Below are 112,549 nucleotides of genomic sequence, written 5' to 3' on the forward strand. Positions count from 1 at the left end.
CCTGATCGGTTGGGCCTCCAACGCCAGCGCCTACGACGCCCTGCTGCACCAGGTGTTTGGGGCTGCGGGCACAGAGGCCTCCACCTGGAGCCTGAACGCCGGCGCCCTGCGCGAGCAGCTGCTCGGCGCTGGGCTGGGGCTGGCGCTGGAGCTTCTCCCCGCCGGAGCGCTTCCGGGCCTGCGCGGCGCCTACACCGCTGTGGCCCCCGGTGGTAGCGAGCGCGTTTATCTCAATACCAGCTGGCTGCAGAACGCAGGTAACCACCACACTTTCGGCGGCTGGCGACGACGCGACGGGGTGCTGAGGCCGGATTGCCGGGTCGCTGGATTCAATCGTGGTCTCTATCGCCTTCATGACCAACTCCAGACTCATGCCAGGGGACCTCGAAATATTGCCACTTTTGAGGCTATATTGAGAAGCCGCAAGGAAATCCTCTGCACGTGCAGATGCTCCTGACGACTGGCATCAATTACTTCAAGTGGAATCGTTTGTCTCCCTGTCGAATGATCAGGAAGCCGGCGTTGCCTTTGAGTTGCAATGCAGGTATCGAAGAAAGTTGTAAGTCAGATTACGCAGTACCCACCAGGCTCTCGTTCTGGCCAATCCAATCCGCCTTGTCAGCTTGCCGCGCATGCAGGTTGTGATTGCACCAAAGACGTGCTCAACCCTTGCCCGCACGCTTGATCGGACCTTGTTGCGCTCTTGGGCTTCTTCGCTCAAGGGATGGCAGCGTGAGCCCTTTTCATGAATTCTGCTCTCAAAACCAGCCATATCCAGTAGATCCTCATACCGCATGCCGGCGTAGCCAGAATCAGCCCAGACGAAGTCATCCCTGTTCTCAGGGTCTAGCACCTGCGTAAGCATCTGGCTGTCGTGAATGTTCAATGGGGTAATGGAAAATCTTCGAATGAAGCCGTGAGTGGCATCAATGCAAATGCTGTTCTTGTATCCGTAATGGCTGATACCATTCTTCTTGACCCAGCGGGCGTCAGTGCCCTTCTGGCGCAATCGGTCTGGCTTGTCCAGCCACTTCTCTGGGATGGCTCCATCCTTAATGGTCTTGTTCTCCTCCCTTGAGTTTCGCTGTTTGGGAACAGGTACCAGTGTTGCATCGATGATCTGCCCTCCGCGGGCCTCCAGTCCCTCGGACTGCGGGTGCTCCTCAAAACGTTCAAAGAGCTCATCGATAACACCCGCCTTGCGGAGTCGCTCGCGGAAGAAGGCAATCGTGGTGGCATCAGGAATGGTGTTCATCACTCCCAGTCCGACAAATTCCTCGAATGAGCGTCTGTCGTTGACTTGAATTTCCAGCTCCTCATCGCTGAGGTTGAACAGCTGCTGAAGCACCAGCATCTTGAAGAGGATGAGCGGATCAATCCTCTTCCGGCCAGCATTGCTCTTCCGCTCATGGCTGTAACCCTGTTCCAGCAGTGGCCTGAAGGCTTCCCAAGGAATCGTCTCGGATAGGGTCGCTAACGTAGGCTTCTTCTGCTGAAGCCTGTGGATGCGCTTCTCCTCATCCCAGAATCCACGCTGTCCCATTCAGCTGTGTTGAACTGAACCAATTCTATTGCTTATTTCAAAGTCTGTCAGGGAGCGACGTAGATTTTTCGAGGTGCCCGCCAGTCATCCTGCTGCGAAGTATACTCAGATAGCTGGCACTTAGTTCTATACGAAAGCAGTCGAAGCCTTGCCACCGGAATATAGCCTAGAGCTATATTGTTCATTCCGTACGCTGAGCGAGCAGCTGCTCCTGGGCGTAGAGCCAACCCAGGCTGTGTAGGCTCCAACGCCTTTAATATGCGCAGATTGCCAGATATAATGTCACGGCTGGCAGCCGTGCCGCCGAAACGCATCACGTAGGCTTGTTCCCCAAGCAAAGTCTTGAAGACTCGTTCAGCCTTGTGTTGTTTGGCTGGGATGCAAGGTCTTGTCTTTGTCACCTTCAAAGCCATGGCCCGTGAGATCTCTCGCCAAGTGTTCGATTTGCAGGCAGATCCGTTGTTACTGAGTGCACAGCAGCATTCAATCTCCTCGTCGTTCAATCAAGCTACGAAACGGCTCAGTATTCAGCCTGTCATGGACCCTGAAATTGAGTGAGTCTGCATGAAACCCTCTGATCTCTGGTTGGCAAACCTGGATCTATGCTTAATCGTAGAAGTGCTACTACAGAGTGCGCAAGGGGTTGGATGGATGTGCATCGCACCACCTCTGACAGCCTCCTCCATTATCGCCTGTTCATGGTCAGCGTCTTAGGCCAGCTGCCCAAGACCGGTCTTTGCACCCCTACCGCACCGTGTCCGCTAAATCGCGCGCGATCGGCTCACCGCGCACCGCAGCAGCGGCTGCACCAACTGCGTGAACGACTTACATACAATGCAAGCGGCACCTGCCGAGTGGGCCACGAGGAGATATAGCAGCGTCGCCTGAATTCCTGCCTGCAGAACAATGACACAGGTATAAAGAATGATGAAGATCTGAGCGCCAATGCAGTTGTGGTGAATTAAGCTGATGATGAAAAGCATACTCGTCATTTCTAGGCGGTTTCTCGCTGGACTTGTTGATAGTTTTTGAGAGTCATAGAGTGTAGATAGTCACTCTTCTGGAGGGGGAAGACACCTGCCTGTACCGCAGCCGGCCCATCAAAGGATCTGTTCATGGCATTGATCAACGCCGTCTCCACCTCCACTCTTGCCCCGTTGCCCGTTGGTGAGATCCAACTCGCCGATGGGGAGATCAGAAGTGGGCACCCCTCCAGTGTTACTAGCCTGAGCGGCGCACTCGGCGCGAGCGCTTCTGGTTGGTTCGGGTTCGTCCCTGGCACGCCGATGGCTGCCGATCCCAGCTCTCCCGGCAACAGAACATCCCGCCTCGTCACGGGCGACCTCAACAACGACGGTTACCCCGATATCGCCGCCGCGCACGGTTACCGCACGGCCGGCCTGTACCTCAACAACGGCGACCAGTCGTTCGCTCCTGAGGCGGTGCTCTCGGAGTCCTGGTGGCCCGTCTCCCAGAACATCGGTGCCACTTCCATCGCCCTTGGCGACCTTGACCTGGACGGCAACCTCGACCTGGTCATCCCCATCTATGGCGACCACTACATCGGGCGCAACATCCAGCTCTACCGGGGCCTTGGCGACGGCAGCTTCACCCCCTGGCCCGTCGACAACGGAATCATCATGTCCAGCGGCGCGAACCCGATGTTCGCCGGCATTGCTGACTTCAACGGTGATGGCCGCCCGGATGTCGTGGTGAGTCACAACAATGGGGGATGGCCGGTGGACGTCCTCACACAGGCCGCGAATGGTTCCTTCTCAGTATCTGACTCAGATCGGGCGGGCCAGAACCCGCAGTATTTCGATCTGGCCGACTTCAACGAGGACGGCGCACCGGATGTGGTCGTGGGCGCCCTCTATAGTGGTGTACTCGTCTTTCTCAACGACGCCAACGGGCTAGGCACCCTTCACAGGGAGGGAGGAACTTACCTATCTCCTCAGCACCATTATGTGGTGGCCGCCGACTTCAATGGCGACGGTCACAAAGACATCGCCGCACGCGGCAACGTGGATGCGCTCATCTCCATCCTCTTCGGGGACGGTACCGGCAACTTCCCTTCCACGGCCAGCTTCACTGTCGGAGGTATCGACGGGTATCTCGCCGTGGCGGACATCAACAACGATGGTGCCAGCGACCTCGTGGTTGCCTCCACCTCCACCAAATCGGTCGACCTGCTTCTTAACGACGGCAACGGACATTTTGGCGCGGCCATCTCCACCGTCCTTACCGCGGAGCCCTGGGGCGTCGCTGTGGATGACTTCGACCAGGACGGCTGGGCTGATGTAGCTGTTTCACGAAGCGATAACACTATCCAAATCCTCTGGAACACGGGAAGGATCGATGTGAAACCAGCCTCTTTCACTTTGGTTGAGAATAGTTCGGCCAACACCCTCGTCGGAACCGTCATTGCCAGCGGTGAAGCTCCTTTGTCCTTTGCTATCACTGCGGGCAACAGCGACCCCGACGGCGACAACCACCTCTCCTTCGCCATCAACCCCACCACCGGAGTGATCACCGTCAACGACAGCGGTGACCTCGACTACGAGACAACACCTCAATTCAATCTCCAAGTCACGGCAACCGATACCAACGGACTGTCCGATACCGCCCCAGTAACCGTCACCCTCATCAACGTGGACGAGCCGGGCAACGAGCGCCCAGAAGCACAAGACGCGACTTTCACTATACCCGAAAACAGTGCTAACGGCACCGCCGTAGGCATCGTCACCGCCACCGATGTCGATGCAGGAGACACCCTCACCTATGCCATTACTGCGGGCAACGGCAATCCTGATGGAGACAGTCAATTCGCCTTTGGGATCGACAGTTCAACCGGGGAAGTTATTGTCAATGATAGCGATGACCTCGACTTCAAGTCCACGCCCACCTTTAACCTGAGCGTCACGGTTACTGATAGCGGGGGGCTTTTCGATGCCGCCTCCCTCACCATCAACCTCAGCGACAGTTTTGAACAGGTAGGAACACCAGGAGATGACGTCCTCTTGGGCACCTTTGGCAATGATGTCCTCAACGGTTTAGCCGGAGACGATACTCTCAGCGGCGGTGCCGGTAACGACACCCTCAACGGCGGAGATGGCATCGATCGCATTAAGGAACAAGGGGATGTCAACTTCACCCTCAGCGATCTTCAACTCATCGGACTGGGGACAGATGCCCTCATCAGCATCGAACGGGCCAGCCTCAGCGGCGGATCTGGCAACAACACCCTCAATGCTTCTGCCTTCACCCGCGGGGCCGTCGCCCTCAGCGGCGGAGCGGGCGACGACCACCTGATCGGCCCCAGGGAGGCCGGCACCTGCCGCTTCACCGGTGGGCCTGGCAACGACACCTTCACAGGCGGGATTGGCTGCGACGCCCTCGTCGAAGTCGGCGACACCAACTTCACCCTGGGTGCCACCCAGTTGACCGGCAATGGAACGGACAGCTTCACCAGCATGGACATCGCCTACCTCATTGGCGGGCAAGGCAACAACCGCCTGGATGTCACCGGCTTCACTGGCAGTCACACCATTCTCGACGGCCGAGGCGGCAACGACACCCTTGTGGGTGGTGTCGCCTACGACTGGGTCCGCAGCCAAGCCGACAGCGACTTCACCCTCAGCGACAGACAGTTGATCGGCAATGGCATCGACACCTTGATCGGCATCGATGCCGCGATTCTCATCGGGGGGGGCAGCGCCAACACGCTGGATGTCTCCGCCTTCACCGGTCACCAGACCATCCTCGAAGGCGGCGGTGGCGACGACACCCTGATCGGGCGCACCGGCGGCCTCGACCGGGTGCGCGCCCGCGGAGATGTCGACTTCACCCTCACCAACAGCCAACTCACCGGCCAAGGCACCGACCAGCTCACAGCCATTGACGAGGCCGTGTTGATCGGTGGGTCCAGTGCCAACACGCTGGATGTCTCCGCCTTCACCGGAGCCCTGACCATCCTCGAAGGCGGCGGTGGCGACGACACCCTGATCGGCCGCACCGGCGGCCTCGACCGGGTGCGCGCCCGCGGAGATGTCAACTTCACCCTCACCAACAGCCAACTCACGGGCCAGGGCACCGACAGCCTCCTGAACATCGATCAGGCCCAGCTCATCGGCGATGGCAGCGCCAACACCCTGGATGCCTCCGCCTTCACCCAGGGCAGCGTCTTCCTTTACGGCGAGAGCGGCGATGACACGCTGCGTGGTGGCCACGGAAACGACCACCTTGAGGGCGGCTCTGGCGACGACATCCTGAGCGGTGGGGCCGGGCGCGATCGCATCGTCGGGCGCGGCGACACCAACTTCACCCTGACAGCCAAACAGTTGAGCGGCCTGGGAACCGACAGCTTCGACGGCATCGAAGACGCCCTGCTGATCGGCGGCCCCGGCGCCAACACCCTGGACGGCTCGGGCTTCACCGGCGCGCTTGTCATCTACGAAGGCAAGGCCGGCGACGATATCTACATTGGCCGTGCCACCGGCAGCGACTGCGTGCGCGCCCGCGGAGATGCCGACTTCACCCTCACCAACAGCCAACTCACCGGCCTGGGTACCGACAGCCTCCAGGACATTGACCAGGCCCAACTGATCGGCTACTCCGGCTCCAACCGCTTTGACGCCAGCGCCTTCACCCTCGGACCGGTGGCATTAAACGCCGGATCCGGCAACGACACGCTGATTGGCGGCGGCGGCAAAGACACCCTGATCGGCGGTTCCGGCCTTGATCTCCTCACCGGCGGCGGTGGCAACGACAGTCTCACCGGTGGCAGCGGTGCCGATCGATTCCGCTTCTCAGATCCGCTCAATGCCGCCAGCAACCGCGACACGATCACGGATTTCTCCGTCGCCCAAGGCGACAGCATCGAGCTGGAAAACTCCGTGTTCACGGCTTTTGCAGGAGCCGGCGCCTTTGATCCGGCTGCCTTTGCTGTCGGAGCTTCCGCCACCACCAGCGCCCAGTGCCTGCTGTATGACAGCGCCAGCGGTCTGCTCTCCTATGACGCCGATGGCAACGGCGCCGGGGCCTCGATCGCGTTTGCGCAGTTGACGCCAGGCCTGGCGCTCAGCAGCGCTCAGTTCGTCGTCATCTAGCCGTCCATTGGCCCCCCAGATCTGGTGTGCATTGCTGGTCAAGCCCCAGAAAATGCCTTGATCTAGTGTTTCAGCCCTTAGGCTGAAGATCGCCTCGCCGCCCCCTTGGCCTTCGTTCCCCTCCACAACCACAGCGACTACAGCCTCCTGGATGGGGCCAGCCAGCTGCCGGCGATGGTGGAGCGCGCCGTGGAGTTGGGCATGCCCGCCCTGGCGCTCACCGACCACGGGGTGATGTATGGCGCGATTGAGCTCCTGAAGCTGTGCACGAAGGCCGGCATCAAGCCGATCATCGGCAATGAGATGTATGTGATCAACGGCTCGATCGACGATCCCTGGGTTAAAGGTGAGCGCCGATACCACCTGGTGGTGCTGGCCAAGAACGTCACCGGCTACCGCAACCTGGTGAAGCTCACCAGCATCAGCCACCTGCGCGGCATGCGTGGGCGTGGCATTTTCGCGCGCGCCTGCATCGACAAGGCCACCCTGGAGCGCCATAGCGAGGGGCTGATCCTGGCCACCGCCTGCCTCGGCGGTGAGATTCCCCAGGCGATTCTTCACAGCCGCCCCGAGGTGGCCCGGGAGGTGGCCCGCTGGTACCAGGAGCGCTTCGGCGACGACTTCTACCTGGAGATCCAGGACCACGGCTCCCCGGAGGACCGGATCGTCAACGTGGAGATGGTGCGCATCGCCCGGGAGTTGGGGATCGCGTTGATTGCCACCAACGACGCCCATTACCTCAGCAGCGCCGATGTGGAGGCCCACGACGCCCTGCTCTGCGTCCTCACCGGCAAGCTCGTCAGTGATGTCAAACGCCTGCGCTACACGGGCACCGAATACATCAAGAGCGAGATGGAGATGGGGCGGTTGTTTGCCGATCACCTCGAACCGGATGTGTTGGCTGAAGCGATGGCCAACACGGTCAAGGTGGCCGACAAGGTCGAGGCCTACGACATCCTGGGCCGCTACCAGATGCCGCGCTTCCCGATCCCCGAAGGCCACACGCCGGTCAGTTATCTCAGTGAGGTGGCCGAACTCGGATTGCGCCAGCGGCTTGAGCTCTCCGCCACCGCTCCGATCGAGCCGCTCTACGCCGAGCGACTGGCTTTCGAACTGCAGGTGATGGAGCAGATGGGCTTCCCCACCTACTTTCTGGTGGTGTGGGATTACACCCGCTTCGCCCGCGACAACGGGATCCCCGTTGGTCCCGGTCGGGGCTCGGCGGCGGGGTCGTTGGTGGCCTACGCCCTGGGAATCACCAACATCGATCCGGTCAGCAACGGGCTGCTGTTCGAGCGCTTTCTCAACCCCGAACGCAAGTCGATGCCTGACATCGACACCGATTTCTGCATCGAGCGTCGCGGAGAGGTGATCGACTACGTCACCAAACGCTACGGCGAAGACAAGGTCGCCCAGATCATCACCTTCAACCGCATGACCTCCAAGGCGGTGCTCAAGGATGTGGCCCGGGTGCTCGACATTCCCTACGGCGATGCCGATCGCCTGGCTAAGCTGATTCCGGTGGTGCGCGGCAAGCCCGCCAAATTGGCCCAGATGATCGGGGCCGATTCCCCGGCTCCGGAATTCCGAGAGAAGTACGAGAACGATCCGATCGTGCGCCGCTGGGTCGACATGGCCCGGCGCATCGAGGGCACCAACAAAACCTTCGGGGTGCATGCGGCGGGAGTGGTGATCGCCGCCGAACCCCTCGATGAACTGGTGCCGTTGCAACGCAACAACGACGGCCAGGTGATCACCCAGTACTTCATGGAAGACGTGGAGGCGATGGGCCTCCTGAAGATGGACTTCCTGGGACTGAAGAACCTCACGATGATCGAGAAAACCGTCGAGCTGGTGCGCGAGCAGATCGGTGAGCGAATCGATCCCGATCGCCTACCCCCGGAAGATGAGAGCACCTTTGCCCTGCTTGCGCGTGGCGACCTCGAAGGCATCTTCCAGCTCGAATCAAGCGGTATGCGCCAAATCGTGCGCGACCTCAAGCCTTCCTCCCTCGAAGACATCTCCTCAATCCTGGCGCTCTACCGGCCTGGCCCCCTCGATGCCGGTTTGATCCCCAAATTCATCAACCGCAAGCACGGCCGCGAAGCGATCGATTTCGCCTGTCCGGCCCTGGAGCCGATTCTCAAGGAAACCTACGGAATCATGGTCTACCAGGAGCAGATCATGCGCATCGCCCAGGATCTGGCCGGCTATTCCCTCGGAGAGGCCGACCTGCTGCGGCGGGCGATGGGCAAGAAGAAGAAAAGCGAGATGGAAAAGCACCAGAGCCTGTTCGTGCAAGGGGCCACCGACCGTGGTGTCAATCAGCGGGTGGCGGAGGGGCTGTTCGAGCAGATGGTGCTGTTCGCCGAGTACTGCTTCAACAAGAGTCATTCCACCGCCTATGGCGCGCTCACCTACCAGACCGCCTATCTCAAGGCCCACTATCCGGTGGCCTACATGGCCGCCCTGCTCACGGTCAATGCCGGCGCCACCGACAAGGTGCAGCGTTACATCGCCAACTGCCAGGCCATGGGCATCGAAGTGACGCCACCGGACCTCAATGCCTCCGGCATCGACTTCACCCCCACCGGTGGACGCATCCTGTTTGGCCTCTCCGCCGTACGCAACCTCGGTGATGGCGCCATCCGCACCCTGATCGAGGAGCGGGCCAACGGCCCGTTTGTCTCCCTCGCTGACCTCTGTGATCGGATCCCCAGCAGTGCCCTCAACCGGAGGGGGCTGGAGTCACTGATCCATTGCGGTGCCCTCGACAACCTTGAGCCGAACGCCAACCGCGCCCAGCTGATGGCTGATCTCGATCTGATCCTCGATTGGGCCAGCTCCCGCGCCAAGGACCGCGCCAGTGGCCAGGGCAACCTGTTCGATCTCTTCGCGGCGGCCGCCCCCACTGAGGCGGGTCCCGCCGCCCTGGCTGATATCAGCACAGCCCCCAGGGCGGCTCCGGTGAGCGATTACCCCCCGAACGAGAAATTACGACTGGAGAAGGAGTTGGTCGGTTTCTACCTCTCCGATCACCCGCTCAAGCAACTCACCCGTCCGGTGCGCCTTCTCGCGCCGATCGGCCTGGCCAGCCTGGAGGAACAGCCCGACAAGGCCCGCGTCAGCGTGGTGGCGATGGTGCCGGAGCTGCGCCAGGTCAACACGCGCAAGGGCGATCGCATGGCGGTGCTGCAACTCGAGGACCTCAGCGGCAGTTGCGAGGCGGTGGTCTTTCCCAAGACCTACGCCCGCCTGGCGGATCACCTGATGGTGGATGCGCGCTTGATGATCTGGGCGAGCGTCGATCGCCGCGATGATCGCGTGCAGCTGATTGTTGACGACTGCCGCGCCATTGACGACCTTCAGGTGCTGTTGGTGGAGTTGCTGGCCGAGCAGGCCAACGACATCGCCGTGCAGCACCGGCTCAGGGAGTGTCTCACGCTGCACCGCAACGAACTGGATCAGGCGGGCCGGCGGGTGCCCGTGGTGGCACTGGTGCGCCGCGACGCTGAAACCCGCTACGTCCGCCTGGGCCATCAGTTCTGTGTCAACGACGCCAGGGCCGCCATGGGCACCCTCGCCCAGGCGGCCTTCACAGCCCGGCTGAGTGCACCGCTCTCAGCCTAAATCCCCGGGGCTCAAGCACGTCCGCTGGAGCGCAGGCGCGCGAGGTTGACGTTGATCTGCTCGAAACCAAGAAGGCTGCCGGGGGCCTCTTCCCAACTGGCGGAAAACACGCCGTAGCTGAGGCCCACCAGCCCCAGCAGAAACAAGCCCCCTGAGCTCACCAAGGTGAGGCCGGGGGGGATGTCGAGCAGGCCCTTGCTCACCAGCATGTAACTGACCACGAACACCCCCATGCCCAGCGTGGTGGGAAGACCGGTGGCCAGGGCAATGCGACGCACCATGCGCTGAGCCACCACCGCTGGAATGCCCTGGACCGGGGAGGGGGGGCCTGCCTCGGTGGAAACCGAGCGGCCAAAGGCGGTCTTGACCGAGCTCGCCTGGGCGGAGCGGGACGCCTTGTTGCCTGAGGGGGCAGCTCCACCGCCCTGCTTGCTGCGCTGGCGTCCCATGGCCGGCTTCAGCCCCGGATGCCGAGGGACTTGATCAGGGTGCTGTAGCGCGACTCACTGATCGAGCGCAGGTAGGCAAGCAGGCGCTTGCGGCGGCCGATCAGTTTGAGCAGACCCTGGCGGGAGGAGAAATCGTGCTTGTTCTGTTGCAGGTGCCCGGTGAGCTGGGTGATGCGCTCGCTCAGCATCGCCACCTGGACTTCCGCTGAACCGGTGTCGGTTCCGTGGGTCTGGTGGATGTTGATGAGTTCCTGCTTTTTGGTGGTGTCGAGAGGCATGCGCGGCGTCTGGCCCTGACGGAGCAAACCAACAACTTACCGCCCCGTCCGCCCCGATTCCTCAGGCCGCCGGTTGAGACAGCCAGCGCAGTGATTCCCGTAGCCAGTCATCGGCGCTGGAGCTGGGCTCGAGCCCCTGGGCGCCCACGCCCCGCAGGGCACGGTTGATCTCCAAAGCCTCGTAGCCCAGGGCTCCCAAGGTGATCTGAACCTCCTCCCGCGTCGGTCCCTGCAGGGTGGGGCCCTCAAGATCCATCTCTTGAGCGCGCGCGAAGGTCTCGGTGGCAAAGCGTTCCCCCAGCTTGCCCCGCAGCTCCACCGAAAGGCGCTCGGCCGTGCGCTTGCCCACGCCGGGGGCCGAGCTGAGCAGGCGCAGGTCCGCCTGCACGATCGCGCGCACCAGCGTCTCGGGCTCCAGGCACCCCAGCAGGCCCAGCGCCAGTTGGGGCCCAACTCCGCTCACGGCCACCAGTTCCCGGAACAGATCGCGTTCGCCGCGCTCGCTGAAGCCATAGAGCGTCCAGGCGTCCTCGCGGATCACCTGGTGAATGACCAGGGTCAGCTCGGCCCCGGAGGCTGGCAACGCAATCCAGTGGCGGCTGCTGATCTGCACCTCATAGCCCACCCCCTGGCAGAGCAGGAGCAGGCCGTGGCGGCTGCCCTGCTGCCAGCGATCGGCCAGTCGCCCTTGCAGCCAGCCGATCATGGGAAGACCTCAGACGGCCCCCATGCTGCCCGGTCTGCCAACCCTGGCCCACCTGCGCTCCGTTCTGCTCGCCCTGGGGCTGAGCGCCCTGCTGGCACTCAGCGGCTGCGACCGCCTCGCCCAGCCCCCCCAGCGGGTGTTGCTGCAGGCCCTCGGGCTCCAGATTGCCCTCACCCAGCGCTCGATCGCCGAGGCCCTCAACCTCGAGCCTGGGGGCCTGCCGGACGTGAGCCGCGTGCGTGTGGAGCACCAGGAGGGCCTGGCGATGGGAGACCAGCGGGGTGTACGGCTTGAAGGACGCTTCGACTGGCGCCTGGCCGGCGATCCGATTCGCGTCGACAGCCCCTTTGAGCTCTATCTGCAGCGGGGCGAGAAGGGCCAGAGCTGGCGACTGGCCAGGCCCAGCGGCAGCGGCGACGGCGTCAACCAGAACTGGCTGACCTACCCCCTGCCCCTGCGGGGGGAGCACCCAGGCTGAGCAGGGTGGCGGCCAGCACGAGAGCTGCCCCGAGCACGGTCCAGCCGTTGGGGTGCTCGGCGAAGAACAGCCAGCCCCAGAGAGCCGCCAGCACCACCTGGACGTAGCTCATCGCCGTGGCCCGCGCCGCCGGCAGCGCCATCAGCCCCTTGGTGAGTCCGATCTGCCCCAACTGCGTGAACAACCCCACCCCCACAAGCCAGAGCAACTCGCTGGCCGTGGGCAGCACTGGTTGCAGGGCCACCAGGGGCAGGGTGAGCGGGATCGCCACCAGGGGGAAATAGAAGACGATCACCAGGGGGTGCTCGCTGCGCCCCAGCGCCCTCACACTCACGTAGGCGAGGGCGGTGAGCAAGGCGCCGGCCACCCCCAGCAGCAGCGGCAGCAGCGGCAGCGCCGAAGCCTGGCCCGTGAGCCAGCTGGGTTGGGCCACCACCAGCACCCCCAGCCAGCCCAGGGCCATGGCCAGCAGCAGCTGCGGCGCCAGGTGCTCCCGCAGGGTCAACCAGGCCAGCAGGGCCGTGAAGGTGGGGTAGAGGTACTGGAGCACCGTGGCTGAAGCCAGCGGCAGGTGGGTGAGGGCCCCATAGACGCACCCCAGGGCGGCCGTGCCAATGACCCCGCGCAGGATCAACATGCCCTTGCGCTCACCCCAGATCGGCAGGTGGCGGCGACGAAGGAGCCACCAGCTCAGCAGCACGCTGACCAGAGCCCGGGCCAGCACCACCTCCGCCACCGATAGGCGACTGCCCACCGCCTTGACGCAGACGCCCATCAGATTGAAGGCCAGGGCACTGGCGAGCATCCACAGCAGGGCCTGACCCTCCCCTCCCCACTTCTGGTGTCCTGGGGCAGAATGGGTTCCCACCCCACTCCACAGGTGGTGTGCCGGATCCAATCCCTTGAGCCTGCCGCGCCTCCACCCCCGCACGATCGATGCCGTCAAGGAGCGTGCAGACATCGTCGATGTGGTGGGTGAGCACGTGGTGCTCAAGAAGAAGGGGCGCGAGTTCGTGGGGATCTGCCCCTTCCACGACGACAAATCGCCGTCGATGACGGTGTCACCGGCCAAGCAGTTCTACTACTGCTTCTCCTGCGGCGCCGGCGGCAACGCGATCAAGTTCCTGATGGAACTGCAACACCACAGCTTCAGCGATGTGGTGCTGGAGCTGGCGCGCAAGTACCAGCTGCCGGTGGAAACCCTCGACGGCCCCCAGCAGGAGCGCCTGCGCAAGCAGCTCTCGCGTCAGGAGCAGCTGCACCGGGTGCTGGGCCTGGCCAGCGGCTGGTTCCGCGCCCAGCTGCGCAGCCCCGAGGGGGCCGGCGCCCTGGCCTACCTCAAGGAGCAGCGGGGCCTGAGCGAAACCACCCTGGAGGCCTTCGAGCTGGGCTACGCCCCCGAGCGCTGGGATGGGCTGCTGAGCCACCTGCAGCAGGTGGAGGGGTTCAGTCCTGAGCTGCTGGAGGCCGCCGGTCTGGTGGTGCCGCGCAAGGGCCAGTCGGGCGAGAACGGCCGGGGTTTCTACGACCGCTTCCGCCACCGGGTGATGGTGCCGATCCGTGACCGCCAGGGCCGGGTGATCGGTTTCGGGGGCCGCAGCCTCGATGGTGGTGAGCCCAAATACCTCAACTCCCCGGAGACGGAGGTGTTCGAGAAGGGCAAGCATCTGTTCGGGCTCGATCGCGCCAGCAGTGCGATCCGCAAGGATGACCAGGCGGTGGTGGTGGAGGGCTACTTCGATGTGATTGCCCTGCACGCCGCCGGCATCACCAACGCCGTCGCGGCCCTGGGCACCGCCCTCAGCAGCCAGCAGATCACCCAGCTCTGCCGCTGCTGCGACAGCCGCCGGCTGGTGCTCAATTTCGACACCGACGGGGCGGGGGTGCGGGCGGCCCAGCGGGCGATCGGCGAGGTGGAGCAGCTGGCCCTGCAGGGGCAGGTGGAGCTGCGGGTGCTGCAGCTGCCCGCCGGCAAGGACCCCGATGAGTTCCTCAAGGACCATGGAGCCGGGGAGTATCGCGCCCTGCTGGAGCAGGCACCCCAGTGGCTCGACTGGCAGATCGAGCAGGCCCTTGAGGGCAAGGACCTGGCCAGGGCCGACCAGTTCCAGCAGGCGGTGCAGGCCCTGGTGGCCCTGCTGGGCAAGCTGCCCCAGAGCGCCCTGCGCAGCCATTACCTGCAGACGGTGGCCGAACGCCTCTCCGGCGGCCAGGCCCGCGTCGCCCGCCAGCTCGAAGACGATCTGCGCCTGCAGGTGAAAGGCCAGCGCTGGCATGGCCGCGCCGCCCGCTGGGAGCAGCCTGGCGAGATCGGCCAACGGGAGCGGGCTGAGGCGGAGCTGCTCCGCCTCTACCTTCACTGCGGTCCCTACCGCGGGGCGATCCGCAGCGAGTTGCGCCGTCGGGAGCTCGATGAATTCGCGCTCCAGCACCACCGCCTGCTCTGGGCCACCCTCAGCGAGATCGAGGAAGACAACCTCGGCGCCGGCCGCCTGGAGGCTGTCAACCGTGGAACCGATCCCGGCACCGACCTGGCGGATCTGGATCTGCCCCGGCTGCTCACCGACCGGCTGCTGGTGGAGGAGAGCGCCCTGCTCAACCGGCTCACCCCACTGCTGGAGCCCAGTGAACTGCAGCGCATGGGCCTCGCCCAGCCGCTTCTGCAGCTGCGCGGCACCACGGCGACCCTGGAGCGCCAGCGCAGTCTCAAGCGGTGCCGCCACCTGCTCGATGCCTGGCGTTCCCAGCGGCTCTTGACCCTGGAGCAGTGCATTGCCCAGTTGCTGGAGCAGGAGCGCCAGGACCCCACCGAATCGGCCCTGGCCGCCCCAGGGCCATCGGCTGCGGAGGCGCTGACGGCGGTGGGCCTCGACATGGAATCGCGCATTGCCGCCATGTTCAGCGCGCTCAACGGCGATGCCCTGCGGTTCCAGGAGCTCTATTACAACGAGCGCAAGCACATCCGCCATCTGGACCAGCAACGCTGCGCCGGGCTGGAGGAAGTCGTGCGGCAGGCGAGTTGAGGCCGCTCTGAATCAAGGGCGGTCCCCCAGGGCCCCGACGCGTTCACCCCAGGCTCCTGCCAGCATCAGAGCCCCCCGCCCCCTTCCGGTGATGAGCTCCGTTGCCGATGCGACGATCTGGCGCCGCAGCTGGTACCCGGTGGCGTTCGTCAAGGATCTGCAGCCCGATCGCCCCAGCGCCTTCACCCTCCTCGGCGATGACCTGGTGCTCTGGTTCGATCGCCAGGCGAGCCCGGAGGCCCCCGCCGGTCAGTGGCGTGCCTTCGCCGATGTCTGTCCCCATCGGCTGGTGCCCCTGTCCCAGGGACGCCTCAATGACCGCGGCGAGCTGGAGTGCCCCTACCACGGCTGGAGTTTCAACGGTCAGGGCCACTGCACCGCCATTCCCCAGGCCGACCCCGGCATCAGCCTCGACACCCCCCGCAGCCGCTGCCGCCCCTATGCCACCGCCACCGGCCAGGGGCTGCTGTTCGTCTTCGCCGGCGATCCCGCCGAGGCCGCCAGCGTTCCACTGCCGCTGTTGCCCTGGCTTGAGGACGACCCGGGCAGCTGGACCGTTCAGGACTCCTTCCGCGATCTCCCCTACGACGCCCTGACGCTGCTGGAGAACGTGCTGGACGTCAGCCATGTGCCCTTCACCCACCACGCCACCGTCGGCAAGCGTGAATCGGCGGGGCCGGTGGCCCTGGAGCTCACCTCCAGCGGCCCCGAGGGGTTCACCGGGGTCTGGCCGGAGGGCCCCCGCCAGGGCAGCCTCGGCAGCCAGAGCACCGTGTTTACCGGCCCCTGCCTGATGGTCCATGACCTCCAGGGCAAAGGAGCACTCCGCTTTCAGACGGTCGTCTATGCCACGCCGATCCGGCGCGGGCAGTGCCGCCTGCTCGTGCGTCTGCCCTTCCGTTTCGGCTCCCCCTGGCCGGGGCGGCTGATCAACCTGCGCCCCGAGTGGTTGCAGCATCTGGCGAATCACGTGGTGCTCGAAGACGACCAGTTGTTCCTGCATGCCCAGGAGCGTGTGCTGGAGGAACGCGGCGGCGGCAAGGAGTTGGTGCGCGCCTGTCACCTGCCCACCCGCGCTGACACCTACGTGTGCGCCCTCCATGACTGGGTGAGCGCCGTGGGCGGCGGGCCCTTCGTGGAGGCGCCCCTGCCCGAGCGCCTGGGGGAGACGCCCCTGCTGGAGCGCTACGAGAGCCACACGCGCCACTGCCGCAGCTGCCGCGGCGCCGACCGCCGCCTGGCTCAGCTGCGGCCGATCGCCGCAGTGATCGGCCTGCTGGCCCTGGTGGGGGTGCCCTGGTGGGGGGCCAGCCCGGCGGCCCTGGCCTCCTTGGCTGTGGCGTTTCTCGCTGGCTTGATCTGGCTCCAGGCCGGTCGTTGGCGCCAGCAGCTGCGTCGGGGGCACCCCGAGCCCCCCCGCAACCGCGCCTGATGCCGGCCCAGGCGTCTCTCAGGCCCACACCACCGGCACGTGCTCCAGGCGGGTGGTGGCGGCACCGGAAAGCCGCTCCCGCTTCATCGCCCAGAGCGGATCGAGGCCGCAGGCGGCCCATTGCACCGTGCCCCGGCCGTAGCGGCCGTTGAGCCGGTCCACCGTCTCCATCAGGGCGGCCCGGCGCCCCTGCTGCTCCGGGCTTTGGGGCACCAGCAGGTGCTGCTGCAGCAGCTCCTCCCCCTGCAGCTCCTGCAGCAGCACCCCTGCCTTTTGGAAACGTTTGTGGGGGCGGTACAGGCGCCCCACCAGGGGCAGGGCGGCGGCCAGCAGGACGGCGGTGTCCTGGCTGGCCAGGGGCAGGCGCACGCTGGCGGCCTGGCTGTAGAAGCCGTCGGCGAAGGGGCTGGTGCGGGCGAACACCGTGAGCGCCCCGGCCAGCTGGCGCTGGCGCCGCAGTTTCTCGGCCGCCCGCACCACGTAGCTGGCCACCGCCTGGCGCAGCTCCTCCAGTTCCCCCACGGGCCGGCTGAAGCTGCGGCTCACGCAGGTTTCCTGCTTGGCGGGCACGCCCTGCTGCAGCGGCAGGCAGGCCATCCCCCGCAGCTCCAGCTGCAGCCGCACCCCCACCACGCCGCAGCGGGCGCGCAGCTCACCGCTGGGCATGTCCCGCATCTGGCGGGCGTTGGCGACCCCCCGCAGGCGGCACCAGCGCGAGAGCCTGCGGCCGATGCCCCAGACGTCTTCAATCGCCACCCGCTCCAGCCAATCCTCCAGCTCCCCCGAGCCCGGAGCCCTGCCCAGGTCGAGCACGCCGGCCTGGGCGGGGTTGCCCTTGGCCAGCCGGTTGGCGGCCTTGGCCAGCACCTTGGTGGAGGCCAGGCCGATGGCGATCGGTAGGCCCAGGCTCTGGCGGATGCGGGCGCGCAGCTCCCGGGCCCAGGGGCCCAGGTCGCCGCCGGCGGGGCGGTGCAGCCGGGCGAAGGCCTCGTCGATCGAGTACACCTCCAGTTCCTCGCAGGCCGCCTCCAGCAGCGTCATCAGCCGCTGGCTCATGTCGCCGTAGAGGGCGTAGTTGGAGCTGCGCACCGCCACCCCGTGGCGCTCCAGCACAGGCCGGAGCTTGAAGTAGGGCAGGCCCATGGCGATCCCCAGCCGCCGGGCCTCGGCGCTGCGGGAGACCACCATGCCGTCGTTGTTGGAGAGCACCACCAGCGGCCGCCCCAGCAGGGCCGGATCGAGGGCCTGCTCGCAGGCCGCATAGAAGTTGTTGCCGTCGATCAGGGCGATCGCCTGTCGGAGCCTGACCACCGATCGCTCTCCAGTCAGTTAATGGTAGATCCGTACTGGTCGGCAGCGGGCGCGGTGCTGTCGTTGCCGGGTGGTGCGGGGGCGGCGCTCAGTCGGCCGGCTGCTCGTCCTGGTGGCGGGTGCCGATGCTGATCAGTTCGTCGATGGGGCGCTTGACCGCCGCCCCGCAGTCACCATCGAACTCGACCGGCAGCCACCTGCCGGTCGAGTTCGGCGCAGGCCTCAGCCACGGACCAGGCCGGCTTGTAGGGACGCTGGCTGGTGAGGGCGTCGAGCACGTCGGCCACGGCGACGATGCGGGACGCGAGGGGGATCTGCTCCCCCCGCAGGCCGCGGGGGGCAACCGGAGCCGTCGATCATGTCGTGGTGGCCGCCCACGACCGCCAGCAGCATGTGGGCGGCGGGCAGATTCTCCAGGGCAAATCCCCCCAGCCTCTTGCCGATGATCGACAGGCCCAGATCCACCACGTGGCTCTCCATCCGCTGACGCTCCTCCGGATCGACTGTTCCGGGCTTGAGCAGGAGGCGGTCGGGGATGCCGATCTTGCCGATGTCGTGCAAGGGGGATAGATCGCCCTGGACGATGTGAACCTCACGGAGCCGTGTGCCTCCGTGAGGTGTTGAGGGGTGGCTGGGTGGCTGCGTTCAACCGGGCCACAGCACCGAGGAGATACCTGGCAATCCGGCTCGGCTCCGCCGGATCAGAGCGGGTGGATCACATGCACGGCCACGCCCCAGATCTGCACGTCGCCGCCCTGTTCCAGCTCCAGCTCGATGGGCGGGTAGGCGGGGTGGGCGGCCTCCAGCCGCAGGCGGCCCCGGTGCCAGGCCAGGCGCTTGAGGGTGAAGGCCCCCTCGAAGGCCGCCACCACGATGCGGCCGGGACGCGGCTCCAGACTGCGGTCCACGATCAGCAGGTCGCCGTGCTGGATGCCGGCACCACCCATCGACTCGCCGCTGACCCGCAGAAAGAAGGTGCTGCTGGGGTGGGCGATCAGGTGTTCGTTGAGGTCGATGCCGCTGTCGATGTAGTCGTCGGCGGGGCTGGGGAAGCCGGCCGCCACCGTTTCGGTGACCAGGGGAAGGAGCATCGGGGACGCAGCCGCAGGCGCCCAGGCTAGTACAAATATACCGCTCTGCTGTGCTCAGTCGTCGCCGTCGCCCTCCAGCAACAGCTGCTGGAAGGCTGTGTAGAGCTCCGGGTGCGCGGCGGCGGTGCGGGGATCCCGTTGCCCCAGCACGGTGGGTCGGACCGCCTTGCGCCGGGGAACCTCGGAGCTCGCCGCCGGCGGAGCGAAGGGGCGCGTGCCGGAGGGCTGTGGGCGTTTGAGCGCCTCGACCTGGCGCAGCCGATCGAGCAGATGGGGCGGCACGGTGCCATCCGGGCTCACCTGCATCAGCTCATGGAACAGAGCCTCGGGATCGGTCTCGGTCTCCACCCGGTGACGCCGTTCGCTGGCAGGGGCGGCGGCCGATGGGGTCTGGGCCGGGGGCTCGGGCTTCGGCAGCGGCTGGGGCAGGCGTCGGCCCAGCTCCTGGAGCCGCTCAAGGCTGCGCGGATCAAAGCTCATCTCAGGCGCAACCGAGGGTCTCGCGGGTGGCGCGGCCGGTCACCGGGTTCGTGCCGGAGGCCTGGGCGCAGAGCGTCTTGAGGGCATCGGCGCGCAGGGGCACGTTGGTGAAATCTGCCCCCTCGATCGTGACGTCACGGAATTTGGTGTTGAAGGCGAAGGCGTTTTCCAGCACCGCATCGGTGAGATCGCTGCCCTCGAAGATGGCCGAATCCAGGGTCGTATCGCGCAGGTCGGCGCCCCGGAAGCTGGCGTCCTGGAGCTTGGCCCCGAAGAGGCTGGCGCCGCGCAGGTCAGAACCCGTGAAGTCGGCGTCGCGCAGGTTGGTGAGGTTGAAGGTCACCTCACGAAGGTCGGTGTGGGAGAAATCCTGGCCGATCAGCACCTGCTTGGCGTAGTCCATGGCGGCGAAGGCCGGTGCGCCCAGGCCCGGCATCCACCAGAGCAGCCAGGCCAGCAGCGGGGCCAGCAGGCGAGCGGGCAGGGAAGCCAGCGGAACAGCCATGGCGCTTGGGGCAGCTGCTTGAACCCTAATCACGGTCACCGCGGGGAACTCTGTCAGCAACAGCTGCGGTGCCATGGGAACCAGCCCTGAACAGCGATCGGGCGCCTGGGCCGAGGACTGGGCGCTCGGCCAGCTGGAGGCCGCAGGCTGGAGACTGGTGAGCCGCAACTGGCGCTGCCGTTGGGGGGAGCTGGATCTGCTTGTGGCTAAACCCGGCCGCCTGCTGCTCGTGGAGGTCAAAGGGCGGAGCCGGGCGGGAGCCGATGGCTGGGGGGCCGCTGCGCTCGGGTTCAGCAAGCGCCAGCGGCTGCTGCGCGCCTGGCTGTGCTGGCAGGCCGACCATCCCGAGTGGAGCGGGGCCCAGCTGGAATGGGTGGCGGCCCTGGTGCCCCTGCCACCGGCTCTGGGACCGGTGCGTTGGTTCCGGCTGGAGTGAGCGGGGCGGCAAGGTGGGGGACCGTGCGACGCCACCAATGACCTTCGCGGACCACCGGGCCCGCAAACGCTTTGGTCAGCACTGGCTGATCGATCCAGCGGTGCTGGACCGGATCGTGGCGGCGGCCGGGCTGGAGGCCGGCGACAGGGTGCTGGAAGTGGGCCCGGGCCGGGGTGCCCTCACCCAGCGCTTGCTGGCCTCACCGGCGGCGCTGGTGCGGGCCATGGAGCTTGATCGCGATCTGGTGGCGGGCCTGCGCCAGGCCTTCGGAGCGGATCCCCGCTTCGAGCTCACCGAAGGCGACGCCCTGGCGCTGCCCCTGCCGGAGGCCAACAAAGTGGTGGCCAACATTCCCTACAACATCACCGGCCCGCTGCTGGAGCGGCTGGTGGGTCGGCTGGATCGACCGGCCGAGCGCCCGTACGAGCGCCTGGTGCTGCTGGTGCAACAGGAGGTGGGCGAGCGGATCCGGGCGAAGGCCGGTAGCAGCAGCTTCAGTGCCCTGAGCGTGCGGATGCAGTTGCTGGCCCGCTGTCGCTCCGTCTGCCCGGTGCCGCCCCGATGCTTCCAGCCCAGACCGAAGGTGATGTCGGAGGTGATCACGCTCGAACCCCTGCCCAGCGAGCAGCGCCTGGAGCCGCCCCTGGCGGCCCAGGTGGAACGGCTGCTGCGGGGCGCATTCGCCGCCCGGCGCAAGATGCTGCGCAACACGCTCGCCAGCCTGCTGCCGCCCGATCTCCTGGAGCCCCTCACCGCGGCGGCCGGCATCGACCTGCGCCAGCGGCCCCAGGAGCTGGCAGCGGAGCGCTGGGTGGCCCTGGCGGCGGGCTTGAATCAGGCCTCCGCCACCATCGCCACCGCAGGCCCGTCCCCATCCCATGGCTGATCTGTGCGTCCAGGCCCCGGCCAAGATCAACCTGCACCTGGAGGTGCTGGGTCTGCGGCCCGATGGCTTCCACGAGCTGGCGATGGTGATGCAGACCATCGATCTCGCGGACAGCCTCGAGCTCTCCAGCCGCGATGACGGCCAGATCCGGCTGCGCTGCGACCGGGTGGATCTCCCCACCGATGGCCACAACCTGATCGTCAAAGCGGCTGAGTTGCTGCGGCAGCGGAGCGGCCAGGCCGGGCTGGGGGCCGAGCTCAGCCTCCGCAAGCGCATTCCCATCGGCGCCGGGCTGGCGGGCGGCTCCAGCGATGGCGCCGCCGCCCTGGTGGGTCTCGATCGCCTCTGGAATCTGAACCTGGGCGCCCAGGAGCTGCACCGGCTGGCGGCGGAGCTGGGGTCGGATGTGCCCTTCTGCCTGGAGGGCGGCAGCCGGTTCTGCTTCGGGCGTGGCGAACGGCTTGAACCGCTGCCCCTGGAGGCGCCCCCGCCCTGGGGGGTGTTGTTGATCAAGGATCCTTCAGCCAGCGTCTCCACCCCCTGGGCCTACGGGCGTTGCAAGGCGTTGCGCGGGGATTTCTATCTGGAGCGCGAGGTTGATTTCGAGCAGCGCCGGGCGGTGTTGCGCGCGGGTGCCTTGCGGGCCGCCCTGGCGGGGGTGCGCGCCCTGCCCCTGCCACCCCTGCGCAATGACCTGCAGGCCGTGGTGGAGCCGGACCAGGCCAGCGTGCGCTCTGGGCTGGCGCTGCTGCGGGACGCTCCGGGGACGATGGCCGTGGCGATGAGCGGGTCGGGGCCCAGCCTGTTTGCCCTGTTCCCCAGCCTGGAGATGGCCGAGGCGGCCGGCGCTCAGCTGGCCGGCGCCCTGGAGCGGGGGGGGTTCGAGGCCTGGTGCTGCCGCTTCAGCGGCTCCGGTGTCAGGCTTGGCTGATGGCTGAAATCTCCTCCCCGAAGCCCGAGGGCCCACTGGGCTCCCCAGGCGACACGCCCCCGCCGGTGGCTCCAGCGGGGGCAGCTGGGACCCCCGTCCGGCGCCGCAAGGGGCCACTCAGCTTCCTGTCGGGCTCCATCACCAGCTTCGCCCTCGGTTGGCTGGCGCTTCAGCTCTCCTACCGGTTGCTGGGCTACTACGCCGATCACCCGCCCCACTACGACGCGCGCTTCGCCCAGAGCATCGCCACGTTCATGAAGACGCTGATCCTGGGCATGAGCTTTCTGGCCATCTTCACCTTCGCCTTTGTGGGCCTGGGGTTGCTGGTCACGTTCTTCCGCAGCCTGATGCCCGGCTGGCAGCCGGAGGAGCCGGCAGCACCAGCGACCGACTGAGATAAGTTGGCGAGACCTCTGGCCTGGCCAGAACAGCCCCCGGCCCTGGCCGGTCGATCCTCCACCGTGGCCGAGACTCTTCTCTTCAACGCCCTGCGGGACGCCATCGACGAGGAGATGGCCCGCGATCCCTACGTCTGCGTCTTCGGCGAAGATGTGGGCCAGTACGGCGGCTCCTACAAGGTCACCAAAGACCTCTACGAGAAATACGGCGAGTTGCGGGTGCTGGATACCCCGATCGCGGAGAACAGCTTCACCGGCATGGCCGTGGGCGCGGCGATGACGGGCCTACGCCCGATCGTGGAGGGCATGAACATGGGCTTTCTGCTGCTGGCCTTCAACCAGATTTCCAACAACATGGGGATGCTCCGCTACACAAGCGGCGGCAACTTCACCATTCCCACCGTGGTCCGCGGTCCCGGAGGTGTGGGCCGCCAACTCGGTGCGGAGCACAGCCAGCGCCTGGAGGCCTACTTCCACGCCGTGCCCGGCATCAAGATCGTGGCCGTCAGCACCCCCACCAACGCCAAGGGGCTGATGAAGGCGGCGATCCGCGACAACAACCCGGTGCTGTTCTTCGAGCACGTGCTGCTCTACAACCTCAGTGAGGAACTGCCCGAGGGCGATTACGTCTGCGCCCTTGATCAGGCCGATCTGGTGCGCGAGGGCAAGGACGTGACGATCCTCACCTACTCGCGCATGCGCCACCACTGCCTCAAGGCCGTGGAGCAACTGGAAGCCGAAGGCATCGATGTGGAGCTGATTGATCTGATCAGCCTCAAGCCATTTGACATGCAAACGATCAGCAAGTCGATCCGCAAGACCCACAAAGTGATCGTGGTGGAGGAATGCATGAAGACCGGTGGCATCGGCGCCGAACTGATCGCCCTGATCACGGAGCAGTGTTTCGATGATCTCGATGCCCGTCCCGTGCGCCTCTCCAGCCAGGACATCCCCACCCCCTACAACGGCAAGTTGGAAAATCTGACAATCATTCAGCCCCATCAGATCGTCGAAACCGCTCGCCAACTCAAGGCCGGGCGGATCTGAAATGGCACGACAGCAAGGATGGCTGGCCCTGATCCTGGCCCTGGCCATCAGCGCCGGAGCCCTGCTGGCCGCCTACCCCCTTCAGCTTGGCCTTGATCTGCGCGGTGGCAGTCAGCTCACGCTTGAGGTGCGCCCGGCCGGCGCGATCACCAAGGTCACGCCCGAGCAGCGCGACGCCGTTAAAGAGGTCCTCGAACGTCGCATCAACGGCCTCGGGGTGGCCGAATCCACCCTTCAGACCGTGGGCGACAACCAACTCGTGCTGCAGCTCCCCGGCGAGCAGGACCCGAGCCGCGCCGCCAAGGTGCTCGGCACCACGGCCCTGCTGGAGTTCCGCGCCCAGAAGCCCGGCACCGAGGGCGACATGCAGGGGCTGCTGAAACTCAAGCGCCAGGCCCAATCGGTGCTGGCCCTGGTCAAGGGCCGTAAGAAGCTTGATGCGGAGACAACGCCAGGCGGCCCACCGGCCGCACCGCCCCCCAGTCGGCTCTCCGATGAGGAGCGTGCCAAGGCCCTCAGCGGCCTGGGCCTCAATCTCCCAGACGGCAGCAGCGAAGCCGACCAGCTCGAAGCTCTGCTGAAGGAGGTCAACGGGCGAATCATCGCCCTCTACGAACCACCGTTGCTCACCGGCAAGGATCTGGTCACAGCCGGCCGCCAGCAGCAGCAGAGCGGCCAGGGTTGGGAGGTCACCCTCTCCTTCAACCAGGAAGGGGGCCGCAAGTTCGCCGAGCTCACCAAATCGATCGCCGGCACAGGCCGGTTGCTGGGGATCGTGCTCGATGGCCGCTCGATCAGCGAAGCCAGCGTGGGCCAGGAATTCGCCGTGGCCGGCATCAGTGGCGGTTCGGCCAGCATCACGGGCAACTTCACGGCTGAGGAGTCCAGGGATCTGGAGGTGCAGCTGCGCGGCGGCTCCCTGCCTCTGCCGGTCAAGATCATCGAAGTTCGCACGGTGGGCCCTTCGCTGGGGGCTGAGAACATCCGCTCCAGCCTGCTGGCCGGCCTCTCCGGTTTGGCCCTGGTGGCCGTTTTCATGGTGGTGGTTTACCGGCTTCCAGGCCTGGTGGCGGTGGTGGCCCTGAGCCTCTATGCCCTGTTCAACCTGGCGATCTACGCCCTGATTCCCGTCACTCTCTCGCTGCCGGGCATCGCCGGTTTCATCCTCAGTGTCGGCATGGCGGTGGATGCCAACGTGCTGATCTTCGAGCGCGTGAAGGAGGAACTCCGAGGCGGAAACACCTTGATCCGTTCGATCGATACGGGCTTTTCCCTGGCCTTCTCCTCGATCCTCGACGGGCACGTCACCACCCTGATCAGCTGTATCGCCCTGTTCGCGCTGGGCACCGGCCTGGTGAAAGGATTTGCCGTCACCCTCGGCATTGGGGTGCTGCTGAGCCTGTTCACCGCCCTCAGCTGCACCCGCACCCTCTTACGCCTGCTGATGAGCTACCAGGCAATGCGCCGGTTGCCTTACTTCATCCCCGTCCGCCAGCTCCCCGGTGGAGCCGCCTGATCCATGGTTTCTTCCGTCCCCGTGCGTCCCGCCTCGGCACCGATCCAGCCCCGCTTCCGCATCAACCGTCACCGGGTGTTGTGCTGGTGGATCTCTGGTGTGGCCTGCCTGCTGAGCGTCGTGGGCATGGGGCTCTGTTGGATCAACCCGGCCATCGGCGCCCCCCTCAAGCCGGGCCTCGATTTCACCGGAGGGACGCAGATTCAGCTTGAGCGCCGCTGCGGGGCCGATTGCGGCGCCCTCCAGGCCAGCCAGCTGCGCGGGGATCTCGAGCGGATCACGTTGCCACCCGGCGAGAAAGGCTCTGTTCCCAATCTGGCGGGCGCCTCGGTGCAGCTGCTCGACAAGGGTGAGACCGTCCTGTTGCGGCTGAGCGCCCTTTCCCCGGACCAGACCAACGCGGTGATCGAGGGGCTCAAGCCACGACTCGGCCCGTTGTCAACGAAGGGCACCCAGGTGAACACCATCGGGCCCACGCTCGGGGCCCAGATTCTCACCAGCAGCATTCAATCGTTGCTGGTGAGCTTTTTGCTCATCTCCCTCTACATCACCTTCCGCTACGACCGCATCTACGCCTTCCTGGCCTTGCTCTGCCTGGCCCACGACGTCCTGATCACCTGCGGCCTGTTCGCCTGGCTGGGGCTGATCGGCGGCATCGAGGTCGATACGCTGTTCGCCGTCTCTCTGCTGACCGTGGCGGGCTATTCCGTTACCGACACGGTGGTGGTGTTCGATCGCATCCGCGAGAAGCAGGCGGCCCTGGGCGATCGGCCCGTCGCCGACCAGGTCGATGACGCCGTGGCCGCCACCTTGACCCGCTCCCTCTACACCTCCTTGACGACCTCCCTGCCCTTGCTGGGGCTGATTTTCTTCGGCGGCAGCACCCTGTTTTGGTTCGCCCTGGCCCTGGCCGTCGGCATCGCCGCTGGCAGCTGGTCAAGCATCGCCGTGGCCCCCACCCTGCTGCCATTGATCTGGTCAGCACCGAAACCAAGGCCAGTCGCTACCCCCTGAGATTGCAACGCTTTCCCCTGGTTCCCCTTTTGCTGCTGCTGTTCGCTCTGTTGGACCTGCGCAGTGAAACCGTGCTTCTCCTCCAGCACTTCACCTGGTCCACACTGTCATTTGCCCTCTTCAGCCATCCCCTGGCTGTTCTGGTGCTGATCGCGATGCCGTCGTTGCTGCGGCGTTACAGCCGAGGCACTACGCCAGGGGCTGCGAGCCGTTCCACGGGTCCATGATTTCCTCCACCAGGACCTGCTGGGCCACCACCTGGAGCACCACCACCAGGGGCAAGGCGAGCAGCACCCCAGGGAGACCAAGCAAGGCCCCAAGGCACAGCTGAGCCATCAGAGCCACTGTGGGGAGCAGGTTCACGGTGCGCCTGAGCAGGAGGGGCGTCAGCAGAAAAGCTTCACCGTTCTGCAACAACAACCGCAGCACCAGCACAGGAATCAATTTTTCCGGTGTCAGCAGGGCCACCGCCAGGGGCAGCAGCGTGGCGAACGTGGGGCCGATCGTCGGCACGAAGGTGAGCAGCCCGCAGACCAGGCCGCTCAGGAGTGCCAGCGGCAATCCGAGCCCCGCCAGCCCCGCCCAGGTGAGCAGGAACACGGTGATGGCCGAGACCGTCATGCCCGCCAACCATCCCCCCAGCGCCTGGCGGGCATCGTGGAGAAGATGCTGCATGCGCTTGCGGTAGAAGTTCGGGGTCGCGGCGATCAGCATGCGCTGGTGACTGCGGGGATCGAGGGCCAACAGCAGAGCCAGCAGCGTCATCAGCAGCAGCTGGATCGTGCTGTTGGCGGCCCCACCGGCGACCCCCAGCAGCTGGGCGCCCAAGGGTTGAAGTCGATCGAAAGTCGCCAACGAGTTGAGTTGGTTTTCCAGGCTCTTCAAGCCAGCGTTCTTGCCCACCATGGCGCTGAGCTTGTTCAGCAGCTCCGGCAACAGACTCGCGAATTCGTTGATCTGTTGCAGGAGCTCCGGCAGGAGCAGGGTTGTGATCTGGTAACCCACCACCACGATCACCGTGAGCACAATCACCAGGGCGCTGGGGCGGTTGAGCGGAAAAAGGCGCCGCAACAGGCTGACGGGCACATCCAAGGACACCGCCAGCACCACGGCGCCAAAGAACACCAACAGCACCCAGCGCAGCTCCCAAAGCAGCAGGCCGACCACGACGACAGCCAGCAGCCCCAGCACCTTGCGCGAACTCATGGGCCCAGACGTTGCCGTTTCCAGGGATCCAGCAGATCACGGATCACCGCTTCGCGCATGATCACCTGCAGACAAACCGCCATCGGCAGCGCCAGCAGCAGCCCAAGGGGGCCGAACAGCACGGTGAACAGGAACTGGGCACAGAGGGTCAGCCCAGGAAGCAACTGCAACTGGGCCTGCATCACCGAGGGGGTGATCACGTAGCTCTCCAGGTGTTGGACCACCATGTAAAGCACCAGCACAGCCAGGGCTTTCCAAGGCGATTCCAGGACAGCCACAGCCATCGGGAAGACGGTGCTCATGGTGGGCCCCACGTTGGGAATGATGTTGAGCAGCCCAGCCAGCAGGGCATTGGCCACCACCAACTTCACCCCCAGCAGCATCAGGCCGAAGCCGGAGAGCAGCGCCACCAGGCAGGAGCTGATCAGCACCCCCACCATCCAGTTGCTCAGGGCCTTGCCGCAGAGCTCCAGGACCTGGCGGCCCCTGCGCCGGTAGAACGAGGGCAGCAGCAGGATGGCGACCTCGCGGTAGGCCAGGGGCTGCACGGTGATCATCAAGCTCACCGCCACCACGAACAACAGCTTCACCAGGCCACCGCCGACGTTCCCCGCCGCCAGCCCAAGCAGCCTCAGGGCGCCGGTACCCAGCCCTGAGGCCAGGGCGGCGCCCCCATCACCATTGATCGGCAGGCTTTGTTGCAACCAGCTCCAGCCGCCGTCGCTGCGGCCGTAGATCATCTGGCTTCCCTGGCTCAGCCAGCTGCGCAGGATGGCCAGGATGGCCTGACCCGCTTCGGGCAATTGGCCTAAGAGTTGCGTGAACTGGGCCATGAACGGTGGCAGGACCACCGTGGCCAGCACCACCGCCAGCAACAGGAGCAGCAGGAGGGCGAGCGCCAAGGCCAGAGGGCGACTGATCTCAAGCCGCCTCTGGATCGAACCCACCAGGGTGCAGAGCGCCATCGCCAGCACGAGGGCCGCGAAGATCAGCACAAGCACATCCCGCAGGCTCCAAAGGAGCGCCACGGCGGCGATGGTCGCCGCCAGACCCAGCCAGTCGGCGTACTTCAACCCGAATCAGCCCTCCGTTGGCTCGGGCTCATCCGCCGGCGCATTCGCGGCATAGCCGAGGCCATGGCTGTCGGCGTAGCTCTGGGCAAAGCGCATGAAGCGCTCAAAATCCGCCGTGGTCTTCCAGGTGTAGGTGGCCTCCAGGGCAGTGGCCTTGCCGTTGACGAAACGAGCCTTCACATCACGGGTCACCAGTTCGCCTTCCCCATCAAGCAGGAACATGCCGGTGATGTCACCGAAGGTTTCCGGTGCCAGGGCTTCGGGCTCCTCAAACACGAACAGGGCCTGGCCGGTGCGGCCATCCTTTGAGCGGGTCAGGCGGATGTCGGGCACAACGGGCTCATCGACACCACGAAAGAACTGAATCGCTGCCATGGCCCGCGCCAGCAAAATTCGATCCTAGGCAGCGGTTCGCACCCACCCTTCCTGAACCAGGTGAGCGGCGGATTCAGCGGCCGACAGGTGACCCAGCTCCACCCGTCGTACCGACCCAGCGTCCGAGGGCCGCTGACGGGCCAAGTCATGGTCGTAACAACGGTCGTAATAGTCGAGCATCTGGCGGCAGGCACCGGCCCAATCCTGGGCGGCCAGGGCTTCGAGGGCAGCGGCCGTGCGCTGGGGGCCCAGGCGCTTGGAGATCCGCACGGTCGCCTGCTCCAACCCCTGCGGGCTCTGGCAGCCGTAGTCGAGCACCAGGCGCTGCAGGCGGTTCTCCATGGGTCGCTCGATCGCCACCACCGGTGCCATCCCCATGTGCTGCCAGAGGGCAGCGGGGATGCGGCAGCGTCCCACCTGGGATGATTCGGCCTCCAGCCAGATCTCTCGGGCGCCGCTGTGGCGCTGGAGTTCGTTCGCCAACAGGTTTTCAAACTGCTCGCTGCTGGGTTGGGGGGCCTGGCCCAGGCCACCAAAGCTGCTCCCCCGGTGCTGGGCCAGCCCCTCCAGGTCCACCACCGCCACCCCGAGGGCGGCCAGGGCGAGCAACAGCTCGGTCTTGCCGCTGCCGGTACGACCGCCGAGCAGCCGAAGAGGCCAGCTCTGCTCGAAGCGCTCCAGCACCCAGCGGCGGTAGGCCTTGTAGCCCCCCTCCAGCAGAAGAACGGGCAGATCAAGGGTGCCCGCCAGCCAGGCAACGCTGGCCGAACGCATCCCGCCGCGCCAACAGAGCAGTCGCAGGGGCGTTCCTGGTTCGCTGGGCGCCGCCTGGGCCAGCAGTGCGTCGGCGAGCTCCGTCAGCCTCGGGCCCACCAGCTGCAGCCCCAGATGCACGGCTCGCTGGCGGCCCACCTGCTTGTAGGTGGTGCCCACGGCCGCCCGTTCGGCATCGTTGAACAGCGGCACATTGACAGCCCCGATCACGTGGCCCTGAGCGAATTCCGCCGGGCTGCGCACATCAAGCAGGGGGCCGTCCTGCTCAAGAAAGGGCGTCACCGGCAGGCGGTTCAACATCGGCAACGGGTGCTTCGGACCCAGGCCTGGCCTGGGTTGGCCTGACATAGTGGGCCATGCTGGCGCACCGAGATGCCGGCCCGTCACCATGCTCTCCGGCCCCCCCGTTTCCTCAGCCCTGAGCGCCGATCAGCTGCTGGATCAGTTCCTCGGCGCCTCGGTGCGCCAGCGGCGTGGCTTGCTTCCTTCGCTGATCGATCGCCGCCAGGAGTGGCGGCCGCTGGTGGAGGAGCGTCTGAGGGACTGCGACCCCGAGGGCGACGACTGGGGGCCCGGCGCCCTGATCCAGCTGCTGCTCGACGATGACGACGCCCTCAGCCAGGCATTCCTGGCGCGGCACCCGGTCGGTTGGCTGCGGGCCCCCAGTGGCCAGGGCCTGGACCATGGGCCATTGCAACGCCAGCTGATGCAGCAACACTTCGAGGCGGCCGACCGGATGACGAGCGAAACGCTGCGCCGGTTGGCCGGTGCGGAAGCGGTGCGGCGCGGCTACGTCTACTACAGCGAGGTGGAGGGAATCAGCGGCACTGACCTTGTGAGCCTCGATCGGCTCTGGAGTGTCTATTCCCGAGGGCGTTTTGGTTTTTCGGTGCAATCCAGGCTTCTGCTCGCCCAGGGGGGACGCTGGGAGCGCCTCTGGCCCCGCCTTGGCTGGAAGCAAGAGGGGGTATGGACCCGCTACCCCTCGGCCTTCACCTGGAGCATCGACGCCCCCGAAGGGCACATGCCCCTGATCAACCAGCTGCGCGGTGTGCGCCTGATGGATGCCCTGCTGGCCCATCCGGCCCTGAAGGCGCGCGTCGAGGGTTAGGGTCAAAACTGATTGATCGAGCGGAATGGCGTTGCGCTGGGCCGACTTCATCACTCCGTCGACCCTGCGGTTGGCCCCCCTGGTGGAGCTGTTGCTGGAGCCCATCAGCAAGCCCGACCAGCTGGAACGGCTGCAACTGGGTTTGCAGGAGGCTCTGGTGAACGCGGTGCGCCACGGCAATGGTTGTGATCCACGCAAATGCCTGCGCATTCGCCGCATCGTCAGTCCGCGCTGGTTCGTCTGGCAGATCCAGGATGAGGGCGACGGGGTGCCCGCCCACGCCCGCTTGAGCCAGCTCCCCGAACGCAGCGATGTGGCCTGTGGTCGGGGCTTTTTTCTGATTCAGCACTGCTTCGACGACGTGCGCTGGAGCGGCCGGGGCAACCGTCTGCAGCTGGCCGTTCGTCGCTCCCCTTCGATCGCCGCGCGGCTCATCGTCCGTGGCTCGGACAGCCGGGATCTTTCCGCTCCCGTCTGAGCCAGCCCAGGGCGTGCTCCGCCAGTTCGATTGCCTGACGGCGGGAGGGCTCTCGATCGATCCCGCTGGCAGCCTGGGCACTCAGCAGCTGCACCAGGGCGGCGGCCAGTTGCTCAGCGCCCCGGCGATCGGCCTGGCTCTTGAGGGCATGCCAATCGCGTTCCTGAATCGTGAGCAGCCTGTGCAGTGCCAGCGCCGCCTCGGCACTGCCTTCGGGCCAGCCGGAAGGGTTGGAGACAGCGCGCGGCGCTTGGGCGATCGGTTCGGGCACTGGACGTTGGGGGCAGCCAAGGGCCATCCTGATGCCATGGCCCCGCGCACCCCCCACCCGACCGGTCGTTGGTTGCATGTGCTGAGCGTTTTGCTGGGTCAGGTGAGCCGCGTTGATCGGCTCTCCGCTGACGACACCAGTGTCACCAGCCGGCGCCTGCGCCAACGGCTCTCCACCGCCCAGCGGCTGCTGGATCCCCTCCCCCAGGCCCTCCGGGGAACCGATTGGAGTGAGAACGTGCTCTGGACAGCCCTGCGCTGGGGTGGTGGTGGCCTTCTCCTGGCCGTTTGGTTGCACCGTTGATCACCCGCTTGAGTCGGTTCGCGATTCAGAGGGCAACCTTGCGGCCGCTCCAGACCCTGGTCATGAAATGGGTCTCACCTGCCACACACTCGAAGCCGGCTGCGCGCATGTGGCCTTCGATGTCGTCGGCGATGTAGTCGCGGTAGTAGGGCTCGTGGAACACGCGCCGGAAGTTCTCCATCACGGGCATGAACTGGGGTGAATCGGCGATCTGCACGGAGTCGGCCAGCACCAGCACCCCGCCGGGCTCCAGCACCCGGAAGCATTCCTGAAGCACCGTCGCCCGGGCTTCGCGGGGCAGCTCATGGAGCAGGAACACGCAGGTGACGGCCTGCATGGAGCCGCCAGCGAAGGGCATCTGCTCGGCGTTGGCCTGCACGAGCTGGGGAAGTTCGTGGGGCTGCTGGCTGAGCCAACGGTTGGCCTGGCGCAGGTAGGAGGCCGAGAGGTCGAGGCCCACCAGCTGGGCCTCCGGCAGGGCGCCGCGGATCTGGCGCAGGGTGCGGCCGGTACCCGTGGCCACATCGAGCACGCGCAGCTGGCGGCTGGAGCGATCGGCGAAGGCGCGCAGACCGCGCACCAGGGGCTGGAGCATCCGACGACGCATCGGATCAGCACTGCCGTTGAACAGGATCTCCACCTGCAGGTCATAGAGAGCGGCGGAATGGTCGCTGAGGTAGCCGTCGGTCTGGTGGTGGAAGTTCTGCAGGTAGTAGCCCGGGTAGTCCTCGGCACGCACATCGGATGGCAGATCACGCACCTTGCGCTGGCTTCGGCGGTTCCAGATCGCGGGCATGTCCAGCCACACCAGCGGATAGCGGGCGGCCCAATCGAGCCAGGGGGCATCGAAGAGCAGGGAGGCTGGATACAGCCCCTGCTCCGCCTCGTCCCAGTCGAGGGCCAGGAGCTGCTCCATCGAAGCTCGCAGGGATTCCAGCACCTCCAGGGGCACCGGAACCGTCCGGGGGGCGTTGGCCGGGTCAAGCAGCCCCATCAGGCGGGTGCTGAGCTCCTTATGGGCCAGCCCCATCAGGCTTTTGCCCTGTTGCAGGGTCTGATACGCCAGCTTGGTGACCAGATCCGGCATGGGGGCTCCGAGGTGATCACCCATTCCAACCGATGCGGTGCCAGCAGCGTGACCGGGATCGCTCCGGGATGGGTCGGTGCAGGGAGCAAGACAGGGTGAAGCGTGGCATCTGTGGGAACCATTCAGGAGCACCGGCCCCACCCCTGACAGGTGCGCGCAGTTCACCATGGACACCAACTCCGATCGACCGGCTGGATCGGTGCTGGGGGTGCCGCTGGCCCGGACCCGCCACCAGACCATGGCCTGGACCTTCGGAACAGCGCCCTGAAGGATCAGCTCCGACACGGATGGACACGACTCGCTGGCGTGCGCTCAGGCGTCGTTGAAGAGGCTGAATTCGAAGGGATAGGGGCGCTGGCGCAGTTGCTGCTCCTCTTCGCGTGTCAGGCCGATCCAGTGGCTGATGAAGGCTTAGCTGAACACACCTCCCGCCAGGAGATAGTCCTGGTCGGCCTCCCGTGCGTCCAACGCGCCGCTCTGGCAGGTGCACCCTGGTGAACTTGGCCAACGCCCCGGGAGCAAGCTCGAACGGATCCCCATCGGTGCCATCGCCTGGATCGATCTGGTCCCTGATGCCATCGAGACCCGCCAGGAGGAGGGCGCTGAAGGCCAGGTAAGGGTTGGCCGATGCATCGCCGGTGCGGAATTCCAGGCGTTTGCCCCTGGGGCAGGGGCCCGTGGGCGGGAGGCCCACGGCCGCCGCGCGATGGCCCTGGGAACAGACCAGATTCGCCGGTGCCTCGACCCCCCGCTCCAGACGCCCGTAGCTGTTGGGGGTCGTGAAGGCCATGAAGCTGGGGGCATGCTTGAGCAGACCACCGATGGACCAACGGGCGGTCTGGCAGAGATTGGCGTAGCGGCCCTCGCCGTGGAACAGGGGCTGACCAGCATTCCCAAGGCGTGGTGCACGTGCACGCCGCTGCCATTGTCAGCGGCCATGGGTCTGGGCCTGAATGTGGCGGTCTTGGCGTGTCGGTGCGCCCCATGGCGCACCACGAACTTGTCAATCATCACGTTGTCCGCGGCAGGGATCAGCTAGGCGAACCCCATGCCCAACTCCTGTCGGCCTGAGGCCGCCACCCCATGGTGGTGCTTTTCAATCGGTCCACCCAGTTGGCCCAGGGTGAGCAGCATCTCGCTGCGGATGTCCTGGAACGTGTCGTTGGGGGCGACGGGAAAGGAACCGTGATTGGAGTTCATCTTGCTGCCCAGATTGCCGCCCTCCTCGAGCCTGACGCTGTTCCAGAGGGCTTCGATCGAATCAACGCTGTAGCAGGCCCCGCCTTCACTGAAGTTGTAGCCAACATCTTCGAAGAGGAAGAACTCGGGATCGGGTGCGAACAGCTCGGTATCGGCCAGGTCCTGCTGCGCAGGTTTTCGAAGGCCCTCGGGGCCAGGGAACGCCGGCAGCGGCCGTAGGGCTGGCCGTGGCGGGGCTCCTGGATCCAGGCGATCAGACTGAGGGTCCTGTGGCGAAAGAAAGGATCGATCCAGGCAGTAACCGGTTCGGGCACTATCGCCATGGCCGATTCATTGATGGTCTTCCAACCGCGAATCGAGGAGCCATTTATGGGCTGCCCTTCGCTGAAGGAGCCGGCATGGATCAGATCGCCATGCACCGTCCGGTGCTGCCATTTCCCGCGCAGATCGGAGAACTGGAGGTCAATCAGTTCAATCCCCCCGACCTTGATCAGACGGACCACCTCCTGGACGGTCTTGGCCAGGGAGGGGTCGCGCAGGCGCGGAAGGTCAGCCCCCCCCCGGCGGGGAAGCGGCAGACCCCTTTTTTGTAGGTCTCACTACTTTCTTGGTGGTGCCGGCGCGGTCGGGGTCGCCGTCTTCGCTTGAGTAACCGTTTCTGTCAGCTTCGTCAGATCCTCTGGGGAGACTGGGTTTTTGCGCATTGGCGGGTGCTAGTTTCCGCGCAGGTGCGTCGATCCAATCCCCATGCGTGATGCCATCACGGGCCTGATCGGCCGTTATGACCAGCTGGGTCGCTATCTCGATCGCGATGCCCTTGAGAGGGCTGCCACCTATTACGGAGAGTCGGAGGCTCGCTTGGCTGCCGCTGCGCTTATCAACCGTGAGGCCGGTGAAATCGTGCGCGAGGCCAGCCAACGGCTGTTCGCCCAAGACCCAGAGCTGCTGCTTCCCGGTGGTAATGCTTACACCACCCGTCGCTGGGCGGCCTGCCTCCGGGACCTCGACTACTTCCTGCGCTACGCCAGCTATGCCCTGGTTGCTGACGATCCCGAGATCCTCGATGAGCGCGTGCTCAACGGCCTGGGTGACACCTACAAAAGCCTCGGGGTCCCCACTGGTCCGTCGGTGCGCGGCATTTCCCTGCTGGGTGATGTGGTGATCGAGATGCTGGCCGATGCCGGCCTCACGCAGACCGCCCTGGTGCGGGTTCCCTTTGATCATCTGGCCAGGGGCCTGGCGGACACGAATGTGCGCGCCCGCTGAGCCGGGGGGCGTTCCCTTCGCTGATTAGGCTCCATCCACGCTTCTTCCCCGTTCAGGACTTGGCCCTCTTCCCACCTTCTCCCCCCGTGAGCGATCGACACAGGCTTCAGCTCGATCCCATCGCCACGCCCGATCGACTGTTGCTGGGACCAGGCCCCTCCAACGCTCATCCCACCGTGCTAGCGGCCCTGGCCCGCAACCCCATCGGTCATCTCGATCCGCTCTACATCGAGCTGATGGGTGAGGTGCAGGACCTGCTGCGCTACGCCTGGCAAACCGAGAACCGCCTCACCCTTCCGATGAGCGGCACCGGCAGTGCCGCCATGGAGGCCACCATGGCCAACATGATCGAACCGGGTGACAAGGTTCTGGTGGCCGTCATGGGCTACTTCGGACTGCGCTTGGTGGACATGGCCGAGCGCTACCGGGCCGAAGTTCACACCATCGAACGCCCCTGGGGTGAAGCTTTCAGCCTGGAGGAACTCCAGGCCGCGCTCGCACTCCACCAGCCGGCGATCCTGGCGCTGGTCCATGCCGAAACATCCACCGGTGTGCTGCAGCCCATGGAGGGCATCGGCGAGCTCTGCCGTCGCCACGGCACCCTGCTCATCCTCGACACGGTGACTTCCCTGGGGGCCGTGCCCGTCCACCTCGATGCCTGGGGCGTTGATCTGGCCTACAGCTGCAGCCAGAAGGGCCTCAGCTGCCCCCCGGGCCTCGGTCCATTCACCATGGGTCCCAGAGCCGAGGCCAAGCTCAGCGCACGCGGCGGCAAGGTGCCCAACTGGTATCTGGATGTGTCATTGCTGAACCAATACTGGGGCAGCAACAGGGTTTATCACCACACCGCCCCGGTGAACATGAACTTCGGCATGCGCGAGGCCCTGCGTCTCCTGGCCGATGAGGGCATCGAGAACGCCTGGGCCCGCCACCGTCGCAACGCCGAGCGCCTTTGGGTGGGTCTTGAGCGGCTGGGCCTGGAATTGCACGTGCCGGAATCCCTGCGTCTGCCCACCCTCACCACCGTGCGCATCCCAGAGGGTGTCGATGGCAGGGCCTTCTGCCTGCACCTGCTCAACACCCACGGCATCGAAGTTGGTGGAGGCCTTGGTGCCCTGGCCGGCAAGGTCTGGCGTATCGGCCTGATGGGCTACAACAGCACCCCAGAAAACGTGGATCTGCTGCTGGATCTGCTTGAGCGGGAACTGCCCTCCTTCAAGGCCGCTCAGCCTGCCGTTGCTGCCGTCGCCGCCTGAACCAGCTCTCCAGCAGCTGGCGATTCGCCATCGCCTCCACCGACCCCACCACCTCCATCTGATGGTGGGCGCTCGGATCGGTCGAGAGATCCAGGCAGCTGCCCAAGGCCCCACGTTTGGGGTCAGGGGCTCCAAACACCACCCGCCCCATCCGCGCCTGCACCAGGGCACCGGCGCACATGGGGCAGGGCTCCAGGGTGACCAGCAGAGTGCAGTCGTTGAATCGCCAGTCCCCCCGCAGCCGGGCGGCCCGCAGCAGCGCCACCAGTTCAGCGTGACCAAGGGGATCAGCCTGGCGTTCGCGCCGGTTGCTGCCGAAGGCCAGGGCCTGGCCCCGGCTGTCAAGGATCACCGCCGCCACAGGAATCTCGCCACGCTCGCCGATGCGGGCGGCCAGGCGAATCAACCTTGTCATCCAGAGTCGTTGCAACGGCTCACCCAGCGGGCAAAGAGACCGCTCAAACGTCACCGGGGCCATCCGCATCAGCAGGGCTGGGGCCTCAGGTTGGCACCCGGCAGGGGACAATGACCTGCCCTCCCTCCGTGTCCTTGGCCGTCACGCCCCAGTTGGAACCAGGCGGCGAGCCGCTGCCCTTTGCCGCCCCGGCCCAGCGGGATCCGGCCCTGGAGGAGTTTCTGGCCGAGGCTTCCACCCTGTTGACCCGCTGGCTGGCCACGGCGGAGCAGCGCCCGCCGCTGCCGGCCCTGAGCGTGATGCCAGCAGTGGAACCTGAGGCCTGGGGACTCAGCAGCGAGCGTTTGCTGGGGGATCTGCAGCTGGTCATGGAGGGCGCCTTCAACGCCAACCATCCCGGCGCCATCGCCCACCTCGACCCACCACCCCTGGCAGCCTCGGTCGTGGCGGAGCTGATCTGCGCTGGCATGAACAACAACCTGCTCGCCGAGGAGCTTTCCCCCAGCCTCAGTCGCCTGGAACGCAGCCTCTGCGCTTGGCTGGCTCGTCAGCTGGGCCTCGGTGAGACCTCCGGCGGTGTGCTCGCCAGCGGCGGCAGCCTCAGCAACCTCACCGCCCTGGTGACGGCACGCCATCGCCGGGGTCTGGCCCAAAACCCCCGGGCCGTGGTGCTGGCCAGCGCCGATGCCCACGTGTCCCTCAACAAGGCGATCGCCGTGATGGGGTTGCCACCGGAGGCGCTTGTGACCGTGCCGGTGGATGCCTGCGGCCGCCTCGATCCGACCCTGGCCGCCGATCGGCTGCGGGACCTGGAGACGGCAGGGCGGCCGGTGCTGGCCCTGGTGGCCACGGCCGGAACGACTGTGCGGGGGGCGGTGGATCCCCTGAGCGACCTGGCGGCGCTCTGCCGGCCGGCGGGGGTCTGGCTCCATGTCGATGGTGCCATCGGGGCAGTCTGCGGCCTGAGTCCGCGCCACCGCCATCGTGTCGAGGGGCTGGGGCTGGCCGATTCGATCACGATCAACCCCCAGAAGCTGCTGGGGATCACCAAGACGTCCTCTGCCCTGTTGCTGCGCGAGCCAGAGACGCTGCCCGCGGCCTTCGGCACGGGTCTGCCCTACATGGAGCCCAGCTGGGGCGAGGCCCATGGGGGAGAATGCGGCCTGCAGGGCACCCGTTCCGGGGAGATTCTCAAGCTTTGGCTGGGCCTGCGTCAGCTGGGGCTCGGGGGCATCGAGGCGGTGATCGATGGCGCCATCGAGCGTCGGCGTTGTCTGCAGGGTTTGCTGAATCCCCTGGCGTTGGATCTGGTCAGTGGTCCGATGCACCTGCTCGCCTTTGCACCCACGGGCGCCGATCCCGACCAGGCCGAGCGCTGGGCACGGCACACGCGCCAACGGTTGCTGGAGCGCCATTTGATGCTTTCACGTCCCCTGTATGGCGGCCGCCATCACCTCAAGGCCGTGCTGGGCAATCCCCACACCCGCGAGGAGCATCTGGGCGCGGTGGCTGACGTCGTGAACGCCTCGCTCGTCGATGGAGCGCTGGGGCCTTGACTGGCAACGACGGGAAACACAACCGGGGCTCCAGGCGGAGCCGCTGGGTGGCGATCACCACCGGCGCCCTTTCGATCCTGATCGCGGCGCTTTATCTGGTGCTGATCACGGTGCTCGATGCCCGCGGTCCCTTGCGTCCCCCTCCCCCCGAGGCCCTCGGCGCGGTGATCCTGGACGAGGGGCCTCCGGTCGCGGCGGCAGTTGCGGATCCTTCCCCCGCTGCAGGGGCTCCACAACCCGATGGAAGGCAGCCTCCAGAAAACGCTTCAACACCGAATCCCGGCGATTCAGGTCGTATTGCCGCTGGACCACCTCCTGAAGGCCGCCGTCCCCCCAGTCCTGATCCTGCTCGAAGTAAGTGATGAAGCTCAGCCCGGCGATGCGCGTCAGCCAGGCGGCCCCGACGGCCTGCAGGGCCGCACTCGCCACCAGCACAGGCAGGTTGAGGGTGAGGGCGGAGCCGATCAGGCCGAGGCCCCCTTTGATCACCCCGAGGCTCGCCAGGGTGCGGCCCACCGACACCGCCAGATCCTGAGCTGTCTGGCGCGTGAGCGTGACGCCGTAGGCCCGACCGATCTCCACCACCATCTGGGCGTTCACCGCTGCGGCGCCGAGCAGATCCAGCACCGGCAGAGGGGTCATCACCAGAACTCCCGCCCCGATCCACATGTAGCGATCAACGATCGACTCGGCATCGCCGTGGCGTTGGCGCGCCAGCAGCTCACGGCTGGCCTCAGAGAGCCGTCGGCTCTGCAGAAGGATGTTGTCCGCGATCAGCTCCTCGCCGTCCTGATGCAGCACCGTCGACAGCCGGCGCAGCAGCGCCTCCAGCTCTGGCTCCGGCTGGAGGGGGCGACCGCCCGGCAGCGGCACCGACTGCGGGGCGGCGCTGGCGGGCACCACATCCTCCGGATCGATCCTCCCCTGGCAGCGCCGGCGCAGCAACTCCAACAGCCTGCGCTCCTCAGCCTCCCCCCGCAGATCGCATTTGTTGAGCACCAGCAGCAGTCGCTTGCCCAGGCTGGAGAGGGCCGCGAACACGTCCATCTCCGCGGCGCGAAGATCGCCATCCACGACAAGCACCAGCAGATCCGCCAGGGTGGCCTGGGCGCGGGCGACCGTTTCCCGCGCTTGCCCTTCGCACCCGGCCTCCAGGATCCCCGGGGTATCGATCAGCCGCAGGCCACGCTCGAGATCGCGCAGGCGCAGCCGGTAGGTGGTGCAGCCCTCGGTGGAGCCCATGGCCGCCCCCACCCGGCCCACGACTTCCTGGAGCAGGGCGCGGATCAGAGAGGTCTTGCCGGTGGAGCCGGCGCCGAACAGCACCAGCACCAGATCCCCGCGCTGCAGGTCGGCTTCGATCCTCTCCCGCTCCTGGCGCAGGGCCTGGCGTTGCACCTCGTCGCGCACCCGATCAAGCACCTGATCGATCGCCGCCAGGTTGCGGCGGGCGGCCTCCTGGCGGGAGGCTGGGGGAGCTTCCAGGACCGCGGCGGCAGCCTTGCCCTTCGACGGGCGGCTCCAACCGCTGATCCAGGGCCAGGCCAGCCGGCCCAGCAGCAGGGCGCCGCCCCCCACCACCAGCAGCAGCACCGGCCCCACCAGCCAGCTGGGCAGCAGGTAGCTGAGCTGCCAGAGCAGGTTGTTGAGCACCTGCACCACCAGACCGACCACCACCAGCACCACCAGGGCCAGGCCCAGCAGCCACCAGAGCTTGGCCGGGGGCTTCAAAGCCGCGCGGACTGGGGCAGGCTGCCCGTGCCAGCGGCGCGGACGATGCTGCTCCACAGGCCCGCCGCCAGGGCGCTGCTGCTGGAGGTTGGAGCGTTGTCATCGTTGCCGAGCCAGATGCCGATCACCCAGTGGCGCCGGGGCTCGTAACCCACGAACAGCAGGTCGCGGGCATCGTTGGTGGTGCCTGTCTTGCCGCCCTCCTGGCCACCGAGGTAGGCGGCCGTGCCGGTGCCGCTGCGCACCACCGCCCGCAACAGCCCCTGCATCTGGCGAGCCGTTTCGGTTGTGATCACCCGCCGGCCGGCCGCGGTCGTCCGAGCGCCGCTGCGGCGGGAGGCGCGGCAGCGGGCACTTTCAAGGCCGCCGCAGGTTTCGGCATCGGTGAGTTTGCGAATCGTGGTGGGGGCATGCCAGACGCCGTCGTTGGCCACCGCCGCATAGGCAGCGGTGAGCTCGATCAAGCGCACCTCGCTCTGGCCCAGGGCCAGACCGGGCACCGGCGTCAGTGGGCTGGTGATGCCCAGATCCTGGGCCTTGCGCACCACGGCCTCGAGACCCACCCGCCGGGCCAGACGCAGGGCGGCGGTGTTGCTGCTCATCGCAAAGGCCTGGGTGAGGCTGACCCGGCCGCCGCAAGAACTGGCGAAGGCCTGACCGCCCCAGTCCAGGGGCGCGCAGCTGATCGAATCGCTGGGGCGCTGACCTCGGCCCAGCGCCGCCAGGTAGGTCATCAGCTTGAAGGTGCTGCCGGGCTGCCGCAGGGCCATGCTCGCCCGGTTGAACTGGCTGTAGCGGTAATCGCGGCCGCCGGCGATGGCCAGCACGCCGCCGTTGCGATCATCCAGCACCACCACGGCCCCCTGACTCACCCGCAGGGGCGCGGCGGCCTGCAGCTCCCTGCGCAGCTCCCGTTCCACCACGGCCTGCAGCACAGGATCCAGATACGTTTCCACCAGGAAGTTGCCTTCCGCGGCCACGTCGGCCCCGAGCAGGTTCTGCAGATCCAGGCTCACCTGGTCGGTGTAGAAGGGCGCTGGCCGGAGGCCGCTGCCGCCGCGACAGGCCTGGGGGCTCAGCTGAATCGGCTGGCGCCGGCTGCGGCGGGCCTGGTCGGCGCTGATCCGGCCGGTGTCGGCCATCTTGTTGAGCACACCGTTGCGAAAGGCCAGGGCAGCCTGGGGGTTGCTGCAGGGGTCGTTGCCATTGGGGGAGGGAAGCAAACCCACCAGCAGAGCCGCCTCCTCCAGTTGGAGCTGGCTGGCGGGACGGCCGAAGTAGGCACGGGAGGCGTCTTCGAACCCCCAGCCGACCCCCAGGTACACGCGATTGAGATAGCTCAGCAGCAGGTCGTTCTTGCTGAAGCGGGCCTCCAACTGCAGGGCCACCAGCAGTTCCCGCCATTTGCGCTCGAGCGTTTCCCCCTGGCCCACCTGGTCGGGGTAAAGGCTGCGGGCCAACTGCTGGGTGAGGGTGCTGCCCCCCTCGAGCACCCGGCCCCCGAGCAGGTTCGCCACCAGGGCGCGGGTAGTCCCGATCGGGTCCACGCCCGGGTGCCACCAGAAACGGCTGTCTTCGCTGGAGAGCAACGCATCCACCAGCACGCGCGGGTAATCGGAGAGCGAGGCCTTTTCCCTGTGCTGACTGGAGTCAGCGGAGCTGAGCGGTTTGTTGGTGCGGTCGTAGAGGGCCAGGGGACCGCGCACGTTGGCCAAGCTGCCGCGCACGGGCATCTGCACCAGCGAGAGGGTGAGCAAGGCCAGGCCCGTCGCCGCCACGGCGCCTAGGCCCAGGCTCAGCATCCTGGCCACCTGGGGAAGGCGTGGGGATGGCAGACGGCGGAAGGCGACCTCAGGCAGCCCTGGTTCTTGGCTGGGTCCGAAACGCACCACGTCCCCGTCCCTGAGCAGCAACTCCGTGAGGCGGCGGCCCTGCCACCAGAGCCCATTGGTGGAGCCGTTGTCGCGCAGGAGCCAGTGACGTCCGTGCAGCTCCAGATAGGCGTGCTGCTTGCTCACGGCCGGGTGATCGATCACCACCTCCAGGCCCCGGTCACGGCCGATGCGGTACAGGCCACTGTGGAGCTGGAGCCGGCGGCTGCCCTGGCCAGGCACAAACACCTCCAAAACGGCACGGGCTGAGCCGGCGGCCGCCAGACCCTGAGCCGTTGGGTGGCTCACAGAATCAACGCTTGGGGGCGCCATGGGGTCGGATCAGATCAACCAGGAGGAACAGCACGGCGAGGTTGATTGCCACATCAGCCCCATTGAAAATTGGGAAGTCGATGGGCACCAGTTCCAGAAAATCGATCACGCTGCCGTGGCGCCAGCGGTCGAGGCCGTTGCCGATCGTTCCGCCCAGCAGCATCGCGACCCCCCATCCCTGCCAGAACCGTAGGGGGCCACTGCGCAGCAACCAGATCAGGACCCCCAGGGCCACCAGCAGCGAAACCAGTGCCAGCAGGGGGGTGGCGTTGGTGAAAAGACTGAAGGCGGCACCGGTGTTGAAGACCAAGCGGCGCTGCAGCAGACCGGGCAGCAGCGGCAGGGCCACCCCCGGGGTCAGATGCTGGAGTGCGAGGGCTTTGGTGAGCTGGTCGAGACCCACGACGGCCGCCGCCACCACAAGCACCCCCCCGCGTTGGCGTTGTTGGGAGCTCATCGGCGTTCGATCAACAGCAACCGCCTGAGGGGCACGGCGAGCACAGCCACCGCGCAACAGAGCAGCAACTGGGGAAGGAGGGGCCCCAGGCTGTAGCTCAGCAGCAACTGCGGCAATCCTGTCCCCCAGCGACCGGCCAGGCTGCCCAGGAGGAGGTTCACCGTGCCACAGAGCTGCAGCACCACCAAGCCGATGACGGCGGCCCCCGCTAGGGCAAGGGGATCATCCATGCCCTCTTGACGGGCCAGACGACCGGTGACCCAGGCGGCGGGCAAGAACCCCGCCAGGTAGCCGAAGCCTGGATCAAGCAGGTAGGCGGTGCCACCTCCGCCGTGGAAGACCGGCAGTTCGAACAGCCCAACCGACAGGTAGGCCACGGCCGCCAGCATCGCGCCTCGGGGGCCGCACACCAGTGCCGTCAGCAGCAGGGCGGGCACCTGCAGGGTGATCGGCAAGGCAATCAGGGCAACCCCTCCCGTGCTGCCGGGGCCGGGGACGGCGGCCTGGATCAGGCCGCCGATCACGATCAACAACAGGCCGGCGACGGCGCCGCTCCAGGTGGCGAGAGCCCGCAAACAAACCAGGGGATGCAGCCCCCATCCTGCAGTAAGTAGGTTCGGCTGAACAGGTGGTTCGCCCCGTCACCATGGTCGATTCCCCATCCGGAACACCCACCTTCGCCATTGGAGATGGGGTGCGGCTGACGAGCACCCCGGCGTACCTCAAGAGCGCCGATCCCATGCCGATGCTGCGGCCGGCTGATCTGATTGATCCCGAAGAGGTCGGCCAGGTGGTCGGGCAGCGGACCAGGGGTCTGCTGACCGTGCGCTTTCGCCGCGGTGCCTTTTTGCTGGAGTCGTCCCAGCTGGAGGCCCTCAGCGGTCCACCCCCAGCGGCCCTGAGCTGAGCGGGTGGCGTCTCCAACTGGAGGCTGCGGCCTCCAGGGCTTGGGCGGGTCCGCAGAGGCTGAGGGCCGGCGCCCCCAGCCAACGTTGGGCGGCACCGAGAAGATCGGCCGGGGTGAGGTCGCTGCTTTGGGCCAGGGCACCATCGGCGTAGTCCCAGTCGAGACCGTGGGAAAGGATCAGGGCGTGGCGATCGGCGATCTGGCTGCAGGTCTGGCGCCCCAGGGCCTCCTGGCCACGGAACTTGGCGCGTGCCAGGGCCAGTTCCGCTGAAGCGAGGGGCACCTCCAGAAGCCGCTGCCATTCATCCAGAAGCCGGGTGGTGGCCTCGGCGGCCCGTTCGGCGGAGCTGGAAAGGTGGAACACGAAGGGGGCGGCGCCGCGCCGGGCGGGGGCATGGACTCCCACGTCGTAGGCGAGGCCGTGCTGCTCCCGCAGGGCGACAAACAACCTGCTGGACATCCCCACCCCCAGATGGCAATGGAGCAGCCGCAGGGCAAGGGCATCGGTCGCACCCAGGGGCACGGTGGTGGCGCCCAGCATGAGTACCAGCTGCTCGGTGTCATCGCTGACCAGGCCCAGCCGCTCGCCGGGCGTTCCCCCCGGGCCGTCGCACCGTGGGGGGGCAAAGCTGGCCCAGGGCTCACAGGTTTCCAGGGGCTCCAGCAACGGCTCCAGGGGGGCGCTCGGCTGACCGCAGATCACCAACACCGCCCCTTCGCGACCGAGATCGGGGAGCCGCTGGGCCAGCTGCGCCGGTCCCAGTTGCTCCAGATCCTCCTCCACGCCCAATGGATCGTGCCCATAGGGGCCTGAGCCGTAGAGCTGGAACCGCAACTGGTCGTGGGCCAGCTGGAAGGGATCCTCCCGTTGGCGCTGGAGGGCCTGGAGGTTCAAGTGGCGCTCCAGTTCCACCTGGTCGGGCTGCAGCCAGGGGCGCTGAACCATGGTCAGGAGCAGGGGCAGCAGGGCAGCGCTGTCGGCGCTGGCGCACTTCAGGCTGATCAACAGGCCGTCTTCGTTGGCCTCACAACGCAGGCCGGCGCCACGGCTCTCGACCAATTCAGCAAGGGCCTCGCCGTTCAACGGCCCACAACCACGGCTCAGCACTCCCGCCAGCAACTGGGTGAGGCCCCTGCCACCGACGGGGTCACCGCTGCTGCCCGCGCGGATCAGCAGCTTGGCCGAGACAATTTCAGGGCCCGGACGCCGCTGAACCCAGACCGGACATCCACCCGGCATGGCGAAACGCTCTGGGCTCATGCGGGCAGGGCCACCAACGTGAAGGCGCGCTCGGGATCCAGCCGTGGCACCCATTCAGCGTGCAACCGCTCGGCGCTCCAGCGCTCGATGGTCTCCAGTGGATGCTCCAGATCCAGGGGGCGTCCCCAGAGGGCGTGGCTGCCGATCAGACCCGCCACCGAAGCGCTCGATTCCAACGAAAAGCGGTAGCCGTTGGCCACCAGCCGTTGGGCGCGCTGAACCTCAGACGGCTCGGGCGGCTGGTCCGCCAGCTCCTGCCACACCCGTCGGATGCCCTGCTCCACCTGCTCCACCTGTTCAGGTTCACAGACCGCCTCCAGCAGGGCCAGGCTGCCCGCCTCGAGCACATTGAGATCGAGGTCGATGCTCTCGACCAGACGCCACTCTTCCCGCAGGCGCGCCACCAGCCGACTGCGGCGCCCCTCCGCCAGCAGGGTGGTGAGCAGATCGCCGCCCATCACCGCTTCATGGTCCCGGGCGGCCGGCAGTTGCCAGGCCATCAACAGCCGGGCCGCCTCCAGGCGCGGCACCTCCAGGCGGTGCCTGCCGCTGGAGAGTCGCAGATCGGGGGCTCGTTCCTGGGCAGGGGCGCTGACGAGATCCGCCAGGGGCCCTCCGGCCAAACGCTCCTCCAGATCCAGATGGCCCAGGGGGCCGGCCAGGGCCAGGCAGCAGGATTCGCTGTGATAGTTGCGGCGGTGGAAGGTGGCCATTGCCTCAGGCCGATGGCGCTCCAGCGCCGCGCGTTCGCCGAGGATTGCGCGCCCGTAGGCGTGGCCAGGGCAGGCCAGGTTCAGCAACGTCTGGAACACCACCTCATCGGGCTGGTCCTCGCTTTGGCTCAATTCTTCGAGCACCACCTGACGCTCCATGGCGAAGTCATCAGCGTCGAGCCGCGGTTCCAGCACCAGCTGCAGCAAGAGATCGAGCGCTTCGGCGGCCCCCTCAGGTGGGATCAGAACGTGGTAATGAACGTCATCGAAACCGGTGGCGGCGTTGCTGTTACCGCCCAGGGACTCCACCCGATGGTCAAACTCCCCGGGACCGAGGCTGCGACTGCCCTTGAACACCATGTGCTCAAGGAAATGGGCCAGGCCCGATTCTCCGGGCTGCTCACGCCGGCTGCCGGCCTTCGACCAGAAATCAAGGCATACCACCGGGGCGTCCGCCATCTCCAACTTCACCACCTGAACCCCGTTGGCCAGTCGCCTGAGGGTGGGTTGGGCCGCGGTGGCCTCAGCCGTCGGCATGGGGGTGGCAGGCAAGGGCAACGGGTGGGAAGAGCGTGGCAGGATCACCATTCTGCTGGCCCCTGTTCCCCGGTGAAGCCAACGACGACCATCCATCCGCTCGTCGATGCCCTTGCCGAGCGCATCCGCGGCAGCTGGAACGCCCTGCCCGAGCTGGCTCCCCTGGCGATCGATCCCGCCCTTGAAGCGATCAGCGGCAGTCTCGATGGCGAGAGCCTCTACATCCGCAACGAACTCCGTCAGTGCCGGGGCCTGCGCAAGCTCCACCTGGAAACCGCGCGCCTGGGGGGCGGTCTGCAGATCCTCCATTGCGTGTATTTCCCTGATCCCCGCTTTGACCTTCCCATCTTCGGCGCCGACATTGTCGCCGGACCCGCCGGAGTTTCGGCGGCGATTGCGGATCTCTCCCCCCTGGGTGGACGACTTCCCGCCGCCATCGAAGCGACCCTGGCCGCCCTGCCCCAGCGCCCTTACCGCCAGCCCAGGGAGTTGCCCCCCTGGGGCACGATCTTCTCCCCCTTCGTTCGCTTCGTGCGGCCGTCGGCGGCCGAAGAAGAGCAGTGGTTCAGCGACGACGTGATCCAGCTGCTCGCCGTGCTCGCCGAGGCCATCGAGGCCACCGAACCACAGGCACTGGATGATCCGAGTACGGTTTTGCGGCATAGCTCGCAATTGGGGTATTGCCAGCAACAGAAACGGAACGACAAGACCCGGCGGGTGCTCGAGAAGGCGTTCAACCCCCAGTGGGCCGACCGTTACATCGAGGAACTCCTGTTCGACGATCCCCGGCCCCTTTGAGCGGTTTGACGAACGCCCAGGGCCGCTGGTGGATCGGTGGCGGGGTTGCCCTGCTGGCCCTCCTGGTCTTCGGCTTTTGGCGCGCACAGCACAAGCCCCAACCAGCGCTCGCCCCCAGCGCCGCTCAGCAGCGCTCAGCGGCCGCCGAGCGCCAGGCCCGTGAGGCGGTGTCAGCCCTCGGACGCCTGGAGCCGGCTGGGGACGTGCGCAAGTTGGCGGCGCCGATCACCGGATTCGGCGGCAGCCCACGTATCAGTGAATTGTTCGTGGAGGAGGGGCAGAGCGTGACAGCAGGCCAGCTCCTGGCCCGGTTCGACAATGCACCTTCTCTGCTGGCTGATCGCCTCGTCTTGCGCACGCGCATCACCAGCCTGAGTGCGCGCTACGCCGTGCTCGAACGCGAAACCAAGCGCTACCGCCAGCTCGCCCTCGGCGGGGCCACCTCCACCGATGATCTGGAGGCAAGAGAGCTCAAGTTGATTGAGCTCAAGGGCCAGCTCGATGAGGCCAGAGCCAGTCTGGTCAAGGTCCAGGCCGATCTCCTCAATACCGTGTTGCGGGCCCCCATCGACGGGACCGTGCTGCGGCTGAGCTCCCGGGTGGGCGAACGACCGGGTGATAACGGCATTCTCGAGCTGGGGGCCAGTGAGCGCATGGAAGCGGTGGCCGAGGTCTACGAGAGCGATATCGACCGTGTACGACTCGGCCAGAAAGTGCGCCTCACCAGTGAGAACGGTGGCTTCGCGGGAACTTTGATCGGCACGGTCGCGCGCATCAGCCCCCAGGTGCGCCAGAGAGTGGTGGTCTCCACCGACCCCACGGGCGACGCCGATGCCCGGGTCGTGGAAGTGCGGATTCAGCTCGATCCTGCTGACGTGGCCAAGGTGCGCCAGTTGACGGGCCTGAAAACCATCAATCGCTTCGAGCCGTGAATCCCCTGGGCTGGATCGCGGGCTTCTGGCGTGGCCGCCGGATTCCCCTCTCGTGGCTGCTGCTGACGCGCCAGCCGGTTCGTCTGGCGGTGGCCCTGGCGGGCATCAGCTTCGCGGGCATCTTGATGTTCATGCAGCTGGGTTTCCGCGACGCCCTGTTTGATGCCAGTGTCACGGTCCACAAGATGTTCAACACTGATCTGGTGTTGATGAGCCCGCGCACCAAGAGCTCGATCTCCATGGCGGGCTTCCCCCGCCGGCGCCTGGTGCAGACCCTGGCCGATCCCGAGGTGGCCGGCATCTCGCCTGTGCATTGGAACCTGCTGCTCTGGCGCAACCCCCAGACCCGCGGCACGCGCTCGATTCTGACCTTGGGCTTCGAGCCCGGCGATCCCCTTTTCCTTGATCCCGAGCTCTCCGAAAAAGCGACCCTGCTTACTCAAAAGGGGCGCGTGCTTTTCGATGAGCGCTCCCGCGACGAATTCGGCCCGGTGGCGAAATGGTTTCGCCAGGGCAGGACGGTAGAGAGTGAGGTGGCCGGCAAGCGCCTGCGGGTGGCTGGGCTGTTTGCCGTGGGCCCCTCCTTTGGCGCCGACGGGAATCTGCTCACCAGCAGCGAGACCTTCCTGAGCCTGCTGCCCTCAACTCCAGCGGGCAGCATTGAGCTCGGTCTGATCCGTCTCAATTCAGGCGCTGATGCCGAGAAGGTGGCCGCACGGCTGCGTCAACAGCTGCCCAAAGACGTGATCGTCTACACCAAGGACGGCTTCATTGAGATGGAGAAGGACTACTGGCGCAGCAGCACCGCCATCGGCTTCATCTTCACCCTCGGCGCCGGCATGGGTTTTGTGGTGGGCTGCGTGATCGTCTACCAGATCCTTTATTCCGATGTGAGCGACCACCTGCCTGAATACGCCACCTTGATGGCCATGGGATACAGCTTGATCACCCTCCTGGGGGTTGTGGCCCGCGAGGGCCTCTTGTTGGCGGTGCTGGGCTACCTGCCCGCCTATGGCGCCGGACAGTTGCTCTACGGCGTGGTTCAGAACGCCACCAAACTGCCGGTGGCCATGTCCAATGATCGCGCCGTGATCGTGTTCACGATGATTCTGGTCATGTGCATGGCTTCGGCCGCCCTGGCCATGCGTCGCCTGGGCGACGCCGATCCCGCGGAGATTTTCTGAGCCATGGCTGCTGCCATCAAGGTATCTGGTTTGAGCCACTGGTATGGCGAGGGAAGCATGCGTCGCCAGGTGCTGCAGTCGATCGATCTCACCATCGAAGCGGGCGAGGTGGTGCTGCTCACCGGGCCGTCAGGCTGCGGCAAGACCACCCTGCTGACCCTGGTGGGGGCTTTGCGCCAAGTGCAAGCCGGCGAGGTGAAGGTCTTCGGCGAGGAATTGAACGGCTCCAGCCGCTCCCAGCGCCAGCAGCTGCGGCGCCGCATCGGCATGATTTTTCAGGGTCACAACCTGCTGCGTTGTCTCAGCTCAGAGCAGAACGTGCAGATGGGCTCCGATCTGCTGCCGGATCTGAGCTACCGCGCCCGCCGCGACCAGGCCCGGGAATGGCTGCGGGCCGTTGGGCTGGGGGACCATCTCGGCAAGCTGCCCCACGATCTTTCCGGGGGCCAGAAGCAACGGGTGGCGATTGCCCGGGCGCTGGCCGCCCACCCCCAGCTGCTGCTGGCGGATGAACCCACCGCTGCCCTCGACAAGCAAACCGGGCGCGAGGTGGTCGAACTGCTGCAGCGTCTGGCGCGTGAGCAGAGCTGCGCCGTGCTGATGGTCACCCACGACCCGCGCATCCTCGATGTGGCCGATCGCCTGGTGCAGATGGAGGACGGGCGGCTCTCGGTGTCCTCCCTGGCGCTACAGGCCGGTTGAGTAGGCTGGAGGTTGATCTTCAATCCCATCTGGGAGACGCATGTCCAAGCGCAGGAACCTCAAGAAAGAAAAGCAGGAGCGCAACCGCGCCTACGCCCGCAAGTTCAAGAAGCGCAAGCTGCGCAACGACGGTCGCGGTGAAGGCGCCGGCAACGGCGTGACCGGCACGGCCAACAACGGCGGCGCCGCCGATTGATCCGGGCCTGGCCCCATCAACCCAATGTCTGGGGATCCGCAGGGGTCCCCTTTTTTTGACCGCTTGGATCCCCCTTCCATGCATCTCAGCGTTGTCATCCCCACCTACAACCGCCGGCCGATCCTCGAGAAGTGCCTGCGTGCGCTGGAGCAGCAGCGTCTGGCGGCACCGATCGAGGGTTATGAGGTAGTGCTCGTCGACGACGGCTCCACCGACGACACCATCGCCTGGCTGGAGCGGGAAGCAGGGGATTTTCCCCATGTGCGTCTGATCGAGCAGGACCATGGCGGCCCGGCGGAGGGGCGCAACCGGGGCGTGTCCCATGCCAGGGGCGATGTGATCGTCTTCATCGACAGTGATCTGGTGGTGACTCCGGACTTTCTGCTCGCCCACGCCAGCGCCCTCTCCGCAGCCTGGGGGCGCCAAGGGAACCGGCTCTGCTTCACCTACGGCGCTGTGATCAACACCAGCAACTTCGAAAACCCCAGCGCCGAACCCCACAAGCTCAGTGATCTCTCCTGGGCGTACTTCGCGACGGGCAACGTCGCCATCGACCGGGAACTGCTGGAGCGCGCCGGGCTGTTCGATCTGGGCTTCAGGTTGTACGGCTGGGAGGACCTCGAGCTGGGCGAGCGGCTGAGGCAATTGGGGGTGCAACTCGTGCGCTGCCCCGAGGCCGTTGGCTACCACTGGCACCCGGCCCTGCGGCTGGAGCAGGTGGACGATCTGATCCGGGTGGAGCGGGAGCGGGCAAAAATGGGCCTGGTTTTCTACCGCAAGCACCCCACCCGCCGGGTGCGTTTCATCATTCAGTTCACCTGGCTGCACCGGCTGCTCTGGGAGCTGCTCACCCTCGGGGGTCTCCTCAATGAGCGCAGCCTGCGGCCGCTCTTGGGCTGGTTGATTCGCCGGGGCCACACCGCCCTGGCCATGGAGCTGCTGAGGCTGCCGCTCAACCGCCTCGGTGTGCGCGCCCTGTTTGCCGAAGCCCGCGCCGAGGGACTGCGCTGAGGGCCTGCGCTACGGGCGGTTTGATAGGTTGGTCAGGTTCCTCTTCACTCCGCACACCTGCATGTTTCGGGTGATCGAGGCCTCAGGGCCCCACGATCCCTGGCAGGTGGAGGCCAACCCGAAACCTTTTAACCATGGCTGTTGTCACTCTCGCTGAAATGATGGAGGCGGGTGCCCACTTCGGGCACCAGACGCGCCGCTGGAATCCAAAGATGTCGCGCTACATCTATTGCGCGCGCAACGGAGTTCACATTATCGATCTCGTGCAGACAGCCGTCTGCATGAACAACGCCTACAAGTGGACCCGTAGTGCCGCCCGCTCTGGCAAGCGTTTCCTGTTTGTGGGCACCAAGAAACAGGCTTCTGAAGTGATCGCCCAGGAGGCGACCCGCTGCGGCGCCGCCTACGTGAACCAGCGCTGGCTCGGCGGCATGCTCACCAACTGGAGCACCATGCGCGCACGGATTGATCGCCTCAAGGACCTTGAGCGCATGGAGTCCTCCGGTGCGATCGCCCTGCGTCCGAAAAAGGAAGCGGCCGTGTTGCGCCGGGAGCTGGAGCGCCTGCAGAAGTACCTGGGCGGTCTCAAGAACATGCGCCGGCTGCCGGATGTGGTGGTGCTGGTGGACCAGCGCCGTGAAACCAACGCCGTGCTTGAAGCCCGCAAGCTCGACATCCCCCTGGTGTCCATGCTTGACACCAACTGCGATCCTGACCTCGCCGACGTGCCCATCCCCTGCAACGACGACGCCGTTCGCTCAGTGCAACTGGTGCTCGGTCGCCTGGCGGATGCCATCAACGAAGGTCGCCATGGCGCCCAGGATCAGCGCAGCGACGACGACGAAGGCTGAATCGGGCCCCATCCCCCATCGGCCTCGGTCGCTTCCCCTTCGCAACGGGACTCCCAGGCCCCTCTTCCCCTCCCACACCCCGACCCATGGCTGAGATCTCAGCGAAGCTTGTTAAGGAACTGCGCGATAAAACCGGCGCAGGCATGATGGATTGCAAAAAGGCGCTGACTGAAAGCGGAGGCGACACCACCAAGGCCACCGAATGGCTCCGCCAGAAGGGCATTGCCACCGCCGAGAAGAAGGCGGGTCGCACGGCCGCTGAAGGCGCCGTGGGCAGTTACATCCACACCGGAGCCCGCGTTGGTGTGCTGGTGGAAGTGAACTGCGAAACTGATTTCGTTGCCCGGGGCGAGCTGTTCCAGGAGCTGGTACGCAACGTGGCGATGCAGATCGCCGCCTGTCCCAACGTCGAATACGTCACCACCGACCAGATCCCCTCCGAGGTGGTCGAACGCGAGAAGTCGATCGAGCTCGGCCGTGACGACCTCGAGGGCAAGAAAGAAGCGATGAAGCTGAAGATCGTCGAGGGTCGCATCGCCAAGCGTCTCAAGGAACTCGCCCTGCTTGATCAGCCTTTCATCCGTGACAGCGCCGTCACCGTTGGGGAGATGGTGAAGCAGGCCGCTGGCAAGACCGGCGAGAACATCCAGGTGCGTCGCTTCACCCGCTACACCCTCGGTGAGGGCATTGAGGTAGAGGCGACTGACTTTGCCTCTGAGGTCGCCGCCCTGAGCGGAAAGGCGGCCTGAGCGCCACCAGCCAGCCACTGAATGAAGCCCAGCGTCAGCTGGACCTCATTGACGAGCGGCTCCTGCAGTTCCGCCCGGAGCTCTGCCGCCACTTGGCGCTGTACCTTCAGGTGCTGCGCAAGGCTCTCCTGCATCAGGTGCAGCAGGCCTGCTTTCACCTGGCCACGCAGGTCCATCCCGAGCGCTACGGCCAGCTCAGCGCCACCGAACGCGCCGAGTTGCACCGTCGCCTGGAGAGGCTCGTCATGCGCTGCGGGTCGCTGCTCACGATTGAGCAGCTCTGCGGTCTCGGCCACCAGCTGGAGAAGGAGCAACGCCAACAGCAATTGGAGCAACGGCAATCAATCCTGGCGGCCCTGCACTCGGCCGAAGAAGCCGCCACGGATGAGCTGCCGGAGGGTTCGGTACAGCTTGGTTTGGATGTGCCCCTTTCAGCCGAGTTGTTCAGCGAGGGCCTGGCTGGTCTGGTGGGCTTCGGAATACGCATCCCCGCTGGCCCAAGCGATGACGGCAAGGCTTGTGGCAACGGATTCGCCGCTGCTGAGACCCGTGGCAGCAGGGCCCCTGGCCCCAGCGACGATCTCCCCGAGGACGGCGTTTCAGGGAACGACAAGCTGGAGACTGGCATCGACTCTGGCGAACTGAACGACGCTGAGCCGGAAGGATCTGATCTTGAACAAGATGATCTCGATCAGGTGGGAGACCAAGACCAAGCCCTCGACTCAATCGAGAGCTTGGCATCCGACAGCTCCACGGGCTTCTGGATGGCCGGCGAGATCGAGGACAGAAGCGACGGGACCAGGGGTGACGGAGAGCGGCACGGGACGGGCCCAAGCTCTCAACTGAGGCTGATGCAATCCCTGTTCAGCCTCGCGGCCGAGACCATGGGCCGCCAGCCGCCACCGGAGCAGGAGGCTCCCCAGGCCCCAGACGCAGCAGCGCCGGCTGAACCTCCAAGTCACCGTGCTTCCCCTGCAGCGGCTCCCATGGCGGACGCCCCCCTGCTGCCCAGCAACCCCATCGAGCTGCTGGATTGGTGGCAGGCCCTGGATTGGGCCCTGCAGCGGCGGCTGCGCAATCTCTCCCATGCCCTCAACGTCGATCTGCTCCGCCTGAGGCTCACCCGCAGCCTGATGCCGGTCAACCTGCTGGAGGCGGTGCTCCAGGGCCAGATCGATCCCCTGAACGCCCCCGCCAACGTGCTGCGTCTGCAATTGCCCTTTGCCTCGGCGGCGGGGGGTCTGCAGCTGGAATCCCTGGGATTGCTGTTGCGCTGTGGTGATCTGGAGGATGCCCTGCCGCCGCTGCGCACCTGTCGCAAGCGCCTTGAGCACCAGCGCCTGGAGTTGCGCAAAATGGCCCAGCACCACCGCCATTGGCAGCGGCGGCTGCACACCCTCGAAGCTGAACAGCAGTGGTTGCAGGACCAGCGCCAGGTGAACCCGCCCCCCTCCTGAGCGGTCCCACCCCTGAGCAGGACGCCTGGTTCAGCGCGCTTCAGCGATCCCTGGAACTGGAGGCTGAGCGAGGTTTCGAAGATCTCACCGGCAGGAGAGAGCAATTCAGCGCCTTTCTGGCACGCAGCTGCCGCCAGCCCCCCCCCGAGCTGCCGGCCGCCGCCCTGGCCCCGTTCAGCGCCCTGGCGGAGGGGTTTGGCGCCTACGCCAGCCTGCCTTTGTCGCGCCGCCAGAACCTGGTGCGCCAATGCCGCGAGCGCCTGCACGCGCTCCGGCAGGCCCTGCAGCCTCCCGCGACGGTCGCTGCGCCGCGGCTGCGGCTGAGCGCTGACCCCGGCCCCTTGAGCCCCCCTGGCTGGAAGGGAGCCGGAGCCGCTCAACCGATTGCCCCTGACACCCCCCTGTCGGACGTCAAGGGGATCGGCCCTCGCACGGCCACGCGGCTGGCAGCCCTGGGCCTGTTGGTGGCCCGTGATCTGGTGCGTTATTACCCCCGCGACTATCTCGACTACTCCAACCTCTTGCGGATCCGCGACCTCACAGCCGGTCAAACCGCCACGGTGGTCGCCACCGTGCGCCGTTGCCATGTGTTCAACAGCCCCCGCAACCCCAACCTGTCGATCCAGGAGCTCCAGCTCCAGGACATCACCGGTCGCCTCAAGGTGTCGCGCTTTTTCGCGGGCCGACGCTTCAGCTCCCCGGCCTGGCTCAAGAGCCAGCAGCGTCAATTCCCGCCGGGCTGCAAGGTCGCCGCCAGCGGCCTCGTCAAGGAAGGGCCCTACGGCCTGAGCCTGCAGGACCCCCTGATCGAGGTGCTCGAGAGCGCCGATGCGCCCGTGCGCTCCGAGCGCATCGGCCGCCTGCTGCCGGTGTATGGGCTCACCGAGGGCCTTGGTGCCGACCGGCTGCGCGAGGCGATTCAGGCGGTGCTGCCGTCGGTTGAGCGCTGGGGGGATCCGTTGCCAAAGGGGCTGCTTCAGCAAGAGGGGCTGAGTGATCTCGCCACGGCCCTCAGTCAGATCCATGGGCCCAGCGATGGGGAGCGCCTCAGCGCCAGCCGTCGACGGCTGGTGTTCGATGAATTCCTGCTTCTGCAACTGGGGCTGCTCCGGCGCCGTCGGGAGCTCACCAACCGGCCAGCTCCGCCCCTCACCCTGCCGCCAGGCCAGGGCAGCCTGGTGCGCCGCTTCCTGAAGCTGCTGCCCTTTCCGCTCACGGGTGCCCAACGGCGGGTGCTGGCGGAAATCCGCGCGGATCTGGCGCGGCCCCAACCCATGGCGCGCCTGGTGCAGGGGGATGTGGGCAGCGGCAAGACGGTGGTGGCCATCGCCGCCTTGCTCACCGCCGTGGAGGCGGGGCATCAGGGCGCGCTGATGGCCCCGACGGAGGTGCTGGCGGAGCAGCATTACCACAAGCTTTGCGAATGGATGCCCCAGTTGCACGTCACCGTGGCGTTGCTGACCGGATCCACCCCCCGGCAGCGGCGCCGGGCCCTGTTGCAGGACCTGGAGAACGGCAGCCTGCGCCTGCTGGTGGGCACCCATGCGCTGCTGGAGGACCCCGTGCGTTTCGATCGCCTGGGCCTTGTGGTGGTCGATGAGCAGCACCGCTTCGGGGTGCGTCAGCGCAACCGCCTGCTGGCCAAGGGCCTCCAGCCCCATCTGCTGACGATGACCGCCACCCCGATCCCCCGCACCCTGGCACTCTCCGTCCATGGCGATCTGGACGTGAGCCAGATCGATGAACTGCCCCCCGGTCGCACGCCTGTGCAGACGCGTCTGCTGCGGCCGGGCGAGCGCAGCGAGGCCTATGCGCTGATCCAGCAACAGGTGGACCTGGGCCAACGAGCCTATGTGGTGCTCCCCTTGGTGGAAGAATCCGAAAAGCTCGATCTACGCTCAGCGATCGAAGTCCACGCCCTGCTGCAGGAGCAGGTGTTTCCCCTGCTGCGCGTCGGCCTGCTGCATGGACGCCTGAGCAGTGTCGAAAAGCAGGACGCCATCGGCGCCTTCGCCCGCGGCGACACCGATGTACTCGTGTCCACCACCGTGGTGGAGGTGGGTGTGGATGTGCCTGAAGCGAGCGTGATGATGATTGAGCACGCCGAGCGTTTCGGGCTCTCGCAACTGCACCAGTTGCGGGGGCGGGTGGGGCGCGGGGCGGCGGCCTCCCATTGCCTCCTAATCAACGACAGCGGCAATGCCGGCGCCCGTCAGCGGCTGGAGGTGCTGGTGCGCAGTGGTGATGGCTTTGAGATCGCCGAAATGGACCTGCGGCTGCGCGGCCCCGGCCAGGTGCTTGGCATACGTCAGTCGGGCCTCCCGGATCTGGCCCTGGCCAGCCTCTGCGACGACGGCGCCGTGCTGGAGCAGGCCCGGGAGGCCGCCAAGAGACTTCTGGCGGACGATCCCGCCCTGGAACACCACCCCGGCCTGGCCCAGGCCCTGGCGGAACAACAGCAGCGCACCTGCGAGGCTGCCCAGCTGAACTGAGGCGCCATGGCCGCTTCAATGGGCCCAGTCGTGTTCGTTGCCCATGGCGCCACCAAGGCCCTGGAGTGCCATCGAGATCACCGATAACGGCGAACCGCTGGTGCCTTTGCCTGCAGCGCTCCTGCGCATCGAGCCCCACCCTTACCAGGCGCTGGGGGCCCCCTACGGGGCCGGGGCCTGCCCATTTCGCCTGCGCCTGGGAGTCGTGACAAGGCTGCTGGCGGCCCAGGCGGCGCTGGAGCGAGCCGCTCCAGGCTTGACCCTGGCGATCTTCGATGCCTGGCGGCCGGTGGCGGTGCAGGCGTTCATGGTCGAGCACGCCGTGGCCAGCACCTGCCAAGGACGGGGTGTGGACCCCGGAGCGCCCAGCCCAGCGCGCTCGGCGATCGAAGCTGAGGTGGCACGGTTCTGGGCTCCACCGAGCCAGGATCCCGCCACACCGCCGCCCCACAGCACCGGTGCTGCCGTCGACCTCACCCTCGCTGGTGTGGAGGGAGCTCTCCTGGATCTGGGCTCTCCCATCGACGCCATCGGGGCGGTGTCCGATCCTGATCACTTCGCTGCCGCCGCCGCCGCGGATCCCCAGGGGGAGGCAGCCCTCTGGCATGGCCGGCGCCAGTTGCTCGCGCAGGTGATGGCCGCCGCGGGCTTTCACCGCCACCCCCATGAGTGGTGGCATTTCAGCCATGGCGATCAGCTCTGGGCCTGGCTGGAGGGAGAGGCGCTCGCCCCCTACGGGCGTTACCGCGGTGACGCGGAGGAGTCTTGCTGAGTGTTCGGTTCGCGGGGGGTGGGACGGAGCGGACTCCATTCGATCGGCGACATATCGAAGGCCGAGGGGGTCGCTCGCGGGCCGGGAGCTTTGGTGGGTGGCGCCGTTGGGGGCGAACCGGAAGGCATGGCTGGAGCGGAGCCAGGCGGAACTGCGCGGAGGGGCAAGGCGCGAGGCTGAGCCTGGGAAGGCGCCCCGGGTTCAGCCTCTGTTGGCTGGGGCGGCGCCAACGCCGGCCCTGGGGGCGGCAGCGCCAGACCCATGGCCTCAATCAGGCGCTCCACCTGGGCGGGCGAGAGCAGACCCTTGTCCAGACAGACCTTGAGGCTGCCGGCCGTGAGCTGACGCTGCAGGCTGGCCAACTTCTCCAGCACGGCTGGGGGTTGGTCGGCATAGGGTGCCAGGCCCCGTTTGAATCCACTCAACAGCCGCTCTGGGCTGCAGCCCTGTTGATCGGGCTGGTAGCTCTGGGTGGGCGCGACCGGGGGGAGGGGCACCGTCCGCTGGGCCTGAACCGCCCCTGGGACGAGCAGGACGGCGAGGGCCGGGGAGAGAACCATGGACAGCCGATGGGGCCATCTCGCTGCGCGCCCGAACCAAGCGCAGAACGCGCCCGTCATCCCACCGGCGCCGCCAGGAGCTCCATGACCGCGGCAGCCCCGAGCTGCTCGATGAAGTCACCAAAGCTCTGGCTGGGGCTCAGGGGTTTCCAGCGCAGCAGCAAGGGCTCCAGTGTTGGTTCGAGAGCCGACAGGGGGACCCGTTGCAGGTAGGGAGCCGCCAGGCGGGTCAGATCGGGGCTACCCCCCAGCCAGAGCTGGTACTCATCAACACCGATCCCCACCAGCCCGATCTCCGCCATGTACGGGCGGGCGCAGCCGTTGGGGCAGCCGGTGACGCGCAGGAGCACGGCTCGGTCGATTCCGATCGTTTCCAGCTGGCGCTCCAGACGATCAAGCACGGCCGGCAAGATCCGTTCCGCCTCGGTGACAGCCAGGCCGCAATTGGGCAGGGCCGGGCAAGCCAGGGCATGGCGGGCCAGGGGCGCCGGAGCTTCAGGGTGGGAGTAGCCGAGTTCAGCAAGGGCGGCGCGCACACTGTTGCGCTGGCTGCCGCCGATGTTGCAGAGCAATAGATCCTGGTTGGGCGTCAGCCGCACGTCCAACTGATAGGTGGCGATCAGATCCCGCAGGCCGCGCTTGAGCTCACCCTGGAGGCGACCGCTGAGCACGGGTAGACCCACAAACCAGAGACCGTTGCCCTGGCGGTGCCAACCCAGGTAGTCCACAAGCTTGCTCTTCGGTTCAGTCTTCAAGGGCAGCAGGGCCCCAGAGAAGTAAGAACCCAGCTCCTGGCGAAACCAATCGATGCCCCGGTCGTGGATCAGGTACTTCATGCGTGCATGGCGACGCTGTTCCCGGTCACCGTGGTCCCGTTGCAGGGCAACGATCGCCTGCAGCAGGGGCATCACAGCGGAGCCGGCCACGTAACCGAGCGGGTCGGCGATTCGGGCGAAGGTTTCCTCCTTGTTGTGGGTGCGGCCCATGCCTCCCCCGACGTAGACATTACAGCCCTTCAGGCGCCCCCTGGCATCAGTGAAGGCCACCAGACCGATGTCCTGGGTGAGCAGGTCGACCGAGTTGTCGCCGGGCACGGTGACGGCGACCTTGAACTTGCGCGGCAGGTAGGTGCCCCCATAAAGCGGTTCGGCGCCATCGCCACTGAACACCGCTCCCATCGCCTGTTGCTGGCGCACCTTGCGCACGGCGGCGACGGGTTTGATCCGGTGGCTGTGGTCCCCATCGAGCCAGACATCGAGGTAAGCCCCCTCCGCTGCTTCGGGTGAAAGCAGATCGGCCACGCGCTCGGCCAACTGACGGGCCGCCGGATAGCCTCCGCTCTCGAATGGGGCAGCTGGAGCCATCACGTTGCGGTTGATGTCTCCGCAGGTGGCCAGGGTGGAGCCCAGATGGCGCACGATGGTGGCGATCACCTCCTTGAGGTCGCCCTTGGCGATGCCGTGCATCTGGAAGGTCTGGCGGGTGGTGGCCCGCAGGGTTCCGTTGCCAAGCCGGTCGGCCAGTTCGTCGATGGCCAGATAGAGCGGCACGGGGATGCGGCCACCGGGGCTGCGGAGGCGCAGCATCATCTGCCAGTCCTTTTCCTTGCCCTTCTGCCGGTTGTCGCGGTTGTCCTGCTGGTAACTGCCGTGGAACTTGAGGATCGAGACCGCCGATTCCGTGAACTGTGGGCTGCCGTTCGCCAGCTCGCTCAACAGAGGTTCGCGCAGATACCCGCTTTCCGCTTTGAGGCGCTCGATTTTGCTCGGAGCCTTCGTGGGCTCAGAGGTGATGGTCACGGCAGCACACCAGATGGGATTGACCGTAGCGAACGGGTGGTGGCTGCAGGGTTGTTCAATACAGTCATGGGCTGCTCTGTGCCCCAAGCCCGTGGCCACCTTCCTGCTGGAGATCGGCACCGAGGAACTTCCGGCGGATTTCGTTCGTCTCGCCCTGCCCCAGTTGGAGGCTGCGGTGCGCCGCGACTTGGCGGATCTGCGGCTGGCCCATGGCAGTGTGCGCAGCCTCGGCACCCCCCGGCGCCTGGCGATCCAGGTGGAGCAGCTGCCAGCGGGGCAAGACGATCTGGTGGAGGAGCGCAAGGGGCCACCTTTGGCCCAGGCGATCGTTGATGGGCGGCCCACGGCGGCCGCCACCGGCTTCGCGCGACGCTGGGGCATCGAAGCCTCTGAATTGGAGATACGCGAGACCCCGAAGGGTGCCTTCGTGTTCGCCCAGTACCGCCGGATCGGCCGCCCCAGCTCAGAGTTGCTGGTGGAGCGGATCCCCAGCTGGATCACCGAACTGCAGGGGCGCCGGTTCATGCGCTGGGGCCAAGGGGTGATGCGCTTCAGCCGGCCGGTGCGTTGGCTGGTGGCGCTGCTCGATACCCAGTTGCTTGAGCTGCAGCTTGAGGGCTCTGATCCAGCCCTCCACAGCTCGCGCGACAGCCGGGGGCATCGCCTGGAGACCACGGCCGTGCCCATAGCCCATGCCGCGGACTACGTCACCGCTCTGGCGGCGGCCGGGGTGCAGGTGGACGGCTCCGAGCGCGCCCGCTGGATCCGCCAGGCCCTGGGCAAGGCCGCCGAGGAACGGGGAGCCCACCCTGAACTGCCCAGCGAGCTGTTTGACGAGCTCGTCGATCTGGTGGAGTCGCCCAGCCTGATCGAGGGGTCCCTCGACGAGCGCTTCCTGGCCCTGCCGCCGGAGGTGCTCAGCACGGTGATGCGCCTCCACCAGCGCTACGTGCCCCTGGTCGCGACCGAGGCCTCCTGGGACCCCCTCGCCCTCAGCTCGGAGGGGCGTTTGCTCCCCTGCTTCCTCTGCATCGGCAACGGCCTGGAGGCGGCCGCAGACACCGTTCGCCGCGGCAACGAACGGGTGCTTAAGGCGCGGCTCGCCGATGCCGAGTTCTTTTGGCGCGCCGACCGCAGCCAACGCAGCGAGAGCCGGCTGGCCGACCTCGATCGGGTGACCTTTGCCGAGGGCCTGGGCAGCCTGCTCGATCGCACCAACCGCCTGGAGTGGCTCACGGATCTACTCCTGGAGCTGCTACCCCTGGAGGGGGATGGGGCCGCCCATGCCCGCCGGGCGGCCCGGCTGTGCAAACACGATCTGGTCAGCCAGCTGGTGGGGGAGTTCCCAGAATTGCAGGGGGTCATTGGCGCCAAGCTCCTGCTGGCCGAGGGAGAGCCGCGGGGGGTGGCCCTGGCGGTGCTGGAGCATTACCTGCCCCGAGGCGCCGGGGATGGGTTGCCTACCTCCGGTGCCGGTGCGGTGGTCGCCCTGGCCGAGCGCCTGGAAGTGCTGTTGAGCATCTTCGCCAAAGGGGAGCGACCCACGGGCTCCTCCGACCCCTATGCCCTCCGCCGGGCGGGCAACGGGATGCTGCAGATCCTCTGGGAGCGGGGCTGGCCGCTGGATCTGGGACGACTGCTCAGCCGCGCCAGCGCCCATTGGCAGTCGCTCTTCCCGGCCTTTGGCGTGCGGGCCGAGGACCTGGCGAATGATTTGAGTCAGCTCCTGCGCCAACGGCTGGTCAGTTTGTTGGAGGAGCAGGGCTTCGCCCCCGATCTGGTCCAGGCAGTGGCGGGGGAGACGGTGCCTCTGGGGCGCCTGATCAGCGATCCCACCGATGCCCTGGGGCGGGCCAGGCTGCTGGCGGAGTTGCGCCTGGAAGGGCGTCTGGCGGCTGTGCAGGCGGTGGTGCAACGGGCCTCAAGGCTGGCGGAGAGGGCCTGCCTGGCCAGCGATGTGCTCAGCCCCGAGGGGGTGGTGGATCCCTCACTGTTCGAGTCACCCAGCGAACAGGGGGTGCTGGATGTGCTCCTGGGTCTTCACTCCGCCGCTACTGGAGCGCAGCGTGGACGTTACCGGCAGCTGGCTGCGGGGTTGGCCGAGGGGGCTGCAGCCCTGGCGGCCTTCTTTGATGGGGACATCAGCGTGATGGTGATGGGCGACGATCCCGCCGTCCGCGGCAATCGGTTGAATCTGCTGGCAGTGCTGCGCAACCAGGCGTCGGTGCTGGCGGACTTCAGCCGCCTGTCGGGGTGAGCAGGCCCCGCCTGGCCCCTGCGGTGGAGCTCAGCTCAGCAGGGCCACCTCCACGCTCAGGCCCGGGCCGAAGGCCATCGCCAGGCAAGGACCGGGAGCCTGGGCCTGTCGCAGCCGCTCGAGGATGAAGAGGATCGTGGCTGAGGACATGTTGCCGCAGCTCTTCAGCACGGCCCTGGAGGGTTCGATCAGCTCCGGAGCGAGATCCAGGGCCTCCATCACCGCCGAGAGGATGCGCGGCCCACCGGGGTGCACGGCCCATGAACCGATCGTTTCGAGGCTCTGCCCCTGGCGGGCCAGCCAGTCCTGCAGCCAGGGCCGCAGGTGTGCAGCGATCAGGGCCGGAACCTTCGCAGAGAGTGTCATGGCGAAGCCGTGATCCTCGATGCTCCAGGACATCGCCTCCTGGCTATCGGGAATGAGCAGCGAACCACTGGCGATGTGTTGCTGGAACGGTGCAGGTGCTTCGGTCCAGCCCGTGGCCACCAGGGCTGCGGCGCCATCGGCGAACAACGCATTCGCCACGATGCGCTCGGGATGCCAGCCGTACTGGAGATGGAGGCTGCAGAGCTCGACGGAGCAAATCAGCACGCAGGCCTGAGGATCGGCACCGATGAAGCCGGCCGCGACCCTCAGGGCATTGAGTGTGCCGTGACAACCCATGAAGCCCACATGGGTCCGGGCCACCTCCCCCCCCAGCGGCAGATCGCGCATCAGGCCGAAATCGAAGCCCGGAGCCTGGAAACCTGTGCAGGAGACGGTGATCAGATGGGTGATGCGTGCGCCCGGAAGCTCGGCCTGCTCCAGGCAGCGCCGGGCCGCCTCCAGGGCCAGGGCGCCGCATTCGCTTCCGTAGCGACGCATGCGAGCGCCCGTGCTGGGGTTGCTCGGGCCAAAAAACGACTGCCGGTTGGCGCCGCCGTGCTCGCCGGGTTCAAGCAGCACGCTGTGCCTTGTGGCAACCCCGGAACGGCGATGGATCGTCTCCAACAGTCTCTGTTGACCAGGAGAGCTGGAACCCTCGGGCGTGGCCACGGCCCGGGCGACCAGACAGGCCTCGTCCTGGTTGAGGCGATGGAGTGGCAACGCGGTGCCAAGCCCCCGGAGCGTGAGGGCCATGGGCTCAGCGGATCGCCTGGCGTTGGAAGGATCCATTGAGGTGGTTCAGGGCCGGTGTGACCAGAATGGGCAGGTGGGAAGCGGCCAGCATCAAGGCGTGGCTGATCCGGGGCCGACGCAGGGCAAAAGCCAGGCCATGGCAGAGGCGCTGGCGCCGGCCGATGAGGGTGGCATGGGACTGGGCCCAGTCGCGCTCGATCCTTGGGTCCCAGTCGCTCAGACCCTGCAGCACCAGAGGCACCACCGCCAGGGCACTGCTGAGAGCCCAGCCGATGCCTTCACCCGTGAAGGGTTCGACATAGCCGGCGGCGTCGCCGAGCACCAGGAGCCGATCGGCGGCCACGTACGTGCTGCGGCGGGTGAGGGCCGCCGTGGCCCGCCAGGGACCACCAGCGTCCAAAGGCTCGAAGCCGGCCTCGTTCAGCACCTGCCGTGCCGCTGCTGAAGGGCCACCGCAACTCTTCAGGAGCGATCTGTCGAAGGCGGCGGCCAGATTGGCCTGCCCTGTTTCGGTGCGCACCACTCCGACATAGCCCTGACGGCCCACGGCCATATGGATGGTGCCCGGGCCGTAGGACGGAGGAGCTGATTCCAGCACGCATCCGGCGCCGACCCGGGAACCGCGATTCACGTGGCTGCTGATCGGCGATGGCGAGAGAAAACTGCGCTCGGCCAGTCCCGTCGCCACTAACACCACGCGGGCCGTGACCATGGTCAGGTCCGATGCTGATTTCAGCTGCACCGAACGAACGCCGCCCAACGCCCCCGCGACGAGTGCCTCCGTCCGAGGGAGCAGTTCGGCGCCGACGGCCACCGCCTCGTCCACCAGAGCCTGATCCAGACGGCGGCGGGAGAGGGCCCGGCCAACGGCCAGGGGGAGCAGCGCCTGGTGGCCCCCCAGCGCCAGGCGCAGGCGCTCAAGCTTGACGCCCCCCAGGCGAGCGACCAGGCCCCCGAGCCCTGCGCTCTCGAGGGTCTCGAGGGCATGGCCGTTGAGACAACTCCCACAGACCTTCCAGCGGGGGAAGGCCTGCTTCTCCACCAGCAGCACTCTCAAGGACTGGGCGGCGAGCTGACGGGCCGCGAGCGCTCCGGCTGGTCCGGCACCGAGCACGATCACGTCCCAGTCCGCTGGGCTCATGCGCCCGCCCCAGCTGCCGCCGGGCGCCTCCACTGCAGCAGGTAGCGCTCGGGCCAACAGCGGCGGACCAGGGCGCCCCCCAGGCCGGCGGAAGCGGCCAGGGCGGCCGCCTCTGCCGTGGTGAACGCGCCTTGCACGGAAACGGGGCCGTCGTGATGAACGATGGTGGAGCGGCTGAGCAGACGACAGGCCGACCAGGCCAGCGCATACCCCAGCGGACTGCGGATCAGATCGTTCACAAGCAACAGGTGGCCTGTTGTTGCGGCCATGCGCTGGAGCAGGAGCACGGCGTCGTCGCCGTCGAGATGGTGGAGGAACAGGGAGCAAAGCACCACGTCGTAGCCGCCAGGAAGCGGATCGTTCAGGGCATCGGCCCTGAAGAAATGCGCCTCCAGCCCCCTGGCAGCGGCAGTGCCTGTGGCGATCGCCACCGCCTGATCACTGAGATCGCAGCCATCACAGCGGATGTTGAGGCCCTCGCGGCGGGCCAGTGCGGCCAGGGCCAGGGTGTTGTCACCACCGCCGCAGGCCAGGTCGAGAACCCTCAGCGGCTGCTCGGGTAGGCCCCGGGCCAGGTCGCGGATCGGTGCGAACAGGCTATGGGCAGCGAAGCTGATCCCATTGATGCGCTCGAGACCTCCCAGGGCTTCGGCATGGGCAAGGGGATCGATACCTGGTTCATCCATCCACTCCAGCTGCCGGTTTCTTGCCCTGAGATTGAACATGGCGTCCCCTCAGGGTTGACGGGCAGCAAGGCAACGAACGCACGGGCCGGACCTGTCGTAGGGGGGCGGCCCTGGGGCTGTTCAATTCGCGCGCGAAGGGATGGAAATCAGCTGGGATCGCCGAACGCTAGACGGCCCCATGGTTGGGCGTGATCTACGTTCCCCGTGCATCCGGTGAGGAGCTGGATGTGAAGGTGAGACAAGCCCTGTGCTTACCCACCCAGGGGATCGAAAGCCCCGGCGATCGGGCGAGACCAGCCATGGGGGATCGCCAGGTTGACTGCCGGGCTCAGCCTTTGCCGACCAAGGCCGGTTCCCGCTCCTCCGATCCAGGCCCATCGGCAACGGCAGGTTCAGCAGTAGAGCCATCGACCGGCTGAACGGCAGCCTGGGCATGCTTGGAGAGACCCACTCTGGTGGCGGCGTCCCCCGCCTCAGCCTGCATCGCGGACACTTCTTCGGAGCTGCGCACGGCGCTGGCCACGGGCTTGTAGCCCCCGGGCGCGAAAGCCTGGCCCCGCAGGTAGGCGCCGATGGTCAGCAGCGTGAGCTTGAGGGTCTGCCAGGGATTGACCGGTACTACGCGCTTGTAGAGGTAGCTGTCGAAGGTGAGCCGCTGCACATCCTTGTCGTCGCACATCTCGACGAAGGCTTCGCGGGCGGGATCGTTGCTGTAAAAAACGTTTTGAAGGATCTCCAGCACCTTGTAGGTGGCGCCGTAGGCCTTGTCCCATTTCTTGATGTAGAGCTTCAGGTCTTTTTCCGTGGGGATGCGGGTGCCGTTGGCGCTGGCCGCGACGATCTCCTCGGCGCACATGCGTCCGCTCTTGGCGGCGAAATAGATCCCCTCGCCCGAGCTCTTGGTGACGTAGCCGGCGGCATCTCCCACCAGGGCCATGCGTCCGACAACCCGTCGCGGACGGGGATGTTCGGGAATCGGATGGGCCTCAACCTTGATCACCTCACCGTGGAGTAACCGCTTGCTGGCTCGCTCACGAATGCCCTTCTGGAGGCCCTTGATCAGTGACTGATTCTTTTGCATCGTGCCCGTGCCCACAGCCACGTGGTCGTATTTCGGGAACACCCAGGCGTAGAAATCGGGAGAGACATCAGTGCCCACGTACATCTCGGCGAGATCCTCGTAGTGGGCCATCTCTTCCTTGGGAAGGCGGATGCGCTCCTGGAAAGCGATCGCCATGTTGTAGTCGCCGGCATCCATGGCCTTGGCCACGCGGCTGTTGGCACCGTCGGCACCGACGATCAGGTCGACATCCAGGGTCTTGATCTCACCGGTGGCCCCACCAGCGGAATAATCGGCATAGCGAAGGGTGTAGGGGCCTTGGCGGTTCTTGCCGGTCTCAATGGACTGCACCAGCCCATTCACGAGATGGGCGCCGAGATCCGCGGCCCGATTACGCAGGTAGGCATCCATCACCTCGCGGCGACACATGCCGATGTATTCGCCTTCGTTCTCCAGATGAATGTCCACCTCCCGGTTGGAGGGGGAGATCATCTTCATGTTGCGAACCTTGCGGTCGATGATCGACTCGGGGAGATCGAATTCAGCCACCATGCAGAGAGGGATCGCACCGCCACAGGGTTTGGCATTGTCGAGCTTGCGCTCGAACAGCCACGTTTCGATGCCGGCCTTGGCCAGAACTTCCGCAGCACAGGAGCCGCTTGGGCCGCCACCAACCACAGCCACTCGCAACATCTTGAAACCTGCTCCGCTGGAACGATGTTGATCGGAAGCTAACACCGTTGGTAGCGCGCCTGCTGGGCCCCGGGCCCTTCGCCCCTACGATCGCCGCAAAGCTTGAAACGAGGGCTGTGGCCCGTCCGGCCGTGCGCGACGACATTCCGGTGGCCCGGCGCACGCTCAACCCCGCCTTGCGCCGCCGCCGCGGTTGGCGCCCGGTGCTCGGCACCGCCGTGGTGCTGCTCGCCCTGGGGGTGGGCCTCGTGCTCGTCTTCCCCGGGCCCCTCAGGCGCCTGCTGGGTCCACCGCCCGTGCAGGGCCTTTCGGCTCGCCAGGGAATCGATGGACGCCTGTTGGGGCACTTCCCCTATGCCGAAGCCAAGGCAATTGCTCTGGTGGAGGTGGCGCCTGGGCAGAGCCTGCGCCGGGAGGCGGCCCAGGCGTTGCGCGCGCTGCTTCAGGACGCGGCGGGTTCCGGCGTTGATCTGCGCCTGCTCAGCGCCTTTCGCTCGGAAGCCCTGCAGAAGCATCTTTTCTTTGACGTGAAAGCCGCACGCAACCAGAGCGCCGAGGAGCGGGCCCGCGTGAGTGCTCCCCCGGGTTTTTCTGAGCACAGCACTGGCTATGCCGTCGATCTGGGCGACGGCAGCCGTCCCCAGACCAATCTTTCGGCCAACTTTGATCAGACTCCCGCCTTCCATTGGCTGAAGCAGAACGCCAACCGCTACCACTTCCAACTCTCGTTCCCGCTCAACAACCGCCAGGGGGTGAGCTACGAGCCATGGCATTGGCGCTTTGAGGGCTCGGCCGATGCCCTGCGGCAGTTCGAGGCAGCCCAGCGTTTCAACCGTTGAGTCACTTCATCCGACAACCGGAACTTCTCGCCCCCGCAGGCAGCTGGGGGGCGGTGCGAGCGGCGGTGGCCAACGGGGCCGATGCTGTTTACTTCGGCGTCGAGGCCTTCAACGCCCGCCTGCGGGCCGAAAACATCCAACGCGATGAGCTTCCGGCGTTGATGAACTGGCTGCACCGGCGTGGGGTGAAGGGCTTTTTGACCCTCAACGTGTTGGTGTTCAGCGATGAACTGGAGCAGGCGGCTCAGTTGCTGCTGGCGGCGCGGTCGGCGGCGGTGGATGCCCTGATCGTCCAGGACGTGGGCCTCTGCCGCCTGGCCGCCGAACTGGTGCCGGATCTGCCCCTGCACGCTTCCACCCAGATGACGATCACCAGCGCCGCCGGTGTGGCTCAAGCTGCTGAGTTGGGCTGCGAGCGTGTGGTGCTTGCCCGGGAGTTGAGCCTCAAGGATCTGCATCGGTTGCAGCGCCAGTTGAGGGAGCGGCAGCTGGCGATGCCCTTGGAGGTGTTCGTCCATGGGGCCCTGTGCGTGGCCTATTCAGGTCAGTGCCTCACCAGCGAAGCCCTGGGGCAGCGCAGCGCCAACCGCGGCGAGTGCGCCCAGGCCTGCCGGCTTCCCTATCAATTGGTCGTGGACGGAGTTGAGCGTGACCTGGGAGAACAGCGCTACCTGCTCTCTCCCCAGGATCTGTCCGCCTGGGAGCTGTTGCCCCAGCTGCTGGAAACCGGAGTGGCCAGCCTCAAGATTGAAGGGCGCCTCAAGGACCCCTCCTACGTGGCGCAGGTCACAGACACCTATCGCCGTGCCCTTGATGGAGCTGAAGCGGCCTCTGGTGTTGGCGGAGGGCCGGAGCGCGACCCTGGGGCCACGCGAGCAAACCTCGAGCTGAGTTTTTCACGGGGTCTGGGCACTGGCTGGCTGGAGGGCGTGGACCATCGCCAGCTGGTCCATGGACGCTGGAGCAAGAAACGGGGCCGTTTCCTCGGGCGTCTGCGGCGTCAGGAGCCCCGGGGCTGGCTTGTGCTGGAGACCAGCGCCACCCTGGAGCCCGGCGATGGGCTGGTGTTCGAGGTGGCCGGGAGCCAGCCCCTCGAGGCACCTGTCGAGATCGGCGGGCGGGTGATGGCGGTGGAGTCCCGGGAGCGCGGCTGTGTTGCGGTGCGGCTTGGGCCCGCTGCCATCAACACCTCCCACCTTGGGCACGGTGCCCCCTGCTGGCAGAGCAGCTCCCCACGTCAGGGGCGTCAGGCGGAGCGGCTGGCCAGGGCCGCCACCCCGGAACTCCAGCAGGGCCTGAAGCTGAAGCTGAGTGGCGCACTGGGGGCACCGCTGCGACTGGAAGCCTGGATTGGATCCAGTGGCGAAGGCACCTCCGCCAGGGACCCAGCGCCCCTGGCGGAGGTGCTGTCGCCCCAGGTCCTGCAGGCCGCCACAGGCCCAGGCCTCGATCGCCAGCGCCTCGAGACCCAGCTGGGGCGACTCGGGGGCACCCCCTGGCGCCTGGAGCGCCTGGAACTCGCCTTGCCTGATGGGCTGTTCTTGCCTCTAGCCCAGCTCAATGCGTTGCGACGCGCCCTCGTCCAGCAACTCGCCGGCATGGACGTCGCCACCGCCTTGGTGTTCGCCTCGTCAAGCGATACGACAACGACCAGCGGTGAGGCCAGCGATGGGCTGATCAGCACTGCACTCCAGCGTCTACAGCAGGCACCGCTCCAACCGGTTTCGATCGCCAGCGGGCGTGCCCTCGACTCAGGCAGGGAGCCCGTAGCTCCCTGCCTGAGCGTGCTGGTGCGCAGCCTTGAGCAACTCGAAGCGCTGCTGGAGCAACCCCTGGACGCCGTGATCGCCGATCTGGAGCAGCCTGATCAATTGCGCCAGGCGGTGGCCCTGGGCCGTGGGCGCTGGCCAGGGGGCTTGCTGCTCGCGGGTCCACGGATCTGCCGGCCCGATGAGCGCTGGAGCCTCGAACCATTGCTGCGCGCTGAGGCCGATGGCTACCTGGTGCGCAATGCCGACCAACTCGAGCTGCTGAGCTGCCGAGCTCCTTGCGTCGGCGATTTTTCCCTCAACGTTGCCAATCCCCTCAGTGCCCGCTGGCTGCTGGAACGCTGGGGTCTGGTACGGATCACCGCCAGCTACGACCTCGACCTTCCCCAGTTGCTTGAACTGGCCAGGGTCCTGCCCTCTGAGCGCCTGGAGCTCACCCTGCACCAGCACATGCCGATGTTTCACATGGAGCACTGCCTGTTCTGCGCCTTTCTCTCCGACGGCCACGACCACACCGACTGCGGCCGTCCCTGCGAGCAGCACCAGGTGCTGCTTCGTGACCGCAGCGGCGCCGAGCATCCCCTCAAGGCCGACCTGGGCTGCCGCAATACGCTGTTCAACGGCAAGGCCCAGACGGCCGTCGAGGCCCTTCCGCCCCTGGTGGGAGCCGGCATTCGCCATTTTCGCGTCGAACTGTTGCAGGAAGATGGGAGCGAAAGTCTGCGGCGCATTGAGCTCTATCAAGCGGCCCTGGCGGGGAGGATCTCCGGGCGCCAGGTGTGGCAACAAGAGCAACTGATCAGCCGGCTCGGCGTCACCCGCGGCACCCTGGCCCACCACCGCTGAGATCGGCTTGGAGTCGGTCCAGCTTGCTCCTCGCTCAGACGCCGCAGAGAACCACACTGAGATAAAGTGTTGCTTCAGCTTTCCAGCAGGGTGTCTGCGCTGAGCGGAACCAGCAGCGCAGACCCAAACCTCCCTACCTGACAAGCATTACCGAGAATCCATCCATGAGCGGCGAGCACAAGAGCGCCCCGATCCGCAACATTGCGATCATTGCCCACGTCGACCACGGCAAAACCACGCTGGTGGATGCCTTGTTGAGTCAGTCGGGCATTTTTCGCGATGGTGAAGCGGTGCCCACCTGTGTGCTTGATTCCAACGACCTGGAGCGCGAACGTGGTATCACGATTCTCTCCAAGAATGCCGCTGTCAACTACAACGGCATCCGCATCAACATTGTTGACACTCCTGGGCACTCCGACTTCGGCGGCGAGGTCGAGCGCGTGCTGGGCATGGTCGATGGAGCCCTTCTGATCGTTGACGCCAACGAGGGCCCGATGCCCCAGACGCGCTTCGTGCTCAAAAAGGCCCTGGAGAAGGGACTGCGGCCGATCGTCTTTGTCAACAAGATCGACCGTGTGCGGGTGGACCCCGAGCAGGCCGTTGACAAAGTGCTCGATCTATTCCTTGAGCTGGGGGCCGACGACGACCAGTGCGATTTCCCGTACCTCTTCGGCAGCGGCATGGGTGGCTATGCCAAGCCCGACATGGCCACCGAGAGCGACAACATGAAGCCGCTCTTCGACGCGATCCTCCGCCATGTGCCGCCCCCGGTGGGCGACCCCGAAAAACCCCTGCAAATGCAGGTCACAACACTCGATTACAGCGATTTTCTCGGTCGGATCATGATCGGCCGCGTGCACAACGGCACGATCAAGGCCGGCCAGACCGCCGCCCTGATCCGGGACGACGGCGCCATCAAACGTGGCCGCATCAGCAAGCTGTTGGGCTTCGTTGGCCTTGCCCGGGTCGAAATCCAGGAGGCTCGCGCGGGAGATCTGGTGGCTGTGGCCGGATTCGATGAGGTCAACATCGGTGAAACCATCGCCTGTCCCGACCACCCCGAGGCCCTGCCGCTGATCCGGGTTGACGAACCAACCCTTCAGATGACCTTCGTCGTCAACGATTCCCCTTTCGCCGGTAAGGAAGGCAAATTCGTCACCAGCCGTCAGCTGCGGGAGCGCCTCCAGAAGGAACTGCTCACCAACGTCGCTCTCCGCGTCGAGGACACGGATTCCCCCGATCGCTTCGCCGTCAGCGGCCGGGGTGAGTTGCACTTAGGGATCCTGATTGAAACGATGCGCCGCGAGGGCTACGAATTCCAGGTGTCTCAGCCCAAGGTGATCTTCCGCACCATCGATGGCACGCCTAGCGAGCCCTATGAAACCCTGGTGATGGATGTGCCCGAGGAGGCAGTGGGCAGCTGCATCGAAAAGCTTGGCCTGCGCAAGGGCGAAATGCAGAACATGGAGACAGGCAGCGATAATCGCACCCAGCTGGAGTTTGTGGTGCCCGCCCGTGGCCTGATCGGCTTCCGTGGCGACTTCGTGCGCGCCACCCGCGGCGAGGGGATCATGAGTCATTCTTTCTTTGAGTACCGCCCGATGCAGGGTGAGTTCGAAAGCCGCCGCAACGGGGTGCTGGTGGCCTTTGAGGAGGGCACCTCCACCTTCTACGCCCTCAAGGGAGCCGAAGATCGAGGTCAATTCTTCATCACCCCTGGCACCAAGGTCTACAAGGGAATGATCGTCGGCGAGCACAACCGTCCGCCCGACCTCGAGCTCAACGTCTGCAAGGCCAAGCAGGTCACCAACATCCGCTCGGCCGGCGCTGAGGTGCTGGACACCCTTCAGACACCGATCCAGATGACCCTGGAACGTGCCCTGGAGTACATCGGCCCCGATGAAATGCTTGAGGTCACCCCTGAGTCGATCCGGCTGCGCAAGCTGGCGGTGAAGAAACCCGCCAAGCGCTAGTTCGGTTTCAGCGGGCCCTATGCAGAAACCGCAGCAGGACCCTCGCTTTCTCGAGGGCCTCGCCCTGTTCAATGCTGCCGACTGGTACCCGTGCCACGACCTCTTCGAGGCGCTGTGGCACGAGACCGCCGGTCCCGACCGTGCGGCCCTGCAGGCCCTCCTGCAGATCGCTGTTGCCCACTGGCACCTTGAGCGGGGCAATCTCCGGGGGGCCACGATCTTGATGGGAGAGGGCCTTGGCCGCCTGGCCGCCTATGGCGATGGGGCCCTTGGCCTCGATCTGCGCCCCCTCAGGCGTGTCCTCTCCGAGCGTCTCGAAGCCCTTCAGCTGGGAGAAGCTGGCGCGGCTGGCGCACTGCCCCCCCTTGAGGTGCAGGCCTGATGGGATCTGTACATTGGTTGGCTTGATGTGAACAGGCGATTGCCGGTGCAGACCTGGCCCAAAAAGCGCCGGCCGAAGCCGTTTGAATCGCTGATCCTGCTGATCCTGATCGGCGCAGGGGGCCTTGCGATCGGGCCATGGGCGCAAAGAGCCTGGGCCCAAGCGAACGCTCCGAGATCGACCCTGCCTTCGGCTCCTGCCATTCCTCTGCCTCCGGAATCAACGCAGCCCGCCCAACCCTCCGACCCTCCCCAGAGGCCCATCGCTGGGGAGCGGCCGTCCTCCCAGCAGATCGATGGGAAGGTTCCAACGGGGGAGATCTCTTCGCCCACTCCAGTACAAATCCTGCAGGAGCCCGTTGGCGCACCAATTGGGGCACCAAGCCGTGGTCCGGCAGCTGAAGGGTCCAATCCAGCAGCCACTTCCTTGGCCACAGCCCCACGCAACCATGGCCAGGTCACGATCGATTCCGATCGCCAACAGGCCGATCAGTCCACCGGCATCATCACGGCCACCGGCAACGTGCGGATCATCTACCCCGATCAGCGGGTGGTGGCGACGGCACGCCAGGCCCAGTACTTCACCAAGGAAGATCGGGTGGTGCTCACAGGCGATGTGGATGTGATCCAGGAGGGCGGGAACCATCTCAAGGCCGAGCGCGTGATCTATCTGATCAAGGCCGATCGGGTGATCGCCGAGCCCGCCTCCGGCCAGCAGGTGTTCAGCAAGATGGTGATCCAGCAGAAGCCCCCCACCCCCGGCCCGTCGGTTTCTGGGACAGTGCCATCGGGAACCTCGCGCCCGCCGAACAGCCTCCCTGACGAAGCCCGACCCCCGGCTCCGATCACCCCATGAGCCTGGCCCTCGAAGAGGTGGCCCTCGCCATTGGCGGGAGGCCCCTGGTCAAGGATGTGAGCCTGGTGCTGCACGCAGGCGAAGTGGTTGGCCTGCTGGGACCCAATGGTGCCGGCAAGACCACCACCTTCAATCTCGTCACCGGTCAGCTCCGGCCGGACCGGGGCGTGGTGCGGCTCGATGGCGTGGAAGTGCAGCATTTGCCCATGCCCCAACGCGCCCGGCTGGGCATTGGCTACTTGCCCCAGGAGGCGAGTGTCTTCCGTCAGCTCACCGTGCGCGACAACCTTCTGTTGGCGCTGCAGCAGAGCGGCACGCCCCGATCCGGCCGCCGCACCCGCCTCAACGACTTGATCGAAGAATTTCACCTTGGCCCTTTCCAGCACAGGCTTGGCTTTCAGCTCTCCGGCGGTGAGCGCCGTCGTTGCGAGGTGGCGAGGGCCTTGGCCGTCGGCACCAACGGTCCCCGCTATCTGCTGCTGGATGAACCCTTCGCCGGCGTCGATCCGCTGGCGGTAGCCGATCTGCAGCAACTGATTGGCCGGCTCAAGGAACGGGGCATGGGCCTGCTCATCACCGACCACAACGTGCGCGAGACGCTGAGCATCACCGATCGGGCCTACATCCTCACCGAAGGCAGCCTGCTGGCCTCCGGGCCCTCTGCCGTGGTGGCGGCTGATCCGATGGTCAAGCGCCATTACCTGGGGGAGAGGTTCGAGCTGTGACGCCCCCTCCCCATGCCTTGAAGCGAGCAGCCCATCGGTTCTGGATGAATGTTCCGCTGATGGACCGTTGGCTGGCCTCAGAGCTGCTGGGGCCTTTGCTCTTTGGCATCGCCGCCTTCACCGCCGTTTCACTCTCCGTCGGGGTGGTCTTCGAGCTGGTGCGCAAGGTGTCCGAATCGGGCCTGCCCCTGTGGGCCGCCATTCAGGTGCTGGTACTGCGGCTTCCTGGCTTTTTGGTGCTCTCATTTCCGATGGCCACCTTGATGGCCACACTCTTGGCCTACAGCCGGCTTTCGAGCAGCAGCGAACTGACGGCCCTGCGCAGCGTTGGTGTGAGCACGGTGCGCATGGTGGCGGCGGCCCTGGTGGTGTCCGCCCTGATGAGCGTGCTCACCTTCGTCTTCAACGATGTGGTGGTTCCTCGCTCCAACCTGAACGCATCGGTGCGTCTGGATCGAGCTCTTGGCCGGGCAATCGCCGCCGAAAAGGGAAAGAACACGTTGTACTCACGGTTCGGCACGATCCAGCAGCCGGATGGAAGCAATGTTGAGGGGCTGTCCCAACTCTTTTATGCCCGCCAATTCAGGAACGGCGAGATGGTGGATGTGACAGTTCTCGATTTCAGCCGTCAGGGACAGCGCCAGATGCTGACGGCACAAACAGGGGTCTGGAATGAAAAACAGGCCATGTGGGAATTCCGCCAAGGCCGCATCGTCAATGTGGATGATCGTGATGGTCGCACCACCTCAGCCGATTTCGACCGCTACCTCTACCCCCTCAATCGCAGCCCGATTGACATCGCCATGCTGCCCAAAGATGCCGGCAGCATGACCGTGGCTGAGGCCATGAAGGCAGAGCGGCTCCTCGCTGAAGGAGGCGATCAAAAGGAAGCCCGGCGCCTGCGGGTGCGCATCCAGGAGAAATTCGCCTTCCCGGCCATTTGCCTGGTGTTTGGCTTGATCGGCAGCAGCCTCGGGGTGAGACCCAACGCCCGCACCAGCCGCAGCCAGGGATTCGGCATCAGCGTGCTTTTGATCTTTTCTTACTACCTGATGTCATTCATCTTCAGTTCCCTGGGGGTGAGGGGGACTCTGATGCCCTTCCTGGCAGCCTGGCTGCCCGTGCTGGTCGGCCTTGCCGGTGGACTGTTGCTCCTTCGCCAGGCCAGCCGCTAAGCGGCGGGGCGCCGCGCCAGACTGCCCTCAAGTCTCTTTCTGCCGTTGTCTGCCGCCGTGAACGATCCGGTCCTTGCCCTCGGTCTGACGGCCTTTGGTCTGCTGCTTCTGGCCCTACCACTGGCCTTCTGGGATGTCAGCGCTGGCCGCAGCGGCAGCCCCGTGCGCCTGCTGGTGGCCTCAGCGAATCTGGCCCTCACCTCCCAGTTGGTGCTGCGTTGGTGGGGATCAGGTCACTTTCCGATCAGCAATCTCTACGAGTCCCTGTGTTTCCTCGCCTGGGCCTGCACCCTCACCCAGCTGCTGGTGGAGCGCTCGTGGCCCTCGCCCCTGGTGGCCGCCGCCTCCACACCGATGGGCTTGGGCTGCGTGGCCTTCGCCAGCTTCGCCCTGCCCGACACCCTGCAGCAGGCCTCACCCCTGGTGCCGGCCCTGCGCTCCAGTTGGCTGATCATGCACGTGAGCGTGATTATGGTCAGCTACGCCGCCTTGCTGGTCGGCTCCCTGCTTTCGCTTGCGGTCCTGTTCACCGCCAGGGGCGAACAGCTGGAGTTGCGCAGCAGTTCCATCGGCACCGGGGGGTTCCGCCGCGCTCAGCTCGCAGGCGTCGACGGAGCAGGCCTGGAGCTCTCCAGCGTGGCGATCAGCGTCAGCGAGCAACTCGACAGCCTCAGCTATCGCACGATCACGGTGGGCTTCCTGCTGCTCACCGTCGGCCTGGTGAGCGGAGCGGTCTGGGCCAACGAGGCCTGGGGCAGCTGGTGGAGCTGGGACCCGAAGGAAACCTGGGCCCTGATCTGCTGGCTGGTCTATGCCGCCTATCTGCACACCCGTCTCAGCCGCGGCTGGCAGGGGCGCCGGCCCGCCCTGGTGGCCGTTGCGGGCCTCGTGGTGATCGTGGTTTGCTACATCGGGGTGAATTTGCTCGGCATTGGCCTCCATAGCTACGGCTGGTTCCTCAGTGCCTAAGCCAACCGCAAGCCGCTGAGCCTTGGCAGATTCCATGGGCAGCAGCTCGATCGAGCAACAGGTCCGGGGCCAGCGAGGAGAACTCTCTGCTTGGGATGAGGGTTTAGCGGTTGAAAGGTATGACCCACGAAAGCGGATGGCCGTGGGGGAAACGCAACGGCCCCGTCTCTGGCCAGGGAGCAATGACAATAAAAACCGGCCCGGGACAGATCCCGAACCGGTTTGTCAAGGGATGTTAAGGACGTGCGTTCAGGCCGGAACCGCCTGGGGGCGACGGCTGTTGCGAATCCCTGTGATCGCTTCGGCATAGCTGGGCTGGTTGAACACGCCCGAGCCCGAAACAATCGCGTTGGCACCCGCTTCAATCACCTGCCAGGCATTGCTGCCCTTGATGCCCCCATCCACCTCGATCCAGGGATCCAAGCCCTTGTCGTCACACATCCGGCGCAGGCTGCGTACCTTGTCCACCGCCGATGGGATGAAGCTCTGACCTCCGAAGCCTGGGTTGACACTCATGATCAACACCAAGTCGCAGAGCTCGAGGCAGTACTCAAGGGTGTCGAGGGGGGTGCTGGGGTTGAGCACGGCTCCGGCCTGTTTGCCCAGATCCTTGATCTGGCTGAGATTGCGGTGCAGGTGAGGGCAGGCTTCCACCTGCACGGAGATGATGTCGGCACCGGCCTTGGCGAAATCCGGCACGTAACGCTCGGGTTCCACGATCATCAGGTGCACGTCCAGCGGCTTGGCGGTGACGGGCCGAAGCGCTTCGACGATCAAAGGACCGATCGTGATGTTCGGAACGAAGCGACCATCCATCACATCAACGTGGATCCAGTCCGCACCAGCCTCATCGACGGCACGCACATCGTCTCCGAGGCGGGAGAAATCAGCGGAGAGGATCGACGGGGCGATCATCAGAGGCTTGGTGCTCATCGAGGGGGCCACCGGGGCGAGGACACGTGTTGATTCTATGGAGCGGTCGTCGCCACTGATACAGTGAGCCCCGCTTCAAGCTTGAGAAGCCCTGCCACGGCAGGATCCTGACCTTTCCGCCACCGGACCCGGCAACGCCTGGCTGGGGCGGTGGCCTTCTCGTTGACGCCCCTTCTCCCCCAACCCCTGCCGGACTGCCGTGGATCGCACCCTCATCCAGGAAATTCTCGAAGTCGTCGAACAGGCGGCCATCGCCTCAGCGAAACTGACCGGTCTGGGCCAAAAGGACGAGGCCGATGCCGCCGCCGTCGAAGCCATGCGCAAGCGCATGGGTCAGATCCAGATGCAAGGCCGGATCGTGATCGGCGAAGGCGAGCGCGATGAGGCGCCGATGCTCTACATCGGTGAGGAAGTGGGAAGCGGCACAGGTCCAGGCGTGGACTTCGCCGTCGATCCCTGCGAAGGCACCAACCTGTGCGCCAACAATCAGGACGGCTCCATGGCCGTGCTGGCCGCTTCCGACCGGGGCGGGCTGTTCAACGCCCCTGATTTCTACATGAAGAAACTGGCAGCCCCCCCGGCCGCCAAGGGGAAGGTGGACATCCGCAAGTCGGCAACTGAAAACATCGCGATCCTCAGCGAGGTACTTGGCCTGGCCGCCAGCGAGCTGGTGATCGTGGTGATGGACCGGGCCCGCCACAAGGACCTGATCGCCGAAATCCGTGCGACCGGCGCCCGGGTCAAGCCGATCTCCGACGGTGACGTGCAGGCCGCGATCGCCTGTGGCTTCGCCGGCACCGGGACCCATGCCCTGTTCGGCATCGGTGCCGCCCCCGAGGGTGTGATCTCCGCCGCCGCCCTGCGCGCCCTCGGAGGCCATTTCCAGGGTCAGCTGGTCTATGACCCCGCCGTGGCCCAGACCTCCGAATGGGCTGACTACACCAAGGAAGGCAACATCGCCCGACTCAACGAAATGGGCATCACCGACATCGACAAGGTCTACGAGGCCGAGGAGCTGGCCTCCGGTGAGAATGTGGTCTTCGCTGGAAGCGGTATCACCGATGGCCTGCTGTTCCATGGGGTCAAGTTCGAAAAGGACTGCGTCCGCACGAGCAGCCTGATCATCAGCACCCTCGACAACACTGCCCGCTTCACCAACACCATCCACATCAAGCCGGGCGCCCAGAGCATCGCTCTGAACTGATCCGAACCCCCCAGGGCCCACGAGGTCTGTCTCCATGCACATCGCCGTCATCGGTCTGAGCCATCGCACGGCACCGGTGGAGATTCGGGAGCGGTTGAGCATCCCCGAACAGAAACTCGAGGATTCGCTCCACCAGCTCGGCTCAGAGGAGCAGGTGATTGAGGCATCGATCCTCAGCACCTGCAACAGGCTGGAGATCTACGCCCTGCTCCGCCACCCGGAGCAGGGCGTCTCAGCTGTGGGCTCGTTCCTCAGTGCGCACTCCGGCCTTGCTTTCACCGAACTGACCCCGCACCTGTTCACCTACCACCACGAGGAGGCGGTGGCCCATTTGATGCGCGTGGCCTCGGGGCTCGACAGCCTCGTGCTCGGGGAAGGTCAAATCCTCTCCCAGGTCAAAAAAATGGTCCGCCTCGGGCAGGAGCACCGCTCGATCGGCCCGATCCTCAATCGCCTGCTCAACCAGGCGGTGAGCACCGGCAAGCGTGTCCGAACCGAAACCAACCTGGGCACCGGCGCTGTTTCAATCAGCTCAGCGGCTGTGGAACTCGCCCAGCTCAAGGTGGGTCAGGCCCGTGGGCTCGATGAACTCGTGAGCTTGGAGCAGGAGCAGGTGGCCGTGGTCGGCGCCGGCAGGATGTCTCGCTTGCTGCTTCAGCACCTCCAATCCAAGGGCTGCAAGGCCGTGGTGCTGCTCAACCGCACCCTGGAGCGGGCCGAAGCCTTGGCCGCCGATTTCCCCGAATTCCCGGTCCAATGCAGACCCCTCGCTGATCTCGACCACTGCCTGAGCACCTGCTCGCTGGTGTTCACCAGCACGGCGGCCGAAGAGCCGATCATCGATCGCTCACGGCTCTCGGTGCTCAACCGCCGTTCCTCGTTGATGCTCATCGACATCGGTGTGCCCCGCAACATCGGCTCCGATGTGCAGGATCTGCCCGGTGTCGACTCCTACGACGTCGATGATCTCCAAGAGGTGGTAACCCGCAACCAGGAGGCCCGACGCGAGATGGCGGCAGAGGCCGAGGTGGTGCTTCAGGAGGAGAGCCGCCAGTTCCTGGAGTGGTGGGATGGTCTGGAGGCGGTGCCGGTGGTCAACCGCCTGCGCCTGCAGCTCGAGGACATCCGCGAACAGGAACTCCAGAAGGCTCTCAGCCGCATGGGACCCGATCTCTCCGCCCGCGAGCGCAAGGTGGTGGAAGCCCTGAGCAAGGGCATCATCAACAAGATTCTCCACACCCCCGTCACCAACCTGCGCGCACCCCAGCCGCGGCAGCAACGCCACGCGGCCATGAAGGTTTTGCAAGATCTTTTTGAGTTGCATGAACCTCCGATCGAGCTCTGAGAGGCCAAGCGCTCCAGTACGGTGTTGGGATCCACATACCCTCTGAGGTTGTCATTAATGAAGCGTGTCCTGGCCATCATTCTCGGCGGCGGAGCCGGAAAGCGGCTCTATCCCCTCACCAGGACACGCGCCAAGCCTGCCGTCCCCCTGGCCGGGAAGTACCGGCTGATCGATATACCGATCAGCAACTGTATCAATTCAGGCATCAACAAGATGTACGTGTTGACGCAGTTCAACAGTGCCTCTCTCAATCGTCACCTCAGCCAGACCTACAACCTATCGGCCGGATTTGGCCAGGGTTTCGTCGAGGTGCTCGCCGCCCAACAGACCCCCGAGAGCCCCAGCTGGTTTGAAGGTACCGCCGATGCGGTTCGCAAGTATCAGTGGCTGCTTCAGGAGTGGGATGTGGATCAGTATCTGATCCTCTCCGGCGACCAGCTCTATCGAATGGATTACAGCCTTTTCGTCGAGCACCACATCGCCACCGGTGCTGACCTCACCGTCGCGGCCCTGCCGGTGGATGCCGCCCAGGCCGAGGGTTTCGGGCTGATGCGCACGGAAGAGACCGGCCGGATCCGCGAATTCCGGGAGAAGCCCACGGGCGAGGCGCTGGAGGCCATGCGTGTGGACACCTCCCGGTTCGGGCTCAAGGACGAGGACGCCAGATTGAAGCCCTATCTGGCATCCATGGGGATCTACGTCTTCAGCAGGGACACGTTGTTCGATCTGCTGGAGAAGCATCCCGAGGCCACAGATTTCGGCAATGAAATTATCCCAGCTGCCCTTGACGCTGGCAAGAATCTCCAGAGCTACGTCTTCAACGACTACTGGGAAGACATCGGCACGATCGGCGCCTTCTACGAGGCCAACCTGGCTTTGACAGTTCAACCGGATCCGGCCTTTTCCTTCTACGACGAAAAATTCCCTATCTACACCAGGCCCCGTTATCTGCCACCAAGCAAACTCCTCGATGCGCAGGTGACCCAATCCATCATCGGCGAGGGCTCCATGCTCAAGGCCTGCAGCATTCACCATTGCGTGCTCGGGGTGCGGACCCGCATCGAAAGTGAGGTTGTGCTCCAGGACACCCTGGTGATGGGAGCCGACTTTTTCGAATCCAGTGAAGAACGGGCCGTGTTACGTGACCGGGGGGGCATTCCGCTCGGAGTGGGGCGGGGCACCACCGTGCGAAAAGCGATTCTCGACAAAAACGCGCGCATCGGCCGCGACGTCACGATCGTCAACAAGGACCATGTGGAAGAAGCCGATCGTCCTGAACTGGGCTTCTACATCCGCAACGGCGTCGTGGTGGTGGTCAAGAACGGCTCGATTGCCGATGGCAGCGTGATCTGAGTGGGCCAGCCCCGGCGGTTCCCGTGATCTGTTGCTGACAAGCAAGCCCGGGGCGTGTCCATCGGGGGTTCCACTGGCCACACTGGTCGGCGAACACCACGGAGTTGCCCACGCATGACAAAGGCCCACTTTGGTCTGATCGGGCTGGGGGTGATGGGGGAGAACCTGGTGCTCAATGCCGAGCGCAACGGCTTCTCGAGCGTCGTTTACAACCGCACCTACGCCAAGACCGAGGAGTTCCTCCATGGCCGTGGCGCCGGTAAGCAGATCATCGGCGCCGACTCCCTCGAGGATTTCGTCGCCAAGCTGGAACGACCCCGGCGCATCTTGATGATGATCAAGGCCGGTTCACCGATCGACGCCACCATCGCCGCCATTGCCCCCTACCTGGAGGAGGGTGATTTACTCATTGACGGCGGCAATTCCCTCTACACCGACACCGAGCGGCGGGTGAAGGAGCTGGAAAGCCGCAGCTTCGGCTACATCGGCATGGGGGTGTCCGGTGGGGCCAAAGGGGCCCTGGAGGGGCCGAGCATGATGCCCGGCGGCACCCGCAGCGCTTACGACGCGATCGAGAGCCTCGTGCGCAAGATGGCCGCTCAGGTGGAGGACGGCCCCTGCGTCACCTACATCGGCCCCGGCGGCGCCGGCCACTTCGTCAAGACGGTGCACAACGGCATCGAATACGGGATCGAGCAGATCCTGGTGGAGGCCTACGACCTGATGAAGCGCACGGCCGGCCTTGGCGGCCTGGCGATGGCGGATGTGTTCAAGGGTTGGAACGAGCTCGAGGAACTCTCCTCTTATCTGGTCGAGATCACCGAGGTGTGTCTGCGCACCCGCGATCCCGAGGACGGCGGCGATCTGGTGGAGAAGATCCTCGATGTGGCCGGGCAGAAAGGAACCGGTCTGTGGACGGTGGTGAGTGCCCTGGAGATGGGCGTTCCGGTGCCCACCCTCTATGCCGCCCTCAACGCGCGCGTGATGAGTTCCATGCAAGCAGAGCGGCTGGCCGCCGAGCCGCTGATTCCGGGCCCGCCAGCACTCTCCCTTGATCTGGGCACACCCGCCGATGGAATGGCGCCCCTGAGGGATGCGATCACCCTGGCGGCCATCGTCAGTTACGCCCAGGGCATGGCGCTGCTGGTGGAAGCTTCGAAGCTACACGACTACAACCTCGATCTCTCGGCGATCGCCCAGATCTGGAAGGGGGGCTGCATTATCCGCGCCCGGCTGTTGCAGCGCATCCAGAACGCCTACGGCAGCAACCCAGGCCTGGCCAACCTGATCGTCGACCCCTGGTTCGCCGCCCAGGTGAACCGGTGCCTGCCGGGCCTGCGCCAGGTGGTGGCCGGCGCTGCCCAGGCCGGCATCCCGGTGCCATGCCTGAGCAGCTCGCTCGATTACGTCGACAGCTACCGCACCGGTCGTCTGCCCCAGAACCTCCTGCAGGCCATGCGCGACTGCTTCGGCGCCCACACTTACCAGCGTGTGGACCGGGAGGGAGCCTTCCACACCGAGTGGTTGTCTTGAGCGACTATCTCCTCCAGATCAGCGAGGACCCTGCCTCCCTCGCCCAACAGGCCAGCACCACCATCGCCACGGCCATCGATCTGGCCCTGGCCCAGCGGGAGCGCGCCCAGATCGCCCTCTCCGGGGGGACGACGCCGGCTGAGGCCTACCGACAACTGGGGCGTCAGCATCTGCCCTGGGAACGGGTGGATGTGCTGCTCGGCGACGAGCGCTGGGTGGCCGAAGACGATCCAGCCAGCAATGCCCTGATGCTGCGGGAAACCCTGTTGGCCGAACCCCCCGGCCAACACGCGTGTTTCCATCCGGTGCCCACGGGCGAGGCCACGCCCGAACTAGGGGCCGCCGCCTTTTCCCATCTCCTACGTCAGCTTTGCCCCGGGCAACCGCCCGTGTTCGATCTGATTCTGCTGGGCCTGGGCGATGACGGGCATACGGCCTCCCTCTTCCCCCACACCAAGGCCACCCAGGCCCTCGATCGCACCGTGACCGTTGGCCTTGGCAAGGGTCTGGCGCGGATCAGCCTCACGGCTCCGGTGCTCAGTGCCGCTCGCCAGGTGGTGTTCCTCGTGGCTGGGGAAGGAAAGCGCCAGGCCCTGGCCAGGCTGCTGGATCCCGTGGAGCCTTCCGAGCGCACGCCGGCGCGGCTGGTGCAACCCGCCGCGCCGGTGCTCGTGTTGGCGGATCGGGCCGCCGCCGGTGGGTTGGAGGAGAGGGATCAGGGTCAGACCACCCCTCCCTAGGCTGTGCTCCATGCGGACCCGACTCTGGTGCTGCCCCTGCCCTTGAAGGTGACGGCGATGGTTCAGCTCCCCACCCAGACCCCCAGCCATCCCCCCACCAGGCCGCTGCTGCTGGTTTCAGGCGCCGGATTCTCCGGCTGGCATGCCCTCAACGACACCGTGATGGGCGGCCAGAGCAGCGGCGGTTGCACAAGCGGCTCGAAGGGTCTGGTGATGGACGCCGAAGTGGTCGAGGCCGGTGGAGGTTTCGTGAGCTGTCGTTCCCCTGTTTTCTCTCCGCCGCTGGATCTCTCGGCCTACAGCGGCCTGCAGCTCGACCTCCGCGCGGACGGGCGGCGCTTCAAGCTGGCCCTGGCCTGCGCCGATGGGCTGGGCGGCCTCACCGAACTGATCCCTGGCGGTCTGCGCTGGGTGGCGGAATTCGCCACCGAATCCAGCGGCCTCACCCAGGTGACGATCCCCTTCGCCAGCCTCAAGGCCAGTGTGCGGGCCAGGCCCAGGCAACAACCCTGGAGTTTTGAGGCCTGCCGCGTCACTCGCCTCCAGGTGCTCCACTCAAGATTCAGTGACGACGGTGGGCTGAACAACGGCTTTCGAGCTGGCCCTCTGAGGCTCACCCTCGAAGCGATCCGCGCCCTTCCGTGATCCCGCCCCAGCTGGTGGCCGCAGCTGCCGATGTCTGCTTCAAACCCCTGCGCCATGCGGTCGTTCCCCAGCACCCGGCTGCTGCTGAGCTTCCGCACGATCCTGAAACCGATGACTGGGCGCTTCTCCTACAGGCCCGTGATGGGGAGGGTTGCCGCAAGCCAGAGCAGGACATCGAGCTGGAGATCTACCGCAGCGGCGACGGCCACAATCTGATGCTCTCCAGGGTGGAGCCAGAAGGCGAACCGCTGCTCTGGCATGGGGGGCATCCGGTCTGGATGGACAGCAGCAATGGCCAACGCTGTCCGCGGCCCGTGGGCGGCGAGGCGCTTGAAGCCCTCGCCCGCCGTCTCCATGCCCTGCTCTAGGGCAGTCGGCTCCGCTTAAAACACCACGTCGGTGACGGCACCTTTGCTGCTGCTGCTCACCAGGCGGGCGTACTTCCCGAGCACTCCAGTGGTGTAGCGGGGTGCCGGCCTCACCCAGGCGCCCCGGCGACGGTCCAGCTCCTCCTCATCGACGTTCAGTTGAATCAACAGCTGATGGGCATCCACAGTGATGCTGTCGCCCTCCTGCACCAGGCCGATGGTGCCGCCCACGGCAGCCTCCGGGGCCACATGACCCACCACGAGACCGTAGGAGCCTCCACTGAATCGGCCATCCGTGATCAAGGCCACCGACTCCCCCAGTCCCTGACCAACAATGGCGGCCGTGGGCGAGAGCATTTCGCGCATGCCCGGGCCGCCCACCGGGCCCTCATTGCGGACCACCACCACGTCTCCAGCCTTGACCCCGCCGTCGAGAATCGAGGCCAGGGCCTCCTCCTCACTCTCGAACACCCGTGCCGGGCCTGTCAGCACAGGCGTCTTGATGCCACTGATCTTGGCGACAGCCCCCTCACGAGCCAGGTTGCCCTTCAGAATCGCCAGGTGGCCCTGGGCATAGAGGGGATTCGAGAGCGGGCGGATGACGTCCTGATCGGAAGGGGGCTCAGAAGGAACATCGGCCAGCACCTCATGCAGGGTCTTTCCTTCGATGGTGCGAGCGTTGCCATGGAGCAGACCAGCCTCAAGCAGCAGCTTCATCACAAGCGGGATGCCGCCGGCCTGATGGAGATCCACGGTCACGTAGCGGCCACTGGGTTTGAGATCACAGATCACGGGCACCCGTTGGCGGATCGTCTCGAAATCGTCAATCGTGAGCGGAACGCCAGCGGTGCGCGCGATCGCCAGCAGGTGCAACACGGAGTTGGTGGAGCCGCCCACCGCCATGATCACCGAGATGGCGTTCTCGAGTGATTCCCGGGTGATCAGATCGCTGGGGCGGATGTTCGCATCGATGGCCCGCACCAGCACCTCGGCGGAGCGGGCAGCGCTCTCCGCCTTCTCCGGATCTTCAGCGGCCATGGTGGAGCTGCGGGGCAGGCTCAGCCCCATGGCCTCAAAGGCCGAACTCATCGTGTTGGCGGTGAACATCCCGCCACAGCTGCCGGCTCCGGGACAGGCGTTCTTCTCGATCGCCGTGAGTTCTTCCTGGGCGATGCGCCCACCGGCGAACTGCCCCACTGCCTCGAAAGCGCTCACCACCGTGAGATCGCAGGGGCCGAGTTTGCCGGGTTTGATCGTGCCGCCGTAGACGAAGATCGCGGGGATGTTCATGCGGGCCATGGCCAGCATGGCGCCGGGCATGTTCTTGTCGCAACCGCCGATCGCCAGCAGCCCGTCCATGCTCTGGGCATTGCAGGCCGTTTCGATCGAATCGGCGATCACCTCACGGGAGACCAGGGAATACTTCATTCCTTCTGTGCCCATCGAGATGCCATCGCTGACGGTGATCGTGCCGAAGGTCTGAGGCATGGCACCGGCGGCCTGAGCGGCCCTCACCGCCCGCTCGGTGAGATCGTTCAGGCCCAGATTGCAGGGCGTGATCGTGCTGTAGCCGTTGGCGATGCCGATGATCGGCTTGTTGAAATCACCGTCACCGAAACCCACCGCCCGCAACATGGCCCGGTTCGGAGAGCGCTGGACACCCTGGGTGATGGCGGCAGAGCGGAGCATGGGCAGTGGCAGTTGAATAGAAGAAACCTACCGATCCGCCCAACGGGCCCGCCGCCGAACCAGCCGATCAGGGGGTCAGGCTCTCGAGCTGGCGGCGCACGTCTTCGATGGCGCGATTGAGTTGCTGCACCTTGTCTTGAAGCGCCTGATCTGCCAAGGGCTTGCCCGCCGTCAGGAGCGCCTCCTGGGAACCGTTCTGGAGGCGCGAGAGCTCAAGGCCCCGCCGTTGGCGGCGCTGCTGCGAGCGTCGCTCGGCCTCAATGAGCAGCCACCAGGCCAGGCCGGCGGCGCCGATCACCGCACCGGCCACGGCGCTGAGCAACACGCCGCTGCCCCCTCCTGTTCCGTGATCATTGCCTGGGGCGCCCTGGGCCATGGGATCGCTGTCTGCCGAAGGTGAGCTGATCCATTCAGCCTAGATAGTGCGGCGACTGGGTTCCATAGAGCCGATCACCCGCATCCCCCAGCCCAGGGACGATCCTGAACGAGCCGTCCAGTTCCGCATCAATGCAGGCCGCATAGAGGGTGAGATCAGGAAACTGCTCCCCCAGCTTTCGCAGCCCAGGCGTCGCCGCCAGGGCTGAAATCACTCTCACGCGCTGGCCGCTCACCCCCTTGGCCTCCAGGCGCTCCAGCACCTGGGTGAGGCTGCCTGCGGTGGCCACCATCGGATCGAACACCAACACCCCCACCCGTTCGCCGATCGTCTCGGGCAACTGATCGAGATACCAGGAGGCTTCGCCGCTGTGCTCATCGCGGCGCAGGCCCACGTGGGCCACGCGGGCCGTCGGCACCACCGCCTGGGCCCCCTGCCAGAGCCCTAGGCCGGCCCGCAGGATCGGCACCGCCAGCAGGGGCACGGCCCCATCCACCACATGGCCGTCGGTTTCGGCCAGGGGGGTCTGCACCCGCATGGCGCGGTGGGGCAGCCAGTCCCGAAGGGCCTCATAGGTGAGCCAACGCCCCAACTCCGCCATTGCCGTGGCAAACAGGGCGGGAGGGGTGTCCTGATCGCGTAGCAGGGTCAACCAGTGGCCGATCAGGGGGTGGGGTGGCACCACCACCCGCAGGGACATGCTCATGGAAGGGTCACGGTGCTGCTGAGGCCTGCCATAACTTGAAAGGCCACGCTAAATGCCGGTGCTCAAGACCCTGTTCACCGCCATCGCCCTGGGCGCCCTGTTGTTAGGGGGCTGGCTCGCTTCTGCCAGTCCGAGCTGGGCGATCACCGCCCCCGAATTGCGAAGCCAGCGTTCCTTCCAAGGCCTCAGCTCCGATCTCCACGGTCAGGATCTCCACCAGCAGGAGTTCCTCAAGGCCCATCTGGCGGGTTTCAATTTCCGTGGCGCCGACCTGCGCGGTGTGGTCTTCAACAGCAGCGATCTCCAGGGCAGTGACCTCCGCGGCGCCGATCTCGAGGATGCGGTCGCCTTCGCCAGCCGCTTCGAGCGCAGCGATCTGCGCGGAGCCGTGCTGCGCAACGCGATGCTGATGCAGAGCAAGTTCCAGGGCGCGGAAATCGACGGGGCCGACTTCAGTGATGCGGTACTGGATCTGAGCCAGCGGCGTGCCCTCTGCCAGCGGGCGGATGGGGTCAACCCACGAACCGGTGTGGCCACCAGGGAAAGCCTGGAGTGCCGGTAGATTCAGGTTTCCGGTTCCCCAGGTGATCAGCCTGGGGAGGAAACGGGGAAAGACCGGTGGGGAGTTCGCTCTGAGTCCGGCACTGTCCCGCAGCTGTGAAGACCCGTTGCCCCTGGGCAGCGATCGGTCCAGTCAGAACGCCCGCCGGTTTCGACCCTCCATCTCCGGCGCGGACCGGTTTTCCCCGATGACGAATCGTTCTGATGCGCCTCTGGCGCCCAGAGGCAGCCGCGCACCATCACGTTTGGCGCTTGGCGCTCTTGCCCTTCCCCTCCTGCTCCTCCTGGGCGCAGCACCCGTCTCGGCCCACCACCTGATGGGCCTCTTTCAACTCAAGCCTGGTCCCCTGGCGGGGATCCTGAGTGGTCTGGGGCACCCCGTGCTGGGCCCCGATCACCTGCTGTTCCTGCTCGCCCTTGGGCTGGCGGGTCTGCAGCAGCCCAGGCGCTGGCTGGTGGGCCTGCTGGCAACCGGGCTGGCGGCCTCAGGTCTCGGCCTTTGGTTGCCTGGCCTGCCAGGCGCCGAGGTGCTGGTGGCCCTTTCGCTCGTGGCCGTGGGCCTGGTGCTCAACGGCCGACTGCCCCGCTCGATCCTGGTGCCCGCCTTCGCGCTCCACGGCTACGTGCTCAGCGCCGCGGTGCTGGGCTGGGAGCCCACCCCGATCGCCTTCTATCTGCTGGGACTGTTGATCAGCCAGGCCTTGCTGCTCACCGCCGCTGTCACCCTGGTGCGTCGCTGGGGCAGCCGTCTCAGCCCCGCTGACACCAAGCTCGCTGCCGGGGTGCTGATCGGCATCGGCGCCAGCCTGGCCTGGACCACCGTGGTGCCCTGAGATGGTCGCCACCCCAACCAAGCGCCTGCCCGTCACAGTCGTGACGGGCTTTCTCGGCGCGGGCAAAACCACCCTGCTCCGCCACCTGCTGCTCCACAGCGGTCTGCGGCTGGCGGTGCTGGTGAACGAATTCGGCGAAGTGGGCATCGATGGCGACCTGCTGCGCAGCTGCGGCTTCTGCCCTGAGGAGGAGCTCGATGGCCGGCTGGTGGAGCTGGCTAACGGCTGCCTCTGCTGCACGGTCCAGGACGAATTCCTGCCCACGATGCAGACCCTGCTGCTGCAGGCCGACCGCCTCGATGGAATTGTCGTCGAAACCAGTGGCCTGGCCTTGCCGGAGCCCCTGGTGCAGGCCTTTCAATGGCCCGAAATCCGCACCCGCACCCGGGTGAACGGCGTTGTGGCCGTGGTCGATGGTGAAGCCCTGGCCCAAGGGAGTGTGGTGGGTGATCCCGCCGCCCTCGAGGCCCAGCGCCAAGCTGATCCCAGCCTTGACCATCACGACGACCTGGAGGCCCTGTTCGACGAACAGCTCGAGGCGGCGGATCTGGTGCTGGTGAGCCGCGCCGCTGGCCTCAACAGGGATCAACTGCAGGATGTGAAGCGCCGCCTGGCCCGGGCGCTGCGGCCCGGTGCCCAGGTGCTGACCATGGAGCGAGGCGTGGTGGATCCCCATCTGCTGCTCGGGTTTGAGCGGCTTGAGGGCGGCCCCCATGGAGACCTACAGGTCCAAGGTGACCACGACCACAGTGATCACCACGGTCACACCCATGTGCCGATGCAGTCGGTCACGCTCCACATCGAAGGTCGCTTCGAACGCAGCCGCCTGGAGGCCGCCTTGCTGGAGCAGATCCGCCAGCAGAGCATCCTGCGCCTCAAGGGGCGCCTGTGGCAGGCCGGTAAGCCACGCCCGTTGCAGATTCAGGCCGTTGGCCCGCGCCTGGAGTGCTGGTATGAAGCGGCCCCTGGCCCGGCAGCGACCAGCGGCCAGGAGGCCCTGGATCTGGTGGTGCTAGGCCTCGACCTCAACAGGGATCAATTCGAAGCGGCCCTCGATCAGTCCAACGGCAGCTCTCCCCGGGCGCAGATCCCGTCCCAACAGAGCGTCTGAGCGGCGATCCAGCGGCCGCTCACCAACTGAGCCCGCGCGCCCGGACGCTGCAGCGTGACCCGGCCACTGCCGTCATGGCGGAACTCGATGCGCTCGTCTCCGACCTGCAACCTCCAGCGCACGCCTGGAGCCGACACGGTCATCACGCAGGAGCGCCAGGGTCCCTGGCCGATCCGGCAGCTCAACGGCACGTCCTCAGCTCTGGCCTGCGTTGCCATGGCCCCCAGCACCAGACCGGGCACGAGCACCAGAGCAGACGCCAGCAGGGAGGCCGGCAACACCATCCAGGCCGCCCGGCGCAACGGGCTTCCCCACCCTCCAGGCCCGGGCTCCTCCAGTGGTGATGCGGTCATCCCCTCGACTCCGGGGGAAGGTCTCCCTTCACGCTGAACAGTCGCGGCATCCGACGGGCGGCGGGCTGCGAAGATTTAACAAACCACCCCCAGCTCCGGTGCCCCTCTTTTCCGCCCGTGTGTTGGTCTCCCTGAGACCCTCGGTTCTGGATCCCGCCGGGGAGGCCACCCGCGCTGCCGCCGCCCGGCTGGGGGTCGGAGGCCTCAGGAGCTTGCGCATCGGCAAGGCCGTGGAACTGGAACTGGAGGCCCCCGATGCCGAGGCAGCCCGCGCCCAGCTGGAGCTGCTCAGCGACCGCCTCCTGGCCAATCCGGTGATTGAGAATTGGACGCTGGATCTCCAGCACCCCTCCTGAGGCGGATCGCGCGATGACCCTTGGTGTGGTTGTGTTCCCCGGTTCGAACTGCGACCGGGATGTGCGCTGGGCAACGGAAGGTTGCCTTGGCCTTCCCACGCGCTTCCTTTGGCATGAGGAGCGCGACCTTTCGGGGCTGGAGGCAATCGTGCTTCCCGGTGGCTTCAGCTACGGCGACTACCTGCGCTGTGGGGCGATCGCCCGCTTTGCCCCGGTGCTGGAGGAGGTGAAGGCCTTTGCCGAGCGGGGCGGGGCGGTGCTCGGCATCTGCAACGGCTTTCAGGTGCTCACCGAACTTGGTCTGCTCCCTGGGGCGCTAACGCGGAACCGCCATCTTCACTTTCTCTGTGAGCCCTCGCGCCTGACGGTGGAGCCTGGTCCGTGCCGCTGGTTGCGTCGCTACAGCAGCGGCGAGACCATCACCCTGCCGATCGCCCACGGCGAGGGGCGCTATCAGGTCGATCCGGATCAACTCAAGATGTTGGAGGATCAGGGCTCGATCGTGCTGCGCTACGCCACCAACCCCAACGGCTCGGTGGGCGATGTGGCGGGTGTGACCAACGCGGCGGGCAATGTGCTCGGGCTGATGCCCCACCCGGAGCGGGCCTGCGATCCCGCCACCGGCGGGGTGGATGGACGACGGCTGCTCGAGAGCCTGCTGGGCTGATGGCCCTGGGGCGCCGCGAGTTCCTCCTGGCCAGTGTCAGCTCGTTGGTGGCGGGCGCCACCCAGGCCCTCCACCCAGCCGCCCAGGGAGTAGGCAACTCAGTTCCGGTTCCCAGGCTGGCCTTCCCGCCGCCCCTGACTGCCGGCAGCCACCTGGTGGCCTTCAACCCCGCCAGCCGCATTGATCGGCCTGCCCCTTGGCTCGATGGGCTGCGCCGCCGCATCGAAGCGGAAGGCTGGAACTTGCTGGTGCCTGAGCAGGTGTTCGGCCGGCAACGTTGGTTTTCCGCAAGCGACAACCAGCGCGCCCAGGGGCTGATGCTCCTCTGGAAGGATCAAGGCGTGAACGGCGTCCTGCAGATCGGTGGTGGCTGGGGCAGCGCGCGGCTGCTGGAGGCCGGCTGGAGACAACCCCGACGCCCGCTCTGGAGTGTGGGCTTCTCCGATGCCAGCGCCCTGCTGCTGGCGCAGTTGTCGGCCGGCCTCGGTGGCGGTGTTCACGCCGGCCTCGGGGCCTGGGGCGACGACTGGCAGCGGCTTACCGCCCTGCTGGCGGGGCGGCCCGTGGCCCCTCTGCAAGGCTGACCGGGCCGGGCGGGCCAGGCCGAAAGGCCCCTGGTGGTCACCAACCTGACGGTGGCCAGCCACCTCATCGGAACCCCCTGGTTCCCCGACCTGACCGGAGCGGTGCTGGTGTTCGAAGACGTCGGCGAAGCCCCCTACCGTGTGGATCGGCAGTTGACCCAATGGCGCACCAGCGGAAACCTCCGCGCCGTCGCCGGGATCGGTCTGGGCCACTTCATCTGGACGCCCGAGGACCTTCAGAGCGGAGATCTGAGCCTGGAGGAGGTGCTCATGGATCGGCTCGGAGATCTTGGGATCCCGCTTGTGCTGACTTTACCCGTGGGCCATGGGAGGCCCAATGCCCCCCTGCCCCTGGGGCGTCGGGCGCGACTGGATGGAACCTCTGGCACGCTTTCGCTGCTGTGATCGTCGGCCTGTCGCGATGAAAAAAGGGGGGCCGAAGCCCCCCCCAAGTGATCGAGTGACAAGCGCGATAGCGCTGGTCAAGGCTTAGTTCACCGCAGCGAAAAACTCCTTGCTCTTCACCGGGTCGGGATTCATGGTCTTCTCCCCAGGGGTCCAGTTGGCGGGGCAGACCTCATCCGGGTGGGACTGCACGTACTGGAAGGCCTGAAGCACCCGCAGGGTCTCCTCGACACTGCGGCCCACGGGCAGATTGTTGATCGTGGAGTGGGTGATCACACCATCAGGATCAATGATGAACAGGCCGCGCAGGGCAATGCCAGCGTCCTCATCGAGCACGTTGTAGGCCCTGGCGATCTCCTTCTTGAGGTCGGAGACCAGCGGATAGGCGATGTCGCCCAGGCCGCCCTGCTTGCGGTCGGTCTGCACCCAGGCCAGGTGGCTGAACTGGCTATCGACGGAGATTCCGAGAATTTCGGTGTTGCGGCTGGTGAAATCGCCGTAACGCTCGCTGAAGGCGATGATTTCGGTGGGGCAGACGAAGGTGAAATCGAGGGGGTAGAAGAACAAAACCACATACTTGCCCCGGTACTGGGACAGGGTGACCTCCTTGAATTCCTGGTCCACCACGGCGGTGGCGGTGAAGTCGGGGGCGCTCTGGCCCACCCGGAGGGCTCCAGTGGTCGTCATAGGGAAAAGGGGTGAAAGGTTGTGCGCTGCACCCTTGCGCCGGAAGCGGCCGGGATCGCAAGGGAGAGCAAGAGCGAAGTCGGTTCGACTTCTGCTTTACTGGCAACAATTTATCACGGATCCCCTAGGGGTGGTGGCCGCCATAGGCTGGGCATCTGAAACCACTGCCTCAACGTCTCCATGGCCTGGGATCCGGCCCTGCTTCGCAAGTACAACGCCACAGGGCACTTCCGGCTGCTGAGCCAGTTACGCAGCGAGCTCAAGGCCCATCCCCTCACAAGAGCCGCCGATGACCTGGCCGCGGGGGTGCGTCCAAGTCGCAGGGTTCGCGGCCTCGAGCCTCGCTCCTCCGGTCAACAGGGAGGCCGCTACCGCCGTTCAGCCTCCCAGCTGTCCATGCCGGTGGAGATGACACCCCTGGCGCTCAATGATCCCTACGGCTTCGATGCCGACGGCAACTCCTCGGCCTCGAGCTTCCGTGATCGTCTCAACGCCATCGACATGCGCTGAGCTCCCAACGGCGATCCAGCGCGGTACGGCCCATCGGGACAGGTAATAAAAAAGCCAACGTCATCGACGTTGGCAGGTGAGATTGTGGAACGAGCGAACGCTCCATGAATGGCTCGGGGGAGACTTGAACTCCCGACCTTGGGGTTATGAATCCCACGCTCTAACCAGCTGAGCTACCGAGCCGCTGTGATTGGAGTGTAGACGATGGGGGTGAATCCAAAGGCTGAAAAGCCAATGGAGATCAGGCCTTGGACGGAAGGAACTGCAGGGGATTGATCGCCCCTTGGCCTGGGGGATGAATCTCGAAATGGAGGTGTGGTCCGGTGCTGTTGCCGGTGCTGCCCATCAGGGAAATCACGGCACCCTGGGGGACGACATCTCCGACAGAGACGAGCAGGCGGCTGTTGTGGGCGTAGCGGGAGAGGCTCCCGTCGTCATGAACGATGTCGACCAGGTAGCCGTAACCGCCATTGCTCCAGCCCGCCACGACCACGCGCCCGGACTTGGCCGCGAGGATCGGTGTCCCGACGTTGTTGGCCACGTCAATGCCTTTGTGCATGCGGCCCCAACGCCAGCCGTAGCCCGAGGAGAACACCCCCTGGGCGGGCCAGATCCAGCCGTTGCTGCTGAAGGACGGATCCGTTTGCTGGGGCTGACCGAACCGGGGCAGCTCAGGCCAGCTGAGGCCGCCGCTGCCTACGGGATTGAGGCCCAGCACCATGCGGCTGCGGCCCGGTGCCGACTGGGCCAGACGCAGTTGAGTGCCCACCACCAGTCGGGCGGCCTCCAGGCCTGGGTTGAAGCGGAGAATCTCTTGGGGCGTCAGCCCGTAGCGCTGGGCAATCTTGAGCAGATTGTCCCCGAATCGAACCGAGGCCGACTCCTCAACGGGAGGGGGGGACTGTATCGGGGGGTTACGACGGAGCTCCGAGGTGTCCAAGGAGGCGAGAAGCTTGGCCTTACGGGACTGCTGGGAGGGAACCACCAACCAATCACCGGGCTTGAAGCTGTGGTCTTCGTCGACCTCATTAAGTTTGGCCAGCCTGGTTTCATTGACATCCAGCTGCTGGGAGAGCTCTTCGACCGTGACATCGGAGCGAACCTTGATCCAGAGCTTCTCGGTGCTGGGCAAGGCGGCCAGCTCAATCGGAGGCGGGACGTCAAGGGAGCCGAGATCGATACGCTCGGGCTTGGAGTCAGCGAGACCTGGAATGGCAGCGGCCCCGAGCAGGCCTGTGATTCCGAGAATGGGCAGTCCCACCAGTGACCAACGGGTCAGTGGATGGCGTATCAGGTTTTTTAAAGGCTTCATGCAAATTTCCCCATCGGACAAGACCCGGTGGAGAAGCCACTATCCCCAGGTCGGGCAGAGAGTAGCGGCTTGAACCATCCACGGCAAGTCCATGGGGTCGGATGAACGGCTGGAAACGGCGAAAAACATTGTCACTGCAAGAGATCCAGCTGACGGAGGGCCTCGAACAGCACCACCCCCACGGCCACCGAAAGATTGAGGCTGCGCACCCCCCCGCCGGCCCTGGTGCCGCGGGGCATCGGGATTGCCAGGCAGGCATCGGAGCGCTCCAGGAGGGCTACGGGCAGGCCATCGGTCTCGCGCCCGAAGAGCAGCCAGTCGTCGCTCTGAAAGGCAAATCCATGGTGCGGGACGCTGGCCTGGCTGCTGAGGGCCACGAGGCGCCCCCCCTGCCGTTGCCGCTCATGCTCAAACCGCTCGAGGTTGAGATGGCGCTCGAGACTCACCCAAGGCCAGTAATCGAGCCCAGCACGCCTGAGCTGGCGGTCATCGATCGTGAAACCCAACGGTTCGATCAGATGCAACGGCGTACCAGTGGCCGCACAGGTGCGCGCCACGTTGCCGGTGTTGGGGGGGATCTGGGGCTGAAACAACACCACCTGGGGCATCGCCTCAGCCCTCCGGCACAGGAAGACTGCAGGCCAGCAAATCGATGGCACGGCCATGGAGCACGAGCCAAGCGGCCTGGGCCTGGGCCATCAAAAGCTGTTCCAGGCGCCCAAGACGATCGCGGAAACGGCCACCCACCGCCGTGGCCGGCACCACGCCCCAGCCACACTCCTCCGCCACCACCAGCATCGGTGCGGTGCAGGCGCCGACCGCACTGAGCAAGGCCTGCTGCTGGAGCTCCCACTCGCCCGCGCTGAGGTCAAGGTGATAGGCCAGCCAGGTGCCCAGGGAGTCGATCAGAAGCACGTTGTGTGCGGACGCGGCGCGCAGGAAGTCGGGCAGGTCGGCCCCGACTTCCTCAAGCCGCCAGGTGCTGGGCCTGCGGGCACGGTGCCGATCGAGTCGCCGCTGCCAGTCGAGGTCCAGGGGCAAGGCGGGCCCTGTGGCGACGTAGATCACCCCGGCCTCCGCCCGGCGGGCAAGATGTTCTGCCCAGCGGCTCTTTGCGCCTCGACTCGGGCCCGTGATCAGGGTGAGCTCAGCCCCCACCGTTCATGTTGCGCAGGGTGGCCACCGAGGAAGGCGAGACACGGTTGAGATAACGGAAGATCCAGTACTTGAAGATCGTTGCCAGGATCACAGGGAAAGTGGCGATAAATAGCAAAACAAAGTTCTCTTCAGCTGGCAAACCGAAGTGGTGAGCGATGCCTCCCAGCAGGACTGTCCAACCCTCAGGGCTGTGAAAACCAACGAAGATGTCGGTGAATAGGATGATCGCAAACGCTTTGGCACTATCACTGAGGCCGTAAATCACTTCGTCGAGAAAACCGCGCAACACGCGTAGCTCCTGACGTCCAAAGAGACAGACCAGCAAAAAGCCCAGCAAGCCAGCGCCGTCGGCAATGATATTTTTGATCGCATCTGAACTTTGACTATCGGCCTCTTCCTTGAGCTCACTGGCTTTTTCGGCCAATTTCGAGCGCAACTCATCCCGATTGGGAATCTCAGCCCCCCGAAGCAGGGCGTCGAATTCAATCTCAGACTGATAGAGGCGCAGTTGCTTGGCGGCCTCCTCCTCGAGCTGGGGACGTGGATAGGTCAGGAAGGGCAAATCGGGGGCCAAGCGATCCACCAGGGGTGAGATCACATAGGTCCGACTCACCTGCTGCACCAACACGGGCACCAGGATCAGCAGCAACAGAATGCGCAGCGACACGAGGGTGGAGTCCCGTCGGCGCCGGAAGCCGGCCACCACCGTGGCCTCCGCCTCAGGATCCAGCTGGCGACGCACACCATCGAATACCCCCAGCAGACTCCGGGGGAGCATGTCGGGAGAGCGACTGATGCTCGGCAGGGGGCTCCGCCCCAGGTAACGGGCCGTCACCGCCTCAATCAGTTGCAGCTGGCGCAGCTCCTGACCGACGAACTCCTGGCGACGGGGTTCGAGCTGGTCGAGCGCCTGGCGGCAAACCTGGAGGGCAGCACGGAAGCGGCGCAACATCTGCGCCTTGGTGGAGCGGGGAATACTGAGCTCCAGCTCAGGCCTAACCGGACGATCGTTGTAGTACTCCAGCTCAAGGCTCTGAATCAGCAGCGCGGCCTCATAGGCCCGCTCCAGATCATTGCTCAGGTCCAGGGCCTGGGCCTTGCCAAACGTTCCCATCCAATCGGTCAACCCCATGGTGTGATTAGCGGGAGAACACCCACCAGGTCAGCATCGGCACGACGGTGCCCAGCACCAGCAACACGATCACCCAGGTGGTGGCATTGCTGGAGGCGGTTTGCTCGACACTGGGGATGTTGGATTCAACCGCCTTACGCTCGATCTGCACAGGTGGGCCTGGGTCTTCTCCGCCCGAAAGCACCACTTCCAGACGCTCCAGCGCCTCAAGTGAGGCCTGGCGGTAGCGGGCGCCGTCACGGAGAGGCACACCCATCGTGCTGGCGGCCGTGCTCTCCAGCAGAGCGGGGGGCAACTGCTCGAGCAACTCGGGTGAAGCAGCGATCGCGGCCGTGTTGTTCTGGGTCTCAATCAACACCAGCAGCGTGGCCTCATCGGGCGCCGCCACGTCCCACTGCTCCACCAGTTGCTGTGCCAGTTGATCCAGCGACAGGCCGTAATCAAGACGTCCCAGGGTGATCAGGTGGGCTTCGATGTGATCGGCGGACAGCTGCCCCAGCCGGCGCTCCAGATCAGCGATCGCCGCGCGACTGAGCACGGCGGAATGATCCAGCACCCGTTCGGCGGGAGGGCGCTCCGGAAAATCCTGCAGCGCGACGGCCCAGGCAGCCGGGGCGGGGGACAAACCCAGCACCAGAGCCAGCGCAAGAGCAGGCAGAGCGAGCAGGAAGCGGCGGAGGGCGCGTACCACAGGCCTGCGAAGAAAACACCGAACCAGTTTGCCCTTCGGGGCCCGCTCTGTCGCGGACGTCAGAGGAGATCAGGGTGGGCCCTGTGCCAGCGTTGGAGGCGGTGGTGGCAATGGAGGCCATGGGGATTCCCCTCGCCGCGAGGGTGACGCTGGCCTCAGGGCTGCTGGGGCTGACCCTGTGCGTGACCAATCAGTGGACGACGGCGGAGCTCAGCCCCGCCCTACAGCGCTCAGGAGTGCTCGCCGGCCTGTTGTCAGTGGGGTTGATGCTCGTGGCACTGCTCTGGACCCGCATCCAGCCGGAGGCTCCGGAACGGGTGGTGTTGGAGGGTCGCCAGGGTCTTGAGCTTGTGGCAGGTCTACCCGAACCCCTGGCGGAGGAACTGGGTTGGGGCACTCAAATGCTGCTCACGGCCACCCCGGCGGCCTCGGTGCTGGTGCACTGGCGGGGGCGGACCCTGGTGCGGCGAGGGGTGCTGGCCACCGCGTGCTTCAGCCCGGGGGCGATCTGTTCCCGCGCCAGCGCCACGGAACGGGCGATCTCCCTGGTCAACCTGGCGCTCTACCCGGGCCGGGCTGAATTCATCGGCCTGCCCGACGGTGTGCCCGCGGTGTTGATTCAGCCGTTGGGCTCCCAGGGCTGGGTGCTGCTGGGGGGCTGGTCAACCCGTTGTTTCAGCCGCAGCGATGAGGCCTGGCTCCAGGGCTGGGCCCAGAGGCTCAGAACAGCACTGGAGCGCTGGGGGCCCTCTGGGGAGCCTTCGGAGGGAGTTCCAGGAGGGAGCTGACCCGGCCCCCAGGAGTTGTGAACACGGCCAGCCCCTTCGCGCCCAGGGAGCCGCTGACCTCGCTGGCGCGGGTCACTTGCTTGTTGGCCGTGCGCCGCAGAAGAACTCCTCCGGTGGCCTTGAACGCCTGGGTGGTCCAGTTCCAGTGGCAAGCCGTCGCCTGGAGCCAATCGCCGGGTTGACGCAGGTCGCAGGCCTGGGGCACAACGACGCTCTGCTCCTTCTGTTGAATCTCAAATGAAGACCCCTGAATCCGGAGCTGCCCCACAACGGCCGAGAAGGGCCGTGCGCTGGTGATGCGTTGGGTGCCGAAGTTCCAGCGGCTCAGACCAGCCTGCAGCAAGGCTTTTTGGGCTGTGTCAGTGAGTTTCACCGGCGCCTGAAAATCCAGCCACTGCTCTCGGGTGTTGCCCACCAGCCGAGAAGCGCTCAACAGCTGACGGCTGCCTTTGTCACCCTTGCGGATGCCCTGAACCGGACCGCTGCCCAACAGGCTTCCACTGCCGGGATGCCAATCGACGGTGGCCACCATGAGCACCGTCTTGGGCGGTCCCTGGCGCTGGCTTGGGGCCGTTGTCTGACCCTTGGGCGCAATCGGCGCCGCTCCCTTCTGTCCCACGGCTGGACCCGGCTGGGCTTCCCACCGCTCGAGCTTGGGTTGGCCGCGAAGTTCAATCCGATCGAGATCCAAGCGGAAGCGGGCCGTGCTTGCGCTGAGCCGGGATTGGTCGTCAAGCGCCACCGGACGGCGATCGATTTCCATCAGCTGCTGGCGCGGAATCCAGTTCACCCGATCGCCCGTGATCTGCACCGGCCGGTCGCCGATCACCTCGATGGTGACACCCTGCTCAAGGGTGATGCGCTCACCATCGTTGAACACCGTGCCCCTTGCGGCCCGAATGCGATAGCGGGCCTGGCCAGCCGTATAGATCACCCCACGGGGGAAACGGACGTAGGCCATCCGGGCAGCCAGCTCGTAGCGGGCCTCAGGACTCCGCAGTTCCCAGGCCGGGCGCCCCTGGCTGTCCTGTTGACGCAGGTTGAGACTGCGGAACACAAAGGGCAGGGGCTTCTCCTGGCGCACCGGTGTCGACCAGCACCCCGCGAGGGGCAGGAGGAGAAGCAAGGCGAAGGGGTGCAGGCGCCTCACAGGGGTGCATCCAGTTCCAGGCGAGCCATCACCGGCTGGGGCTCCGGTAGAAGCTGGCCGGGGTCCAGGCCACCCCAGCACAGGCGCTCCAGCCAGGGGACATCAAGAGAGGCGGCTGGATCGTCGGCCCCGGACAGCAACCCCTTCGGAACACCGCTGGTCAAGGGCGATTGCCCCAATTGCTCCAGCATCCGCCCGGAGAGATCCGGGACCAGTGGTGCGATCAGCAAGGCCACCAGCCGGGCCGATTCCAAAACCGCATAGAGGTCTTCCCCCACGCCCGTCGAGGCTCCCTCCTGCTTGATGCGGCTCCAAGGGGCGCGCTCGTTGAGGAAGCCGTTGGCCGTGATCGCCAATTGAAGGGCAGCCTGGGCGGCGGACTGAAAGTCAAGGCGCTCCAGAGACGCAATCACTGAATCCCGCGCCCCCGTGGCGGCCTGGGCCAATGGGTGGTCTCCCGCACGGGTGGCACCAGCGGGCGGCACGGCGCCGTCGAACCAGCGCCTTGCCATCGAGGAGGTGCGGTTGAGCAGGTTGCCGATCGTGTTGGCCAGATCGTTGTTGACCAGATCGACGAGGCGCTGCTGCTGGAAGTCCCCGTCATCGCCGAAGGCGATGTCACGCAGGAGATACCAGCGGAGGGCATCGCGGCCACAGCGATCGAGCAGTGCGACCGGATCGAGCACGTTACCCAGGGATTTGCCCATCTTCTGGCCCTCGCGGGTGAGGAAGCCATGGCCGTACACACGCTTCGGCGGCTCCAGGCCGGCGGAGAGCAGCATCGCCGGCCAGTAGACGGCATGGAAACGAAGAATGTCCTTGCCGATCACGTGCACATGGGCGGGCCAGCCGCGGGACAGGGCGGTAGCGAGATCAGCTTCGTCGCCAGGCTCCAGCAGAGCCGTGAGGTAGCCCAGGAGGGCGTCGAACCACACGTAAAACGTGTGCCCGGCATGACCCGGTACCGGAATGCCCCAGGGCAGGTTGACGCGGGAAATCGAGAAGTCACGCAGGCCCTGGGCCACGAAATTCTCCACCTCCTTGCGCCGGCTGGCGGGCTGGATGAAGCCCTCTTGGACGATCAGTGCCTCGATCGCTGCCTGGTAACGGGACAGGCGGAAAAAGAGGTTGAGCTCGTCACGCCACTCCAGGGGCCGGCGGTGGATGCTGCATTCAGGATCTTGGACCTCGTGGGGGTCGTCCTTGAACTCCTCGCAGGCCACGCAGTACCAGCCCTGCTGTCGCCCCTCGATGATGTCGCCGTGGGCCTGCACCCGGGCGAAGAATTGCTCCACCAAGCTCCGGTGTCTGGGGTCGGTGGTGCGGATCATCCGGTCGTTGCTGATCTGCCAGCGCTGCCAGAGCTCCTGGAACTGGGCACTGACCGCGTCGCAATGGGCCTGAGGACTCAGACCGGCGGCCTCAGCCGTGCGTTGAATCTTCTGGCCATGTTCATCGCAGCCGGTGATGAACATCACCGGATTCCCCCGAAGCCGCTCGAAGCGGGCCAGCGCATCACAGGCCAGGGTGGTGTAGGCGCTACCGAGGTGGGGCCTGTCGTTGACGTAGTAGAGCGGTGTGGTGAGGGTGAAGGTCATCGGCGGTGTCATTGGGCCCGCTGCACCGCAAAGGCGGTCCCGCGCCGGGGGCGGATCCTAACCAGCACAGCTTTTCATCCTGCTCTGATCTGCCATGGATCACCCCCTTTCAAGCCCCGGCCCCTCGTTGGTTGCTTTGCACCAGCTGGCCTTGGCCGACGGGGACTTCAGTGCTGAGGAGGCACGGTTGCTGGCCGAGCAGTTGGGCACGGATCTGGCGCAGAAGCCCTGGCAGGCATCCCCTGATGTCAGTGATGCAGATCTCCTGAGTGTGCTGGCCAGGGGCACGCCAGAAGCGGAAAACTTCCTGCGCACGGCCGTCATCGTGGCCTTGGCCGAAGGCCATCTCAGCCGCGAGGAGTTCGCGCTGATCCAGCACTGGTCAGCCCTTCTGGAGGTCGGCGGCGCCGTTCTGACGGGGCTCCATCCCGAGGGAGAAGCACTCGACGGAGTGCGCCGCTGGTTGGATGGCCTCAATCCCCACGACCCTGCCGTGGCGGGCTTCCTGGTGCACCTGATTCCGGCGCAGTGCCCCTTTGAGCGCGACATCATCCTCTTCGGTCACAAGGTGGTGCACGTGCCGCCGATGTGCACCATCAATCCGCTCTATAACCAACTTGTGGCTCTGCGCTTGGGTTGTCTGACCAGCCTGGCGGACGCCCCCCAGGCCGCCAACCATTGATGGCCATCAGCACAGAACGGGCGGCCGTCGTGGTCTGGGGTGGGGGCAGCGGTGGTGTGGCGGCGGCCCTGCAGGCGGCCCGCAGCGGCGCCGACACCCTGTTGCTCACCCCCGGGCCCTGGCTGGGGGGGATGGTGAGTGCCGCGGGCGTCTGTGCCCCTGACGGCAATGAACTCAGCCCGTGGCAAACGGGGCTGTGGGGGGCGCTGCTGCGGGCCCTGCGCCTGGAGGAGCCCGAGGGGCTGGATCACAACTGGGTGAGCTGCTTCGGCTACCGGCCCGCGAGCGCCGAGCGCGTGCTCCGGCGTTGGTTGGCCGCCGAAGCGCGCCTGCGCTGGTGGCCCAACTGCACCCTGCTAGCGGCCCATCGCCGGGGAGCGCGCCTCACCGCCCTGGAGCTGGAGACCCCCGCTGGCCCCAGGCGCGTGGCCCTGGAGGTGGCGGTGGATGGGAGCGATCGCGGCGAGCTGCTGCCCCTGGCCCAGGCCCCCTTCCGGCTGGGCTGGGAATCCCATGAGCAGTGGCAGGAACCCAGTGCCCCCAGCCGCGCCCGGCTGGAATCCGATCCGTTTTTCAGACAACAACCCGTGCAGTCGCCCACCTGGGTGGTGATGGGGCAGCTGGGAGAGGGAGGCGCTCCGATCAAGGGCTCTGGCTTGGCCTCTCCATTCGAGCAGGCCACCGCGTCCTTCGGCCTGGGGCGCACCCTCACCTACGGACGCCTGCCCGGGGGCTTGGTCATGCTCAATTGGCCCCTCCATGGCAACGACTGGCACAGGGACCTCGATCGGGCCTTCAGCGGCGACCCTGGCCAGGAGGAAGAGCTCGCCCAGGCGATGCGCCAGCACAGCCTGCACTTTCTCAGCACCCTTGAGCAGGCCACGGACGGCTGGTTAAAGCCCGGACATGCGTTTCCTGGCCTCACGCCCCCGGCCTCTGCGGCGGAGGGCCCGGAGGGGGATCAGAGCCTCGCCCTGATGCCCTACTGGCGCGAAGGTCGCCGGCTGGTGGCCCGCTCGCTGGTGCGGGAACAGGATCTCCTACCCCAGGGTCCGGGCGCCTCGATCGCACCGCTGCCGTTCGATGACAAGCGCCAGGTGCAAGCCATCGCCGTCGGCAACTACGTCAACGACCACCACTACCCAGGCCCCGATTGGCCCCTGGCTCCCAAGGCCTGTCCCTGGGGCGGGCGCTGGAGCGGCACCCCCTTCACCATCCCGTACGGCGCCTTGATCAGCGCCGACGTGGAGAACCTCCTTGCCGCCGACAAGGCGATCGGCACGAGCCACATGGCCAATGGCGCCACGCGGCTGCAGCCCCTGGTGCTTAATGTCGGCCAAGCGGCGGGGCTGGCGGCAGCTCTCTGCGTGCATCAGGGGATCCGGCCGGCCGATCTCCCCGTGCGAGAGCTGCAGGAGCAGCTGATCAGCGAGGCCCAGGCCCCGGCCGGGCCCCTGCCCCTCTGGGACACCCCCTGGCACCATCCCGATTGGCGCGAACGCCAGCGGTCTGCCCTGCTGGATCCATCGGTCCTGGGGAGCGATGGGCTCTGGCCGAACGCCCCCGAATCACCAAACCACCAAATCCCGGCCGAACCTGGCGAGGCGCACTGGTCCGGCACCCTGCATCCAGATGGCCAGGGGCGCTACCAGCTCACGACAGCAACGGACCAGTGGCCCGTGATCACCCTCGAGCCGCAGCTCCACCGCTGGCTCAACCAGCTAGAGCGCCCCACCGAGGTGGTCTTGATCGGCACCGCCAACCCCTGGGGCCCGTGGCTGCGCGTCTCACGGCTGGCCCGTTGAGCGCACCGCCAGCAACCTGAGCCGATCAGCGAGGCAATCCACCTCGCCCACCCGCACCACCAGCCCATCGCCGGGTTCACAGCCCTCAGGAGCAAGGGCCGGCAGATCCATGGCGAGGGCATCGAGATGCACCAAGGCCAGGCCGTCCTGCTGACGCAACCAGCGCAGGAACAGGGCCGGCCAGGAGCCGTCTAGGTGGCGCTCGAACCAGACCTGTTGCCAGTGGCGCTGATCCTCACGGGCGATCTGAATCGTCTGGCGCAGGGCAGGATCGAGCTGGTCGAGCAAGCCGGCCAGGGCTGACGCTTCCAGAGGGATGTCACCCGCCTGATGGGCCAGCAATTGCCGCTGCACCACCAGGTCGCCATAGCGCCGAATCGGGGAGGTGGCCTGCACGTAAGCCGGCAGCCCCAGGCTGAAGTGGGGAGCGGGCTGGGTCCCCGTGAGACCGCGCGTGAGGCCCCGGCGCAGGGTGGCGTGACGGACGGGACCGGGTGCCAGATGCTCCCACTGCTCAGCTGGAGGCAGGGGGCTGGGGGACTGGCTGCGATAGGGCAGGGCCAGGCCATGGCAGACGCCGTAGTCCGCCACCGCGGCACCAGCCATGATCATCGCCTCGGCCACCAGCAACCGTGCCGGGGAGGGCTCCACCACCTCCACGAGCGGCTCATCGTCTTCGCAGCGGATTCGTCCCTCGCTCTGATCCAGCAGCAGCGCCCCCTGGCGCTCACGCCAGCGGCGGCGGCTCTCCAACAAGAGATGGAGCTCGGAGAGATCGGGATCCTCCGGCGGCGCCAGTTCAATCAAGTCGTCAGCGTCCTCGTAGCTGAGTCGGTAGGTCGGCCGCACCCAGCTGCGCCGGAGCTCATAGCCCGCGAGGCTGCCATCGTCGTGGAGATCGATGCCATAGCTCCAGGCCGCGCATCGCTCCCCCTGGCGCAAGCTGAACGGGCCCGCCGCCAACTCCAGCGGAAACATCGGCACGCTGCCGCCAGCGAGGTAAAGGCTGGAGGCGCGTCGCCGGGCCTCCAGATCCAGCGGACTGCCCTCGGCCACCAGCCGTGCCGGATCAGCAATGTGCACCCAGAGCCGCTGGCGGCCGGCCGCCAGGCGCTCAAGCGAGAGCGCGTCGTCGATCTCGCGGGTGAGGGGATCGTCGATCGTGAAGCTGCGCAATCCCGTGAGATCGAACCGCTGCCCATCCCCAGGCTGGGGCTCCCCGCAGCGCTCCACCAAGGCATCGGCCTGGGCGATCAACTCCGGGCTGAACCCCGCCGACCAAACACTTTGGCGCAGGGAAGGAAGGCTATGGGCCTGCCACTGGCCCAGATCCACCAGCAGATGACGCAGGGCCCCTGGTTCAGGGGCCACCCGCGCCTGCTGCAAACCCTTGAGCAGCTCGGGGCCGAGCGGCTGGTCCTGCTCTCCGGCCGCCCAGGCCAGCAGCTGCCCAAGCTCCTGACGCGACACTGGCGACAACTGCGCCGGATCAATCGGCCGCCGTTGGCGCAGGGCGTCATGCCACTGCTGCTGGTGCTGGATCAACAAGCGTTGGTGACGGCGGCCGTGGCGCAGGGCATGGAGATCCTGCCGGGGGCGAGCTTGGACCTGCCCCTGACGCCAACGAAACAGATCCTGACCCGGGCGCTGCAGCTCCAACCAGCAGGCCGAAGCGGCCACCGGGGTGGAAGATCCGGCCACCAGGCCGACGAACTCAGCGAAGGGGAGAAACTCGCCATCACCATCGAGAAGGAGCCAGGCGGCTCCCCAGTCGCGGCGCCGGGGCCTGGCCGCAGCCAAGGCTGCTTCTGTGAGGCCCCAAGGAGCGACCTCCAACCGGCTGACGGGCTCATGTCCGCGAGGCAGAGCCTGAATCAAATCAAGCTGACGCAAGGGCAAGAGCTGGGATTTGGCCCCAAAACCCACCAGCACCGCTGCTCGGCTGCCCTGTACGGCGGCGATCAAACCAAGCGTGGGGGCCTGCCGATCGAACAGGCCGACCAGATCACCGATGGGCACGCGGGCTCAAGAAAAGAATGTCGGGCAGGTTGCACCCGCCCGCTGGAGCTCAACCCTCGGGGTTGACGAAGGGCAGCAGGGCCACGATGCGCGCACGCTTGACGGCGTTGGTGAGGTCCCGTTGTTGCTTTGCCGTCAGGCCTGTGAGACGACGGGGGAGAATCTTGCCCCGTTCGGTGATGAACTTCTTGAGTAGATCGACATCTTTGTAGTCGATCGGATCACCAGGCTTGATCGGCGAAAGACGCTTCTTGAAAAAAGAGCTGGTCATGGGGGAACGAAAAAAACGGTGAACGAGGAAGAGGCTGCTCAGCGACCGCTGAAGCTCACTTGATCTCTTTATGGACCGTGGGCTTGTTGCAGTGAGGGCAGAACTTCTTGAGTTCGATCCGTTCGGTGGTGTTCCGGCGGTTCTTCTCGGTGGTGTAACGGGACACCCCAGGAGAACGCTTGGCGGGGTTGGACCGGCATTCGGTGCACTCGAGAGTGATCACGATCCGGACGCCCTTGTTCTTGGCCATAAGGACGTTGCGCCGCTGATGGGTAGCGAAGTTGACAGGGATCAACCATACCAACCCATCAGACCCCCCCCAGGGCTGATCCTTAAGATCATCTCTTGTGCGAACAGGGTTCGATGCGGGTCTCCCTCCAGTGGCTCAAGGAGCTGGTGGCCTGCGACACCCCAGCCGCTGAGCTGGCCGAGCGGCTCTCGATGGCAGGCTTCGAGGTGGAGTCGATCGAGGATCTCGCCGCCCAGGCCGCCGGAGTGGTGGTGGGTTATGTCAGCCGCCGCGAGCCCCACCCCAACGCCGACAAGCTCAGTGTCTGCAGCGTCGACGTGGGTGCCGAGCAGCCCCTGCAGATCGTCTGCGGGGCGACCAATGTGCGTGCCGGTCTCCACGTGCCCGTGGCCCTGGTGGGCGCCCACCTGCCGGCGGTGACGCTCACGATCAAGCCGGCGGAGCTGCGAGGCGTGGCCAGCAGCGGCATGATCTGCTCCCTGAAGGAATTGGGGCTCGCCGATGGCTCAGCTGGCATCGCGGTACTCGATGAGTTGCTGGAGTCGGTGCCCCCTGTGGGCACAGCCGTCGGCCCCAGTCTCGGCCTTGATGATCAGGTGCTCGAGCTGGCGATCACCGCCAACCGGCCCGATGGCCTCTCGATGCAGGGCATCGCCCGCGAGGTGGCCGCACTCACCCATGCCTCCCTCACCCTCGCCCCAGCGGCGCCAGTCCAGGCGGCTGAGCCGTTGGGGGTGAGCCCCGACCACCAAGCGGCGATCGAGCGGGGTGGCCTGTTCAGCGTCACGGCCCTCCGGGGCGTGCGCGTCGAACCGTCGCCCCGATGGTTGCAGCAACGGCTGGAGCGCGCCGGGCTGCGGGCGGTCAACAACGTCGTCGACATCACCAACCTGGTGATGCTGGAAACCGGCCAGCCGCTCCACGCCTTCGACAGTGACCGGTTGGCGGCCCTGGGCGGCGGTTCCCTGGCGGCAGAGGCTCTCGGATTGCGGCAGGGGCGAGAGGGAGAGATCTTCGAAGCCCTTGATGGCAGCACGCTGGAGCTCGATGACGAAGCCCTTGTGGTGACCTACGCGGATCAGCCCATCGCCCTGGCGGGGGTGATCGGTGGGGCGTCCAGCGCCGTGCACGGGGGCACCACCAACCTCTGGCTGGAGGCGGCGGTGTTCGCGCCCCAGCAGGTACGCCGCAGCGCCCGCAGCGCCGGCCTGCGGACCGAAGCCAGTGCCCGGTTCGAAAAGGGGCTGCCGCGGGAGGTGACCCTCTCGGCAGCCGACCGGGCCGTGCAATGGCTGGTGGAGTTGACGGGAGCTGAACCCACGGGCCGCTATCTGCACCAAAAACCCCAACAGCCAGCGGAACCCTTGACGCTGCGCCGCGATGCGTTGCACCAGTTGCTCGGTCCTGTGGTGGATGACGGCGAAGCCGGGGATCTGCCCGACGACGCGATCGAGCAGACCCTGGGGGCCCTCGGCTGCGTGCTGAAACCCACCGAACTGGGTTGGCAGGTGGCCATTCCAGCCTCCCGGGCCCTGGACCTCCTGCGCGAGGTGGATCTGATCGAGGAGGTGGCGCGGCTGGTGGGCTACGACCGCTTTGCCACCCATCTGCCCGATCCGCTGGGCCCCGGAGGCCTGAGCCCAGCCCAGGAGGTGGAACGCCGGCTGAGACGGGCCCTCTGCCAAGCGGGGCTGCAGGAAACCTGTGCCCTCTCCCTGGTGGTGGCGGGCCCCGGACGCCTCCCCCTCGCCAATCCCCTGCTGTCCGACTACGGACACCTGCGCGACAACCTGATCGATGAGCTCCTGGAGGCCGCTCGGCGCAACCTCCAGGCCGGCAGCCCTGGATTCTGGGCCTTTGAACTCGGCCACGTCTTCAGCCCGCAGGCCAAAGGGGAACCCCAGCTCCTGCAGCTGGCGGGGGTGATCAGCGGCAGCCGAAGCTCCGAGCTCTGGTCCAGTGGCGGCAAGCCCATCAGCCCCAGCTACTACGAAGCCCGCGGTCTGCTGGAGCGCGCCCTGGGCAGCCTGGGCCTGGACAGCGAGGATCGCCCCCTCCGCCAGCAGCCCCAGCTCCATCCAGGCCGTGCCGCAGAGTTGGTGGTCGAAGGCCGCGGGGTGGGCTGGTTCGGCCAGCTGCATCCCGAACGGGCCGAAGCCCTGGATCTTCCCGAGGCCACTCACCTGTTCCAACTGGAGGTGCCTCCCCTGCTCACGGCCGCCACCCGCCGCAACCGCTGGCAAGCCAGCTTCAGCCCCTTCCCCACGGTTCCTGCCGCCGAACGGGATCTGGCCCTGGTGGTGCCCCGCACCTTGCTGGCTTCACAGTTGCTTCACGCGATTCGCAAAGCCGGCAAGCCCCTGCTGGAGCACGTGGAACTTGTGGATCGCTACGAAGGTGAGCAGTTGGGAGCCGACCGCTGCAGCCAGGCGTTTCGGCTGCGCTATCGCGAGGCCAGCCGCACCCTCACCGATGGGGAAGTGGAGGAGGCCCACTCCCGCATCCGCCAGGCCCTGGAAAAACAGTTCGACGCTCAGCTGCGCTGAGCAAGGGAGTCAGAGGCGCCGCAGGACCGCCAGGCACTCCACGTGACTGGTCTGGGGGAAGAAATCAATCGGTTGCACGCTGATGAGCTCAAGGCGCCCACCGGCGCAGAACAGGGCAAGGTCACGGGCCAAGGTGGCGGGGTTGCAGCTCACGTAAGCCACCCGCGCCGGCGCCAGTTCAGCGATGGTGGCGCAGACACCGGGTGCGAGGCCCTTGCGGGGTGGATCCAGAAGCAGACCATCGGCTTCGGCCAGGGCATCCTCCAGTGCCGTCTCCACCTCCGTGGCGAGAAAGCGGCAGCGCTCGAGCCCATTGCGCTCGGCGTTGGCTCTGGCCTGCTCCACCGATCCGGGGTGTTGCTCAAGCCCCACCACAGAGGCGCCGGTCGCCGCCAAGGGCAGGCTGAAGGTACCAATGCCGCAGTAGGCATCAACCAGGCGCGTGCCAGCTCTGGCAGCAAGCGCCTCGATCAGCAATGGCAACAGGCGCTCCGCCTGAGCCGTGTTCACCTGAAAGAAGGTGTCGGCACCGATGCGCAGCTCTTGAGCTGCAAAACGCTCCAGCAACCAGGAACGTCCCGCGAGGGTGTCGGTCTGAGGGCCGAGCAAGGTATTGGAGGCTTGCGGCTGCAGGTTGAGGCAGACACCCACCAGTTCAGGCCAGCGCTCCATCCAGGCCTCCGCCAGAACCTCTCGGTCGGGCAGATCGCGGTGGCTGCTGATCAGCGTGATCAGCACCTCGCCCGTGTTCCGCCCCAGGCGTAGGGCCAGGTGCCGTAAACCGCCCTCGCCGGCCAGATCCACATCAACGGGCCAGTCGGTCTGCTCCAGATCGGCCTTGATCGGGGCAATGAGCCGATCCAAGCGGGGATCTAGCACCGGACAGCGGTTCATGTTCACGATCCTGTGGCTGCCGCTGCGGTAAAACCCAGCGCGAAGCTTGCCCTCCTCCGTTCGTTCGAGGGGAATCACCGCGCGGTTGCGGTAGCCCAGGGGCGATTCAGCCGCCAGTATCGGTGCGACGTCGAGCTCGAAGCCGCCGATGCGACGCAGTGCCTGCTGCACGGTGTCGTGCTTCCAGCGGGCCTGGGCTCCGTCCTCGAGGTGTTGAAGCGAGCAGCCTCCGCAGCGGTCGGCCAGGATGCAGGGGGGCTTGCGCCGCTCGGGGCTGAGCAGCAGCGTGGAGCGGTGCTCAGCGACCAGATGGCGCTTGGCGCGGTGGCGAACGATCACCTCCACCGTTTCACCGGGCAGGGCCCCGTCAACGAACACCACCTGCACGCCTGTGCGGCCCACTCCCTGGCCCTCATGGTTGAGACCCGTGATCCGCACAGTCAGGCGCGTGCCGAGGCTGGGGGTTTGGGGATCCATCGAGGCTCACACCCGCGCGCTTGGCCCCCGACCCTATCGGCGAGCGCAATGGTGCCCGGGCCCGGCAGATGCAAAGGGGCGTTACACCTCGACCACAATCCCTTTCAGGCAAGGGGGTCTGTCGATAACGTATGAGAGCGCATGGTGCCGTTGATGAGCGTCGTTCGGGATCTGATCCTCCAAGCAGACGACCAGTTGCGGTACCCCAGTGGCGGTGAGCTTCGCTCGATCGTTCAGTACCTCTCCGGCGGGACGGGTCGCCTGCAGGTGGTGCGCGCCCTCACCGAGAACGAGAAGAAGATCGTTGATGAGGCCGCGCTTCAGTTGTTCTCCCGTAAGCCTGATTACGTGGCCCCAGGCGGCAACGCCTACGGCCAGAAGCAACGGGCCCAGTGCCTGAGGGATTTCAGCTGGTACCTGCGCCTGGTCACCTACGGAGTGCTGGCCGGCAGCACTGAGCTGATCCAGAAAATCGGCGTCGAAGGGGCCCGTGAGATGTACAACAGCCTGGGGGTTCCACTCCCTGGCATGGTCGAATCGATCCGCACCCTCAAGGACGCCTCCCTGGTGCTTCTCTCCACCGACGAAGCCGCCCTGGCCGGTCCCTACTTCGACTTCCTGATCAAGAGCCTTCAGACTCCGAACTAATTGTCAACCGGGGCCAACGCGCGAACTCAGAGCTCGCCAAACCGTCCCAAACAAGTTTCAGTCTTGGACGTTAACCGCGTCTCAGCTGAGATCATCGAATCAATTTTCGGGCCCATGGCCGGGAGGCAATCCGCCCGAATGGGGCCAGCAACGCCAGTTCCCGTGCTCGGCTGCCTGCCAGCCCTAAACTGTTAAGAGAGCAGTGGGCAAGGTGTCTGCAGCAGCCATGATGAGGCCCACGGCTGGGCTGACCTGATCCCCCTTTGCCTGCGCACCTTTGGCCCCAGGTTGGACTTCGTTGCCCCTTGACACCACCTCAGAACTCCAGGTGGCAGGTTCTTGGCGAACAGTTGCGAGGTGAGCCCATGAGGCATAGCGCCGTTAGCGCACGAAGGCTCCAATAGTCTCACTTGTATCATTCACGACGCCTTTGAGGACTCGATCCAAGAACACACTGAGAGAGCCGCGAGGCTCCAAGCGAGTCTTCACTCGAGTTCAGCGCCCATCACCTTCGCCCCTGGGCTGAGCACTCTGCCGGCCCCTCGCCACAGACGGCGCCTTCGCAAGGAAGCCATCAATGCATGTCTGCTGTCTCATTCAAGACCCAAAGCTGGTCTTTTTTTGAATAACAGGCGAGACAGCTGGGAGGCCAACCACCGAAGTCCTTGCTTGGCCCATTGCTCCTGATGCTTACAGAAATCGACCTCCAGGCCCAGAGTTGTGCGACATCCGCACGTTGGAGCCCATCGAGAGCTGGCCAAGTCGTGCCGCCATGGCCAGACGCGCGCAGGCAAGGACAAAATGTGAATCGTGGATCTCAGAAGAGACGTCATTCAGGTCTCGATCGGGACCCATCGGCCAAGGGCAGGACAGACCTCAGGCATGGCCCGTCCATCGGCGATGGCCTTCGGCCCTGGAGGATCCCACCCATGGGGCCCATGGGCACTGCGTACCTGTCTTTGACACAGGTACGCAGGTTTCAAATTCGTTTCATGACAAGGCATCACGGAGATGAATGGCGATCTGGACCGTGACGATTGGGTGACTTGGACAACGGGCTGCCCTGAGCCGTTCCCTCCGCTCCCCCACGGGGCAACGTTGAACAGAGCCGGGGCGCATCATGGGGCGCCGCAGGTGGCCTCCAGCGGCCACCACAACACCCACGCTGGCTGCTCCACATGCATGGGCCAGAATCACGCTGAAATGGATTCTTCTATCGAACCGGTGCATGGGCGAACGACACAAACTTACTCGCTGTGTGAGTGCCATGAATTCATCACACAAAACCGACTCGACAGACTGAGCCCAGACGACTCACCCGCCAAGGACGGGTGGCCGTGCCGTCGCCCCCCCTTCGGGATGATCCAAGCCAAGGGATGCCATGAGCCTTCAGCGGACAGCGATCAATCGCTTCAACGGCAGACGGGAGGAACAGGAGCCCCATGGCGCGGCATCGGCGCCATGCAACCGTCAAGCTCCTACCTGCCCCAAGCATCTCACCTGATCCAAATCATGGGACTCATTACTTGTCGCGTCCAGGACAAATAAGATCGTTAAAGGACGAGTGCCAGCCGTCAGCCCAGAGGCCGACGATCGGATCATGCACCTGACGTGGACCCCGGCAGCCGGAGCAGGGTGAATGAGAGTCCTCAGCCGGCCAGACTGGGCCGGGGACTACACCATGAAACGCACCAGACACACAGCGGAGCAGATCATCCGCAAGCTCAAAACTGC

107 protein-coding genes, 1 tRNA gene, 2 pseudogenes and 1 riboswitch are annotated in these 112,549 nt (G+C 66.1%); of the genes and pseudogenes, 62 read left to right on the forward strand and 48 right to left on the reverse strand.

Annotated elements, in window-relative coordinates:
* Positions 1-457: hypothetical protein (locus KBY88_RS11850; protein WP_254940148.1), on the forward strand; the 457-nt coding region annotated here is incomplete at its 5' end.
* A gap of 51 nt (positions 458-508) precedes the next feature.
* Here KBY88_RS11850 and KBY88_RS11855 read toward each other — a convergent pair.
* Positions 509-1,543 (reverse strand): IS5 family transposase, encoded by a 1,035-nt coding sequence (locus KBY88_RS11855; RefSeq protein WP_254940149.1) that lies wholly within the window; start codon positions 1,541-1,543, stop codon positions 509-511.
* Positions 1,544-2,658: 1,115 nt separating this feature from the next.
* Here KBY88_RS11855 and KBY88_RS11860 point away from each other — a divergent pair.
* Positions 2,659-6,651, forward strand: a complete 3,993-nt coding sequence (locus tag KBY88_RS11860; RefSeq protein WP_254940150.1) for an FG-GAP-like repeat-containing protein — start codon at positions 2,659-2,661, stop codon at positions 6,649-6,651.
* 105 nt (positions 6,652-6,756) lie between these two features.
* Positions 6,757-10,281 carry a DNA polymerase III subunit alpha gene (locus KBY88_RS11865; protein WP_254940151.1) on the forward strand — a complete coding sequence of 1,175 codons (3,525 nt, stop codon included), beginning with the start codon at positions 6,757-6,759 and terminating at the stop codon, positions 10,279-10,281.
* A gap of 11 nt (positions 10,282-10,292) precedes the next feature.
* On the opposite strand, the gene KBY88_RS11870 is transcribed toward KBY88_RS11865, so the two are convergent.
* The 3 genes from KBY88_RS11870 to ruvA form a co-directional block, all read right to left on the reverse strand.
* Complete coding sequence (locus tag KBY88_RS11870) at positions 10,293-10,730, reverse strand: PAM68 family protein (protein ID WP_254940152.1); 438 nt, start codon at positions 10,728-10,730, stop codon at positions 10,293-10,295.
* A gap of 8 nt (positions 10,731-10,738) precedes the next feature.
* Positions 10,739-11,008: a 30S ribosomal protein S15 gene (gene rpsO / locus KBY88_RS11875; RefSeq protein WP_254940153.1), complete on the reverse strand. Its 270-nt coding sequence runs from the start codon at positions 11,006-11,008 to the stop codon at positions 10,739-10,741.
* A 61-nt stretch (positions 11,009-11,069) separates the two neighbouring features.
* Positions 11,070-11,714 (reverse strand): Holliday junction branch migration protein RuvA, encoded by a 645-nt coding sequence (ruvA, locus tag KBY88_RS11880; RefSeq protein WP_254940154.1) that lies wholly within the window; start codon positions 11,712-11,714, stop codon positions 11,070-11,072.
* 22 nt (positions 11,715-11,736) lie between these two features.
* On the opposite strand from ruvA, the gene KBY88_RS11885 reads away from it, so the two are divergent.
* Positions 11,737-12,192 carry a hypothetical protein gene (locus tag KBY88_RS11885; RefSeq protein WP_254940155.1) on the forward strand — a complete coding sequence of 152 codons (456 nt, stop codon included), beginning with the start codon at positions 11,737-11,739 and terminating at the stop codon, positions 12,190-12,192.
* Here KBY88_RS11885 and KBY88_RS11890 read toward each other — a convergent pair.
* Positions 12,137-13,060, reverse strand: a complete 924-nt coding sequence (locus KBY88_RS11890; protein WP_315858129.1) for a DMT family transporter — start codon at positions 13,058-13,060, stop codon at positions 12,137-12,139. The two genes, KBY88_RS11885 and KBY88_RS11890, sit on opposite strands and share 56 nt — an antisense overlap.
* A 34-nt stretch (positions 13,061-13,094) precedes the next feature.
* Here KBY88_RS11890 and dnaG point away from each other — a divergent pair, with 34 nt between their 5' ends.
* A complete protein-coding gene (gene dnaG / locus KBY88_RS11895; RefSeq protein ID WP_254940156.1) occupies positions 13,095-15,215 on the forward strand; it encodes a DNA primase in 2,121 nt (706 codons plus the stop codon).
* Between the two features lie 91 nt (positions 15,216-15,306).
* The gene (locus KBY88_RS11900) at positions 15,307-16,647 is read left to right on the forward strand and encodes an aromatic ring-hydroxylating dioxygenase subunit alpha (protein WP_254940157.1); all 1,341 of its coding nucleotides are present in this window, start codon (positions 15,307-15,309) and stop codon (positions 16,645-16,647) included.
* 18 nt (positions 16,648-16,665) lie between these two features.
* Here KBY88_RS11900 and KBY88_RS11905 read toward each other — a convergent pair whose 3' ends face one another.
* Together KBY88_RS11905 and KBY88_RS16295 are read right to left on the reverse strand one after the other, a co-directional pair.
* Positions 16,666-17,958 carry a Y-family DNA polymerase gene (locus tag KBY88_RS11905; RefSeq protein WP_254940158.1) on the reverse strand — a complete coding sequence of 431 codons (1,293 nt, stop codon included), beginning with the start codon at positions 17,956-17,958 and terminating at the stop codon, positions 16,666-16,668.
* A gap of 170 nt (positions 17,959-18,128) precedes the next feature.
* Positions 18,129-18,245 carry a hypothetical protein gene (locus tag KBY88_RS16295; protein ID WP_396103059.1) on the reverse strand — a complete coding sequence of 39 codons (117 nt, stop codon included), beginning with the start codon at positions 18,243-18,245 and terminating at the stop codon, positions 18,129-18,131.
* Positions 18,246-18,324: 79 nt separating this feature from the next.
* Between KBY88_RS16295 and KBY88_RS16300 the strand changes: the two genes are divergently transcribed.
* Positions 18,325-18,528, forward strand: a complete 204-nt coding sequence (locus KBY88_RS16300; RefSeq protein WP_396103061.1) for a hypothetical protein — start codon at positions 18,325-18,327, stop codon at positions 18,526-18,528.
* A gap of 131 nt (positions 18,529-18,659) precedes the next feature.
* On the opposite strand, the gene KBY88_RS11915 is transcribed toward KBY88_RS16300, so the two are convergent.
* The 3 genes from KBY88_RS11915 to KBY88_RS11925 are packed head-to-tail and all read right to left on the reverse strand — an operon-like array spanning position 18,660 to position 20,034.
* Positions 18,660-19,049 (reverse strand): LexA family protein, encoded by a 390-nt coding sequence (locus tag KBY88_RS11915; RefSeq protein WP_254940160.1) that lies wholly within the window; start codon positions 19,047-19,049, stop codon positions 18,660-18,662.
* A gap of 54 nt (positions 19,050-19,103) precedes the next feature.
* Positions 19,104-19,529 carry a hypothetical protein gene (locus tag KBY88_RS11920; protein ID WP_254940161.1) on the reverse strand — a complete coding sequence of 142 codons (426 nt, stop codon included), beginning with the start codon at positions 19,527-19,529 and terminating at the stop codon, positions 19,104-19,106.
* 1 nt (position 19,530) lies between these two features.
* Complete coding sequence (locus KBY88_RS11925) at positions 19,531-20,034, reverse strand: pentapeptide repeat-containing protein (protein ID WP_254940162.1); 504 nt, start codon at positions 20,032-20,034, stop codon at positions 19,531-19,533.
* A 73-nt stretch (positions 20,035-20,107) separates the two neighbouring features.
* Between KBY88_RS11925 and KBY88_RS11930 the strand changes: the two genes are divergently transcribed.
* The 7 genes from KBY88_RS11930 to secF all read left to right on the forward strand — a co-directional run bounded on the left by KBY88_RS11930 (position 20,108) and on the right by secF (position 26,262).
* Entirely contained in the window at positions 20,108-20,470 is a 363-nt protein-coding gene (locus tag KBY88_RS11930) for a YraN family protein (RefSeq protein ID WP_254940163.1), read from the forward strand.
* A 37-nt stretch (positions 20,471-20,507) separates the two neighbouring features.
* Positions 20,508-21,356 (forward strand): 16S rRNA (adenine(1518)-N(6)/adenine(1519)-N(6))-dimethyltransferase RsmA, encoded by an 849-nt coding sequence (rsmA, locus tag KBY88_RS11935; protein WP_254940164.1) that lies wholly within the window; start codon positions 20,508-20,510, stop codon positions 21,354-21,356.
* Positions 21,349-22,287, forward strand: a complete 939-nt coding sequence (gene ispE / locus KBY88_RS11940; RefSeq protein ID WP_254940165.1) for a 4-(cytidine 5'-diphospho)-2-C-methyl-D-erythritol kinase — start codon at positions 21,349-21,351, stop codon at positions 22,285-22,287. The genes rsmA and ispE overlap by 8 nt, the downstream gene beginning before the upstream one ends.
* On the forward strand, positions 22,287-22,682 hold the full coding sequence (locus KBY88_RS11945) for a DUF3082 domain-containing protein (RefSeq protein WP_254940166.1): 396 nt from the start codon (positions 22,287-22,289) through the stop codon (positions 22,680-22,682). Before ispE ends, KBY88_RS11945 begins: the two co-directional genes overlap by 1 nt.
* Before the next feature lie 66 nt (positions 22,683-22,748).
* Complete coding sequence (locus KBY88_RS11950) at positions 22,749-23,732, forward strand: pyruvate dehydrogenase complex E1 component subunit beta (RefSeq protein ID WP_254940167.1); 984 nt, start codon at positions 22,749-22,751, stop codon at positions 23,730-23,732.
* Between the two features lies 1 nt (position 23,733).
* The gene (gene secD, locus KBY88_RS11955) at positions 23,734-25,248 is read left to right on the forward strand and encodes a protein translocase subunit SecD (RefSeq protein ID WP_254940168.1); all 1,515 of its coding nucleotides are present in this window, start codon (positions 23,734-23,736) and stop codon (positions 25,246-25,248) included.
* Positions 25,249-25,251: 3 nt separating this feature from the next.
* Entirely contained in the window at positions 25,252-26,262 is a 1,011-nt protein-coding gene (secF, locus tag KBY88_RS11960; protein WP_254940169.1) for a protein translocase subunit SecF, read from the forward strand.
* 189 nt (positions 26,263-26,451) lie between these two features.
* Here the strand turns inward: secF and KBY88_RS11970 are convergent, their stop codons facing one another.
* From KBY88_RS11970 to mnmH, 4 genes are read right to left on the reverse strand one after another with little or no spacing between them, the layout of a single operon-like run.
* Positions 26,452-27,468 (reverse strand): AI-2E family transporter, encoded by a 1,017-nt coding sequence (locus KBY88_RS11970; protein ID WP_254940170.1) that lies wholly within the window; start codon positions 27,466-27,468, stop codon positions 26,452-26,454.
* The gene (locus KBY88_RS11975) at positions 27,465-28,541 is read right to left on the reverse strand and encodes an AI-2E family transporter (protein ID WP_254940171.1); all 1,077 of its coding nucleotides are present in this window, start codon (positions 28,539-28,541) and stop codon (positions 27,465-27,467) included. Before KBY88_RS11975 ends, KBY88_RS11970 begins: the two co-directional genes overlap by 4 nt.
* 6 nt (positions 28,542-28,547) lie before the next feature.
* Positions 28,548-28,916, reverse strand: coding sequence for a photosystem II reaction center protein Psb28 (gene psb28, locus KBY88_RS11980; RefSeq protein ID WP_254940172.1), 369 nt, complete (start codon positions 28,914-28,916; stop codon positions 28,548-28,550).
* A gap of 24 nt (positions 28,917-28,940) precedes the next feature.
* A complete protein-coding gene (gene mnmH / locus KBY88_RS11985) occupies positions 28,941-29,990 on the reverse strand; it encodes a tRNA 2-selenouridine(34) synthase MnmH (RefSeq protein WP_254940173.1) in 1,050 nt (349 codons plus the stop codon).
* Between the two features lie 88 nt (positions 29,991-30,078).
* On the opposite strand from mnmH, the gene KBY88_RS11990 reads away from it, so the two are divergent.
* Entirely contained in the window at positions 30,079-30,801 is a 723-nt protein-coding gene (locus tag KBY88_RS11990) for a GUN4 domain-containing protein (RefSeq protein WP_254940174.1), read from the forward strand.
* Between the two features lie 25 nt (positions 30,802-30,826).
* Positions 30,827-31,279 carry an ATP-binding protein gene (locus tag KBY88_RS11995; RefSeq protein WP_254940175.1) on the forward strand — a complete coding sequence of 151 codons (453 nt, stop codon included), beginning with the start codon at positions 30,827-30,829 and terminating at the stop codon, positions 31,277-31,279.
* Here the strand turns inward: KBY88_RS11995 and KBY88_RS12000 are convergent.
* Complete coding sequence (locus tag KBY88_RS12000; RefSeq protein ID WP_254940176.1) at positions 31,233-31,550, reverse strand: DUF6439 family protein; 318 nt, start codon at positions 31,548-31,550, stop codon at positions 31,233-31,235. The two genes, KBY88_RS11995 and KBY88_RS12000, sit on opposite strands and share 47 nt — an antisense overlap.
* A 36-nt stretch (positions 31,551-31,586) precedes the next feature.
* On the opposite strand from KBY88_RS12000, the gene KBY88_RS12005 reads away from it, so the two are divergent.
* The gene (locus KBY88_RS12005; protein ID WP_254940177.1) at positions 31,587-31,853 is read left to right on the forward strand and encodes a hypothetical protein; all 267 of its coding nucleotides are present in this window, start codon (positions 31,587-31,589) and stop codon (positions 31,851-31,853) included.
* A 25-nt stretch (positions 31,854-31,878) separates the two neighbouring features.
* Here the strand turns inward: KBY88_RS12005 and KBY88_RS12010 are convergent, their stop codons facing one another.
* Together KBY88_RS12010 and KBY88_RS12015 are read right to left on the reverse strand one after the other, a co-directional pair.
* On the reverse strand, positions 31,879-32,940 hold the full coding sequence (locus tag KBY88_RS12010) for a class I SAM-dependent methyltransferase (RefSeq protein ID WP_254940178.1): 1,062 nt from the start codon (positions 32,938-32,940) through the stop codon (positions 31,879-31,881).
* A 312-nt stretch (positions 32,941-33,252) separates the two neighbouring features.
* Positions 33,253-34,631: pseudogene (locus KBY88_RS12015) on the reverse strand (glutamine synthetase beta-grasp domain-containing protein).
* On the opposite strand from KBY88_RS12015, the gene KBY88_RS12020 reads away from it, so the two are divergent.
* From KBY88_RS12020 to KBY88_RS12030, 3 genes are all read left to right on the forward strand, one after another.
* A complete protein-coding gene (locus KBY88_RS12020) occupies positions 34,539-34,733 on the forward strand; it encodes a hypothetical protein (protein WP_254940254.1) in 195 nt (64 codons plus the stop codon). The pseudogene KBY88_RS12015 and the gene KBY88_RS12020 sit on opposite strands and share 93 nt — an antisense overlap.
* A 154-nt stretch (positions 34,734-34,887) precedes the next feature.
* Positions 34,888-35,406, forward strand: a complete 519-nt coding sequence (locus KBY88_RS12025) for an allophycocyanin subunit beta (protein ID WP_254940179.1) — start codon at positions 34,888-34,890, stop codon at positions 35,404-35,406.
* Positions 35,407-35,465: 59 nt separating this feature from the next.
* Complete coding sequence (locus KBY88_RS12030; RefSeq protein WP_254940180.1) at positions 35,466-36,662, forward strand: pyridoxal-phosphate-dependent aminotransferase family protein; 1,197 nt, start codon at positions 35,466-35,468, stop codon at positions 36,660-36,662.
* Here the strand turns inward: KBY88_RS12030 and KBY88_RS12035 are convergent.
* Complete coding sequence (locus KBY88_RS12035) at positions 36,622-37,140, reverse strand: nucleoside deaminase (RefSeq protein ID WP_254940181.1); 519 nt, start codon at positions 37,138-37,140, stop codon at positions 36,622-36,624. The genes KBY88_RS12030 and KBY88_RS12035 overlap by 41 nt on opposite strands.
* 71 nt (positions 37,141-37,211) lie before the next feature.
* Between KBY88_RS12035 and KBY88_RS12040 the strand changes: the two genes are divergently transcribed.
* The gene (locus tag KBY88_RS12040; protein ID WP_254940182.1) at positions 37,212-38,633 is read left to right on the forward strand and encodes a pyridoxal phosphate-dependent decarboxylase family protein; all 1,422 of its coding nucleotides are present in this window, start codon (positions 37,212-37,214) and stop codon (positions 38,631-38,633) included.
* Between the two features lie 105 nt (positions 38,634-38,738).
* Here KBY88_RS12040 and KBY88_RS12045 read toward each other — a convergent pair whose 3' ends face one another.
* The 4 genes from KBY88_RS12045 to KBY88_RS12060 form a co-directional block, all read right to left on the reverse strand.
* Positions 38,739-40,364 (reverse strand): YcjF family protein, encoded by a 1,626-nt coding sequence (locus KBY88_RS12045; protein ID WP_254940183.1) that lies wholly within the window; start codon positions 40,362-40,364, stop codon positions 38,739-38,741.
* Positions 40,361-42,484 (reverse strand): transglycosylase domain-containing protein, encoded by a 2,124-nt coding sequence (locus KBY88_RS12050; protein ID WP_254940248.1) that lies wholly within the window; start codon positions 42,482-42,484, stop codon positions 40,361-40,363. Before KBY88_RS12050 ends, KBY88_RS12045 begins: the two co-directional genes overlap by 4 nt.
* 64 nt (positions 42,485-42,548) lie before the next feature.
* Complete coding sequence (gene lspA, locus KBY88_RS12055; RefSeq protein WP_254940184.1) at positions 42,549-43,025, reverse strand: signal peptidase II; 477 nt, start codon at positions 43,023-43,025, stop codon at positions 42,549-42,551.
* On the reverse strand, positions 43,022-43,600 hold the full coding sequence (locus KBY88_RS12060) for a biotin transporter BioY (RefSeq protein ID WP_254940185.1): 579 nt from the start codon (positions 43,598-43,600) through the stop codon (positions 43,022-43,024). The genes lspA and KBY88_RS12060 overlap by 4 nt, the downstream gene beginning before the upstream one ends.
* Positions 43,601-43,671: 71 nt before the next feature.
* Here KBY88_RS12060 and KBY88_RS12065 point away from each other — a divergent pair, with 71 nt between their 5' ends.
* Positions 43,672-43,932: an NAD(P)H dehydrogenase assembly family protein gene (locus KBY88_RS12065; protein WP_254940186.1), complete on the forward strand. Its 261-nt coding sequence runs from the start codon at positions 43,672-43,674 to the stop codon at positions 43,930-43,932.
* Here the strand turns inward: KBY88_RS12065 and KBY88_RS12070 are convergent.
* Entirely contained in the window at positions 43,901-45,193 is a 1,293-nt protein-coding gene (locus KBY88_RS12070; RefSeq protein WP_254940187.1) for a M16 family metallopeptidase, read from the reverse strand. The two genes, KBY88_RS12065 and KBY88_RS12070, sit on opposite strands and share 32 nt — an antisense overlap.
* The gene (locus KBY88_RS12075) at positions 45,190-46,458 is read right to left on the reverse strand and encodes a M16 family metallopeptidase (protein ID WP_315858130.1); all 1,269 of its coding nucleotides are present in this window, start codon (positions 46,456-46,458) and stop codon (positions 45,190-45,192) included. The genes KBY88_RS12070 and KBY88_RS12075 overlap by 4 nt, the downstream gene beginning before the upstream one ends.
* Positions 46,459-46,515: 57 nt before the next feature.
* Between KBY88_RS12075 and KBY88_RS12080 the strand changes: the two genes are divergently transcribed.
* The 11 genes from KBY88_RS12080 (at position 46,516) to KBY88_RS12130 (ending at position 57,587) form a co-directional block, all read left to right on the forward strand.
* Positions 46,516-47,241, forward strand: a complete 726-nt coding sequence (locus KBY88_RS12080) for a phycocyanobilin:ferredoxin oxidoreductase (RefSeq protein ID WP_254940188.1) — start codon at positions 46,516-46,518, stop codon at positions 47,239-47,241.
* 5 nt (positions 47,242-47,246) lie between these two features.
* Positions 47,247-48,173: an HlyD family efflux transporter periplasmic adaptor subunit gene (locus tag KBY88_RS12085; protein WP_254940189.1), complete on the forward strand. Its 927-nt coding sequence runs from the start codon at positions 47,247-47,249 to the stop codon at positions 48,171-48,173.
* Between the two features lie 14 nt (positions 48,174-48,187).
* The gene (gene devC, locus KBY88_RS12090; protein ID WP_254940250.1) at positions 48,188-49,357 is read left to right on the forward strand and encodes an ABC transporter permease DevC; all 1,170 of its coding nucleotides are present in this window, start codon (positions 48,188-48,190) and stop codon (positions 49,355-49,357) included.
* 3 nt (positions 49,358-49,360) lie between these two features.
* A complete protein-coding gene (locus KBY88_RS12095) occupies positions 49,361-50,059 on the forward strand; it encodes a DevA family ABC transporter ATP-binding protein (protein ID WP_254940190.1) in 699 nt (232 codons plus the stop codon).
* A gap of 40 nt (positions 50,060-50,099) precedes the next feature.
* The gene (locus KBY88_RS12100; protein WP_011293689.1) at positions 50,100-50,255 is read left to right on the forward strand and encodes an Asl3888 family RNA-binding protein; all 156 of its coding nucleotides are present in this window, start codon (positions 50,100-50,102) and stop codon (positions 50,253-50,255) included.
* Positions 50,256-50,333: 78 nt separating this feature from the next.
* A complete protein-coding gene (locus KBY88_RS12105; RefSeq protein ID WP_254940191.1) occupies positions 50,334-51,266 on the forward strand; it encodes a glycosyltransferase family 2 protein in 933 nt (310 codons plus the stop codon).
* A 134-nt stretch (positions 51,267-51,400) separates the two neighbouring features.
* A complete protein-coding gene (gene rpsB / locus KBY88_RS12110; protein WP_254940192.1) occupies positions 51,401-52,117 on the forward strand; it encodes a 30S ribosomal protein S2 in 717 nt (238 codons plus the stop codon).
* Positions 52,118-52,203: 86 nt separating this feature from the next.
* Positions 52,204-52,866 (forward strand): translation elongation factor Ts, encoded by a 663-nt coding sequence (gene tsf / locus KBY88_RS12115; RefSeq protein WP_254940193.1) that lies wholly within the window; start codon positions 52,204-52,206, stop codon positions 52,864-52,866.
* 92 nt (positions 52,867-52,958) lie between these two features.
* Positions 52,959-54,323 (forward strand): hypothetical protein, encoded by a 1,365-nt coding sequence (locus KBY88_RS12120; RefSeq protein WP_254940194.1) that lies wholly within the window; start codon positions 52,959-52,961, stop codon positions 54,321-54,323.
* Positions 54,281-56,815, forward strand: coding sequence for an ATP-dependent DNA helicase RecG (gene recG, locus KBY88_RS12125; RefSeq protein WP_396103072.1), 2,535 nt, complete (start codon positions 54,281-54,283; stop codon positions 56,813-56,815). Before KBY88_RS12120 ends, recG begins: the two co-directional genes overlap by 43 nt.
* Before the next feature lie 43 nt (positions 56,816-56,858).
* Positions 56,859-57,587 carry a M15 family metallopeptidase gene (locus KBY88_RS12130; protein WP_254940195.1) on the forward strand — a complete coding sequence of 243 codons (729 nt, stop codon included), beginning with the start codon at positions 56,859-56,861 and terminating at the stop codon, positions 57,585-57,587.
* Here KBY88_RS12130 and KBY88_RS12135 read toward each other — a convergent pair.
* Both KBY88_RS12135 and sir read right to left on the reverse strand, forming a co-directional pair.
* On the reverse strand, positions 57,557-58,147 hold the full coding sequence (locus KBY88_RS12135; RefSeq protein WP_254940196.1) for a hypothetical protein: 591 nt from the start codon (positions 58,145-58,147) through the stop codon (positions 57,557-57,559). The two genes, KBY88_RS12130 and KBY88_RS12135, sit on opposite strands and share 31 nt — an antisense overlap.
* Positions 58,148-58,203: 56 nt before the next feature.
* Positions 58,204-59,946: a sulfite reductase, ferredoxin dependent gene (gene sir, locus KBY88_RS12140; RefSeq protein ID WP_254940197.1), complete on the reverse strand. Its 1,743-nt coding sequence runs from the start codon at positions 59,944-59,946 to the stop codon at positions 58,204-58,206.
* A 91-nt stretch (positions 59,947-60,037) separates the two neighbouring features.
* On the opposite strand from sir, the gene glyS reads away from it, so the two are divergent.
* Positions 60,038-62,203 (forward strand): glycine--tRNA ligase subunit beta, encoded by a 2,166-nt coding sequence (glyS, locus tag KBY88_RS12145; protein ID WP_254940198.1) that lies wholly within the window; start codon positions 60,038-60,040, stop codon positions 62,201-62,203.
* 30 nt (positions 62,204-62,233) lie between these two features.
* Here glyS and KBY88_RS12150 read toward each other — a convergent pair whose 3' ends face one another.
* The 4 genes from KBY88_RS12150 to chlP form a co-directional block, all read right to left on the reverse strand.
* Positions 62,234-63,322, reverse strand: a complete 1,089-nt coding sequence (locus KBY88_RS12150) for a type III polyketide synthase (RefSeq protein WP_254940199.1) — start codon at positions 63,320-63,322, stop codon at positions 62,234-62,236.
* Positions 63,323-63,326: 4 nt separating this feature from the next.
* The gene (locus tag KBY88_RS12155; protein WP_254940200.1) at positions 63,327-64,463 is read right to left on the reverse strand and encodes an NAD(P)/FAD-dependent oxidoreductase; all 1,137 of its coding nucleotides are present in this window, start codon (positions 64,461-64,463) and stop codon (positions 63,327-63,329) included.
* Positions 64,460-65,188: a methyltransferase domain-containing protein gene (locus KBY88_RS12160; protein WP_254940201.1), complete on the reverse strand. Its 729-nt coding sequence runs from the start codon at positions 65,186-65,188 to the stop codon at positions 64,460-64,462. The genes KBY88_RS12155 and KBY88_RS12160 overlap by 4 nt, the downstream gene beginning before the upstream one ends.
* Positions 65,189-65,477: 289 nt before the next feature.
* Positions 65,478-66,902 (reverse strand): geranylgeranyl reductase, encoded by a 1,425-nt coding sequence (gene chlP / locus KBY88_RS12165; protein ID WP_254940202.1) that lies wholly within the window; start codon positions 66,900-66,902, stop codon positions 65,478-65,480.
* 116 nt (positions 66,903-67,018) lie between these two features.
* Here chlP and KBY88_RS12170 point away from each other — a divergent pair, with 116 nt between their 5' ends.
* The 8 genes from KBY88_RS12170 to ccsB all read left to right on the forward strand — a co-directional run bounded on the left by KBY88_RS12170 (position 67,019) and on the right by ccsB (position 76,435).
* On the forward strand, positions 67,019-67,741 hold the full coding sequence (locus KBY88_RS12170) for a M15 family metallopeptidase (RefSeq protein WP_254940203.1): 723 nt from the start codon (positions 67,019-67,021) through the stop codon (positions 67,739-67,741).
* On the forward strand, positions 67,738-70,356 hold the full coding sequence (locus tag KBY88_RS12175; protein WP_254940204.1) for a U32 family peptidase: 2,619 nt from the start codon (positions 67,738-67,740) through the stop codon (positions 70,354-70,356). Before KBY88_RS12170 ends, KBY88_RS12175 begins: the two co-directional genes overlap by 4 nt.
* 164 nt (positions 70,357-70,520) lie before the next feature.
* On the forward strand, positions 70,521-72,329 hold the full coding sequence (gene typA, locus KBY88_RS12180; protein WP_254940205.1) for a translational GTPase TypA: 1,809 nt from the start codon (positions 70,521-70,523) through the stop codon (positions 72,327-72,329).
* Positions 72,330-72,348: 19 nt separating this feature from the next.
* On the forward strand, positions 72,349-72,711 hold the full coding sequence (locus KBY88_RS12185; RefSeq protein ID WP_254940206.1) for a DUF309 domain-containing protein: 363 nt from the start codon (positions 72,349-72,351) through the stop codon (positions 72,709-72,711).
* Positions 72,712-73,137: 426 nt separating this feature from the next.
* On the forward strand, positions 73,138-73,566 hold the full coding sequence (locus tag KBY88_RS12190) for an LptA/OstA family protein (protein WP_254940207.1): 429 nt from the start codon (positions 73,138-73,140) through the stop codon (positions 73,564-73,566).
* Positions 73,563-74,291 (forward strand): LPS export ABC transporter ATP-binding protein, encoded by a 729-nt coding sequence (lptB, locus tag KBY88_RS12195; protein WP_254940208.1) that lies wholly within the window; start codon positions 73,563-73,565, stop codon positions 74,289-74,291. The genes KBY88_RS12190 and lptB overlap by 4 nt, the downstream gene beginning before the upstream one ends.
* A gap of 44 nt (positions 74,292-74,335) precedes the next feature.
* A complete protein-coding gene (locus KBY88_RS12200) occupies positions 74,336-75,466 on the forward strand; it encodes an LptF/LptG family permease (protein WP_254940209.1) in 1,131 nt (376 codons plus the stop codon).
* 57 nt (positions 75,467-75,523) lie between these two features.
* Positions 75,524-76,435: a c-type cytochrome biogenesis protein CcsB gene (gene ccsB, locus KBY88_RS12205; protein ID WP_254940210.1), complete on the forward strand. Its 912-nt coding sequence runs from the start codon at positions 75,524-75,526 to the stop codon at positions 76,433-76,435.
* Between the two features lie 249 nt (positions 76,436-76,684).
* On the opposite strand, the gene rpe is transcribed toward ccsB, so the two are convergent.
* On the reverse strand, positions 76,685-77,368 hold the full coding sequence (gene rpe / locus KBY88_RS12210; protein WP_254940211.1) for a ribulose-phosphate 3-epimerase: 684 nt from the start codon (positions 77,366-77,368) through the stop codon (positions 76,685-76,687).
* A gap of 199 nt (positions 77,369-77,567) precedes the next feature.
* Between rpe and glpX the strand changes: the two genes are divergently transcribed.
* The 7 genes from glpX to KBY88_RS12245 all read left to right on the forward strand — a co-directional run bounded on the left by glpX (position 77,568) and on the right by KBY88_RS12245 (position 84,556).
* Positions 77,568-78,572 carry a class II fructose-bisphosphatase gene (gene glpX / locus KBY88_RS12215; protein ID WP_254940212.1) on the forward strand — a complete coding sequence of 335 codons (1,005 nt, stop codon included), beginning with the start codon at positions 77,568-77,570 and terminating at the stop codon, positions 78,570-78,572.
* 34 nt (positions 78,573-78,606) lie between these two features.
* A complete protein-coding gene (locus tag KBY88_RS12220; protein WP_254940213.1) occupies positions 78,607-79,917 on the forward strand; it encodes a glutamyl-tRNA reductase in 1,311 nt (436 codons plus the stop codon).
* A 57-nt stretch (positions 79,918-79,974) separates the two neighbouring features.
* On the forward strand, positions 79,975-81,270 hold the full coding sequence (locus KBY88_RS12225; RefSeq protein ID WP_254940214.1) for a glucose-1-phosphate adenylyltransferase: 1,296 nt from the start codon (positions 79,975-79,977) through the stop codon (positions 81,268-81,270).
* Between the two features lie 114 nt (positions 81,271-81,384).
* Positions 81,385-82,803 (forward strand): NADP-dependent phosphogluconate dehydrogenase, encoded by a 1,419-nt coding sequence (gene gnd, locus KBY88_RS12230; RefSeq protein WP_254940215.1) that lies wholly within the window; start codon positions 81,385-81,387, stop codon positions 82,801-82,803.
* Complete coding sequence (pgl, locus tag KBY88_RS12235; protein ID WP_254940216.1) at positions 82,800-83,543, forward strand: 6-phosphogluconolactonase; 744 nt, start codon at positions 82,800-82,802, stop codon at positions 83,541-83,543. The genes gnd and pgl overlap by 4 nt, the downstream gene beginning before the upstream one ends.
* Before the next feature lie 57 nt (positions 83,544-83,600).
* The gene (locus tag KBY88_RS12240) at positions 83,601-84,188 is read left to right on the forward strand and encodes a CIA30 family protein (RefSeq protein WP_254940252.1); all 588 of its coding nucleotides are present in this window, start codon (positions 83,601-83,603) and stop codon (positions 84,186-84,188) included.
* A complete protein-coding gene (locus KBY88_RS12245) occupies positions 84,185-84,556 on the forward strand; it encodes a DUF8659 family protein (protein ID WP_254940217.1) in 372 nt (123 codons plus the stop codon). The genes KBY88_RS12240 and KBY88_RS12245 overlap by 4 nt, the downstream gene beginning before the upstream one ends.
* Before the next feature lie 15 nt (positions 84,557-84,571).
* Here KBY88_RS12245 and ilvD read toward each other — a convergent pair whose 3' ends face one another.
* The 3 genes from ilvD to upp all read right to left on the reverse strand — a co-directional run bounded on the left by ilvD (position 84,572) and on the right by upp (position 87,327).
* Entirely contained in the window at positions 84,572-86,245 is a 1,674-nt protein-coding gene (gene ilvD / locus KBY88_RS12250) for a dihydroxy-acid dehydratase (protein ID WP_254940218.1), read from the reverse strand.
* Between the two features lie 67 nt (positions 86,246-86,312).
* Positions 86,313-86,621, reverse strand: a complete 309-nt coding sequence (locus KBY88_RS12255; protein WP_254940219.1) for a hypothetical protein — start codon at positions 86,619-86,621, stop codon at positions 86,313-86,315.
* A gap of 34 nt (positions 86,622-86,655) precedes the next feature.
* Positions 86,656-87,327: a uracil phosphoribosyltransferase gene (upp, locus tag KBY88_RS12260; RefSeq protein WP_254940220.1), complete on the reverse strand. Its 672-nt coding sequence runs from the start codon at positions 87,325-87,327 to the stop codon at positions 86,656-86,658.
* Between the two features lie 52 nt (positions 87,328-87,379).
* Here upp and KBY88_RS12265 point away from each other — a divergent pair, with 52 nt between their 5' ends.
* From KBY88_RS12265 to cobW, 3 genes are all read left to right on the forward strand, one after another.
* Entirely contained in the window at positions 87,380-87,889 is a 510-nt protein-coding gene (locus tag KBY88_RS12265; protein ID WP_254940221.1) for a pentapeptide repeat-containing protein, read from the forward strand.
* Positions 87,887-88,052, forward strand: a riboswitch (cobalamin riboswitch). It overlaps the preceding gene by 3 nt.
* Before the next feature lie 24 nt (positions 88,053-88,076).
* Positions 88,077-88,721, forward strand: coding sequence for a HupE/UreJ family protein (locus tag KBY88_RS12270; protein ID WP_254940222.1), 645 nt, complete (start codon positions 88,077-88,079; stop codon positions 88,719-88,721).
* A gap of 1 nt (position 88,722) precedes the next feature.
* Positions 88,723-89,832, forward strand: coding sequence for a cobalamin biosynthesis protein CobW (cobW, locus tag KBY88_RS12275; protein WP_254940223.1), 1,110 nt, complete (start codon positions 88,723-88,725; stop codon positions 89,830-89,832).
* Here cobW and KBY88_RS12280 read toward each other — a convergent pair.
* Entirely contained in the window at positions 89,778-90,185 is a 408-nt protein-coding gene (locus tag KBY88_RS12280; RefSeq protein WP_254940224.1) for a hypothetical protein, read from the reverse strand. The genes cobW and KBY88_RS12280 overlap by 55 nt on opposite strands.
* A 98-nt stretch (positions 90,186-90,283) precedes the next feature.
* On the opposite strand from KBY88_RS12280, the gene purS reads away from it, so the two are divergent.
* Genes purS through KBY88_RS12300 form a run of 4 tightly spaced genes read left to right on the forward strand, consistent with a single transcriptional unit; the run spans position 90,284 to position 92,197 of the window.
* Positions 90,284-90,541 carry a phosphoribosylformylglycinamidine synthase subunit PurS gene (gene purS, locus KBY88_RS12285; RefSeq protein ID WP_254940225.1) on the forward strand — a complete coding sequence of 86 codons (258 nt, stop codon included), beginning with the start codon at positions 90,284-90,286 and terminating at the stop codon, positions 90,539-90,541.
* A gap of 13 nt (positions 90,542-90,554) precedes the next feature.
* Complete coding sequence (gene purQ / locus KBY88_RS12290; protein ID WP_254940226.1) at positions 90,555-91,208, forward strand: phosphoribosylformylglycinamidine synthase subunit PurQ; 654 nt, start codon at positions 90,555-90,557, stop codon at positions 91,206-91,208.
* Positions 91,208-91,792 (forward strand): LD-carboxypeptidase, encoded by a 585-nt coding sequence (locus tag KBY88_RS12295; RefSeq protein WP_254940227.1) that lies wholly within the window; start codon positions 91,208-91,210, stop codon positions 91,790-91,792. Before purQ ends, KBY88_RS12295 begins: the two co-directional genes overlap by 1 nt.
* Positions 91,793-91,825: 33 nt before the next feature.
* Complete coding sequence (locus KBY88_RS12300; RefSeq protein WP_254940228.1) at positions 91,826-92,197, forward strand: S66 peptidase family protein; 372 nt, start codon at positions 91,826-91,828, stop codon at positions 92,195-92,197.
* An 84-nt stretch (positions 92,198-92,281) separates the two neighbouring features.
* Here KBY88_RS12300 and KBY88_RS12305 read toward each other — a convergent pair whose 3' ends face one another.
* On the reverse strand, positions 92,282-92,884 hold the full coding sequence (locus KBY88_RS12305; protein WP_254940229.1) for a peroxiredoxin: 603 nt from the start codon (positions 92,882-92,884) through the stop codon (positions 92,282-92,284).
* Between the two features lie 180 nt (positions 92,885-93,064).
* On the opposite strand from KBY88_RS12305, the gene KBY88_RS12310 reads away from it, so the two are divergent.
* On the forward strand, positions 93,065-93,394 hold the full coding sequence (locus tag KBY88_RS12310) for a hypothetical protein (RefSeq protein ID WP_254940230.1): 330 nt from the start codon (positions 93,065-93,067) through the stop codon (positions 93,392-93,394).
* 109 nt (positions 93,395-93,503) lie between these two features.
* Here the strand turns inward: KBY88_RS12310 and KBY88_RS12315 are convergent.
* From KBY88_RS12315 to psb32, 6 genes are all read right to left on the reverse strand, one after another.
* Positions 93,504-93,577, reverse strand: a tRNA-Met gene (locus KBY88_RS12315).
* A 58-nt stretch (positions 93,578-93,635) separates the two neighbouring features.
* The gene (locus KBY88_RS12320) at positions 93,636-94,655 is read right to left on the reverse strand and encodes a M23 family metallopeptidase (RefSeq protein WP_254940231.1); all 1,020 of its coding nucleotides are present in this window, start codon (positions 94,653-94,655) and stop codon (positions 93,636-93,638) included.
* Between the two features lie 182 nt (positions 94,656-94,837).
* Entirely contained in the window at positions 94,838-95,314 is a 477-nt protein-coding gene (locus tag KBY88_RS12325) for a tRNA (cytidine(34)-2'-O)-methyltransferase (RefSeq protein ID WP_254940232.1), read from the reverse strand.
* A gap of 4 nt (positions 95,315-95,318) precedes the next feature.
* A complete protein-coding gene (locus KBY88_RS12330; protein WP_254940233.1) occupies positions 95,319-95,864 on the reverse strand; it encodes a bifunctional adenosylcobinamide kinase/adenosylcobinamide-phosphate guanylyltransferase in 546 nt (181 codons plus the stop codon).
* Positions 95,854-96,996, reverse strand: coding sequence for a proton extrusion protein PcxA (pxcA, locus tag KBY88_RS12335; RefSeq protein WP_254940234.1), 1,143 nt, complete (start codon positions 96,994-96,996; stop codon positions 95,854-95,856). The genes KBY88_RS12330 and pxcA overlap by 11 nt, the downstream gene beginning before the upstream one ends.
* A gap of 7 nt (positions 96,997-97,003) precedes the next feature.
* Positions 97,004-97,687, reverse strand: a complete 684-nt coding sequence (psb32, locus tag KBY88_RS12340; RefSeq protein WP_254940235.1) for a photosystem II repair protein Psb32 — start codon at positions 97,685-97,687, stop codon at positions 97,004-97,006.
* A gap of 119 nt (positions 97,688-97,806) precedes the next feature.
* Here psb32 and KBY88_RS12345 point away from each other — a divergent pair, with 119 nt between their 5' ends.
* Entirely contained in the window at positions 97,807-98,475 is a 669-nt protein-coding gene (locus tag KBY88_RS12345) for a cofactor assembly of complex C subunit B (RefSeq protein ID WP_261348792.1), read from the forward strand.
* On the opposite strand, the gene lptC is transcribed toward KBY88_RS12345, so the two are convergent.
* The gene (gene lptC, locus KBY88_RS12350; RefSeq protein WP_254940236.1) at positions 98,408-99,601 is read right to left on the reverse strand and encodes an LPS export ABC transporter periplasmic protein LptC; all 1,194 of its coding nucleotides are present in this window, start codon (positions 99,599-99,601) and stop codon (positions 98,408-98,410) included. The two genes, KBY88_RS12345 and lptC, sit on opposite strands and share 68 nt — an antisense overlap.
* A 20-nt stretch (positions 99,602-99,621) precedes the next feature.
* Entirely contained in the window at positions 99,622-101,223 is a 1,602-nt protein-coding gene (locus KBY88_RS12355) for a methionine--tRNA ligase (RefSeq protein WP_254940237.1), read from the reverse strand.
* Between the two features lie 94 nt (positions 101,224-101,317).
* On the opposite strand from KBY88_RS12355, the gene KBY88_RS12360 reads away from it, so the two are divergent.
* Positions 101,318-101,905 (forward strand): Mo-dependent nitrogenase C-terminal domain-containing protein, encoded by a 588-nt coding sequence (locus KBY88_RS12360; protein WP_254940238.1) that lies wholly within the window; start codon positions 101,318-101,320, stop codon positions 101,903-101,905.
* Positions 101,905-103,710, forward strand: coding sequence for an FAD-dependent oxidoreductase (locus tag KBY88_RS12365; protein ID WP_254940239.1), 1,806 nt, complete (start codon positions 101,905-101,907; stop codon positions 103,708-103,710). Before KBY88_RS12360 ends, KBY88_RS12365 begins: the two co-directional genes overlap by 1 nt.
* Before the next feature lie 390 nt (positions 103,711-104,100).
* Here the strand turns inward: KBY88_RS12365 and KBY88_RS12370 are convergent.
* The 3 genes and pseudogenes from KBY88_RS12370 to rpmG form a co-directional block, all read right to left on the reverse strand.
* A pseudogene (locus KBY88_RS12370) lies at positions 104,101-105,729 on the reverse strand (ribonuclease catalytic domain-containing protein); the annotation flags it as partial.
* A 49-nt stretch (positions 105,730-105,778) separates the two neighbouring features.
* Entirely contained in the window at positions 105,779-106,000 is a 222-nt protein-coding gene (gene rpsR / locus KBY88_RS12375; RefSeq protein WP_254940241.1) for a 30S ribosomal protein S18, read from the reverse strand.
* Positions 106,001-106,055: 55 nt separating this feature from the next.
* Positions 106,056-106,250, reverse strand: a complete 195-nt coding sequence (gene rpmG, locus KBY88_RS12380; RefSeq protein ID WP_254940242.1) for a 50S ribosomal protein L33 — start codon at positions 106,248-106,250, stop codon at positions 106,056-106,058.
* A 113-nt stretch (positions 106,251-106,363) separates the two neighbouring features.
* On the opposite strand from rpmG, the gene pheT reads away from it, so the two are divergent.
* Positions 106,364-108,796, forward strand: a complete 2,433-nt coding sequence (gene pheT / locus KBY88_RS12385; protein ID WP_254940243.1) for a phenylalanine--tRNA ligase subunit beta — start codon at positions 106,364-106,366, stop codon at positions 108,794-108,796.
* Between the two features lie 9 nt (positions 108,797-108,805).
* Here the strand turns inward: pheT and rlmD are convergent, their stop codons facing one another.
* Positions 108,806-110,167, reverse strand: coding sequence for a 23S rRNA (uracil(1939)-C(5))-methyltransferase RlmD (gene rlmD / locus KBY88_RS12390; protein ID WP_254940244.1), 1,362 nt, complete (start codon positions 110,165-110,167; stop codon positions 108,806-108,808).
* A gap of 153 nt (positions 110,168-110,320) precedes the next feature.
* Between rlmD and KBY88_RS12395 the strand changes: the two genes are divergently transcribed.
* Complete coding sequence (locus KBY88_RS12395; protein ID WP_254940245.1) at positions 110,321-110,815, forward strand: allophycocyanin subunit alpha-B; 495 nt, start codon at positions 110,321-110,323, stop codon at positions 110,813-110,815.
* Positions 110,816-112,549: the final 1,734 nt, after the last annotated feature.

The sequence above is a fragment of the Cyanobium sp. Morenito 9A2 genome (assembly GCF_024345575.1).
GTDB lineage: Bacteria > Cyanobacteriota > Cyanobacteriia > PCC-6307 > Cyanobiaceae > ATX-6F1.

What these genes read in the sequence shown, in the direction of transcription:
- KBY88_RS11925 (WP_254940162.1), bottom strand. Translation starts at nt 20,034, where the DNA reads ATGGCTGTTCCGCTGGCTTCCCTGCCCGCTCGCCTGCTGGCCCCGCTG.
- KBY88_RS11860 (WP_254940150.1), top strand. Translation starts at nt 2,659, where the DNA reads ATGGCATTGATCAACGCCGTCTCCACCTCCACTCTTGCCCCGTTGCCC.
- KBY88_RS11870 (WP_254940152.1), bottom strand. Translation starts at nt 10,730, where the DNA reads ATGGGACGCCAGCGCAGCAAGCAGGGCGGTGGAGCTGCCCCCTCAGGC.
- KBY88_RS11945 (WP_254940166.1), top strand. Translation starts at nt 22,287, where the DNA reads ATGGCTGAAATCTCCTCCCCGAAGCCCGAGGGCCCACTGGGCTCCCCA.
- KBY88_RS12065 (WP_254940186.1), top strand. Translation starts at nt 43,672, where the DNA reads ATGGTCGATTCCCCATCCGGAACACCCACCTTCGCCATTGGAGATGGG.
- rlmD (WP_254940244.1), bottom strand. Translation starts at nt 110,167, where the DNA reads ATGGATCCCCAAACCCCCAGCCTCGGCACGCGCCTGACTGTGCGGATC.
- KBY88_RS12395 (WP_254940245.1), top strand. Translation starts at nt 110,321, where the DNA reads ATGAGCGTCGTTCGGGATCTGATCCTCCAAGCAGACGACCAGTTGCGG.
- KBY88_RS11930 (WP_254940163.1), top strand. Translation starts at nt 20,108, where the DNA reads ATGGGAACCAGCCCTGAACAGCGATCGGGCGCCTGGGCCGAGGACTGG.
- KBY88_RS12305 (WP_254940229.1), bottom strand. Translation starts at nt 92,884, where the DNA reads ATGACGACCACTGGAGCCCTCCGGGTGGGCCAGAGCGCCCCCGACTTC.
- KBY88_RS12365 (WP_254940239.1), top strand. Translation starts at nt 101,905, where the DNA reads ATGGCCATCAGCACAGAACGGGCGGCCGTCGTGGTCTGGGGTGGGGGC.
- KBY88_RS12130 (WP_254940195.1), top strand. Translation starts at nt 56,859, where the DNA reads ATGGCGCCACCAAGGCCCTGGAGTGCCATCGAGATCACCGATAACGGC.
- KBY88_RS12035 (WP_254940181.1), bottom strand. Translation starts at nt 37,140, where the DNA reads ATGGCCCCGGTGACGTTTGAGCGGTCTCTTTGCCCGCTGGGTGAGCCG.
- upp (WP_254940220.1), bottom strand. Translation starts at nt 87,327, where the DNA reads ATGAGCATGTCCCTGCGGGTGGTGGTGCCACCCCACCCCCTGATCGGC.
- rpsO (WP_254940153.1), bottom strand. Translation starts at nt 11,008, where the DNA reads ATGCCTCTCGACACCACCAAAAAGCAGGAACTCATCAACATCCACCAG.
- lspA (WP_254940184.1), bottom strand. Translation starts at nt 43,025, where the DNA reads ATGAGCTCCCAACAACGCCAACGCGGGGGGGTGCTTGTGGTGGCGGCG.
- psb28 (WP_254940172.1), bottom strand. Translation starts at nt 28,916, where the DNA reads ATGGCAGCGATTCAGTTCTTTCGTGGTGTCGATGAGCCCGTTGTGCCC.
- pxcA (WP_254940234.1), bottom strand. Translation starts at nt 96,996, where the DNA reads ATGGGGTTGACCGATTGGATGGGAACGTTTGGCAAGGCCCAGGCCCTG.
- chlP (WP_254940202.1), bottom strand. Translation starts at nt 66,902, where the DNA reads ATGTTGCGAGTGGCTGTGGTTGGTGGCGGCCCAAGCGGCTCCTGTGCT.
- purQ (WP_254940226.1), top strand. Translation starts at nt 90,555, where the DNA reads ATGACCCTTGGTGTGGTTGTGTTCCCCGGTTCGAACTGCGACCGGGAT.
- KBY88_RS12270 (WP_254940222.1), top strand. Translation starts at nt 88,077, where the DNA reads ATGACGAATCGTTCTGATGCGCCTCTGGCGCCCAGAGGCAGCCGCGCA.
- secF (WP_254940169.1), top strand. Translation starts at nt 25,252, where the DNA reads ATGGTTTCTTCCGTCCCCGTGCGTCCCGCCTCGGCACCGATCCAGCCC.
- KBY88_RS11990 (WP_254940174.1), top strand. Translation starts at nt 30,079, where the DNA reads ATGCTCTCCGGCCCCCCCGTTTCCTCAGCCCTGAGCGCCGATCAGCTG.
- KBY88_RS11995 (WP_254940175.1), top strand. Translation starts at nt 30,827, where the DNA reads ATGGCGTTGCGCTGGGCCGACTTCATCACTCCGTCGACCCTGCGGTTG.
- KBY88_RS12220 (WP_254940213.1), top strand. Translation starts at nt 78,607, where the DNA reads ATGCACATCGCCGTCATCGGTCTGAGCCATCGCACGGCACCGGTGGAG.
- KBY88_RS11920 (WP_254940161.1), bottom strand. Translation starts at nt 19,529, where the DNA reads ATGAGCTTTGATCCGCGCAGCCTTGAGCGGCTCCAGGAGCTGGGCCGA.
- KBY88_RS12325 (WP_254940232.1), bottom strand. Translation starts at nt 95,314, where the DNA reads ATGCCCCAGGTGGTGTTGTTTCAGCCCCAGATCCCCCCCAACACCGGC.
- rsmA (WP_254940164.1), top strand. Translation starts at nt 20,508, where the DNA reads ATGACCTTCGCGGACCACCGGGCCCGCAAACGCTTTGGTCAGCACTGG.
- KBY88_RS12160 (WP_254940201.1), bottom strand. Translation starts at nt 65,188, where the DNA reads ATGTTCAATCTCAGGGCAAGAAACCGGCAGCTGGAGTGGATGGATGAA.
- KBY88_RS12005 (WP_254940177.1), top strand. Translation starts at nt 31,587, where the DNA reads ATGGCCCCGCGCACCCCCCACCCGACCGGTCGTTGGTTGCATGTGCTG.
- ispE (WP_254940165.1), top strand. Translation starts at nt 21,349, where the DNA reads ATGGCTGATCTGTGCGTCCAGGCCCCGGCCAAGATCAACCTGCACCTG.
- KBY88_RS12150 (WP_254940199.1), bottom strand. Translation starts at nt 63,322, where the DNA reads ATGGCCCTCACGCTCCGGGGGCTTGGCACCGCGTTGCCACTCCATCGC.
- KBY88_RS12295 (WP_254940227.1), top strand. Translation starts at nt 91,208, where the DNA reads ATGGCCCTGGGGCGCCGCGAGTTCCTCCTGGCCAGTGTCAGCTCGTTG.
- pheT (WP_254940243.1), top strand. Translation starts at nt 106,364, where the DNA reads ATGCGGGTCTCCCTCCAGTGGCTCAAGGAGCTGGTGGCCTGCGACACC.
- rpmG (WP_254940242.1), bottom strand. Translation starts at nt 106,250, where the DNA reads ATGGCCAAGAACAAGGGCGTCCGGATCGTGATCACTCTCGAGTGCACC.
- KBY88_RS12010 (WP_254940178.1), bottom strand. Translation starts at nt 32,940, where the DNA reads ATGCCGGATCTGGTCACCAAGCTGGCGTATCAGACCCTGCAACAGGGC.
- KBY88_RS11900 (WP_254940157.1), top strand. Translation starts at nt 15,307, where the DNA reads ATGAGCTCCGTTGCCGATGCGACGATCTGGCGCCGCAGCTGGTACCCG.
- KBY88_RS12155 (WP_254940200.1), bottom strand. Translation starts at nt 64,463, where the DNA reads ATGAGCCCAGCGGACTGGGACGTGATCGTGCTCGGTGCCGGACCAGCC.
- KBY88_RS12310 (WP_254940230.1), top strand. Translation starts at nt 93,065, where the DNA reads ATGGCCTGGGATCCGGCCCTGCTTCGCAAGTACAACGCCACAGGGCAC.
- KBY88_RS12100 (WP_011293689.1), top strand. Translation starts at nt 50,100, where the DNA reads ATGTCCAAGCGCAGGAACCTCAAGAAAGAAAAGCAGGAGCGCAACCGC.
- KBY88_RS12020 (WP_254940254.1), top strand. Translation starts at nt 34,539, where the DNA reads ATGGATCAGATCGCCATGCACCGTCCGGTGCTGCCATTTCCCGCGCAG.
- KBY88_RS12095 (WP_254940190.1), top strand. Translation starts at nt 49,361, where the DNA reads ATGGCTGCTGCCATCAAGGTATCTGGTTTGAGCCACTGGTATGGCGAG.
- rpsR (WP_254940241.1), bottom strand. Translation starts at nt 106,000, where the DNA reads ATGACCAGCTCTTTTTTCAAGAAGCGTCTTTCGCCGATCAAGCCTGGT.
- KBY88_RS12070 (WP_254940187.1), bottom strand. Translation starts at nt 45,193, where the DNA reads ATGAGCCCAGAGCGTTTCGCCATGCCGGGTGGATGTCCGGTCTGGGTT.
- gnd (WP_254940215.1), top strand. Translation starts at nt 81,385, where the DNA reads ATGACAAAGGCCCACTTTGGTCTGATCGGGCTGGGGGTGATGGGGGAG.
- KBY88_RS12185 (WP_254940206.1), top strand. Translation starts at nt 72,349, where the DNA reads ATGCAGAAACCGCAGCAGGACCCTCGCTTTCTCGAGGGCCTCGCCCTG.
- rpsB (WP_254940192.1), top strand. Translation starts at nt 51,401, where the DNA reads ATGGCTGTTGTCACTCTCGCTGAAATGATGGAGGCGGGTGCCCACTTC.
- typA (WP_254940205.1), top strand. Translation starts at nt 70,521, where the DNA reads ATGAGCGGCGAGCACAAGAGCGCCCCGATCCGCAACATTGCGATCATT.
- cobW (WP_254940223.1), top strand. Translation starts at nt 88,723, where the DNA reads ATGGTCGCCACCCCAACCAAGCGCCTGCCCGTCACAGTCGTGACGGGC.
- KBY88_RS12360 (WP_254940238.1), top strand. Translation starts at nt 101,318, where the DNA reads ATGGATCACCCCCTTTCAAGCCCCGGCCCCTCGTTGGTTGCTTTGCAC.
- KBY88_RS12355 (WP_254940237.1), bottom strand. Translation starts at nt 101,223, where the DNA reads ATGACCTTCACCCTCACCACACCGCTCTACTACGTCAACGACAGGCCC.
- KBY88_RS12280 (WP_254940224.1), bottom strand. Translation starts at nt 90,185, where the DNA reads ATGACCGCATCACCACTGGAGGAGCCCGGGCCTGGAGGGTGGGGAAGC.
- secD (WP_254940168.1), top strand. Translation starts at nt 23,734, where the DNA reads ATGGCACGACAGCAAGGATGGCTGGCCCTGATCCTGGCCCTGGCCATC.
- KBY88_RS12025 (WP_254940179.1), top strand. Translation starts at nt 34,888, where the DNA reads ATGCGTGATGCCATCACGGGCCTGATCGGCCGTTATGACCAGCTGGGT.
- KBY88_RS12200 (WP_254940209.1), top strand. Translation starts at nt 74,336, where the DNA reads ATGAATGTTCCGCTGATGGACCGTTGGCTGGCCTCAGAGCTGCTGGGG.
- KBY88_RS12265 (WP_254940221.1), top strand. Translation starts at nt 87,380, where the DNA reads ATGCCGGTGCTCAAGACCCTGTTCACCGCCATCGCCCTGGGCGCCCTG.
- KBY88_RS11855 (WP_254940149.1), bottom strand. Translation starts at nt 1,543, where the DNA reads ATGGGACAGCGTGGATTCTGGGATGAGGAGAAGCGCATCCACAGGCTT.
- KBY88_RS12255 (WP_254940219.1), bottom strand. Translation starts at nt 86,621, where the DNA reads ATGGCCCAGGGCGCCCCAGGCAATGATCACGGAACAGGAGGGGGCAGC.
- KBY88_RS11915 (WP_254940160.1), bottom strand. Translation starts at nt 19,049, where the DNA reads ATGCTCCTTCCCCTGGTCACCGAAACGGTGGCGGCCGGCTTCCCCAGC.
- mnmH (WP_254940173.1), bottom strand. Translation starts at nt 29,990, where the DNA reads ATGTTGAACCGCCTGCCGGTGACGCCCTTTCTTGAGCAGGACGGCCCC.
- KBY88_RS12105 (WP_254940191.1), top strand. Translation starts at nt 50,334, where the DNA reads ATGCATCTCAGCGTTGTCATCCCCACCTACAACCGCCGGCCGATCCTC.
- KBY88_RS11885 (WP_254940155.1), top strand. Translation starts at nt 11,737, where the DNA reads ATGCTGCCCGGTCTGCCAACCCTGGCCCACCTGCGCTCCGTTCTGCTC.
- tsf (WP_254940193.1), top strand. Translation starts at nt 52,204, where the DNA reads ATGGCTGAGATCTCAGCGAAGCTTGTTAAGGAACTGCGCGATAAAACC.
- KBY88_RS12240 (WP_254940252.1), top strand. Translation starts at nt 83,601, where the DNA reads ATGGTTCAGCTCCCCACCCAGACCCCCAGCCATCCCCCCACCAGGCCG.
- ilvD (WP_254940218.1), bottom strand. Translation starts at nt 86,245, where the DNA reads ATGCTCCGCTCTGCCGCCATCACCCAGGGTGTCCAGCGCTCTCCGAAC.
- KBY88_RS12345 (WP_261348792.1), top strand. Translation starts at nt 97,807, where the DNA reads ATGGGGATTCCCCTCGCCGCGAGGGTGACGCTGGCCTCAGGGCTGCTG.
- ruvA (WP_254940154.1), bottom strand. Translation starts at nt 11,714, where the DNA reads ATGATCGGCTGGCTGCAAGGGCGACTGGCCGATCGCTGGCAGCAGGGC.
- lptB (WP_254940208.1), top strand. Translation starts at nt 73,563, where the DNA reads ATGAGCCTGGCCCTCGAAGAGGTGGCCCTCGCCATTGGCGGGAGGCCC.
- KBY88_RS11970 (WP_254940170.1), bottom strand. Translation starts at nt 27,468, where the DNA reads ATGAGTTCGCGCAAGGTGCTGGGGCTGCTGGCTGTCGTCGTGGTCGGC.
- KBY88_RS12225 (WP_254940214.1), top strand. Translation starts at nt 79,975, where the DNA reads ATGAAGCGTGTCCTGGCCATCATTCTCGGCGGCGGAGCCGGAAAGCGG.
- KBY88_RS12135 (WP_254940196.1), bottom strand. Translation starts at nt 58,147, where the DNA reads ATGGTTCTCTCCCCGGCCCTCGCCGTCCTGCTCGTCCCAGGGGCGGTT.
- rpe (WP_254940211.1), bottom strand. Translation starts at nt 77,368, where the DNA reads ATGAGCACCAAGCCTCTGATGATCGCCCCGTCGATCCTCTCCGCTGAT.